The following is a 115,343-nucleotide window of genomic DNA, read 5'->3' as shown; positions in this document are numbered from 1 at the left end:
TTTTATCATCGTAGAATTTAGTTTCTTTAAATACAAAATTTGGCTTTGGAAAAAAATTATATGTAAAATCATTATTTATTGCGAAATTAAAATTCAAATTTTTAGATAATTGATTCTTAATTTTATTAACTAAATTGTTAGTATTATAGAAATAAGGTAATGATAAATAAGAAAAAACAACAACAAGCAATACAGATATAAACCCAAAAATTCTTTTAAAACTTAAAAAAATTAATAATTTGTCTGAATCAAAAAGAAAATTTAATTTGTTTAATTTTTTCTCTAATAGACTATTTATAAATAAATTGACCTTTTTTAAAAATTTTACAAAAAAATTATGTTTGCTCATGATAATATAATGGAACTTATAAAGAAATATTTTGAATGATAAACTCTGATTATCTAGATAATTTAAATAATGCACAAAAAGAGGCTGTATTACATGTTGATGGGCCATTATTAATAGTTGCAGGAGCGGGATCAGGAAAAACTAAGGTTTTGACCTCTAGAATTGCTCACATAATAAAAAAGAAGAAAGCTTTTCCCAATCAAATTTTGTCAGTAACTTTTACCAATAAAGCTGCGAAAGAGATGCAAACTAGAGTTAGCAAAATACTTGGATCAACTGCAACAGGTCTTTCGTGGCTTGGAACGTTTCACTCAATTTGTGTAAAAATATTAAGAAAGCACGCAAAAGCTGCAAATCTAAATTCAAACTTTACAATTATAGACACCGATGATCAAATTAGATTAATTAAAAATATTTGTAAAAGTGAAAATATAGACATCAAACAATTAGCGCCAAGATTTATTCTTGCAATTATAGACCGATGGAAAAATAAGGGATATTATCCCTCAGAAGTAGTTGTTAATAATAAAGACTTATATGAAAAAACTATACTACCTCTCTATAAAATTTATCAACAAAAATTAATAGACTTAAATTCATGTGATTTTGGAGATTTAATATTACATACCGTAAAAATTTTAGAAAATTATCCAGATATAAGAAATATTTACTCTAATAATTTTAAATATATTTTAGTAGATGAATATCAGGATACAAATTTTATTCAAAGCAAATGGCTTAATCTATTATCTGAAAAACATAATAATTTATGTTGTGTAGGTGATGATGATCAGTCAATTTATAGCTGGCGAGGTGCAGAAATAAAAAATTTTTTAGAATTTGATCAAGTTTATAATAATACAAAAGTTATTAGACTTGAGCAAAATTATAGATCTTCTCAAAATATTTTATCAGTAGCTTCTAATTTAATATCTAATAATGAAAATAGAGTAGGCAAAACTTTAACTACCACAATGGAAGAAGGTGATTTAGTTAAATTAAATTGTTTTAAAAATGGTAAAGACGAAGCAATAGGAATTTCTGATGAAATTGAAAAAAATATAAAGAAAAAGTTTTCTTTTAATAATGTTGCTATTTTAGTAAGAGCAATTTTTCAAACAAGAGAATTTGAAGAAAGATTTCTAAAGATTGGTATGCCCTATAGAATTTTAGGTGGTACTAAATTTTATGAAAGAGCTGAAATTAAAGATTGTGTTGCATATTTAAGATTAATTCATCAAGAAAAAGATGATTTGGCATTTGAAAGAATTGTCAATAATCCAAAACGATCAATAGGTGACACTACTATTAAACTTGTTCATGAATTTGGAAAAAAAAATAATTTATGTCTAGAAAATGCAGCAAAACAAATGATTGAAGAAAATTTAATTAAGCCAAAAACTAAAATTAGTCTTAATTTTTTTCTTAAATCTTTAAGTAAGTGGCGTAACGATATTAAAATTAAAAAGATTAATCATATTAAATTAATGCAAACCGTTTTAGATGAGTCTGGTTACTCTTCGATGTTAAAAAATAAAAAAGATTTAGATAATGAAAGCAGATTAGAAAATATTAAAGAATTATTAACTGCGATGAAAGAATTTGATAATCTTGAAAGTTTTTTAGAACATGTTTCTTTAGCTACATCTGTTGATCAGGAATGGGATGGTGAAAAGATAAATATGATGACAATGCACGCAGCAAAAGGTCTTGAATTTGATGCGGTATTTCTTCCTGGGTGGGAAGAGGGTTTATTTCCTCACCAAAAATCAATTGAAGAGAAAGGTCAAAACGGTCTAGAAGAAGAGCGAAGATTAGCCTATGTGGGTATTACACGTGCAAAAAAAAAAGCAATTATATCATTTTCAATGAATAGATTTTATCAAGGTGACTGGATAGACAGTATGGCATCAAGATTTATAGATGAGTTACCTGAGAAATATTTAGAAAAAAATTCATTTTTTGAAGAAGAGATTGACGAGTCTCAAGATTTCGAATTTAATCAAGATTTTGACATTGAAAATGAAACAAGAAGTCCAGGATGGATAAGATACCAAAAAAGAATTAAATGAATAAAAGAATAAACCTTCTCAGAAAAAAATTTAAAAAATACAATATTGATGGATATATAGTTTCTAAAAATGATGATTATTTTACAGAATATTCAAAAATAAATAGATTAGAAATAATATCAAATTTTACTGGCTCTGCTGGATTAGCCATTATCTTAAAAAATAAGAATTATTTATTTACTGATGGAAGATATACAATTCAAAGTCAAATAGAGTCTGGGAAAGATTTTAAAATTGTCAATTATGATAAAATAATAAACTTTGATTTAGTTAAAAACTTAACTTTAGGCATTGATCCTAAACTATTTACATATGAACAAATTAAAAAATATTTTTTAAAAAATAATAAAATTAAATTCATTACAAAAAACTTAATTGATGAAATAAAAAATAAAAAAATTAAAGATAATTTTAAATTTTTTTCACTAAAAAAAGAAATAGTTGGCGAAAGCTCTAAATCTAAAATAAACAAAATTGTAAAATATTTAAAAAAAAATAAGTCTGATTATTTATTAGTAAGTGCTCCAGAAAACGTTGCCTGGATTTTGAATATTAGAGGAGGAGATGGGCCAAATAGTCCAGTGCCTAATTCAAGATTAATAATTAGCAAAACAAAAAAAATATTTTTAATAAGTAAAATTTATAAAACAGAAAAACTTATTAAAGATAAGATAATCAAATCAAAAGAGGTGATTGATGTTAATAAATTTCATCAGGAAATTGTTAAATTAAATGGTAAAAATTTTATTATTGATAATAAATCTTGCTCAATTTTTTATGAAGATATTATCAAATCCAAATTTAGAATAGTTAAAAGAGAAGATCCAACTTATTTATTAAAATCTGTTAAAAATAAAATAGAGATTAATAATACGATTAATTCTCATATTATTGATGGTGTAGCCCTAACTAAATTTATTTATTGGATTAAAAATATAAATAAAAAGAAAATTACAGAAGTAGAAGCTCAAAATAAATTAGAAAAATTTAGAAAAATGAATGAAAACTATTTGTATCCAAGCTTTGACACTATCGCTGGCTCTGGAGAAAATGGTGCAATAGTTCATTACAGAGCCAAGAAAGAAAATTGTAGAACTATAAATAAAACAGATATTTTTTTATGTGACTCAGGGGGGCAATATAAATACGGCACAACCGATGTCACACGTACAATTTGTTTTTCAAAACCTAAATCGCAAATCAAAGATATATTTACTAAAGTTCTAAAAGGTCATATTGCTGTGGCAAATACAGACTTAAAAAAAGACAATACAGGTAAAAAAATTGATGCAAGAGCGAGAAAATTTCTCAATAAAAGTAATTTAGACTATGCACATGGCACAGGTCATGGTGTGGGTTTTTTCTTAAACGTCCACGAAGGACCGCAAGCAATTACAAAAATAAATTCAATTAAAATTAAAGAAGGTATGATTTTAAGCAATGAGCCTGGCTATTATCAAAAAGGTAAATTTGGTATTAGAATTGAGAATTTAGTTTTTGTAAAAAAAGATAAAAATAAAATTTTTTTTGAAAACTTAACTTTAGCACCTATCGAAAAAGATTTGATTAATTATAAACTTTTAAGCTCAGAAGAGAAAAATTATTTATTTAAGTATCATTTAAATGTTTATTCAAAGATTTCAAAATTTTTAAATGCAAATGAACGCAGATGGTTAGCTAGTTATGTTTAGCATTTTTAAAAATTGGGACTGATTTATAATTTTAATTCTTAATTCTTTAGCCGTTTCAATTTTTCTCTTAGTTGGTTTATCTCCTATAATTAAATAATCTAATTTTTTTGTAACACTGCTCACTGTTGAGCCTGAATTTTCTTCAATTAAAGACTTTATTTCAGCTCTACTGATACCACTAAGTTTTCCTGTTATCATGAAAGTATAATTTTTTAATAATCCATTTTTTTTTTCAATTAAAGTATTTTTAATAGATAATTCTTTACTTAGTTGATTAATAATTTCATTATTAATTTTATTTGAAAAAAAACTTTTGATAGAACTTACTTGAGTTTCACCAATCTTATCCACATTTAATAGATCGTTGTAATTACTTTTATTTGATAATTCTTTAAAATTTGAAAACGTTTTAAAAAATTTTGATAATAATTTTGCATTTTCTAAACCAATATGTCTTATACCTAATGCGTAAATTAATCTTTCTAAAGATATATTTTTTTTTTCATTAATCGAATATTTCAAGTTTTCTACGGATAATCTTCCCCAACCTTCAAGATTTTCAATTCTATTATAATCAAGTCTAAAAATATCTTGAGGAAGTCTTATTAATTTTAATTTCCAAAAATTTTCTATAATTTTTTTTCCTAAACCTTCAATATTAAAGGCTTCTTTAGATACAAAATGTTTTAATTTCTCAATTGAAATTTTTTCACATTCATATCCCTCACTCGTGCATCTTCTTACTGCATCATTCTTTTTGGTTATTTCATTATATTCTTTTGTTGTTTTGGATCCACAAGATGGACATTTTTTAGGAAATACAAACTTTATACTTTTTTTTGATCTCTTATTAATATCTACAGTAAGAATGTGTGGTATAACATCACCAGCTCTTTCAACCACTACCGTATCACCCACCCTAACATCTTTTCTCATAATCTCATCTTCATTATGTAGAGTTGCATTAGAAACTTGAACTCCGCCGATATTAACCGGTTTAATTTTTGCAACTGGTGTTAATGCTCCTGTTCTTCCAATCTGGATATCTATACTTATAATTTTCGAGACTGCTTTATTTGATGAAAATTTATGAGCAACAGCCCATCTAGGAGCATTTGCTACATTTCCTAATCTTTTTTGAAGCTTAAAGTTGTTAACTTTATAAACAATTCCATCTATATCGAAGTCAATTTCAGCTCTTTTTTTTTCAATTTCATTATAATTTATTAATAAATTTTTTACTCCAGAGATTAATTTATTTAAGGGATTAGTTTTAAACCCCCATTCATTCAGACGCTTTAAAAAATCAAACTGATTATCTATATTTAATTTTTTTTCATAACCAAAGGTATAAGCAATAAATTTTAAGGGAATTTTACTAGTATCATTAGGGTCTTTTTGTCTGAGTGAACCAGATGCTGCATTTCTTGGATTTGCAAATTTATCTTTAAAATTTTCAAAGTCACTATTTTTAATAAAAACTTCTCCTCGTATGTCAATTTCTTCTGGAAAATTTTTATTAGATATTTTTTTTGGAATATCTTTAATTGTTTCTAAATTTGAAGTTATATCTTCGCCTTCTTTACCATCTCCCCTTGATAATCCTTTTACAAATTTTCCATTTTTATATGTAAGTGAAGCAGAAATGCCATCTATTTTTGGCTCAGCACTGTAATATAGTTTAAAATTTTCATTTTCAGATAAGAAATTTAATATTTTCTTTTCAAAATTTATTAAATCTTCTTCACTAAAAGCATTAGCTAATGAAAGCATTGGTACTTTATGTGCAGATTTTTTAAAATTTTTTGAAGGTTTATATCCAGTGATTTCTGATGGGGATTTTTTTGATGCAAGAAAATTATATTTTTTTTCTAATGACAAAATACTAATTTTTAACTCATCATAATTTTTGTCATCAATTAATGGTTTGTTTTTGTCATAATAATATTGGTTATATTTATTTAGTAATTTTATTTTTTCTTGGTATAGTTTTTGAATTTCTTTTTTATCCATCTAAACTAAATAAAGATTTTATTTTTTTTAAAGTTTTGTTTTTTTTAGTTTTTTCTTTTTTTCTTTTTTTAATATTTTCCTCGTATTTTTTATCAAAAATACTATAAGTTTTTTCATACCAAATGGATGATTGATAATTGTAACCTAAAAGGTTAGCATACTTCTTAGCTTCATCCTTTAATCCCAGTATATAGTGAACTTCAACTAATCTATGCAGAGCCTCCTCTGCATAAAGTGTTGTATCATAATTATCGATAACAGTTTTGAATCTATTTATTGCAGGTATCCATTTCTTTTTATCAAAATAATATCTACCAATATACATTTCTTTAGCTGCAAGTGTGTCATTTACTAATTCAATTTTAAATTCTGCATCTAATGAATAATTAGTATTAGGATAGTTTTGAATTAAAATTTCAAAATATTTTTTTGCTTTAATAATTGATTGTAAGTCTTTTTTTTCATCAACTATTTGTTCATAATACGAAACACCTAATAAATAATAAACATAATCTAAATTTTTACTTAAAGGATAAACTCTTAAAAATCTCTCCAATTCAGCTATTGTATCAGCATAATAATCTTGGGTATAATATGAATAAGCTGCCATTAAGGCTGATTTTGGAGCCCAATCAGATTGTGGAAATAAAATTTCAGCTTCATTAAATTTTTTTGCTGCATAAATAACATCACCTGACTCTAAATTTTTCATACCCTCCTGATAAGCCTCAAGAACTTGAAGATCTAAACTTTTCTCTTTAATAATTGACTCTTTAAATTCCTCTTTTTTTGCACAGGAAATAAGAGCAGCAAATAAAATAATAAACAAAAAAAATTTATTCATAAATACTTTTTGTTTATACTTACTTAACCAATAATTTTAAAGTTTTCTTTGTTTGTTTAAGCGATTGATCTCAAAAGATTTCTATTAATAAGTGTATGTGGAAGATTTTTTTCTCTAATTTCTATTATTGAAAAATTATTTTTATCAACAAAAACTTTTCTTAATAATTGGTTAGTTAGATAATGACCTCCTTGAGAACATAGAACATTTCCAATAATTCTATAACCAGAAGTATATAGATCTCCTATGCAGTCTAGTATTTTATGGTTAACAAATTCTTTATCATTTCTTAAACCATCTTTGTTTAGTATCTCTTTATCCTTAACCACTATTGCATTATCCAAGCTTCCACCTTTTGCGAGACCATTTTTTTTGATAAACTCAATATCTTCAAACAAACAAAAGGTTCTTGAATTATATACATCTGTTAAATCATCTTCATAAACTTTGACCTTGTTTCTTTGATTTCCAATTATTTCATTTTTAAACCTTAATTCAAAATCTATATCTAAACTTAATTTTGATGGTTCTATTGATATAAATCTTTTACCGTCAGAATATTCAATTTTTTTATTTATTTTAATAATTTTAATTGGCTCTTCACTTATATCAAAACCAGATGAAATAATTTTTTCAATAAAGTTTTTTGCCGAACCATCTAAAATTGGAACTTCTTCATTATCAATTTCAATAAGTGCATTATCAATTCCTAAACCAAATAATGCTCCCATCAAATGTTCAATTGTTGAAACTTTTACACCATGTTCATTTTCAATAGTGGTATTTAAAGAGGTATTGGTTACATTTAAATAATTTGGGTAAATAAAATTGTTATTTTTTAGATCTACTCTTTTGAAAACTATACCTTCGTTTGGTTTGGCTGATTTAAGAGTAACATTTACATTTAAACCGTTATGCAAAGCAATTCCACTGAATGAGACAGGGTTTTTTATAGTTTTTTGAGTAAGATAAGACACATCATCCTTTTAGAATGGTGCAAGCAACTTTTAAATACAACTAATGTTACCAGAAAAAACGATTTTAACTAAAAACGTTAAAAAATCTCTCAAAAAATCCATGATTTTCTGCATTTTTTGGGACTATTATAACCTCATTATTATTAAAACCATTAATTAATTTATGTGTAGCTAAAGATAGTTCTAATTTATCGTCTTTAAAATAATCTTTGACGTATTTTCCATCTATATATTTTGAAATTTTAATTTGGTAATTTTGTAAAACTTTATTTAAATTAATAATTAAATCATTAGATATAGTTATAAAACTAACTTCTAAACATTGAGGATTAGTTTTTTCATTTTCAATTAATGAAGTTTCAATGTTATCATAAACTAATTGGTTATTGAGCAATATATGCATTATTGTTTGATTTTTATAATTTTCATTAATCAAATTTTTTAATTTTATTAAAGTATTTTTTAAACTTTCTTTGTTAACTTTGTTTTCTATTTTTTTTTTATTACTAAGCTTAATAATAAAATTATTTTTGTTATCAATAATTAAAAAAATATTTTTTATAAAAGTTCCAATTAGTTTTTCTATTTTAAATATATTTTTATCAAGAAATTTTGTTAACTCTGTAAATTCTAAAAAATTAAAATCATTTTCGAAAGTTATTGTTTCTTGGAATAAATTTTTAATATGCTTTTTATCAAATAAAAAAATTTCAAATTTGTTACTTGATAGGTATAAATATGTTTCAAAATCTGTTTCTTCAATCATCTAAAATTATTTGATTTTGAATTCTTGCATCAACTATTTTTATAATATTGTTATCATTTTCTAGTAAAAAATCCGAAACTAAATCTAAAGTTTTTTTAATATTTTTAGATGGTAATTTAATTAATAGATCATTTTTAAGCTGAATATCCCATCTATTAGATGAAAAAAAAAATAAATTATTAATATCTTTATATTTAAATTTGGAATCATCAATTGTTTTTTTAAATTTTAAAAATTTATCTATTTCAGGTTTGCCAAATATAAATGGTAAATAGTTACTTTTATCTTCATGTTTAATAGGAGATAATTTTCCATTTGAGCCGATTAAAAAAAATTTATTATCATCTTTTATCTTTGCTAAAAATTTTGTTCTTTTTACATTAATATCAAGAGAATGGGGGTATCTTTTAAAAATCTCATAATCATGAATTAAAGTATTTGAATTAATTATTTTATTAATCTTTTTTTTATCTAAAAAAAAAACATTACCTAAATCTAAATCAATAATGTTATACAATAAAACTTGATTATCATTATGTCCTAATCCTAATACATTAATATTTTTAATTTTTTCAAACTTAAAACTATCAATCGTGTCATTATTAATAGATCCAACAAGTAATAATAGAAAAAAATAAATTAATATCTTTTTACCTTTTCGTTGAGGCATCTTTTAAAATCCAATTAATTAATTTATAAAAACTTATTCCTTGGTATGCAGCTATTTCTGGAACTAGCGATAGTTTTGTCATGCCTGGTTGAGTGTTTATTTCTAATAAATAAAATTTATTTTTATAAAATTTAAAATCTGATCTCGTTACACCTCTGCATCCAATTTTTTTATGTGCCTTAAGTGCTATATTCAAAACTTCATTTAATTTATTTTTATCCAAATCGACTGGTATAATGTGCTGTGTTTTTGCATTAGTATTATATTTTGCCTGATAATCATAAAATTTTCTTTTAGGTTTAAGCTCAATTGCTCCTAATTTTTTATTTCCCATGATTGCTACCTGGATCTCCCTCCCACCAATAAATTCTTCAATCATCACTTGTTTATAACTTTTCATTTTTTTTAAAATTTGATTTATATTTTTTTTTGTACAAATAAATACGTTAACACTTGAGCCCTCATTAATTGGCTTAACTACTACTGGAAATTTTAATTCTTTATTTATTTTATTAACCAATTCTAAATTTATTTTATCAAATGAATATTTGATATGTTTTGGAGTTATAATTTTATTTTTTTTAAAGATTTTTTTAGAAATCTCTTTATCCATTGCAATAGAGGAAGCAATAACTCCTGAATGAGTATAGGGTATTTTAAATTGTTCTAAAATAGTTTGAATATATCCGTCCTCTCCAAACTGACCGTGTAAAGCATTAAATATAACTGATGGTTTGAATTCTTTGATTTTTTTTTCTAAACTTTTATCTGGTTCAGAAATTCTTATTTCATAACCATGTTTTTTCAATTCTTTTGCAACCTGAAAACCTGTGTCAAGACTAATTAATCTCTCTTTTGAAATACCTCCAGATAATATAAGAATTTTTTTTTTCAATTTATTCTAAAATTTTAATTTCTGTTTCTAACTTAATACCAGTTTTTTTTAAAACACTTTCAGACACATATTCTATTAACTTTTTCATGTCCTCAAATCTTGCATTCCCTTTATTAACAAAAAAATTACAATGTTTTTCTGAAATACAAGCATCTCCAAAAGATTTTTCAAGAGGAACTGATTCTTTGATTAATTGCCAAACTTTTTTATCTGATTGATCTAATGGATTTTTAAAAGTACTTCCACTTGTTTTTATTTTGGTAGGTTGAGCTATTTCTTTCTTTTCTTTAAGGGATATTATTTCATCTCTGATTAATTCCTTATCTTTTTTAAAACCTCTAAAAGATGCACTTAAAAAAATAAGATCATCAGACAATCCACTATCTCTATATTTAAAACTTATATCTTTTGCGGGTATTGTTAAAACTTCTCCAGATTTTGTTAATGCCTGTATTGAAATCAAAATATCTTTAAATTCTCTCTTAAAACAGCCAGCATTCATTTTTATTCCTCCACCTACTGTACCTGGTATACATGAAAGAAATTCAAATCCGCCTAAGCCACTTTCCATAGCAAAATTAGATAAAGACTTGTCACTAACTGCACTGCCTGCAATAATAATTTCATCTGATAGTAAGGAAATATTATTAAAATTGTTTGTAAGCTTAATTACAACACCATTAAATTGTTCATCTGTAATTAATGTATTAGACCCACCACCTAAAATAAATATTTTTTCATTATTTTCAATTTTTTTAAGAAATCTAATTAATTCTTTTAGATTATCAGCTTTATAGTAAATTTTTGTTTTACCACCAATATTAAACCAATTTTTTTTTTTAAGATCGTAATCTAGTTTTAAGTTATCATTAAACTCTTGTGATAATTCTGCTAAATCAATTTTCATCACAAATGATTAGGTAATTCTCGCATCCATGTTGAAATAGATCCAGCACCCATTCCAATTACTATCTTTTTTCCATAGATACTGTTTTTAATATATTTTGCTAATTGAATTTTATTATCTACTAAAATTAGTTGAACTTTAGAATTTTTAATTATCTGTTTTGCAAAATTTAAATAGCTAAATCCAAGTTTCATTTTTTCACCAGCTGTATATATTGGAAATAAAATTACCTTATCTGCATTTTTAAATGCATGACTAAATTCTGTTTTTAAGTCTTTAAGTCTTGATATTCTATGTGGTTGAAAAATACATATTTTTTCATAATCTTTATAGACATTTTTTATTCCATCAAGAACTTCCATAATTTCCGTTGGATGATGGGCATAGTCATCAAAAAAATCTACTTTATTTAATGTAAATATTTTATTAAATCTTCTTTGAACCCCTTTAAAATTTTTAAGACCTTTTTTGATATTTAAAACAGATAGACCTACCGTTAATGATACCGCTATGGCTGCAACAGAATTTTTAATATTATGATTACCCAATAAAGGTATTCTGAATTTTTTAATCATTTGATTCTTTTTATTTGGTAATCTAATTTTCAAATCAAATTGCGAATAATCTTTGTGCTGTTTTATATTTTTTATACAAAAATTAGATTTTTGATCTAAACCGTAAGAATAAAAATTTTTATTTTCTATTTTTTTAATTAAATGTCTATTATTTTTGTCATCTAAACAAATAAATGATTTTCCAAATGATGGAACCTTTTTAACAAAATTCAAGAAATAGCTATTTAATTCATTCATAGATCGATAGTAATCCATGTGCTCCCTATCAATGTTTGTTATGATTGAGTAGGTAGGGGGTATGTAAACAAAGCTTCCATCAGACTCATCTGCTTCTAGGATAGACCAATCACTTTTGCCTAGTTTGGCTGAGTTGTTAATTGAATTAATAACACCACCATTAATTATTGTAGGATCTATTTTGGTTTCCTGAAAAATTGATGCTATTAACGAAGTTGTGGTGGTCTTACCATGTGAACCAACTACTACAATATTTTTTGTTAAAGAGACAATGTTAGCTAACATTTCTCCTCTTTTATAGATAGGCAATTGTCTTTTTTTTGCCTCAAGTAACTCTGGATTATTTTTTTTAATTGCAGAAGATACAACTAAAATAGTTGCTTTATTAATATTTTGTTTTTTATGACCAATTAATACTTTTATTTTTTCTTTTTTAAGTCTTTCAATATTTTTATTTGTAGAAATATCACTTCCCTGAATTTTAAAACCTTTACCTTTCATTATTAGGGATAAACCGCTCATGCCAATCCCTCCAATACCTACAAAGTGTATGATTTCAGATTTTGCTAATTTAATTTTCATTAAAAATTTTTAATAATTTTTGATTAACATTATTCCAGGTATTTTGATAATTTAATTTTTCTAAATTTTTTTTTTTTGTTAAGTATTCGTCTTTTTTACCAGATAATTTAATTAATAATTCTTCGAATTTTTGTTTATCAAAATTTTCTTGATTAATAATCCAACAACAATCTTTATCTTTATAATATTTAGCATTTTCAAATTGATGATTATCTTTTGATGTTGGAAGTGGTATTGCAATAAATGGTATTTTAAGCAAAGAAAGTTCTGCCAGGCTTGAGGCTCCAGCTCTAGTGATGCACAAATCAGATTGTTTTAAAATAATATTTAAATTTTTATCAAAGGTAAAAACTTTATTTTCAATTTTATTTTTTTTATAAAATTTTTCAAGAAAATCAGTATTTTTTTTACTTGTTTGATGCACTACTTTTAAAGAACATATTTTTGATATTTTTACTAATAATTCATTAATAAGTGTGTCAAATATTTTTGCTCCTTGACTACCGCCAATAATTGTAATTGTAAAAAAATTACCCTCATTATGATAGTTGTATGTATCATAATATTTTTTTCTTATTAATGGCATTACTATAGTTTGTTTGTGCTCAAATTTTTTTGGCAAATTAATTAATTCCTTTGAATAACATATTAATTTTTTTGCAAAATATAAGAAAAATTTATTTGCTCTTCCAAGAACCATATTGGGTTCAATTAAATAAATTTTAATACTTAATATTTTTGCAGCCAAACATAATGGTAAGGACATGTAACCACCGGTAGAGATCAAAATTGAAATATTTTCTCTTTTCAAAATTATTAAAGACTTTAAAGTTAAAATAAAAACTTTTAAAAATGAAAAAGGAAACAATAATAAATTATTTAATTTTGGTGTATTGACAATTATATGATTATAGTTTTTTTTATCTAAGTATTTAAGTCCTCTCAGATCAGTTGAAATTAAAGTTTCATAATTAGATTTTAAATGATCATAAATTGTAATTGCTGGAAGAACGTGCCCGCCTGATCCACCTGTAGAAATTAATATTTTACTTTTCATTTACTAATTTATTTTTCTTTTTGTTAGATTTAAAATAATTCCAGCTAATATAGATGTACTTACTATTGATGACCCCCCATAGCTTAAAAATGGTAAAGTCATTCCTGTAGTTGGAAACAATCTTATGTTTACTCCAATATGAATTGTAGCTTGCATTAAAATTAAGCTTATTGATCCAATTAAAATAAGCTTAATTTTATCATCAGTTTCAAAGTTTATTTTTTTTAAAACCATATAAATGAAGATCAAAAACAATAATAATATTAACATTATGGCAACCACACCAAACTCTTCGGAAATTACAGATATTATGTAATCAGTATGAGCCTCTGGTACGTTATTTTTAAGGGTTCCTTCACCAATCCCTTTTCCAAAAAAACCTCCACTAGTGATCGACTCAATTGCTTTATCTGACTGAAAATTATGAGATCCAGTTTCTCTATCAAAAAATGAGAAAATACGTCCCTGGATGTATTCAAACTTAGGAACAAAAATAATTAAATATGCAAGTAATACTGAACTAAATAAAAAAATTGCAATTAATAAATATAAATTAATTCCAGAAGTAAAAATTAAAACAGCCCAAGAAAAAATTACTAACAAAGTTTGACCAATATCAGGTTGAATTATTAAAAGTGATGAAATTAAAGTAATTATTAAAATTGAAAGTAAATACTTAGATATAATATTTGCTTTATTGCTACAAAGTATATTTGCTAAAGTTATTATCAAAAAAGGCTTCAAAACTTCGATTGGTTGAAACCTTGGTAAAAAAAATAAATCAATCCATCTTTTTGAACCTTTTACCTCAATACCAATTATTGGAACTAAGAACAAAGAAAATAAAGATATAAAAAAAAGAATAATTGAATATTTTAATAATTGATCTGTGTTAAATGATGAAAAAATGAAGATAATTGAAATTCCAATTAAAACATAAACTAGATGCTTAAAAAAAAAGGAATAGCTATTAGTATCTAATTTATCTGATGCTATTAATGAAGTTGAGACTAAAGAAAAAAATAAACCTATAATAAATAACAAACTAATTAAAGTAAAAATTGATTTATCTATATTTTTCCACCATTGGTAGTAAAATTTATAAAAAAGATTATCACTTTGCATTAATATACTTTTTAACTAATTGATTAAAATAATTCCCTCTATCCTCAAAATTTCTAAAACTATCAAATGATGCTCCAGCTGGACTAAAAAAAATAATATTTTTTTCAGATTTTTGAATAGTAATTTCTGAAAAAATAACTTTAAGTGTTTCTTCCATATTTTTAAAACTTTTAACTTTTAATTTATTCTTTAAAATCTCTAAAAATTTCTTACTATGTGATCCAAAAATAAAAGCTTTCAGATTTTTACATTTTGTTTTTGATAATTTAAATTTATCTCCTTTTTTTGGAATTCCTCCTAAGATCCAGTAAGCACCATTTAAATTTTTTAATACACTTTCTGAGGAAGCAAAGCTTGTAGATTTAGAGTCATTGATTATTGTAAGGTTTTTTTTATCAAATATGATTTGTTGTCTGTAATCTAGACCTTTAAATCTATTAATTGATCTGATTAATTTTTTTTTATTTAGTTTTAATTTTGAAGCAATCTCAAATATAAATAATAAATTTTCTTTATTACCATCAGAGATAAAATATTTATTGTAAATTTTATCAAATTTTTTATTTAAATTTGAAGTCTGAACTTTGTATATCTTTGCTTTGTATTTATTTTTTTTTATTTTTTTTGTAATTAATTCATCATCTTTTTTAATATAAGCAAAGGATCCTCTATTTTGAGATTTTAATAATTTAAATTTTGCATCTACATAATTATTTAAACTTTTGTGCCTTTCTATATGATCTGAAGTAATGTTAAGAATTACTGCATATTTTGATCTAAAAATCCTACTATAATCTAACTGATATGAAGAAGCTTCTATTACAAAAATTGTTTTTTTTGTGATATTTTTTTCTGCCAATACAGGATTGCCAATGTTCCCTATCAACCTTGAGTCTCTCTTTTGATCGGTCAAAGCATCATGTAAAATTTTAGCAGTTGTAGACTTGCCGTTAGTTCCTGTAATTGTGATACTTTTATTGTCATAAAATGAAAATAAAACATCAAGATCTGTGTGAATTTTTAACAAATTGTTATTTAAAAATTTCGATAATTTACAGTTTGAAATATCAATGCCTGGACTAATAATAATTCTATCGAAATTAATTTTTTTAATTTTTTTTAAACTAATTATTTTTTGATTATATTTAAAATTAATTCTATGATTGTCATCAAATAAATATACATCAGAACTTTTTTTTAAAAATTTATAAGTTGAGATACCACTCTTTCCTAAACCATAAACTAATATTTTTTTTCCTAAAAAAATATTACTTAGTTTTTTCATTATCTTAATTTTAAAGTAGCTAAACCAATCATTGCCAAGATTATTGAAATAATCCAAAACCTAATTACAACTGTAGATTCTGGCCATCCCTTTTTCTCAAAATGATGATGAATGGGCGCCATTCTAAAAATTCTTTTTCCTGTAAGTTTAAAGGATATTACTTGAACAATTACAGAAACTGCCTCTAAAACAAAAAGGCCACCAGTAATTGCCAAAACGATTTCATGCTTTGTTATAATTCCTACCGCACCTAAGGACCCTCCTAGAGATAATGAGCCTGTGTCACCCATAAAAATTTTAGCAGGTGGTGCATTAAACCATAAAAAACCTAAACAAGAGCCTATAATCGCCCCACAAAAAATTGATATTTCACCTGTTCCCTCTATGTAAGGAATTTGTAGGTAATTTGAAAATACAATGTTTCCTGTAACATAACTAATAAAAGCAAAACAAGCTGCTACTAATATTACAGGAACAGTTGCTAACCCGTCTAATCCATCTGTCAGATTAACAGCATTAGATGAACCTATAATTACAAATATTGCAAATGGTATAAAAAACCATCCAAGATTAACGATCAAATTTTTAAAAAATGGAAAATATAAATTATTTAAATCTTGATAATCGTTTAAGTAAACATAAAAACTTACTCCAATAATTGCCAATATTATTTGTGAAATTATTTTAAACTTTGAAGAAATTCCTGATGAGTTGCTATATTTAATTTTTTTAAAATCATCATATGCTCCCAGTAAACCAAATGATATTGCAATATATAAGCAAAATAAAATATTAATATTTGATAGATCTGCCCAAAATATTACTGATACCAATAAACCAAACAAAATTATTACTCCTCCCATTGTTGGTGTACCAATTTTTTTAACTATATGCTCCTCTGGTCCATCGTCTCGAATAGGATTTAAAATTTTTTGATTTGAAAAAAATTTAATAAAAGGACCACCAATGATTAACACTATAACTAATGAAGTAAAAAATGATAAACCTGTCCTAAATGTTAAATACTTAAAGACATTTAAAAAACTAAAAGTATCAAGAAAATTTAATAAAAATTGATAAAGCATTTAACGTAGTCCTTTCAGATCTTTGACTATGTCGTTAAATCCTGTCGCAAGTGAGGCTTTAATCATTAAATAATCATTATTATTTAAATCTTTTCTAATCAATTCAATAATTTGTGATTTGTTCAATAAAATTCTACCTTTTTTTGCTTTTGAAATATCCTTAAATATTATTGAGGCCATTTTCCCTTTAACATATACCTTGTCTATATTGGATTTATTTATTATTGGAGCAACAGATCGATGAAGTCTTCTAGAATGACTGCCAAGCTCTAACATATCACCAATTAACATGTATTTATTTGATTTTTTTAAATTGATCTTATCATAATTTTTTATTGCTGATTTTAGTGATAGAGGATTTGAATTATAACTTTGGTCAATTAAATTTATTTTTTTATTATTAAATTTAATTACCGAATGATCTCCTCGTCCTCCAGGTATTTTAAAATCGTAAAAAATATTTTTATCTAATTTAAATATATTTTTATAAATACTAATAACTGCTAGAGCAGATAAAATATTGTATATATTATTTTGAAAATCATTAGATAGTAAAAAATATTTTCTTTTATTATTTAAACTAATGTTAATTCTAAATTTTTTTCTAAATGGCTTTATATTAATTAATTTAATATCTGCTTTGTGATTTTTTATACCAAAAGAAATTACTTTAATATTTTTTTTTTTAGCAATATTGTAATGTAGTTTAAAAAAACTATCATCTGCATTCAATACAATAAAACCATAAAGCCTTATATTATCAATAATTTCAGATTTTGCTAAAGCAATTTGTTTAATATTCTTAAAATTTTTTGCATGTGCATAATTTATATTTGTTATTACACCAACATCTGGTTCTATAATTTTTGATAAATAATCAATTTCACCCTTTTTATCCATCCCAACCTCTAGAATTCCAAATTCGTCTTTTTGATTTATATTAAAAAGACTTAATGGAACTCCAAACTTATTATTGTATGATTTTGGGGAAATACTTACTTTCGAAATTTTATTTAATGTGTTACCTAACAATTCTTTAAGTGTAGTTTTGCCACAGCTGCCTGTAATTGCTATTATGTTTGTATCAATACTTTTTCTAAAAATTTTTGAAACATTTGTTAAGAACTTTAAAGTATTTTTTACTTTGATCTGTCGACTATGATTTAATTTATTTTGAATCTTATTTACTACAGCTAATGAAGCTTTTCTCTTGAAAGACTGGGCAACAAATTTATTCCCATCATTTTTTTTTCCTTTAATAGCAAAAAAAATATCATTTTTGGTTACCTCCTGAGAATTAATTCTAGCTTTTTTTAAAGATATTAAGGGAGATAATCTTTTAATTTTACCACTCTCTTTAACCACATTTATTTTTAAATTATTTGATAAATTAATATTTTTGTTTTTAATTGCACTCAGGATTACTTTTTTATCTGAAAAGAAAATTTTCTTACTTCCAATATCTTGGGTTTTCTCATGACCTTTTCCTGCTACCAGCAAAATATCACCTGAATTTAAATCATGAATAGCTCGTGTTATTGCCATTGCTCTGTCTGATATTTCAATAATTTTCTTTTTTTTAATTCCTTTTTTTATATCTCTTCTTATTTTTTGAGGATTTTCTAATCTGGGATTATCATTTGTGAGGATAATCTTATCTGAGAAATAACTCGCAATTTTTCCCATTTTTGATCTTTTATTCTGATCTCTATTTCCTCCACAGCCAAACAAGACTATGATTTTTTTTGCTGGAAATTGCTCTCTAAGATTTAAAAGACATGTTTTTAAAGCATCAGGAGTGTGAGCATAATCAAGAATTACTTTAGAATGATTTTTAATCTTACCAATTTTTTCAAATCTTCCTTCGACTGGTTTCAATTTATAAATTTTATTTAATATTTTATTTAATCCAATATTACTATTTTTTGCTGCAATTATTGCCATCAAAACATTCTTTAATTGTATTTTTCCAATTAAATTTAAATTTATATTCTGTATTGAATTGTTTAATTTAATTTTAAAAGATTGAGCCTCACCTTTAAAACTATGAGAGATGACTTGTAAATTATTTTTCTTATCATTAAGTGCATATAATTTTAATCTCTTATTAATTGTAATTTTTTTTATTTTTTTAAATTCAGGTATTAATTGATCTGTTATTAAATTACCTTTTTTTTTAATTAAATTTTCAAATAAATAGAGTTTTGCATTTAAGTAATTTTTTAAATTTTTGTGATAATCTAAATGATCTTGAGATAAATTTGTAAATATACCAGAATTAAACTTTAAACCATCTAATCTATTTTGCTTTAAACCATGGCTTGAAGCTTCCATAATTACATTTTCTATTTTATGACTTTTTAACTTACTCAATATTTTTGCTAATTTGATTGGATCAATTGTGGTATTAGATAAATTCAAATTAATATTTTTTGATTTAACTCCTAAAGTACCTATTGAGGCAACTTTTTTATTATTCAATTTTAATATTTGAAAATAAAAATTAGCAATTGAGGATTTTCCATTTGTACCAGTAACTGCAATTAAATTTTTTGGTTTTTTATTATAAATTTTAAATGCAGTTTCAGCCAATAATTTTCTTACATTATTTGTATGAATATATAAAATTCCATTTTGTACACTTTTTACTTTTTTTTCAGTTACAATAATTTTAGACCCTTTGTTTATTGCATCTGGAATAAAATTATTTCCATCAAATTTATTCCCCTTAATTGCAAAAAAGATATTATTTTTTTTTATATTTTTTGTATCAAATGAAATTCCTGAAAAATAAAAATTTTTATAATCTTTATTTATGTTATGAAAATATTTTCCAAGAAGCATGATTAATTAAACTCTATATATTTTGTGGCTAAAATAGGCCCAATTTTATCTATCACCTTCCCTGCTACCTCAACTGATGTCCAACCAGCTGTATTGTAAAGAGTACCTTTCCAGCCTCCTTTTCGATGTCTATATTTATAATAATAATCTTTAGATTTTTTTGGAGTATCTAACATTACAACAAAAACAAATTGTGGATTTGAAGTGGGGAAAATTGATGCAAAAGTATTTATTTTTGCCTCAGAATATGTGCCGCTCTCCGCCTGATCAGCTGTTCCAGTTTTTCCGCCAATTTCATAACTTTGAACATCTGCGAATTTGGCGGTCCCCTCTTCAGTATTTACAATTTTTCTTAGAGCATTCACAACTTTTTTTGAAATACCCTCGTTTAATATTCTTTTATTTTTTTTGTTTATTTCGTTTTTTTTATAAATCAAAGTTGGTTTAATTTCATAACCGCCATTTGATAATATGGCATAACCTTTCGCTAATTGAAGAATTGTAGTTGCTATGCCATGTCCAAAAGAAGCTGTAGCTAATCTACATTTTCCAAAATTATAATTTTTTTGTGGAGCAACTTCGTCAATATCAAATTCAATATTGTTTAAAACACCTAAGTTTTCTAAAAATAATTTGAATTTTTCTGAGCCTACTTTTTGAGCAATTCTGACAGATCCTATATTTCCAGATCTAACAAAAATTTGTTCTGCTGTTAAATTTGATGGTATTTTGTTATCATATTCACCAATTCTATATTTGTCACATTTAATTGATTTAGGTAAATCTAAAAACTCAGTTTCTGGCTCTATTACATTTTCATTTAAAGCACTAGCAAAGGTAAAGGCTTTAAAAACTGAACCAAGTTCGTAAGTACCTTTTGTTACCCTATTAATATAATTAACATCGGTAATATTTTGTCTTTCATTTGGATTAAAATCTGGAAGAGAAACTAATGATAGAATATTCCCGTTATTAACATTCATTAAGATAGCCGCGCTACCTTTGCTTTTAAAAATTTCTTGGTATTTCATTAATTCTTTTCTAATTAAAAATTGAATATCTTTATCTAAAGTTAATCTTATTGGATCTTCTGAATTTCTAAGTTCTTCATTTAAAGATTTTTCTAATCCTGAAATGCCATTATTATCATCATCTATTTGACCTAAAACGTGACTAAATAGATTTTTTTGAGGATACAACCTTAAGACTTTTTCCTCAGGAATTAGAGATTTGTCTCCTAATTTCATTATTTTTTCATAATTTTCTTCTGAAATTTTTTTTTCTAAATAAAAAAATTTTTTATTTTCTATTTTTTTTTTAATCTCATTAAATTTTTTATCAGGAAAAATTATATTTAGACTAAGAAGTAATTTTTTTTTGTTAATTACGTCTGAAGTTTTTAATCCAATATCAATTGATTTAACAGTTTTGGCTAAGTAATTACCATTTATATCTATAATATCTGCTCGATAAAGTGGATTTTGAAATGTATTAAGATTGTTTATATTTTCTGATTTATTATTTTGCGAACCTAAATGAATTAAATGTATTGTGTAAATCAGATAGATAATAAAAAAAACAAAAAAAATAAAAGCTACACGATTAAATTCAATATTTAAACCGTTTTCTTTTTTCTTAAATGTAAAATCACTTTGATAATCTTCTATTGTAAATTTTGATTTATTTTCAACCATTACTCTTTAATAATTTTAAAATCTTTGATTTTTTTTGTATTATCTAAAATATTAAAAATTTTAATATCTTTTATATCTTTTTGAATTAACTCATCCTCAAAATAGAGAGATTGATATTCAAGTAATTTTTCTGCAGAGCTGAGATAATCATACTCCAAAGATACATTTTCAAATTCTGATTTTAATACTCTAATATTTTCTTTAACTGTAAATAACTCATCCTCAATTTGCTTGGTGGTATTTTTAATTATCGCTGTTGATAGAACTAAAAATAAAATCACAGCTGCCAAACCAAACTTTTTCACAATTTATCTCCATAATTTTCAATTTCGATTAAATTTCTAAATTGGTTCTCTACGTCAGTATCAAAGTTATAAAAATCTGATTTTTTTATTACATATCTAAATTTAGCAGATCTGGATGGTGGATTTTCACTTACCTCCTCATCAGAAGGTAGAATTGGTTTTTTTTGTATTAAGTTGAAAAGAGTCTCGGATTGTTCTGTAACTGGGCTATATCTTGAAATACTTTTATTTTCTGAAAGACTTTTAAAAAAATATTTTACTATTTTGTCCTCTAATGAATGAAATGTAACCACTCCTAAAATGCCACCTTTCTTTAAAACTTTTGTTGCATTAATAAGTCCATAAATTAACTCACTTATTTCTTTATTCACAAAAATTCTAAGAGCCTGAAAAACTTTCGTTGCATTATGAACCTTAAAGTTTTTTCTTTTTTTTGATTTATCAATAATTTCAACTAAAGCCCTGGTATCAATCTTATTTTTTAATCTCTCTTTTATAATATTTCTCGCAATATATTTTCCCTCCTTTTCATCACCAAAAAATTTAAAAATCTTTTCTAATTCTTTTTCATCTAGTTTATTGATTGCATCTTCAGCAGAATAGCTGTTTAAACCCAACTGCATATTTAATTTACCATCTGCTTCGAATGAAAGTCCTTTTAGTGGATCTTTTATTTGAGTGTAAGAATAACCAAGATCAAAAATTACTCCTCTTATATTTTCATTTTTAAGTTTTAGATTGTTTAATTGACTGAATTTAATATTTTTAAAAATAAATCTATCTTCAAAATTTTCTTTAAATTTATTTGCAATTTTTTCGCTCTCTACGTCTCTATCAAGTGCAATTATGCTTGTATTCTCAAAATCAAGAATTTTTTTGGAATATCCTCCTTGGCCAAAAGTACAATCAATAAATGTGCCACCATGTTGAGGGGAAAAAACGCTAATAATTTCTTTTAGCAGTACCGGGTAATGCTTTTGTAATTCCGATACTATGGTGGCTTCCATTTATTACTTTGAAGACCATTAATTCTTTTGTCTTCTTAGGAATGCTGGTATTTCAAGATCATCATCCTCTTCTTCATTTGATGATAGTAAATCTTCTGCGGTAGAATGTTCGCTTTCTGAACTGAATAAATCAGGAGAGTCTGAGTCTACGCCAAATTCTTTTAGGTCATTTGATACATCCTCTTCAATACTTTCAGTTTCTGTATTTTCTTGAGATGTTTCAGTAGCCTCTTGAGTAAATGATTTTTCCATTTCATTTATAGAACTATCCTCTACCACATTCTCTGAAACTTGGTTTGAGTTAGTCATAATTTCTTCATTAACAATACTTGAATGATTACTGTCATTAGTTTGCTCATGAACAATTTCATTCTCAAGTTTCAATGCATTTGCACCATGTGAAATTGGACTAGAGGCCGTATTAGAAAAATTAAAAGATGCAGACGTTCCTAAATGAGAGAAGTCTGAATAACCTGGATTTCTATTTTGGATACGATGAACCATATTTATTACTGATTTTGTCTCTGGTTGTTGTCCATCCAGTGATGTTGCAACAATTGAAACTCTCATCTTTCCATCAAGTTCTGAGTCTGTGATTGCGCCAATAATTAATTCCGCTTCTGGGTCTACCTCTGCTCTTACCTTATTTACTGCTTCATCTACCTCAAAGAGTTTAAGATCTTTTCCACCTGTAATATTAACTAATAATCCTTTAGCACCTTTTAAAGTATAATCATCAATCAATGGATTGCTGACAGCCATCTCTGCTGCTTGAAGCGCTCTACCCTCGCCTTCGGCTTCTCCTGTTCCCATCATTGCTTTGCCCATTGATGCCATTACAGTTTCTACATCAGCAAAATCAAGATTAATTAACCCTGGTCTTACCATCAAATCAGTAATACTTTGAACTCCATGCATTAAAACATTATTAGAAAGATTGAATGAATCTTCAAATGTTGTTTGCTCATTTGCAATTTTAAACAAATTTTGATTTGGAATAACTATAATCGTATCAACATGTTTTCTTAATTCCTCCAAACCTTGTTGTGCTCTTCGCATTCTTGAGGGGCCTTCATATAGAAATGGAAGAGTCACAACACCTACAGTTAAGATATTTAATTCTTTAGCAGCTCTAGCAATCACATGTGCAGCACCAGTCCCTGTGCCACCCCCCATTCCAGCTGCAATAAAAACCATGTTTGCACCTTGTAAAGTATTTATAATTTCATTTAAAGACTCATCTGCTGCGGCTTGTCCTATATCAAGTTTAGCGCCAGCTCCTAAACCTTTGGTTAAATTTAAACCAATTTGAATTCTTGTTTTACATTTACTTAACTTTAAATCTTGTGCATCAGTATTGACCGCAATAAATTCTACACCTTGTAAATTATTTTCAATCATTTCATTAACAGCATTTCCGCCTGCTCCACCTACTCCCATAACTAGTAATCGTGGCTGTAACTCTTTTATTTCTGGTGTTTTAAAGTTAATTGTCATCTTTTATTTCCCCTCGTTGTTATTAAAATGTTTTTCCCATTTAAGGTTAGCTCGGTTTAAATTTGCTTTTTTTCTTGCATTTACCTTAAATTTTTCAAACGCCGTTGGTTCCCAAATTTGAAAGGTTTGACCTTGACCAACAAATAACATGCTATTTTTAATTTTTGCATGTTTTAATAATTTTGATGAAAGTGAAATTCTTCCCTCACTATCAAATTGTAAATTAGTACTTTCTGCTAATATTGAAGTTGCGAAATAATCTCTTTTTTCTTCAAAAGGATTTAAAGAATCTATTACTGAGGAAATTTTTTCTATTCTATCTTGAGAACATGCTTCTATTGAAGAATTATTAAAAGATGGATAACAAATTACGCCGTTGTAACCTAAATTTGACAAATGAGACCTAAAACTAGCAGGCACAGATACTCTTCCCTTTTTGTCTAACTTGTTCTCGTAAGTTGATAAAAACATATATTTTTAATTTTAAAAATTCCATAATTGGGAATATATGGGAATATATGGGTATTTTAAATGATAGTCAATTGCTGATTCTATGCTTAATAAAAGTCAATTTATGAGACAAAATTTGATATAATGATTAGTAATAGATGAGTTCTTTATTTATGTTGTTAATTAGATAATAAGAATAATTATTAATGATCCATTTAAATCTATACTTATAGCTAAAAGAATAATTGTTTCTCTAATATATTTTTATTTTTAATTATGAAATGCCAGATAAACTATAAGCCGGGTTCTGTCATTTAAACTTATCATTTGTCTAGACTCAAGATCACTCTTAAGCTCAAGCAACTAACCCTGATGACTAGCCAAGGAAGGCTTTTAGTTTTTCAACAATGTCATCTCTACTTAGTCTTGCTCCCAGTGGGGTTTTCCAGCGTTCATTGTTACCAATAGAACCGGTGTGCTCTTACCACACCTTTTCACCCTTGCCATGTTATGGCGGTTTATTTTCTGTGGCACTATCCCTGGGGTTGCCCCCGCCAGGTATTACCTGGCACTGTTTCCTTGTAGAGCCCGGACTTTCCTCTTTAACAACTTAAAGCGATAAGTCGTTTATCTGGCAAAAAGAATTTACAACTAAGCTGTAAAATATCAAGAAATTTTATTTCAGGTTTTTTGCTAGGTTATTGCTTATAACAAGACATTCTTGGTCAATTATACCGTTTACAAGTTCTTGCCTAAACCTTCTCTGAAATGCAGTAGTTAATAATTTTGAATATTTGTATTTATTAAACAAAATATTCTTTGGGTATCCTATCTCATATAAATTTTTGATAAATTTAATTTTTTCTTTTTTACCTTCTGTTAAATTTCTTTTTTTAAAAATTTTTTTTTCATTCAAATTATGCCAATGACCAATTTTATTTTTTGACAAATATTTCCAAGGAAACTTTTCCCCTGGATCTTTTTTTCTATCTGGAGCAATGTCAGAGTGACCTAATATAAAGTTCGGTTTAATATTATATTTTTTTATTAAATAAGTGCTCAATTTTATAATCGATTTAACTTGTTCTTTTGAAAATTTTTTATAAGAATATTCATGTCCAGGATTACTAATTTCTATCCCTATTGAATATTTATTAATTGATTTATAGTTTTTCCATGATGAAATTCCTGCATGCCAAGCAACATATAAGTCAGGGACTAAAGTTAATATTTCGCCATTATTTTTTATTAAGTAATGGCTACTAACTTTTGATTTAGAATTAGTTAACCGAGTGATAGCTTGATTTTCTTTTTTCATCCCAGTGTAATGAAAAATAATAAATTTTACTTCTTTTACCCTTCTTTTTTTTACATCAAAATTTGGAGAATAATTCAGGTTTGTATTCATTTTTAATTTTGGCATAAATTTTACCTATTTATAAACACTTTATCGACATTTTTTGAATTTAAATGCTATTTAATAAACTAATTTTTTATAATATATAGATGCTCATGTACAAAAAATTTGTAATAACTTTAATTTCAATTTTCTTATTATCTTTTGATGCAATTGCAGGCTCTAGTGGTGAATTGGTATTATCAGAAAATGAAAAACCCAAAAAAATAAAAGATTGTTTTGAAAAACTTAATAGAGCTACCTTTTCATTTAACCAAGGTTTAGATAGAGCTATTATTTCACCAATAGCAAAGGGTTATAAGAAATTACCAGATCCAATTCAAAAGGGTACGGGTAATGCAGTAAAAAACTTGTCTACTTTAATCACTATACCTAACAACGTTTTGCAAGGTGATATAAAAACTGCAGCGATTAATACAGGAAGATTAATTGTGAATACAACGGTTGGACTATTAGGTATTATCGATGTGGCAAATAAAATAGGCTTTCCAAAATATGTTAAAGAGGATTATGGTCAAACTTTAGGCGCTTGGGGTGTAGGCCCAGGTTGTTATTTAGTTCTTCCAGTTTTAGGTCCTTCAACAATAAGAGACTCAGCCGGATCTTTTGCTAATGTATTGGGAGGAGATCCTTGGTATAATGCTTCAATACATGGTAACAACGAGTTTTTAAATGAGGGTGTTTTTTTGACATCGAAAGCTCTAAGTGGTATTGAGTTTAGAGCAAATAATATTGAGTCCTTAGATAATCTTGAAAAAAATTCAGTAGATTTTTATGCTTCAGTTAAAAGTTTATATCTACAAGATAGAGAGAATAAAATTGAAAATCAAAATAGAGGAAATATTGAGGTTATTTATAAAAATGAAGAAGACTGGGAAGAAATAGACAGCCAATAAAAAATTTCTTTGTAAATGAAAAAAATTTTCCTAATTTTATTACTGTTTTGCATAAATATTTCGAACGTTTACTCTATTGAGCCAGATGTATTTATTCAATCTACTGTAAACAGAGCATCACAAATTCTTACTAAAAATATATCAAAAGAAGAAAAAATAAATCAGCTTAAATCTATAGCTAAAGAAACCGTTGATATAAAAGGAGTTGGTTTTTATTCTCTAGGTTCAGCGAGGAAAAATCTGAATGATAGTCAAAAAATTGAATATTCAAAATTATTTGAGGATTATTTTTTAAAAAGCTTTTCTAGTCGACTGGCTGAATATACTAACCCTGAGATAGAAGTTAATGATAAAAAAGTTTTAAATAAAAACTATACAATCGTAAATAGTTTATTGGTAGCAACCTCAGAAAGACCTGAGGTAAAAATTGATTGGAGAGTGTATACAAAGGATCCTGAAAATCCATTGATTAGAGATTTAATTATAGAGGGGTTAAGTTTAGCAAGAACACAAAAAGAAGAGTTTTCATCAATCTTAAATTCTAATGATGGAAATATTAATGCTTTATTCAAAACATTAGAAGAATTTTCAAAAAATTAACTATTTTGGTGGGCCCGCCAGGACTCGAACCTGGGACCAATACATTATGAGTGTACTGCTCTAACCAACTGAGCTACAGGCCCTTCAATAAGTCTAGGTTTTACAACAAATTAAAAGTTAATCAAGCTCCAATGTTTTTGTTTTGTTTCTATTTATTTCCTTTTGTAATTGCATTCGTTGGTAAATCCGTTGGTAAGTAAATTCAAGACCTTATCTTTTGTTTTTAATTTTAAATCCATTTTTTTCTAAAATATTTATCAAATTCTTTCGCCTTTCATCTCTTGGTGTGTTTTGATCTCCAATACTTTCAAAAAATATCGGTTTTAAACCTTTTTTTTCTTTTGATTTAAAAAAGTTTTTTACTGATTGTATTATTATTTTCATGTTTCTCCTTTAGCGTTTTGTTTATAGTCCTAGCAAGTAGAGTTATGTTCTAAATCAGGACTAATAAATAGTATCATACTTAAGACATAATTTAAAATTATATTATTAATTGTTAGTTAATTTTCTCAATTTAAATACTTCAAAAATATGCAGCAGTTAGAACTGTTTGATTACAGAAAAGATTATCTTTTTGATAATAAAAATCAGGTTGCTCACTGGTACGATATCCTTAAAGAAACTGAAGACACAATTAGTTATGCTGAACACATAGATCCCAATAAAGGCTACGCAATAGCAGGTATGGAATATGAAGAATATGTGGATGTGAAAAAAAATAGTTTAAAAGGACTAACATATGATCAAATCCTTACATACTTAAAAAATGCTAAAAAAGAGGACAGACTTGAAAAATATAAGGCTTTATTAAAATTTAGAAATATTCCTTTTGAAGCAGATCTTTTTACCTGGCATAATGAAGATCTATAAATAATTTTTTTATGAAATTCTATATCAGAAAATTAAACGCCCAAGAACTGGGTTATAGAGGTGGGAGAGTTAGAGAGGCAGGAAGATATATTCTGATCTCAAAGGAATTACAAAGAGCAACTAATTTTTTTCCAAATTTTAATGAGAATGATGTTGAGCCATCTGTATCTGTTGGTTGTGTAAATAATGCAAATAATATTTTAGTTTATTGTGAATATGTTTGGCACAATGGAAGTGCACATAGAGGTAAGGACTTAAGGTTATACCTAAATGAAAATATTGATCCCCTAAATAGTTTTTTTAACAAAGATGATTATTTAGTCATTTTAAAATTTGAATCAAATGGAGAAGATTTGTTCAGGATGTTCAGATTTAATCCAGCGGATAATGAGTATAATATAATTGATGATTTAGTAGGTTCTTTACCAGATAATCAAAAAGGAAGGGGGGCACATTGGTGGACAAATGAGATGAATTTTATTGATCAAAGATCAATTAATACAATTAGAACAATTGTTTCAGAAAGAACTATTAATAGAATAAATCCTAGAATAGGTAACCCTGTTGAAAATACTCATACTCCAGATGAATTTAAAAAACTTATAAGAAGGCTGTATAATTTAAAATGTGCTATTTCCGGTTCATCGATCAACTATTCACATTATACAAATCTCCAAGCTGCACACATAAAACCTGTTTTAAATCCTCATAATGGTCCTCACAGATTAGATAATGGTATTTTATTAAATCTAGACCTTCACCATGCTTTTGACAGAGGATATTTTACAATAAATGATAACTATAAGATTAAAGTTCATGAAAAACTAATTGATAGTTCTCTTAAACAATTTGATAATCAATTAATTTCTCTCCCAGTTGATAATAATATAAAACCTTCGCTTGATTATATCCGATATCATAGAGAAAATATTTTTGGAAGATTACGGCCACTAAGAAACGATTAAAATAATTAATTATAATTTTAGAATTGTTTTCAACAAATGTTTTGAAAAATTTGGTGGAACTGCGTTTCCGATCATTTTGTATTGCTCAGTCATTGGTCCAATAAATTCAAAATTATCTGGGAAAGATTGAAGTCTAGCAGCTTCTCTAACAGTAATTGATCTTGCTTGTTTAGAGTCATAATGAATATGTCTCAAGCCATCTTTATATAAATGTGAAGGTATAAGATTACTAGGCTCATCTTTTCTAAGCACATAATATTTATGAATATTAGATTTTTTTCCAACAATTTTTGTATAAAGTTTTTGTAATTCTTTTACCGTTTTATACTTGAATTTCTTTTTCTCTATATCTTCAGCTAAAAGTTTAAAAATCTTTATATCTCTCTCATTATGAAATCTTGGGGAATGATCTGGTTTTTTTGAATTTGATTTGTGGGAAAATTTTCTTCCTTTAATCTTTATAATTTTGTTTAAAGGATAAAATTTATCCAAATCTCCAATAGCTTGTTTTACAGTAATTATTTTTTTTAATTCTTGGGATCTTAATTTTTCGTAAAATTTCTTTGATATTGATTTATAGTTTTTTAACTTTTTATTTACCCCAAATATAATCACTCTTTTCCTTTTCTGAGGTACGCCGTATTTAGATAAATCAAATATACATTCAGATAAATTTTCAGGGATATAATATTTGATTTTATTAGTTTCTTTTTTAATTCTAATTGTAACTTTGATATTTCCTGGTTTTGCGCTCAGCATTCCTGGAACATTCTCCATTACAAAGAACTTCGGTTGGCTGTAATTAATAATCTTGAGAAATGATTCAAAAAGGTAATTTCTATAATCTTTTTTCATACCATGCTTATCTCTAATTCTGCCTGCAACTGAATAAGCCTGACATGGAGGCCCTCCAATCACAATATCAGACTTAATGTTTTTGAAATCATTAATTGTTTTATTGCTTGAAATATCCTTTAGTTGCGCAATTTTTTCAGGATTTTTAAACTTAAGTTTTTTAAGTCTATGAATTGTAGTGTCGTAACAAAATTTATCATTATCAATAATTTTTATTGGAGAAAATTTTTTATTGTTTAAAAAAGCCTCTGTTAAACCACCGCATCCTGAAAATAAATCTATAAATTTAATACTCATTAAAGAAATTTCTTAAGTTCTTTTGCAATTTTAAATGCCAATAAAGGTGGCACGGCATTTCCAACCTGAACATTTTGAGAAGTTTTTGTTCCTAAAAATTCAAAACTATCCTTAAAGGATTGGAGTCTAGCATTTTCTCTGATTGTTGGGACTCTATTCCATTTGTAATGAAAATGATTTCTGTGACCTGTATCTATTGTTCTTGAGGGTTTTTTACTATGATATCTGGTCCACGCCTCATTAAACTTTCTACTTTCGCCTACTCCTTTTGGTAGATCTTTATAATTACCACCTTCTGGGACTAAAGCTATTGTGTCTTTTACAAATTGTTTGTGCAATGTAGCTTCATGATTATAAATTTTATTACTATCCATTACATACATTTGATAGTTTGTTGTTGGTTTTTCGTTATAATCATTACTTTTTAATTCTCCATTCTCAAGACTTGGTAGATTACCTATAGCCTCACCACATGTGATATAATCATCTTTATCAAATTCTGGTTTAGGAAATTCAAATTTTTTATTAAGTTCTTTTTTTATACCTACAATAAACACTCTATGTCTAATTTGCGGAACTCCATAATCAGCTGAATTTAATAAACTTTCAGTAACTATATATCCTGCACTTTCAAATTTTTTAATTATCTCCTTAAAAACATTTCCTCCCCACATGGTTTTTAAACCCCTCACATTCTCAACTACAAAAGCTTTTGGATTTGTTAATTTTAAAGTTTCAAAAACTGATAAATATAATTTATTTCTTGGATCATCAATATTCCTTGGCCCAGTAATTGAAAATCCTTGGCAAGGCGGACCGGCAATAATAATATCTGATTTAGGAATATCGTTAAGAGTTTTGCTATCACCCAAATCTAAATTTTTGGTTTGAGAATCTTTAAAATTATGTGAAAAAGTTTTTAAAAATGCTTCTTCTTTATCCACAGCAACTTGAATTTTAAATCCTGCCTCCTTAAATCCTTGTGAGAGACCACCACAACCTGAAAAAAAATCGTTAACTGAAAGCATAATCTCTTATACATCTCGCATAAAAAAAACCAAAATGTAAAACCTTTAAATTGTGTGGATAATTGCATTCGTTGGTAAATAGTTGGTAAATTTTTATAGAAAAACAAATCCTCTAATGGAGGTTGATTTTAAATACTAATTTAAGATATTTTTTTGAGTCGTAAATTATGAGTGTACTGCTCTAACCAACTGAGCTACAGGCCCAAAATATTAGAGTTAATTATATCATTTTAATATAGTTATCAATTATAGATAATCTTTAAATGGTGGGCCGTGTTGGTTACGCTCCAACTACCCCTGCAATGTCAATGCAGTACTCTACTATTGAGCTAACGGCCCAGTAAAATTAACTTTCTAAGAAACTTTTTAATTGCTTAGATCTGCTAGGATGTTTTAGTTTTCTAAGAGCTTTTGCTTCAATCTGTCTAATTCTCTCTCTTGTTACAGAGAATTGAAGACCTACTTCCTCTAAAGTGTGATCAGTATTCATTCCAACTCCAAATCTCATTCTCAAAACTCTCTCCTCTCTTGGTGTAAGAGTTGATAAAATTTTAGTTGTAGCTTCTCCTAAGTTTGATTTAATCGCCTGTTCTAAAGGAGCTAGCGCTTTAGTGTCTTCTATAAAATCACCCAAGCTACTGTCTTCCTCATCACCCACAGGTTTCTCCAGTGAAACAGGTTCTTTTGAAATTTTTAATACTTTTCTAACTTTATCAAGTGGCATTCTGAGTTTTTGAGCTAATTCCTCTGGTGTAGCTTCTCTTCCAAATTCACTTAAAATCAGTCTTTGTGTTCTTACAATTTTATTAATTGTTTCAATCATATGAACTGGAATTCTAATTGTTCTAGCTTGGTCGGCAATGGATCTTGTAATTGCTTGTCTAATCCACCATGTTGCATAAGTAGAAAATTTATATCCTCTTCGATATTCAAATTTATCAACCGCTTTCATCAATCCTATATTTCCTTCTTGAATTAAATCTAAAAACTGAAGACCTCTATTTGTATATTTTTTAGCGATTGAAATTACTAATCTTAAATTAGCTTCAACCATTTCCTTTTTGGCAATTCTAGATTCTTTTTCACCTTTTTGAACTCTACTTACTAATTTTTTAAAATCAGTTACAGAAATCCCTAATTTATGACTTATTTCAATTAACCTCTCTCTTATATTCTTGAATTCTTCTTTATTTTTTGAAAAGAATTGTTTCCAGATTGAGTTAGTATCTAAAAACTTTTTAAGATTAGGATTAATTTCATTACCTATGTAAAATTTAATGAATTCATTTCTTGGTATTTTATGATCCATAGCAAGTCTTAAAAGATTACCTTCTAGTGATATAATTTTTTTGTTTTCAACATAATGCTTTTGGACCAATTCCTCTAAAACTGAAGGGGATAATTGAAGAGATTTAATGTTTTCTAAAATATCATCTACAATTTTTTGATATCCTTTTTCTTTTGCTGGAGAAAAGTTTTGTGAATTTAAAATACAATCTAGTTTTTCTTTTTGATATTTAATTAGTTTATTATATTCTTTAGTAAGAGTGCTAACAGTTTTCAAAACCTTTGGTTTAATTTCAGTTTCCATTGCGGCAAGCGTTGGATTAAAATCATCTTCATCACCCTCACCAGATCCTTCATCTTTTTCTGTTTCACCAGCATTCTTTTGCTTTGCACTGGGTCCTGTAGTTTCATCTTCCATGTAATTTGTATCAATATCAATAATTTCTCTAACTAAAATTTCGTCCTTTTGTAATTGATCATTCCATTCGAAAAACTGTTGCGCAGTCATTGGGCTTTGTGACAAAGCTATTAACATTACATCTTTTCCAGCTTCAATTCTTTTTGCAATTGCAATTTCGCCTTCTCGAGAAAGTAATTCAACACCACCCATCTCACGTAAATACATTCTGATAGGATCATCACTTTTCTCCATCGTCTTACCTTCTTCTTTGGAAGATCCTTCTTTTTTTCGTAATACTTTAAAATCTGATTTTTTTTCTACTAATGTAATATTTTCATCTAATATATGAATAAAAGCTTGGGCTAAATTTTCATCTGATAGGTTTCTTTTTCCAAGGGATTTATTTAATTCTTCATAGGTTATAAAACCCCTATGAGTTCCACGACCCATTAATCTTGCAAATGATTTTGTAATAATTCTTTCCACAGTAATATAAGTTTGAGAGACTTATATAATATCAAATTTGTAAAAATCCATTGCTAAATTGTTAGGATTAATTGATTTTTCTCTCGTTTTTCAACTCTTTTAGCTCATTAAAAGTCGTTTCGCTCATATCTTTTGAAAACTTCGATTCTAATTCTTGGATTCTAAATTCAAGATCGTAATTAAAAAGATCCTTAGAAATATCATCTAGTAATTCTATAACTTGATTTTCATTATTAGGCTTATTTTTCAAAATATGTTTAATAGGAGCAAATTTGTTGATCTTATCTAATAATTGTTTGTCTAAATTTAGATCATCAATAGTTATTTGCTCTCCTGATTTTAATTTTTGAATAATTGTATCAAGTATTTGTCTATTTATTTCAGTAAAAAATTTAATGTCTTCAATTAAATGAATATTAGCCTGTAAAAAAGAAAGATTGTTAAGCAATAAATACAATAAAGAAAACTCTTTTAACTCAACACTTGTTATAGATTTACTGTCATTAAAATGTTTTTTTGTTGTATCTAGAGATTTAGTTTTTTTAACATAATACTTATTTTTATTTTGGTTAGAATGGGGAGTTAATTCAGCTATTTTTTCTAAAAAATATTCGAGAACATACTTTTTAATAAAGTCATCTTTAATAGTGTTAGCAATACCTCTAAGTTTTTTCTCAAATATTGCCATAGAAGACGGGTTATTATCTGTTTGCTTTTTATAATGGCTAAAAATAAATTGATGAATGGATAACTTGCTCTGATTGGTAAATTCTATGAAGTAATTTTTACCATTTTTATTAACATAACTGTCTGGATCCTCCTTATCGGGCAAGAATAAAAAAGATATTTGTTTTTCAGGTTTTAATTCTTTTATGGAGTTTTCTGCTGCTCTAACAGCTGCTTTGTAACCACTTTCATCACCATCAAAACAAATAATAATATCATCAAAAAACTGATTTAAAGTTAAAATTTGTTTATCTGTTAAAGATGTTCCAAGATTTGCTACTACATTTTCAATTCCATTTTTACTTAAACCAACTACATCCATATAACCTTCAACTAGATAGATATGATCTAATTTATTTGAAAATTTTCTTGCAAGATCTAAGTTATATAAGTTTGATCCTTTTTTGAAAAAGTTTGTCTCTGGCGAATTAATATATTTTGCTAGATATTCTAAGTTTTCAATTATTCTTCCCCCTAATGCAACTGGCTGACCTGAAATATTGTTAATTGGAAAAATTAATCGACCTCTAAATCTTTCAACATATGTTTTCTTTTTTTCATCTAAATAAAATAAACCACTCTCAACTAAAGTTTGTTCGCTAAATTCATTTTTTAATTTTTCAAAAAAAGTTGGATTTTTTTCTATATATCCAATTTTGAATTTCTTAACTTCATCTTTACCCAAAAATCTATTTTTTAAATAATCTCTTGCATTAGAATAAGTTTCATTTTTAAGTAATTCATTATGGTAAAAATTTACATATTGTTCATAAATTGAAAGATATTCTTTCCATTTTTTTTCTCTTTCTTCATCTTGTTTTGAAAACATATATGGCTGCATTCCAGCTAATTGAGCGAGATGTTTAACTGCTTCACCAAATTTTAAATTTTGAATTTTCATCACAAAATCAAAAATATTGCCATGTTCAGATGTTGCAAAACAATGATAAAATTCTTTTTCATCATTAACAGTAAATGATGGAGTTTTCTCATTCTTAAATGGAGATAAACCTACGTATTCTTTACCTCTTTTCTTAAGCGCAACTGACTTAGATACAACTGTAGAAACTTTTAGTCTTGTTTTAATTTCGTCAAGGTACTCTTTTGGATATTTCATTAACTGCTCAATAATTCTTTAATAAGAGGTCCAGCTTTTGCAAAATCAATTTCATCAGCATGCTTTTTTTTAAGCTCACCCATTACTTTACCCATATCTTTTAAAGATTTTGCTCCAAGTTCAGAGATAATTGTGGCGCATATTTTCTTGGTTTCTTCCTCACCAAGTTGTGATGGTAAAAATCCTGTTAAAATATCATATTCATTTTGTTCAACTTCCAAAAGATCGGTTCTGTTATTTTTCTTGTAAATTTCAATTGATTCGGCCCTTTGTTTAACCATCTTTTTTAATAGCTTTTTAATATCTTCATCGTCAGTATCTTTTTTGTTTGGTCCTGATCTGTTAACAATATCCAAATCTTTAATTGAGGATAATATTAACCTGTAGGTTGATATTTTAATTTTATCTTTTGATTTTAAGGCGTTTTTATATTCGGTTTCGATTGTTTCTTTCAATGACATACTTTTTTTAATCTACTTCAAAGAAAAAATTCTTCAAAAGAAAAATTGTTTTTTTACAATTTTATAATACATCTCTGTTGCGATAATAAAGCAATTATTGTATTAACCTTTAACTCATGAGTTGTAATTGATCAAAAAAGCAAAAAAAACTAACTCAAAAAATTCAGAAATCAATACAGGCGTTTTAGTTCTTGAAAATAAGAAGGTTTTTAAAGGAATTGGAATTGGTTATCAGGGAGAAGCGACTGGAGAAGTTTGTTTTAATACCTCATTAACTGGTTATCAAGAAATTATATCGGATCCATCTTACGCAGGACAAATAATAAACTTTACATTTCCCCATATTGGGAATGTTGGAACTAATAAACAGGATTATGAAAGTGATAAAATTTGGACCAAAGGAGTAATTTTTAACTCTGAAATAACATCTCCATCAAACTATAGATCTTTTCAACATTTGGATGCTTGGCTTAAGAAAAATAAAATAGTTGGTATTACTGGGTTAGATACCAGAAGTTTAACAAATTTTATTAGAGATAAAGGTGCTCCTAAGGGAACAATTGCCAATTCAAAAAATGGAAAATTTAATATTAGTAAACTAACTAACTCAACAACAAAATGGAGTGGTTTAAAAAACCTTGATCTTGCTGAAAAAGTAACCACATCAAAAAACTATATCTGGAAAGGCTTTAAAACTTGGAAAAAAGAAACGGGTTATAAAAAAAATAATAAAAGTTTATTTCATGTAGTAGCGATTGACTATGGAATAAAAAAAAATATTTTAAGATATTTTTCTGACTTTAATTGTAAAGTAACTGTTGTTTCTTGTAAAACACCAGCTGATAAAATTTTAGCACTGAAACCAAATGGTATTTTTTTATCTAATGGTCCAGGTGATCCAGCAGCAACCGGTAAATATGCTATTAAAATTGTTAAAGATTTAATTAATAAAAACTTACCTTTATTTGGGATTTGTTTAGGTCATCAAATACTTGCTCTAGCATTGGGTGGTAAAACAAAAAAAATGAAACTTGGTCATAGAGGTGCTAACCATCCAGTTAAAAATTTAATTCATGACAATGTAGAAATTACTAGTCAAAATCACGGCTTTGAAGTAGTAATAGAAAATTTACCAAAAAATATTCAAATCACACACAAATCTTTATTTGATAACAGTATTGAAGGAATAAGAATAAAAAATAAACCAGTATTCTCAGTTCAGTACCATCCTGAGTCCAACCCTGGACCACAAGATAGTGTTTATTTATTTCAAGAATTTATTAACAACATGAAAAAAAATGCCAAAAAGAAAAGATCTTAAAAAAATATTAGTTGTTGGAGCTGGTCCTATTATCATAGGTCAAGCTTGTGAATTTGATTATTCGGGAACTCAAGCTTGTAAAGCTTTAAGAGATGAGGGCTATAAAGTCGTATTAATTAACTCAAATCCAGCAACCATAATGACAGACCCTGATGTTGCAGATAAAACCTACATTGAGCCAATTACTCTAGAAGTTTTAGAAAAAATTCTTAAAAAAGAAAAACCAGACGCAATCCTTCCAACAATGGGTGGCCAAACCGCACTTAACCTTGCAATGGAAGCTGAGAAAAAAGGAATTCTAAAAAAATATAAAATAGAACTTATTGGTGCAAACTCCAAAGCTATTTCAAATGCAGAGGATAGAAAGAAATTTAGAAAAAATATGATTGATATCGGTTTGGATTTACCTAAATCTGAAATTGTAAATAACATCAATCAAGCGTCCAAAGTTTTAAATAAAATTGGACTACCAGCGATTATTAGACCTGCTTTCACTCTTGGAGGTCTTGGAGGTGGTATTGCCAAAAATAAAAAAGATTATCTAAAAATTATTAAAAATGGATTACACGAATCTCCTGTGAGCCAAGTATTGGTTGAAGAATGCCTAGAAGGTTGGAAAGAATTTGAAATGGAAGTTATAAGAGATAAAAAAGATAACTGTATCATTATCTGTTCGATCGAAAATATCGATCCAATGGGAATTCATACTGGAGACTCTGTAACTGTCGCCCCTGCTTTAACATTAACTGATAAAGAATATCAAGTGATGAGAAATGCTTCAATTGCATGTCTTAGAAAGATTGGGGTTGAGACAGGTGGATCGAATGTTCAGTTCGCGATCAATCCTAAAAATGGAAGAATGGTTATAATTGAAATGAATCCAAGAGTATCACGTTCATCTGCACTTGCATCAAAAGCAACTGGTTTTCCAATTGCAAAAGTCGCTGCCAAACTTGCAGTGGGCTACACTTTGGATGAATTAAAAAATGAAATCACAAAAGTAACTCCTGCATCATTTGAACCAAGCATCGATTATGTGGTAACTAAAATTCCAAGATTTACGTTCGAAAAATTTTCAACTTCGCCAGCATCATTAGGCACATCTATGAAATCAGTTGGTGAAGCAATGGCAATTGGAAGAAATTTTAAAGAATCGCTTCAAAAAGCATTGGTTTCTCTTGAAACTGGTTATTCAGGTTTAGATAGAATTTTTGACTTAAAAAAAAATCAAATTCAGAAAAAATTAAAAGAAAATATTCCAAACAAAATTTTACTTGTTGCAGAAGCAATTAGAAAAAAAATTAATTTTAAAAGAATTTTTACTTTATCTAAAATTGACCCTTGGTTTTTAGAACAGATTAAGGAAATTGTAGATAATGAAACTATGATTAAAAATAAAGGACTTCCTAAAGATTTTAATGAGTTTAACAGAATAAAATCTATTGGTTTTTCTGATAAAAAATTATCTGAGCTAACTAACACTTCTGAGAATGCAGTTAGACGTAAAAGAATGGCTCTTAAAATACTTCCTGTATTTAAAAAGGTTGATACTTGTGCTGCTGAATTTAAATCCTTTACTCCTTACATGTATTCAACATATCAACGTAATTTTTCAATCAATTCTGAATGTGAAGCAGATCCTTCTTCAAGAAAAAAAATTATAATACTTGGTGGTGGACCTAACAGAATAGGTCAAGGAATTGAATTTGATTATTGTTGTTGTCAGGCTGCTTTTTCGTTGAAAGATGCGGGTTTTGAGACAATCATGGTTAATTGTAACCCTGAAACTGTATCAACAGATTACGACACCAGTGATCGATTATATTTTGAGCCTTTAAAAGAAGAATATGTTTTTAATATAATCAAAAAAGAAAAGGAAAAAGGAAACCTAATTGGTGTAATTGCACAATTTGGAGGTCAAACTCCAATTAAACTTGCTAAATTTTTAAACGATAACAAACTTCCAATTTTAGGAACTCAATACACATCAATTGATTTAGCAGAGGATAGAGATCGATTTAGAGATCTATTGAACAAATTAAAACTAAAACAAGCAGAAAGTGGAATTGCTAAAACCTTTAAGCAAGCAATTCAAATAGCAGAAAAAATTGGTCTACCATTAATGGTTAGACCGTCTTATGTATTAGGTGGAAGAGCAATGGAAATCGTTCATGAAAAAAGCCAACTTAAAAATTTTGTTGAAGAAGCATTCAAGGCCGCTGAAGAAAATCCTATTCTTATTGATAAGTTTATTGATCATGCAATGGAAGTTGATGTTGATGCAATATCAGATGGAAAACAAGTGCATGTAGCAGGGATCATGCAACATATTGAAGAAGCCGGAATTCATTCTGGAGACTCTGCGTGTAGTTTACCTCCAGTATCAATTAAACCATACTTAATTAAAGAAATAGAAAATCAGACTAAGAAATTAGCTTTAGCTTTAAAAGTTAAAGGTTTTATGAATATTCAATTTGCAATTAAAAAAGATGAGATTTATGTAATTGAAGTAAATCCTAGAGCAAGTAGAACGGTTCCATTTGTATCCAAAGCAAAAGGTCTGCCGCTTGCTAAAATTGCATCACGTGTAATGGCTGGTGAAAAATTATCTAAATTTAATCTAAGAGATAAATCTAAGGGAATGTATGCGGTAAAAGAAGCGGTATTTCCTTTTAATAAATTTCCAAATAGTGATTTGCTTTTAGGACCTGAAATGAAATCAACCGGTGAAGTAATGGGATTTGATAAAAACTTTGGAATGGCATTTGCCAAAAGTCAAATTGGAGCTGCTAATTCCTTACCAAAACAAGGACTAGCATTCGTATCATTGAAAGACTCCCATAAAGATGAAGGGATAGATTTAGCAAAAGAACTTATAAAACTTAATTTCACGCTATGTGCAACAAGAGGTACTGCAGAGTACATTAGAAAGCATGGGATGAAGTGTAAGATTATTAACAAAGTAAGTAGTGGTTCTCCTCATATTGTTGATGTATTAGACTCTAAAAAAATTGCTTTAGTAATTAATACTGGTGGCGGAAACTCTGAACATAGATTAAATGATGCAGTCGCACTAAGAAGAGGAACGCTTAAAAATAAAGTTCCTTATTGCACCAACATGTCAACAGCTCAAGCTTGTCTTGAGGCAATTAAATCACTTAAAACAAAAAAATTAGATGTAACTTCTCTGCAAGATATATAAAAAATTTAGACATCAACGATTAGTGTATCTTTAGATCCGCCACCTTGAGAACTATTAACAATAGTACTGCCTTTTCTTAGAGCAACTCTTGTCAATCCACCTGTACTTACGTAAGTAGTTTTTCCACTTAGCACAAATGGTCTTAAATCGAGATGCCGAGGCTCAATATCATTTTCAGTAATTGTTGGTGCTGTTGAAAGAGTTTCAAGTGGTTGCGCAATATACTCTCTTGGGTTTCTTTTAATTTTTGCTATTACATCATCTCTTTCTTTTTTATCTGCTTTGGGACCTATCATTATTCCATAACCACCAGAGGCATTAGCAGGTTTCACAACTAATTTTGATATATTTTCAATAACATAGTTTCTTTCATTTTTATTGTGACACAAGTAGGTTTCTACCTGATTCAAGATAGGTTGTTCACCAAGATAATAAACAATCATTTTATTAACATAAGAGTAAACTACTTTGTCATCAGCGATCCCTGTGCCTATAGCATTTATGATGCCGACATTTCCTTTACGCCAACTTTTAAATAATCCTGGAACACCTATAACTGACTCTTTATTAAATACCTTGGGATCTAAAAAATTATCATCAAGACGTCTGTATATGCAGTCAACTTTTAAAGGACCTTTTACAGTCTTCATGTATACAATATCGTTTTCAACGAATAAGTCTTTTCCTTCAACTAAAGCAATGCCCATCTGATCAGCCAAGAAAGAATGCTCAAAATATGCTGAGTTATATATACCCGGAGTTAGAACCACCATATGTGGGTTTGCAGTTTTTTTTGGAATACACTCAACCATACAATTAAACAATTTATTTGTATATTGATGGATGGATGCAACTTTATACCTCGTAAATAATTCAGGAAACACATCTCTCATTACCATTCTATTTTCAAGCATATAAGATACACCTGAAGGAACTCTTAAGTTATCTTCCAAAACCAAATAATCACCATTTGCATTTCTTATTAAGTCCACACCTGAAATATTTGACCAAGCTTTATACTTTGGTGAAAACCCTTCACATTCTTTTACATAATAGGGGGAATTAAAAATAATTTCTTTTGGAACTACCTTATCTTTGAATATCTTTTTTTGATTATAAACATCATCAATAAACAAATTTAAAGCTTTTACACGCTGCTTTAGACCTTTTGAGACCTTGTTCCATTGTGTTTTTGGGATTATTCGTGGGATAATATCAAGGGGCCATTTTTTTTCTTCAGCCCTATTATTTGCAGCATAAACTCTGAAGTTTATACCTCTGGCACTTATTGTACTCTGGCAATTTTTTTCAATTTCTTGAAGTTTTTTTTTACCATATCTTTCTAAGATCGATGAAATTATTGTAGCGTGTTTTCGAAGTTTATTATCTTTAGTAAAATATCCATCATAAGCTTGTTTTGAGTTGTAATTATTCCAGAGTTTTGAAACCATATTATAATAATGTTCATTACTTGACTATAATATGCAAATGCATAATGCAGATATCAGTTATGCTTTTAATAGATTGTTAATTTACTTTAAAATTATCTATTTTAATAATTGAGATGACATATTGTATAGGTATTAAAACGAATGAAGGACTTGTTTTTGCTTCAGACTCAAGAACAAACGCTGGTTTAGATAATGTAAATATTTATTCAAAAATGATGACTCACGATGTGGGTGATAGAACAATTGTAATTGTGACATCAGGAAATTTAGGAACATCTCAAGCAGTTTTTAAATCTGTTGAAAAAGATCTTAAAAGTTCAACGGGTATAATGAATTTAAATACCTGTAGTGATTTCGAACAAATAGCGTCTTATATTGGTTCACTAAATATTGAACATTCAGCACCTCAAGGTATAAATACAGACAACGTTTTGTTAGGTTCTACTTTTATTGTTGGTGGACAAATCAAAGGTCAGCAACATGAGTTATATTTAGTTTATCCTCAGGGTAATTATATAAGACCAGCAGATAGTAAACCATACCTCGTAATCGGGGAAGTAAAATATGGAAAACCAATTCTTGATAGAGTTATAAAGCCAACTGTTACTATTGGTGATGCAGCACGCTGTGCACTAATTTCAATGGACTCTACATTAAAAAGTGATCTTACTGTTGGACCTCCAATTGATTTTGCAGTTCTTAAAAAAGATGCTGATAATCTATCTACGCTTGAGTGTTTAAATGTTACAGACGAGAATTATGCAAAGGTTTGCAATCAATGGTCAGAGGGAATTTTCAAAGTTTTTAATTCTTTTTCAAGATTTGATTGGGAAAAATAAAATTAATCAACTTTCCAGTCTGTTTCAAAAGTCACATAATTGACTTGCAAACATCGTCTCTCTTTTAGAATTTTCTTTTTTTCCATTCCATGCCAGGTATTTGGACCACTAGTAAACATGTATCCATAATTATTTTTGTAAGGAACTGTTTTAACTTTTTCTAACTTGTCATTATAAAAATCTGTACCTAAGTCCTCAGACTCGTTGGCATTATTAACAAATATTAAGCCAGACATTAGTTTTTCCTTAATATCACAATGGGGTTTTAACCAAAATCCTTCACGATCACAGATAACCTCAAGTCTAACATATGAGTTTGATAAATCTTTATCAATCATTTTAGAAATGGTTTCGTGAACTTCTTTAGATTGTAGCTCATTAATAAATTTTACCAAGTTTGGAAATTGTTTTTCATTTTCTTTTGTAACAAAACATCTAAATTTTATTGCTTCACCACCTGAGGCTATTCCCTCTCTAAATTCAGCTGCACCACCATCAATTGCTCGAGTTCCATCATAATCTAAATTATGTTTACTAACATCTGGAATATCTGCTTTAACAATTTCTTCAATTGCTTCATCTGAAAGCGCATTATGATATTCCCAATGATTAAACGGGAATTCGTTTTTTTTTGATTGATTTTGAATTGAATTTAAAAATGACATTAAAAATTTATTTTTTGTTTTATAATTTTAGCTACCCTATTTGTTTCATCTAACTTTTGATAGTTCCAATTTTCTACTTCTTCACCTAAATTTCTAGTAATATTTAATTCTCTAAATAAATTTCTAAATCTTTGAAATCTTTTGTCATTTTTTTTTGGTAAAATGCTAGCTATATAAATTGGTTTTCCAGTTAAAGCTGTTTCTGAGATCATTGAGCTAGAATCACATGTAACAATGATATTTTGAGCTATTGCTAAAGCTGATAGATAGGCCTTCTTATCAACATCCATTATCACTGTATGATCACCTCCAAAATAGTCATTTGCATATTGAATAATACTAGTTGGTGTTCTCATTGATGGTATTATTACTAATTGAAAATTATGTTTTTTTGATAACTTGCTAAGAGTTGTAAAAATTTCTTTAATATTTTTTGTCGAATAATCATAATATTTGGTTGGCCCACCCATAATTAAAGTCCAAATTATTCTCTCATCTTTTTTGATAAAAGAATTTAAATAATCCTTATTTTCATTAATTTCATTTTCAGTAAGATAATGAATAGCTCCTTTAGTGCTAATTACATTTTGACCTTTAATTGAATCATGTTCTGGAGCAACAATAAAATCAAAATGCTTTAAGTCTACTTTTGGATCTTGAATATGAATATTAAATACTTTCTTATTTGAATTATTTTTTAAATGAATTGATGGAATAACACTTTTACGACCACAAGATATAATGACATCAAAATTTTCATGATCAATTTTTTTATAAACACTTTGTGAGATTGGTGTTATTTTTGGAGGAACCATTTTCCAAAAATTATTTAGTTCAACTGTATGGTGTGTAAAATCTATATCTAAAGCTTTTGCCAATCCTTCTACTTGGCTAATCATGCCATGCATTCCCTGAGTTAATAATATGCCTTTTAATTTTGTCATTTATACTTATATAACTTCTCTATGAGTGATAATCCAACTAAACACACAAAAGTGTTAATAATTGGATCCGGTCCTGCCGGATACACCGCAGCTGTTTATGCAGCACGAGCAATGTTAAATCCAATTTTGGTCTACGGTTCTGCTCCTGGTGGACAATTAAGTACAACAACAGATGTAGAAAATTATCCTGGTTTTGCTGATGTAATTCAAGGACCTTGGTTGATGGATCAAATGAAAGATCAGGCTAAAGCTGTTGGAACTGAAATGATCGAAGATCATATTTCTTCAGTAAATTTAAAATCTGTGCCATTTGAAGCTTTAGGAGACAGTGGCCAAAAATATACTGCGGATAGCATAATTATTTCAACTGGTGCACAAGCGAGATGGTTAAATTTAGAGTCAGAACAAAAATTTAGAGGCTTTGGAGTGTCTGCATGTGCTACTTGTGATGGTTTCTTCTTTAAAGATAAAGAAGTTGCAGTTGTTGGTGGTGGTAACGCAGCTGTTGAAGAAGCAATGTTTCTTACAAAGTTTGCATCAAAAGTTAAGCTAATTCATAGAAGAAATGAGTTAAGAGCTGAAAAGATGCTTCAAAAGAAATTAATGGAAAATAAAAAAATAGAAATTATTTGGGATAGTGCTGTTGATGAGGTTATGGGTGACGGAGAACCTAAAAATGTTACAGGAATTAAAGTTAAAAATTTAAAAACTAACAATGTAGAAGAAATGAAAATTGATGGATTGTTTATTGCAATTGGTCACGATCCTGCAACTGCATTATTTAAAGAGCAATTAGATATGGATAAAGAAGGTTATTTAATAACTAAACCAGACTCAACAGAAACTAATATACCTGGGGTTTATGCTGCAGGAGATGTAAAAGACAAGACTTTCAGACAAGCTGTAACTGCTGCTGGAATGGGCTGTATGGCTGCGCTTGAAGCTGAAAAACATCTGTCATCATAATGAATGAGTGAGTTAGCTTTAATTGTTGGAGCAGGGCCAGGCTTGAGTGCTTCTATCGCAAGACTTTGTGCTTCAAATAATATGAAAGTTATTTTAGCTTCAAGAAATATTGATAAATTAAATTCGATAAAAAAAGAAATAAATGCCACTACAATATCGTGTGACTCAAGTGAAATTAAAAGTGTTCAAAAGTTATTTAAAGACGTTGACAAAATTGGAGTACCAAATTTAGTAATTTATAACCCTTCTATGAGAATAAAGGGCTCAATTACAGATCTTGATCCTATACAAACACAACAGGCAATTAATGTTACATGCTTTGGTGCATTTTTGGTAGCTCAAGAAGCGTCAAATAGAATGTTAAAAAGAAAAAGTGGAAGTATTTTTTTTACTGGAGCATCTGCTGGTGTTAAAGGCTTCCCAAATTCGTCTGTATTTGCAATGGGAAAATTTGGTTTAAGAGGTCTTGCTCAATCATTAGCTAGAGAACTTCATCCACAAAATATTCATATAGGACATTTTATCATAGATGGAGCTATAAACGATGAGCCCTTTGGTCAGTATCAAACTATGCATCCAGATGAAATTGCAAAAGTATATCTTCAGTTTCATAAACAAAAAAAAAGTGTTTGGGCATGGGAAATTGAATTAAGAACATCGGTTGAGAGTTTTTAAATTTAATGAAAAATAATCTACATGTTTTTTTAGGAGCAACTGTTGCTGATGCGGCGGCTAGACCTTTGCATTGGGTTTATAATCAAAAGAAACTGCTTACCTATATTAAAGGAAAGAAAGATTTTACTTTTTTAAAAAAAAACAAAAGTCCTTTTTACAATATCAAAACTGGAAAAGTTTCAGGCTATAATGAAGTTGGCCAAGTCATGTTTGAAACATTGATTGAAGGACATGAAAATATAGAAGAAAGATTTAAAAAGAATATTACAAAAAACTTTGGACCAGGAAGTGTGTATTGGAAAAACCTTAATTTAAGAGCCAAATATAGAAAGGTTAAAGATTGGCGAGGTATAATTAAAGGACCTTGGATACATCAGAACATCATTGAAACAGTAAGAAATATTAAAACTAAAAAGAAATTAACCGGTGGCACTAAAGTAAACGAGTCTGATGGCTATTGCGCTGCTCTACCCTATTTTTTATATGGTTATGATTTTAATAGCTTAAAAAAAATTATCTCCACAGTTACTGTTTCAAAAATAAGCCTTAAGTATGCTTTGGCTAAGTTTCATTTAATAGATTTGGCTCTAAAAGGTGTGAAAGATCCGATAAATGAATTTTTAAAAAAGTTTAAAAAAAATTCATATTTTAAAAGTGTTGTTGATGACATTAAAAAAGTAAAAAGACTAAAATCAAAACCTCACACAATAGTGGTTAAAAAATTAGGAATGGCGTGCAGCTATCCTGGGACTTTTAATGGCTCAATACACTCAATTATTAATTCAACAAATTATAAGGGTGCAATTTTGAAAACAATTAAGGCTGGTGGTTGTAACTGTTCTAGAGTTAATTTCATTGGAGCATATTTTGCAGCTTTAAAAGGTATTAATTCAATTCCTAAATCTTGGATAAAAAAAACAGATCGTGCTAAAAAGATCTTGAGTCAAAAATAATATAGAAAGTACCAATAAAATGAATAACAAGGTGTTACTAACTGGAGTAAGTGGATGGATTGCTAAACATACTGCAATAGAATTATTAAATTCAGATTATGAGGTTTTAGGAACAGTAAGAAATGATAGTTTAATTGAACAAACAAAAGAAACTATAAATAAGCACGCTCCAATAGATAATTTATCATTTGTTGAATTAGATCTTTTGAAGGATGATGGTTGGAATGAAGCAGCTCAAGGTTGTAAATATATAATGCATCTTGCGTCTCCATTTCCTTTTAAAGTATCTAATAACAGAAATAGTTTATTAGCGCCCGCTGTAGATGGAACGTTGAGAGTTTTAAATGCAGGTTTAAATGCTAACATTGAACAATTTATAGTGACCTCTTCAATTGCAGCTATGTTTAGAAAACCAATTAGAAGTAATCCATATTCATTTGATGAAAATGATTGGACAGATGAAAACTGGAAAGAGGGAGTGGGAGATTATTTTTTATCAAAAACAAAAGCTGAAAAAGCAGCTTGGGAACTGATGGAAAGTAAGAGATTAAAAAATAAATTAACTGTGATTAATCCTGGTGGAGTATTTGGCGATGCCTTAGATAAAAAAGGAGGAACTTCAATTGAATATGTTAAACAATTTATGAAGGGTAAATTTCCCGCAGCACCAAAATGGGGAATTTTGATTTCGGATGTAAAAGATGTTGCAAAGGCACATGTGGCTTGTATCGGAAATACCAAAGTTGGTGGAAGAAGATTAATTGTTGGAAAAGAAGTAAAAAAATTAATTGAGTTATCTCAAATAATGGCTGAAGCAATGCCGGAGTATGCAAAAAAACTTCCTAAAAAAGAACTACCAAATTTTATGGTAAAGTTAATTAGTTTTTTTGACTCTAGTGCTAAAACAATGATTCCAGACCTTGGGATCACGATGCAAACTGACACAAGTTATGCCGAAGATTTATTGGGATTAAAATTTAATCCTGCAAAAGGTTGTATATCTGAAACTGCTAAATCTGTTGTAAGATTAGGACTAGTTTAAAATAGTTCTGCGATTTCGTTAGACTCGAAGATATTTTTTTCTAAATTTTCATTTGCAACTATGATCATTGCTTTTGCAACTGTTTCTGAATGAATCGGTCTCATTTTCTTTAAAGGTCCCAAAAGGAAAGGTGAAATTAAATTAAAAAAATAAATACCTATTGTTTCACCCACCCTCTTTTCTTTTCTATTTCCCATTAAAAAGGAAGGTCTCATTAACGCTAATTTTGGAAAATCAAGTCTTTTTAATTCTTCTTCAACTAATCCTTTAAATCTTACATAGTCCCCTGAGCTTTTAGGATTTGCATATAATGCAGATACAAAAATAAATGAATTAACCAAATTTGATTTTGCAATTTTTGCAATTTCTTCAGGAATATCAAGTTCAATATTTCTATATTCATTTTTATCTGGTGAATTTTTTTTTGTAGTGCCAATACAAAAGAAACAATCATCTCCTTTAATGTCTTCTTTATGATTTTCTAAATTATTAAAATCTGTTTCAATAATTTCAATCTTTGGATCATCTATTTCTATTGTTGAACGAACAAATAACTTAATCTTGGAATAATTGTTATTGCTGATTAATTGATTTAAGAGATGACTTCCAACTAACCCTGATGCACCAAATAATAAGGCTGTTTTCACCTCTTAAGATAAACTTTCACAAAAAGATTTAATTCTTTCCATTGCTTTTTTTAAATTTTGCATTGAAGTAGCATATGAAATTCTAAAATATCCATCTAAACCAAATGCAGAACCTTGAACTACTGCGACATTTGATTTTTCTAATAACTTTTGGACAAATTCTGTATCAGTTTTTAATTTTGTTTTCTTATTTAAAAGTCCTTTACAGCTTGGAAATACGTAAAAAGCTCCATTAGGAGTTAAACAATTAATTCCTTCAATGTTATTTAGACTTTTAACTACAAAATCTCTTCTTTCTTTAAAGGCTTTTGATCTTTTTTTAATAAATCCTTGGTTTCCATTTAAAGCTTCAACAGCCGCTGCTTGACTTATTGAAGACGGGTTAGAAGTTGACTGTGATTGAATTTTACCAATAGCTTTAATTATTTCTTTTGGGCCCGCAGCATAACCTATTCTCCATCCTGTCATTGCATATGATTTACTTACACCATTCATAGTAAGGGTTCTGTCTTTTAATTTTGAATTTTGAGCAATAGTATAAAAATTAAAATTATCATATTTAATATGCTCATAAATATCGTCACTTAAAATATGGACTTTTTTATTTTTAATTAAAATTTTTGCCAGATCTTGAATTTCTTTTTTTGTATATCCTGCACCTGTTGGATTTGATGGTGAATTAAGAATTATCCATTTTGTTTTTTTTGTAATCGCTTTTTTTAACTTTGATGCAGTAAGTTTGAATCCTTCTTGCTCTGTACATTTAATTATTTTTGGTTTTCCTCCTGCAAGTAAAACCATATCAGGATAAGATACCCAAAAAGGTGCTGGAATTATTACTTCATCACCTTTGTTCAATGTTGCCATGAATGCGTTGTAGAGAACTTGCTTACCTCCAGTTCCAACTGTTATTTGATCGGTTGAATAACTTAATTTATTTTCTCTTTTAAACTTCGCAATAATTGCTTTTTTCAAAGCAGGGGTTCCATCCACTGCTGTATATTTGGTGTCACCACTTTTAATAGCTTTGATTGCTGCGTTCTTTACGTTATCCGGAGTATCAAAATCAGGCTCACCCGCACCAAGACCAATAACATCTTTACCGGCAGCTCTTAATTCTCTTGCTTTTTGAGTTACAGCGATTGTTGGTGATGGTTTAATTCTTTTTAAACTGTCTGATATTATGCTCATTGAAATATAATTTTAATCCTCTAGTTTTATAGATAATGCAGAATACTTATCAAGATTTAATTACCGAAATTCAAAATAAAGATCCTGGGATTAGTCCTAAGCTCGAGGGAGGTAAAAAGTTTCAAATGAAAACTGATTTTAAGCCTGCAGGTGATCAACCAGAAGCAATTAAACAATTGGTCAATGGTGCAAATAAAGATCAACTTAGTCAAGTTTTGCTTGGTGTTACTGGATCTGGAAAAACATTTACAATGGCTAAGGTTATTGAGAAAACAAATAGACCAGCTTTAATTCTTGCCCCAAATAAAACATTAGCTGCTCAACTATATGGAGAAATGAAATCTTTCTTTCCAGATAATGCAGTTGAATATTTTGTATCTTACTATGATTATTATACTCCGGAAGCATACGTTCCACGTTCAGATACCTATATTGAAAAAGAGGCATCAATTAATGAGCAAATTGATCGAATGCGTCACTCAGCAACAAGATCATTACTTGAAAGAGATGATGTCATTATTGTCTCAAGTGTATCTTGTATTTATGGGTTAGGTTCTGTTGAGGCTTACAGTAAGATGACGCTAAGCTTAAAGACTAATTATGATTATAACAGAGAAGAATTAATTAAATCTTTAGTAGCGCTTCAATATAAAAGAAATGATCAAAATTTTTATCGTGGAACTTTTAGAGCTCGTGGTGAGTATTTAGAAATCTTTCCATCACATTTAGAAGACCGAGCTTGGAGACTAAGTTTATTTGGAGATAAATTAGAAAAAATTGAAGAATTTGATCCACTTACAGGAGATTTAGTAAATGAGCTTGATGTAATTAAAGTTTATGCAAATAGCCATTACATCACTCCAAAGCCTACAATCGAACAGGCAATAATTAAAATTAAAAGAGAGCTTGAGATAACTTTAAAAAAATTTAAAGAGCAAAATAAATTACTTGAAGCGCAAAGATTAGAGGAAAGAACAAAATTTGATTTGGAAATGATCGAAGCAACTGGCTCATGTGCTGGAATTGAAAATTACTCAAGATTTTTATCAGGTAGAAAACCTGGAGAACCACCCCCTACTCTATTTGAATACTTTCCAGATAATACTCTTATTTTTGTTGATGAATGTCATGTAACAGTTCCTCAATTAAATGGAATGTATAAAGGCGATAGATCAAGAAAAAGCAATCTTGCAGAGTATGGGTTTAGATTACCCTCATGTATGGATAACCGTCCACTTAAATTTGAAGAATGGGATGCAATGAGAACTCAAACAGTTTTTGTATCAGCCACACCTGGGCCTTGGGAGTTAAAACAAACAAAAAATAAGTTTGTTGAACAGGTAATTAGACCTACCGGATTAATTGATCCTCCGGTTGAAATTAGACCTGCTAAAAATCAAGTTGATGACTTAATGCATGAGTGTTTAAAAGTAATTGATAATAATTATAGAGTGTTGGTAACCACTTTAACCAAAAAGATGGCTGAAGACCTAACAGAATACCTTCATGAAAACGGTATTAAAGTAAGATATATGCACTCAGACATAGACACTTTAGAGCGTATTGAGATTATGAGAGATCTAAGGCTTGGAGTATTTGATGTTTTGGTTGGTATTAATCTTTTAAGAGAAGGTCTTGATATACCTGAATGTGCATTAGTTGGGATTTTAGATGCTGACAAAGAAGGATTCTTAAGATCTGAAACTTCTTTAATTCAAACAATTGGAAGAGCAGCGAGAAACTTAGATGGAAAAGTTATTCTTTATGCGGATAAAGAAACTAAAAGTATTAAGAATGCAATAAAAGAAACTGATAGAAGACGAACTATTCAAGTTGCCTATAACAAAAAACACAAAATTGATGCAAAAACAATAAAGAAAGAAATTGGAGATGTACTTGAAAGTGTTTATGAAAAAGATTACGTAAAAGTTGGTACTGATGAAAATATTGGAGGTAATCTTAAAAAACACTTAAAAAGTCTTAACAAGAGAATGAAAGAAGCTGCAACCAACCTCGAGTTTGAAGAAGCAGCTAAAATAAGAGATGAAATTAGAAAACTAGAAGCTTCTGAATTAGAAATTACTTTAAATCCTAAAGTAAAAAAATATAGTTCAAATAATAAAATTTATCCAAAAGGTAGATCAACTATGGGTTTACCAGGTACAAGAGCCCAAAAAGGAAAAAAGAAATGGAAGCAAACAAAATAATTATTACTGGTGGTGCTACTAGAATGGGTGCTGCTATTGCAAAAAAATTATCTGGTCCAAATATTGAGATAGTGATCCATTATAATAAATCAAAATCAAAAGCAGAAAACTTAAAAAAAGAATTAGAAAAGTATGACACTAAGATTTACTTAGTAAAAGGAGATTTAAGTAAAGAAACTGATGTAAATAAGATAGTTAAATTTGCAAAATCAAAATTAAAATATTTTGATTGCCTGATAAATAATGCATCCCTTTTTGAAAATGATAAATTAGAAAATTTTACAACAGATAGTTGGGGACAACACTTAAGAACAAATTTAAGAACACCTGCTCTACTATCTAAAGAATTTGCAAAAAATATTAAGGGCAAGAATAACAATATTATTAATATTATTGATCAAAGAATATTTAAATTAACTCCTTACTTCTTTTCATATACAATAAGTAAAACAGGTCTTTATACTTTAACTAAAACAAGTGCCATGAGTTTGGCTCCAAATATAAGAGTAAATGGAATAGCCCCAGGTCCAACGATTAAAAATAAAAGACAAAGTGATAAACACTTTAAAAAACAATACTTGGCTACCCCTTTAAAAAAACAGGTTGATGTTAATGAAATTTGTAATGCAGTTGACTTTTTTATTAAAAACAGATCTATTACCGGACAAGTTTTAGCAATCGATAGTGGTCAAAATTTAAACTGGCAAACACCAGATGTTATAGGTAAAGAATGAAAAAAATTTTATTCATCTCAACTCTCATAGTTTTGTTATCTTCAGTTTCTTATGCACGAGAATGTAAAACTGGAGATATAAAGGGTGATGCTTTTATCTATAGCGATGGAAAGAAAGTAAAAATTATTAAAGGGACAAACATTCCTGATCCCTCTAATAAAATTATTATGATTTTCAACAAAGGAGGATGGAAAGTTGATAAAAAATGGGGCGAATGCAAAGATCATGTGCCAAAACAATTAGGTCAAATATCTGGAACAAAAATAAATGGTAAAGAATTGGTCTTAATGTTAAATGGCAGACTACATAAAGCAGGTGGAGATGATGGACATGGATGTGGATGGAAATTCAAAGGTGCATTTCACCAACCTTGGTACGATTGTATTTTAGAAAACTGGGGAATAAGTAAAAGAGCTAGTGTAAATAAAGAATTAATTGATGAACTAGTTTCAAAGGGGACTCCCAGAAATCAAATTTTTATGTCAGGTATATCTTGTGGTGGAATTGATACATTGAGACACAAAGGTCTTTACCCAGAGGATTTCAATGCAACAATTGCTTTTATGCCTAACTGTTGGGATAGAAGACCCGATACACCTCTTCGAAAAATGCAGATCGATGAATTAAAAAGTTTTGAAAGAATTGATGCATTAGTTTTTCACAGTCCCGTGGATGGCGAGGGAGATTGGAGAAGCAATAGTGTTTGGATGAAAAAAGATTTAGGAAATATTCCCGGTATACAATGGATCGACACTCCTGGTCATACAGGAAAAGATATTGTTGTAAATGGTAAAAAGTGTGGAATTAAAGATAAGATGAAAGGTGGATGGGAAGAAGCTTGGCCTGAAGGAAAAGAGAAACTAACAAGTGAAAAAAAATTCATTAAAGTTGATAAGAAATTATATAAAGAAATGAAGAAAAAAGGTGCAGGACATTACCTGGTTTCATATTCTTGTTTTAGTTATTATCATCCAATGATTATAGAATTTATAGAATCTAGAATTTAAATTATGAAAAAGAATAATTTCAAAATTATTAAAATAGATAAAAATAAAAGTTTATTTAATTACGAAAAAAAAATTCTTATTAAAGATCTAACCTTAGATTTAAAACTTGGCTATTACGAATTTGAAAAAGAGAAACCTCAAAAAGTTAAATTTAGCCTTGAGATTGATTACGAAGATAAAAAACCAACCAGTGATAAAGATATCAAATCTATTGTAAATTATGGACAAGTTGTAAAATTGATTAAAAAACTTACCAAAAATAAGCACTACAACTTTTTAGAAACACTTGCAGAAGATGTTTTTGATGTTTTGTTTAAAGATAAGAGAATTGGAAAAATAATGCTTCAAATTGAAAAACTTGAGATATTAAAAGAATGTACCTCTGTTGGTATTCAAATTACCAAAAAAAGAAGTCATGAAAAGCTCTGATCTTGGAAAAGAAGTAATAAAAAAAGAACTTCCACTAATTCCTAAAAGTCCTGGCGTTTATAGAATGCTCAATCATAAAGATGATATTCTTTATGTTGGAAAAGCCAAAAACCTTCCAAATAGACTTAAAAGCTATGTGTCAGAGAAAAATCATATCATTCGAACAGAGAGGATGTTATCTCAAACATTTAAAATTGAGATCACAACTACGGCTAATGAGAGTGAAGCATTGCTTTTAGAGGCTAATTTAATCAAAAAACATAGACCAAAATTCAATATTTTACTTAAAGACGACAAGTCATTTCCCTTCATATTTATTGGTGAAAAAGAACAATGGCCAAGGGTTACTAAGCATAGAGGCAAAAAAGAAAAGGAAGGATTTTACTTTGGTCCTTTTGCGTCGGCAGGTACTGCTAATTGGACAATTAAAATGCTACAAAAAATATTTCAGTTAAGAGTTTGTGATGAAGGAACTTTTAAAAATAGAAAAAGACCATGTATACTTTATCAAATTAAAAGATGTTCTGGTCCTTGTGTGGGTTACATTGATAAATCTGATTATAAAAAAACAGTTGATCAAGCTATTCAATTTGTATCTGGTAAATCAAGAGATATACAAAAAAATCTTTCTAAAGAGATGGAAGCTGCAAGTGACGAGCTTGATTACGAAAAAGCTTCAATTTTCAGAGATAGAATAAAATCTTTAAATATTATTCAATCTTCACAAAGAATTAATGAAGCAAATCTTGTTGATGCTGACGTTATCGCTGCTTACAAAGAGTCTGGTAAAGCTTGTATTCAGGTATTTTTTTATAGATCAAAACAAAATTGGGGAAACCAAGCTTATTTTCCAAAACATGATCCTGATCAAAATATTTCAGAAATTATGTCCTCTTTTTTAATGCAATTTTATGAAAATAAAACTGTTCCAAAATTGGTTATTATAAATAGTGAAATCAACGATAAAAAACTAATTGAAGAAACTCTAAGTAAAAAAGAAGGTAATACCATTTCTATCAATACAGCAAAAAAAGGAACTAAAGCAAAAGTCATTGCTATGGCTGAAAAAAATGCCAAAGAGTCTTTAAATAGAAAACTTTATGAAACAAATAATAATAAAAATCTATTTGAGGGTATTATTAAAAAATTTGATTTAAAAAATACTATTAACTTAGTAGAAGTTTATGACAATAGTCATATTTCGGGGACCAATAGTGTGGGTGCTATGGTTACTTTTGGAAATGAAGGTTTTGTTAAAAAGAGATATCGAAAATTTGATATTAAGACAAAAGGTGCTGAACAAGATGACTTTGCAATGCTTAAAGAAGTCTTATCTAGAAGATTTAAAAGAGCAATTTTAGAGAAAGGTAATTATTTAACATTGCCTGACTTAATACTAATTGATGGAGGAAAAGGACAATATTCTTCTGCTAAAGAGGTGCTAAATGAGCTTGGTTTATATGATCTTCCCATGATCGCTATTGCAAAAGGTAAAATGCGAAATAATGGTGACGAAACTTTTTTTTATAATGGCAAAAGCTACAAATTTGAAAAAAATGATCCAACTTTATTCTTTATGCAAAGACTTAGAGATGAGGCTCATAGATTTGCAATTACTTCACATAGAGCTAAAAGAGCAAAAGGGTTATCAAAATCATTATTAGACCAGATCGATGGTATCGGAGCTATTAGAAAAAGGTCGTTATTAAACCATTTTGGCTCAGCTAGAGCTGTTGAGTCTGCTAGTTTTGATGAAATAAAATCTGTGGAAGGTGTTGAGGAAAAAGTAGCAAAAAAGATATATAACTTTTTTCACGAATAATTATGCTTAGAAAAATTCCAAATATACTGACAATTGGTAGAATAATTATTGTACCCTTTTTTGTTTTAGCCTTCTATCTTCCAGGTTTTTATGGAGATTTAACAGCCCTAATTTTATTTATAGTAGCATCATTTACTGATTTTTTAGATGGCATGTTAGCTAGAATGCTTGGAGAAGAATCTAAGCTTGGAGAACTTTTAGACCCAATAGCAGACAAAATTATAGTTGCCACTGCACTAATTCTTTTAGTCATGGATGGTACAATCAAACATTACGAAGTCATAGCAGCAATTATTATTTTAACTAGAGAGATTTTAATTTCAGGACTTAGGGAATTTTTAGCTAAAGGCAAAATCAAACTCCCTGTTTCAAATCTTGCTAAATTAAAAACTGTCTTACAAATGGTTTCTATTGCCTTGTTATTATCGGGAGATACAGGAAATAAGATAATTAATTTTCAAGATTACAATGCACAAACAATCGGAATTATTTTATTATGGCTTTCAGCGTTTTTAACCCTTTTCACTGGTTACGATTATATGCGTAAAGGAATTGATCACGCAATGTCAGAAGATAATAAGGATTAAGCAGCTTTCTGTTTTCTAACTAAAGTTTGATAACTTTCATTAAGTTCAATTATAGTATTACAAACCTTAAATTGATTTTCAGCAATACATGATACAGGAGTAACCTCTGCTGCAGTTCCAGTTAAAAAACATCCAACAAAATTAGAAAGTTCTGAAGGATTTATTTTTCTTTCATGTACCTTAATATTCTTTGATTTTGCAATTTCAATGACTGTTCTTCTGGTAATTCCATCTAAAAAAGAGTCTGGAATTGGTGTATGCAAATCTCCATTTTTGTCTTTAAAAAAAATATTTGCACCCGTTGCCTCAGCCACATTGCCCTCATGATCTAGCATTAATGAATCTGTGTAACCTTGTTTTTCTGCTTCATGTTTTGATAGTGTGCAAATCATATAAAGGCCTGAAGCTTTTGTGTCCCAAGGAATAGTATTAGGCGCAGGTCTTCGCCAGTTAGAAATATTTAATTTTATCCCTTCTACTTTAAGTTTCGGATCAAAATATGATCCCCACTCCCAAGTTGCAATTGCTACATGAATTTTTGTTTGTTGTGCAGAGATTGCCATCATTTCACTACCTCTCCAAATTGTAGGTCTTACATATCCATTTTGTACATTTTGTACTGAAACAATTTTATTGCAGGCTTCATTTATTTCTTTCTCTGAATATGGAATTGTCATTCCCATTCTTTTTGCTGAATAAAAAAGTCTTGAAGTATGTTCTTCTAATTTAAATATTGCACCATCATAAACTCGTTCACCTTCAAAAACACAACTCGCGTAATGAAGTCCATGATTTAATACATGTATTTTTGCATCAGCCCAGTCTAATAGTTCACTATTATACCAAATTTTACCAGATCTCTTATCGTATGGCACCATGTATGAAATTTTTTAATTATAATTAAAAAATATCTTTGTATCTTTAATATGTCAATATAACTTACCTAAAATGAAAGAACTTTTATATCTAAAAGACGATCAGTTAAAAAGCTTAATAGAAAAATTATTTGTTAGTTATAGAGAAACATTTTCTGACGCAAAGAAAGTATTAGACAAATATTCAATTGGTTTGGCTCATCATAAAGTAATTCATTTATTGTCAATGTATCAAGGAATTACTATTTCTGAACTTTTAAAACGACTTAAAGTGACAAAACAAAGCCTTAATAGAGTTCTCAAAGATTTAATTAAACTGGAAATTGTTTCATTTAAAAAAGATGACCAAGATACAAGAGTTAAGCATGTATTTTTAAATGAAAAAGGAAAAAAAATTTTTAATGAGATTTTTGATCATCAAAAAAAAAGGATTTCTAATGCATTACTAAATTCAAGTTCTGAAGAGGTTATTAATTTTGATTTAGTATTAAGTAAAATTATAAATGGATAAATTTATTGCACATATTTTAGTTGTTGATGATGATGATGGAATTAGATCTTTAGTTAAAAAATACTTAAACGAAAATGATTTTCTAGTAACAACATCAGATAATGCTGAAGACGCGTCAAATAAAGTTCAAATAATTAAATTTGATTTAATAATACTAGATGTCATGATGCCAGGAAAAAGTGGCTTAGATTTTCTAAAAGAATACAAAGCAAGACTGGATACGCCTATTATTCTTTTGACAGCCAAAGGTGAGGCAAGTGAAAGGGTTGAAGGACTAGAAATTGGAGCTGATGACTATTTGCCTAAACCATTTGAACCAAAAGAATTAATTTTAAGAATTAAGAATATCTTAAATAAAACTATTAAAACTGAACAAGTTAGAATTATAGAATTTTCAAATATTAAAATTGATTTAAATAAACTTCTGATAATCAAGAATAATAATGAGTTTAAAATTAATAATACTGAAAAAATTATTTTAGAAAAAATGATCAATAATCCAGGCAAAACATTTTCAAGAGAAAATATTGGTAATTTAATAAATTTAGATAAAGAAAGATCAATTGATGTAATCATAACTAGATTAAGAAAAAAAATTGAAATTGATCCTAAAAATCCTAAATTTTTACAAACAATAAGAGGTGCTGGTTATGTTCTCTGGATTGAGTAATTTTTTTAAACAAATTTTACCTAAAAAATTATTTTACAGAGCACTTCTAATAGTAGCAGTTCCTGTAATAGTTCTACAATTGATAATAACTATTGTATTTTTTGATAGTCTTTGGATTAAAACTAATAAAGGTATGACTAGAGCATTAGTCAATGAAATTAGTACATTTGTTGAAGTTTATGACAATGAAAAAATAGACAGGAACGAATTGAAAAATCTTTTTTCTCTTTTTATAGATTTAAACATAGAATTTATAAATAAAGAATTTGATAGTAAATATAATGAGAGATGGTTTAGTCCAATTGATAGGACGCTTAGAAGAGAATTAAAATCAAAATTTAATCATGGAGAATATTGGTTTGATACCACGAGTTATAAAGAGCTTATTGATATAAGAATAAAATATGAAAATGGTTATTTTAAATTTTTAGTAACTAGAGATCGAGTAACTAGCTCGTCAGCTAGACTATTTGCACTATGGATTACTGTACCAGCAGTTATAATGGTAATTATTTCATTAATATTTTTAAAAAATCAAACGAGACCTATAACCAACCTTGCACGTGCTGCAGAAAGATTTGGTAAAGGAGAAGAAATTGAAGAATTCAAACCATCTGGAGCATTAGAAATTAGACAAGCAGGTCATGAGTTTGACAAAATGAGAAAAAGAATTCAAAGACATCTAAATCAACGAACTGAGATGTTATCAGGAATAAGTCATGATTTAAGAACACCTTTAACAAGGATGAAATTACAAATAGCCTTTATTAAAGATGAAGATTTAGCAAAAAAATTAACTGAAGATATCAATGAAATGGAAAAAATGCTCAATGAATATCTTCAATTTACAAGCTCTTCATACACAGAAAAAGATGAAATGTTTAATTTATCAGAATTAATAGAGGAAGTTATAAACAAATATGATAACGAAAACATAAAAAAAGATTTATTATCAAGAGTTTATGTTAATGGTAGAAAAAATTTAATTAATAGGTGCCTAAATAATATAATTGATAATGCTTTAAAGTATGGAGATAAAATTGAAATTACGCTCAACAAAAAAAATACAAACTTATTTATAACTATTGATGATAATGGTCCCGGTGTATCAAGTAAAGAATATGATAATGTATTTAAACCCTTTTACAAAATTGATAAGGGAAGAGCAGACTCAAAATCTAGTGTAGGTCTTGGTTTATCTATTGCATCAGATATTATAAGATCGCATGGGGGTAATATTGGACTTGAAAAATCTAAAATGGGCGGATTACGAGTTAAGATTTTTTTACCCGTTTAGTATTTTTCTTTTTTGTTTCTAACTTTTTAATTTTATTTTCTAAGTTTTCAACTCGTTTTGATAATACATCAAATTCATCTTTACTTGTGAGCTTCATCTTAAAAACTATTTCGTCTCTTTTTGATTTTAAAATATTTAAAAGCTCAGAAGTAAGATCTTTTGACGAGATAATACCTTGCTCAAAAAGTTTTCCGAGCTTGTCAATTATAAATTTAGAATTTTTCATATATAAGATATACTTATAATTATTATTTAAAATGTTCATCAATAATTTTGACCCAGTTGCTTTTCAAATACTTTCGTTTGAAATTAGATGGTATTCTTTAGCTTATATCTTGGGAATTATCATTGGCTGGATATTATGTAAAAAAATTTTTATTAAGAATTTAGATATTAATCAAAAATTTGATGATTATATAACTTATCTAATCATCGGAATAGTTATAGGTGGAAGACTTGGCTATGTTTTGTTTTATAACTTTAATTATTACATAAACAATATTTTAGATATTTTTAAAATTTGGCAGGGAGGTATGTCTTTTCATGGTGGTTTATTAGGCATAATAATTGCAAGTATTCTTTTTGCTAAAAAAAATAATCAAGATTTATTTGTATATACCGATCTAATATCCCTAGTAGCTCCAATTGGAATTTTTTTTGGAAGATTGGCTAATTTCATTAACTCTGAACTTTATGGTAAAGTTACTGAAGTTCCATGGGCTGTAACTTTTGTTCAAGTTGATAATTTATCAAGACACCCATCACAATTATATGAAGCAATTTTTGAAGGTATAATTTTATTTATATTATTATTGTACTTTAGAAGTAAAAACTTTTTAGCAAAACCAGGTTTAATTTCTGGATTATTTTTGATTTTTTATTCAGTATTTAGATTCTGTATTGAGTTTTTTAGAGTGCCAGATGAACAAATAGGCTATTTAATTTTTAACTTATCGATGGGTCAGATTATAAGTTTAGTATTCATAATGATTGGAACAATTGTATTTTATCTTAAAAATGAAAATAAATAAAAATACTAACCTCCCACTTGATAAATTTATTGAATTTGCTCTTTACAATAAAGACACAGGCTATTACATGAAAAAAAACCCTTTTGGAAAAGAGGGAGATTTTATTACTGCGCCAAACATCACAAGACTTTTTTCAGAAATGATTGCCATCTGGATAGTAACATTTTGGAAAAGTATTGGCTCTCCGAAAAAATTCAATTTATTTGAACTAGGAGCTGGGAATGGTGAAATGATGAAGGTTATTGTTGAAACTCTTAAAAATTTTCCAGAGTGTTTTGAAAATTGTAAATTTTATATTCACGAAAAAAGTAAATTATTAACAAAACAACAACAAAGTAATTTAAGTTCTGAAAATATAGAATGGGTAGACAATATAAAAAAAATAAATTCTAATCCAACAATATTTTTGGCTAATGAATTCTTTGATGCACTACCAATAAAACAGTTTTTTAAAAAAAAAGAGGGTTGGTTTGAAAGATATGTAAATTTTAAAGAAATAAAAAAGGCAGTATTTAAAGATCAAATAATTAATATCGAAGAAATTGAAAAAAAATTAAAATTTAAAATATCCAAAGATCAAGATATTATAGAATACTCACCAAGTTCATTTAATTATTTACAAAATATTTGTGAAATAATTAATATAAACAACGGTGGAATGTTAATTATTGATTACGGCTACTTAGACTCAAAAATGCATGAAACTCTTCAAGCAGTAAAAAATCATAAATATTCTGATATTTTAAAAGATATTGGAAATTCTGATATTACTTACAATATAAATTTTAATTTATTTAAACAATTTATTGATCAATTTGATGATCTAAATTCTATAATTAGTAATCAAAAGAAATTTTTAACAAGTATGGGAATTCTGCAGAGGGCAGAAATTATAAGCGAAAATATCCCTTTTTCTAAAAAAACTGACCTATTTTATAGAGTAAGGCGTTTAATTGATGAAAAACAAATGGGTAATTTATTTAAAGTAATGCTAATTAAAAAAACAGAAAATAAATTTAATACAGGTTTCCAAGTTGATTAAATCAAAAATACTTTCAAGAAAAAAAGATTTAAAACATGGTTTTTTTAATAGTGTTGGTGGTAAATCAAAAGATATTTATAAAAGTTTAAACTGCGGTTTTGGCTCAAAAGATAAGAAATTAAATGTAAAAAAAAATTTAGAAATAGTAAGAAAAAAAATTAGCAATCAAGCAAAAAATATTTTTTTACTTCACCAACTTCATAGTAATAAATTTATTTATATTAATAAGAAATATAGAATAAAAAAAAGACCAAAGGCAGATGCAATTATTACTAATCAAAAATATTTGCCAATTGCAGTTCTTACAGCGGATTGTGCTCCAGTTTTAATTTATGATAACAATTCAAAAATGATAGCTGCAATCCACGCTGGTTGGAAAGGTGCATTTAAGGATATTGTAAAAAAAGTTATTAAATTCATGATAAAAAAAGGTTGTTCTGTTGAAAATATGACTGCTGTAATTGGTCCATCAATTTCTCAAAAAAATTATGAGGTAAAAGAAGATTTTAAAAAAAAGTTCATTAAAAAAGATAGGAACAATCTGAAATATTTTAAGATTAGTAAGAAAAAATTATATTTTGACTTAACTAAATATATTTATTCATCTCTTAAAACTAATGAAGTTAAGTATGTAGATGTTTTAAAAATTGATACTTATGATGCAAAAAATAAATTTTTTAGTGCAAGAAGAGCAATAAAATTAAAACATGGTGATTATGGTAGAAATATATCAATAATTATGCTTAATTAGGCTTTTTTAATGAAATTATTATCAGGCAATAGCAACAAACCACTCAGTAAAAATATTGCAAAATATTTAAAGTCTAAATTAGTTAACTCTAGTATTAGAAATTTTTCTGATGGTGAAATTTATGTTGAGATTAACGAAAATATAAGAGGAAATAGTATTTTTATAATACAATCTATTTCTTCTCCTGCTAATGATAATTTAATGGAATTATTACTTTGTATTGATGCGTTAAAAAGATCTTCTGCAAAAAATATAACTGCAGTTATTCCTTATTTTGGTTATGCTAGACAAGACAGAAAAGTTGTTCCGAGAACCTCCATTTCAGCTAAACTTGTTTCAAATCTTATTACTACAGCAGGTGCAGATAGAGTCGTAACAGTAGATTTGCATGCTGGACAGATACAGGGTTTTTTTGATATCCCAGTTGATAACTTATTTGCAACTCCTATTTTTGCCAGACATATAAAAAAAAATATAAAAAATAAAAATATAATTTGTGTTGCACCTGATGTCGGGGGCACTGAAAGAGCTAGGGCCTTAGGCAAACTTTTAAATGTAGGTCTTGCAATTGTTGACAAAAGAAGACCTAAGCCTGGTCAGTCACAAGTAATGAATGTAATTGGAGATGTTAAAGATAAAACTTGCATAATTGTTGATGATATTATTGACTCAGGTGGAACAATAGTTAATGCTGCTAAGGCTCTTAAAAAAAGAGGAGCAAAAGAAGTTTATGTTTATATTACCCACGGCGTATTAAGTGGTGAAGCTGTTAAAAAAATCAAAGGATCTGTTATAAAAAATTTAGTGATTACGAATACAATTGATAACAATAATAAAATTAAAAGTGTCAAAAACATTGAGGTTCTGTCTATTTCAGGCTTAATGGGTGAGGCAATTAAAAGAATATCAAACTCAACATCTGTATCGGATTTATTTAAATAATTACCTTGAGTTATTAAGGAACTTGGGCTAAAAACCGGACACTTTATGAATTCTTTAAACGCAAACATTAGAAACACCAAAACTAAGGGCGAATTAAGTGCTCTAAGAAATAACGGCAATGTGCCAGCAATTATTTATGGTGGTGAAGCTCAAAATGAAAAAATATCAATTTCAAAAAAGCTTTTGAAATCTTTAATCGAAAAAGAAAACTTTTTATCAAATATAGTTACTCTTAATGTAGACGGAAAATCACAAAATGTTTTACCAAAAGAAATTAAATATCATATTATTTCTGATGAACCAATTCATGTTGACTTTTTAAGAGTTGTTCCAGGTTTAAAAATTAAAATTGAGGTGCCTGTTCAATTCATTAACCATGAAAAATCTCCAGGACTAAAAAGAGGTGGGGTTTTGAATATTGTTAGAAGAAAAGTAGAACTAAGATGTCCAAGCGAAAAGATACCAGAAAGTCTTGTAATTGATTTAGATGGTATTGATATTGGTGAAAGTTTCAAAATATCTTCAATTAAATTAGAAACAGATGTTGAGCCGACTATTAGAGGAAGAGACTTTGTAATAGCTACATTGGCTGCACCAACAGTAATGAAAGAACCTGAAAAACCAGCAGAAGCAGAAGCAGCTGAAGGGACTGATGGAGCAGAGGGTGAACAGCCCGCAGCAGAAGCAGCAGAAGGTGATAAAAAAGAAGGTGACGATAATAAAGCTGCTGAAGAAAAAAAATAATTAATCAAAATTGAATTTTACTACCCTTTAACAAAACATATGCTTTTATTCGTAGGTTTAGGTAACCCCACTCCAGACAGTGAAAACAATAGACATAATGTTGGGTTCAAAATCATAGATTCTATAAATAAAAAGTTTGGGCTATCAAAACAAAAGCCAAAATTTAAAGGTTTGCTTACGACTGGAAACGTGGGTGATCAAAAAGTTTATGCTATTAAGCCTCTAACATTTATGAATAACTCTGGAATTTGTATCAGAGAACTCATTGAATACTTTAAAATAGATGCTGAAGACGTAATTGTATTTCATGATGATTTAGATGTTGAGTTTGGAAAGATTAAAGCAAAATACGGTGGATCAAGTGCAGGTCATAATGGAATTGCATCAATCGATAAATTTATTGGCAAAGAATATTCTAGGGTGAGAATTGGAATTGGAAAACCAAAAGAGAATATAAAAGTTGGTGATTTTGTCCTTCAAAACTTTGATGAAGATGAAATGCCGGGTATAGAAAAAATTTCTAACAATATTATAGAATCCATTTCATTGCTTGTTGATAAAAAATTAGACTTATTTTCAAGCACAGTAAATAATAAATAATGAGTTTTAAATGTGGAATTGTTGGTTTACCCAATGTTGGTAAATCTACACTTTTTAATGCATTAACAAATTCAAGTAAAGCTCAAGCTGCAAACTTTCCTTTTTGTACTATAGATCCTAATATAGGTATTGTTGCTGTTCCTGATAAAAGATTGGAAAATTTATCTAAAGTTTCAAAATCTAAAAAAGTTATTAATACTACAATTTCATTTGTTGATATTGCTGGACTTGTAAAAGGAGCTTCTAAGGGTGAGGGATTAGGAAATAAGTTTCTTTCGCACATCAGAGAAGTAGATGCAATTATTCATATGATTAGATGTTTTGACTCTGATGATATTCAAAATGTTAATCCTACCGTAGATCCAATTAGAGATCTTGAAATTATTGAAACCGAAATGATGCTTGCAGATTTAGAGTCTATTCAAAAAAGGTTGGAAAAAAGTAATAAAAAAAATGTTGATGAAGAACAACTGAAAATACTAGAACTTGCATTAGATTGTATTAATAATGATAAAGATATTTCGATCTTAAATACTCAATTTGAAAATAAATTACTAAATCAAAGTGGCCTACTATCAATTAAGCCAAAAATTTTTGTATGTAATGTTGATGAACAAAGTGTTCAAAATGGAAATAAGTATACAAAAAATTTTATAAATAAATTTGGTGAAGAAAACACATTAATTGTATCAGCAGATATAGAAAATCAAATAAACGAATTAGAGTCCGAAGAGAGAAAAAATTATATGGAAATGATTGGTCTAAAAGAGACAGGACTAAACATGTTAATACAAAAAGGATACAAAATATTAGATTTAGATACCTACTTTACATCTGGACCTGAAGAAACTAGAGCGTGGACAATTCAAAAAAATTGTACTGCACCAAAAGCTGCTGGAGAAATACATACTGATTTCGAAAAAGGATTTATTAGAGCAGAGACAGTATCCTATGAAGATTTTGTACAGAATGAGGGTTGGGTAAACTCTAAGACTAATGGAAAAATGAGACTTGAAGGTAAAGATTATATTGTAAAAGATGGAGATGTCTTAAACTTCAGATTCAACACGTGACCAAATTTTCTTCATACTGAAATAAACTAACACAGTTAAAATTATCAAATATATAATCGCTTTAAAACCCATTTGGTGTCGTGCCTCTAAATGAGGTTCTGCAGCCCACATTAAAAACGTAGTCACATCTTTCGACATTTGTTCTACAGTAGCTTCAGTTCCATCACCATATTCTATTATACCATCTGAAAGTGGGGCTGACATTTTAATTTTATTACCATACATATATTTATTGTAATGAACACCATCATCTAAAGTCATTCCAGATGGTACATCTTCATATCCTTGTAGCAAAGAATAAATGTAGTCTACTCCACCTCCTCTGGCCTTAACTAAAACTGACATGTCTGGTGGATATGCGCCACCATTTGCTGCTTGAGCAGCCTTAACATTTTCGTAAGGCATTACAAATTTATCTGATAATTTTGCTGGTCTTGTAAACATTTCACCGTCTGCATTTGGACCATCCAATACTTCAAACGACGCTGCTATTGCTTTTGTCTCCGCCTCTGAAAATTCAGGTCCACCTTTTTCTCCTAAATTCCTATAGCTTAAATATTTCATTGAGTGACATGCAGCACAAACTTCAGTATATACTTGATATCCTCTTTGAAGTGATCCTCTGTCAAATTTTCCAAATAAACCTTTAAAACTCCAATCAGTCTTTAAGTAGTCAACTTTTTCAGCTGAGAATGAATAAGCTGTTGTAAGAAAAAAAAAGCCTAAAATATAAAATAATTTTGTTAAATTTTTCACTTTGATTTATCAAAACTTTGATTGTTTCTTGCAGTTGCCAAATTAGGTGATCCACCCAGCACTGACTCTGTTATACTTAAAGGAACAGGAATAGTTTTTTCTTTAAATCCAAGAACTGGCAAGATCACCAGAAAATGAAGGAAATAGTATGCGGTTGCTACTCTTGCAATTAATAAATATAGCCCTTCTGCAGGCATTGCACCCATGTAGCCCAAGATCAATACATCAGCCACAAGTATCCAATAAAATTGTTTGTATAAAGGTCTAAACACAGCAGATCTTATTTTCGACGTATCTAACCATGGAAGTACAGCTAATATCAAAATAGCTGATAGCATAGCAACAACACCAAGCAATTTATCAGGAACAGATCTTAATATTGCATAAAAAGGTAACAGGTACCACTCTGGAACTATGTGGGCTGGTGTGACCATCGGATTTGCTTCAATATAATTATCTGCATGCCCTAAAATATTAGGTGAATAAAAAACAAAAAATGCAAACACAATCATAAACATTAATAATGCAAAACCATCCTTGATAACAATGTATGGATGGAATGGGACTGTGTCTTTCGAAGGTTTCTTAATATCAATCCCAACTGGATTATTATTACCTGGAACATGTAATGCCCAAATATGAAGAACTACAAGTCCTAAAATTAAAAAAGGTATTAGATAATGAAGTGTGAAAAATCTAGTTAAAGTCGGGTTATCTACTGAATAACCACCCCAAAGCCATGTCACAATTCCTTCACCTACTAATGGAATTGCACTAAACAAGTTAGTAATAACTGTTGCTCCCCAAAAACTCATTTGTCCCCACGGTAGTACATAGCCCATGAAAGCAGCAGCCATCATTAATAAATAAATTATAATACCAATAATCCAGATTATTTCTCTTGGTGATTTATAAGATCCATAAAACAAAGATCTAAAAATATGAATGTAAACTGCAAGAAAAAACATCGATGCACCATTTGCATGAATGTATCTTATTAACCAACCATAATTAACATCTCTCATGATATGCTCAACACTTTCAAATGCCATATCAGCATGGGCAATGTAGTGCATTGCAAGAGTTAAACCAGTTACAATTTGAGTAATTAAACAAAAAGTTAAAATTCCACCGAACGTCCACCAATAATTTAAATTTTTTGGAGTTGGATAATCTGTTAAATGGTTTGCAAGAGTAAGTAGCGGTAACCTATCGTTAAACCATTTTCCAACTTTTGATGAAGGTGTGTAATCATGATCACTCATAAATATTATCCAATTTTAATTGTATTAGCGTTAACAAATTCATATTTTGGAACTTCCATGTTTAATGGTGCAGGACCTTTTCTAATTCTTCCAGAAGTATCATAATGAGAACCATGACAAGGACAAAACCATCCATCATAATCACCTTTATCATTTAATGGAACGCAACCTAAGTGAGTGCAAACACCAAGCATAACAAGCCACTCCGGATTTTTTGCTCTATCTTCATCTTTTTCAGGATGTATTAAATCTTCCATCTTTACAGATCTAGCTTCTTTAATTTCTTCTTCTGTTCGTCTTCTGATAAAAACTGGTTTACCTCTCCATAGAACTGTAATTGTATTTCCTCGCTTAACTGAGCTAATATCTACTTCTGTGCTAGCTAATGCTTTAACAGATGCATCTGGATTCATCTGGTCTATAAGTGGCCAAACAACTGCGGCAGCACCTACAGCACCAACAGCATATGAGGCTGTAAATAAAAAGTCTCGTCTTTCTGTTTTTTTGTCTGACATTGATTATAATAATTAATATTGCCCGTTATTGATTTAAAATACTTAATATACGAATTCATATAATATAAAATAATAATTTTACTACTGAAAGAATGACACAGAATCCATCAATTCTAAGACCTAAAATCGCATTATATGAGCCTGATATTCCTCAAAATACAGCTGCAATAATTAGAACTTGTGCTTGTTTAGGGGCCAAACTTGAAATAATAGAACCTTGTGGTTTTCATTTGAGTGATAAACGCTTCAAAAGAGTAGTGATGGATTATATGGATTGGGACAAAATTAATATATATCAAAGCTCTGATAAATTCTTTAAAGCGAAAAAGAATCAAAGAATTGTATTGATGACAACCAAAGCGTCAGTATCCTATACAGAATTTAAATTTGAAAAAAATGATACAATTTTATTTGGCAGAGAAAGTTCTGGAGTTCCTGAAAGTGTGCATCAATTAATAAATGATCGTCTCAAAATACCAATGAGTGAAGATACCAGGTCGCTTAATATTGCATCTTCGGTAGCAATTATTTTGGCAGAAAGTTTAAGACAAACTAAATTGATATAAAATGGATAACGAAATTAAAAAAGATCTAGCTAGTAATTGGTTTAAATTACTTCAAAATGCAATATGTGATGACATCATAAAGTTAGAAAATAATAAAATCAATTTTCAATCAACAACATGGAAAAGAAGTAAAAGTAAAAATGAAGGTGGTGGTGAATATAGAATTTTAAAAGATGGTAAAATTTTTGAAAAAGTTGGTGTTAACTTTTCAAAAGTTAATGGAAAATTTCCAAAAAAATTTCAAAAAAATATTCTAGGAGCTAGTAAGGATCCTCGGTTCTGGGCTTCAGGAATTTCAATAGTGATGCACATGCAAAATCCACATATTCCAGCTATGCATTTTAACACTAGATATATTTGTACAACACAAAATTGGTTTGGTGGAGGTATGGATGTTACTCCTGCAATCAAAGATAATCAGGAAAAAAGTAAATTTCATAAAACTTTAAAAACAATGTGCGATCGACATAGTAAAAAATATTATAAAAAATACAAAAAATGGTGTGATGAATATTTTTACTTACCACATAGAAAAGAAGCAAGGGGAATTGGTGGTATCTTTTTTGATTATAAAAAGAATGATTTTGAAAATGATTTTAAATTTGTGAGAGATGTTGGTGTTACATTTCAAATGTTATTTAACTCGATTATTAAAAAAAAGATAAAAAAAAAATGGACTTTTAAAGATAAAGAGATGCAATATGTAAAAAGAGGACGATACGCAGAGTTTAATTTATTGTATGATAGAGGAACAAAATTTGGTCTACAAACTGGGGGTAATGTTGAAGGAATTTTAATGTCGTTACCACCAATTGTAAAATGGAAATAAAAAATGGATAAAGAGCCAATAACACTGAACGGTTTGAATAAATTGAAAGAAGAATTAATTTTTTTAAAAGAAAAAAAAAGGCCTGAAATAGTTGCTGCTATTGCTGAAGCTAGATCACATGGTGATCTAAAAGAAAATGCTGAATACCACGCGGCAAAAGAAGAACAATCACATAATGAAGGTAGAATAACTGAAATTGATGATATTATTGCTAGAGCAAATGTTATTGACGTAACTAAATTAAATAATGATGGAAAAGTTATTTTTGGCTCAACGGTATTTTTAGAAAATTTAGATAATGGAGAAAAGATCAGTTATAAAATTGTTGGAAAAGACGAAGCTGATTTAAAACAAAAACTAATTTTTTTTCAATCTCCAATAGGCAGAGGATTAATTGGAAAAAACAAAAATGATTTAGTTGAAATAACTACACCAGCAGGAATTAAAAACTTTGAGATCAAAGATGTTCAATATATCTAACTCTTAATAACTTTTTGAACTTGTTTATCTGAAATTTTAAAACCATTATTAACCCAAATCTCTTCGATCGATTTAAATTTATTTCCTAAAGTTTTACCTTCGGGAATATTAAAATCATTCATTAGTGTCTTTGCTGTTATTGGTATTATTGGAATTACTTTATCTTTGTAGTATTCGAGTAAATTTATTAATTTTTTTTCAACTTTGTTAGATTTAAAAATCTTAAAATTTATAATATCGATTACTGCTTCATTACCATTATAATATAAATATTTATTAAGATTTTTTTTTGTAAATTTTTTTATATTTATTCCTTCGTTATAAAAGGAATTAATCATTTTTAGCCTTTTCTGATCTATTTTAGAAATATTAAACTTATATAAAAAATATTCAGTATTATCAGTTCCATCAATTACCATGAGAGATAATAAAAAAATAAAATCGATATTAAATATATTATTTTTTGCATATGAGTTTAGTTTTTTAAAATTTTCTAAATTTTTAAATTGAGGAAATATAAGATATAGAAGCTCTAAGCTTAGATCGTCTTCAAATAATTTTAAAAAATTCTTCGAATTAGTTATTTTTTTAAATTCATCTAACAATCTTTCACTAGATAATTTTGATATTCCATCGATATTTCTTTTTATTATTTTAATTATTTCTGGTCTATGTTTGTGATTTGAATAATTTATAAAAAAACGTACATATCTTAGAATTCTTAAGTAATCCTCTTTTATTCTATTTTCTGTATCACCTATGAAGTTTATTAAGCCTTCCTCTAAATCTTTCTTTCCATTGTTAGGATCAAATAAGTTGCCATTTTTATCAGAATAAATTGAATTAATTGAGAAGTCTCTTCTTTCTGCATCCTCTTTCCAATCTGATGAAAATTCTATCTTGGCATGTCTTCCATCTGTAAGGATATCTTTTCTTAAAGATGTAATTTCATATTTTTGTTTATCAATTAATGCTGTAATTGTTCCATGTTCAATTCCAGTTTCATAGTAATCAATTTTATTTTTTTTTAAGGCTTCACAAACTTCATTTGGTTTTAAATTTGTGGCAAGGTCAATATCGTCAATGGCTTCTTTTTTTATAATTTTTCTTACGCACCCTCCTACATATCTCACTTCACTATTTTCTGAGTAACTATTAATTGCATCAAAAATTTTATTTGCAGATGTATTGGTGGTTATATCTTTGAGATTTTTACTAATGTAATCAAGATTTTGATATCTTAAAAAAATTTTATCTAAAAAATTATTCATATATGGCTGGGGCGCTAGGATTCGAACCTAGGATGCCGGTACCAAAAACCAGTGCCTTACCGCTTGGCTACGCCCCAATATTAATTTCGTATAACACAAAAATATAAAATTTATAGAGTTTTTGATGTATTACACCAATAATTTTTATATTTTCTTTTAAAATGAACTTTTGCCATGTCACAATCTTTTTTTGAATGAAAATATGCAACCAATACTGAACCTGAGCCAGTCATTCTCACAAATAATGGCTGTTTTAAATTTTCTAGAAATAATTTGATTTTTTTAAGCTTTGGATATTTTAAAAAAGCAACATTCTCTAAAGCATTATTTTGTTTGGACAAATATTGCGGACTAAACATTATCTTTTTTGGTCTATTATATTTTGATCTTGTAAAATTTTTAACCCCTGAATAAATAGCCTTTGTAGAACAGCCAAAATTTGGCTTTACCAAAAGTACATAAAATTTATTACAGTTAGAAAATTTTTTAATGTTATTATTAGATTTTAAAATCCCATTTTTAAGATCCACTCCAAGAATTACATCTGATCCAATTGAGTTAGAAATATCAGTAATTTTTTTTTGATTTATTTTAATATATTTTTTTTTTATTAAAAAATTTAAAATTCTAGCTGCATTCATTGATCCTCCACCAAGCCCTGCTTGCTGGGGTATATTCTTATTTATCTTTATTTGAAATTTTTTATTTCTAATTAGCTTTTCTTGATCAAGTATTTTAAATAAATTTGTAATTGTATTATTTCTACCAATATTTTTAGAAAATTTTCCAAAATAAGAAATACGATGATCTAGACTATTAATTTGTTTAATCGTAATTGTGTCATGTAAATTTATAAAATAAAAAATGCTCTCTATTTTATGCAATAAATCAAGTTTACCAGTTACATTTAATGCTAAATTAATTTTAGCAAATGATTTAACTCGATATGTCTTCATTTAAGAATTTGTAACACCATCTATCATTTTTAATTGGACATTTTTTCTAATATCTTCATCTGTATCTTCAAAGCTTAAAACGTTTTTCCAAAAATATCTTGCTTGAATCTTTCGATTTAATTTCCACAATATATCTCCATAATGATCATTTACTATTGGATCCTCTGGCATTAATTCAACTGCTCTTTTAAGATACTTTTCTGCCTCAACATAATTGTCTATCAAATAATATGCCCAACCAATTGAGTCGATAATATAAGGATCATTATTTTTAAGTGAGTATGCCTTTTCCAACATTTGAAATGCTTCGTCTATATTATAATCACGCTCCAACCAAGAGTATGCCAAATAATTAAGTGCATAAGCATCATCAGGATTTATTTCTAGGGAATGCAGCAAATCTTTATCTGCTTTTTTGTAATTGCCTAGTCGCTCGAAACTTCCTCCTCTTCTATATAATATATCTGACTTAATATCTGAATTCTCATCTAGAGTTGAGATAATCTGTGTATAATACTCTATTGCTTTTTTATATTTTTTTGAATTCTTATAAAAGTTGGCTATATCAAAAACCATTTTTAAATTTTGATCACCAATATTATTAAATTTCGAACTTATGAAATTTATTCCATCTTCATAACCTTGTTCTTTAATGATAATTTGTGCCTCTTTTTTTACCTTAAACCAATAGTAAAACTCATCTTTTTTATCAAATTTTTTTAAAACTGTTTTAACTTTGTCATATTCTTTATTGAGATAAAAATTCTCAGCTACAAGAGTTAAATTAAATTTAAATTTTGGGTTCAAATAACTGGATAAATTTAAATAAAAATTAGATTTTTCAATATCATCTTGAGAAGAATAAAGATTTGAAATCAAAAATAAAAATTCGCTTATTACATCATTATGATTTTTGCATGAAAAAATTTTATTAAACTCTTTTAACTTATTTTTGTCTAACCAACTTTTTGTTTGGGTTAATAATAAAGTGGAATTAATATATTCTAATTGATCTCCGATGGCTTTTGCTTCATCTATTTCTTGATTATCAATTAAATAGTTAATATAAAAAAATATATACCTAGAATAATCTCCTTGCTGATTATTAATTAAATTTAGAAAGAAAGAGCCGGTATTTTTTTCATCTAAATAACATCTTTGAAATGATTGAGATATTAAAGATAAATTTCCAAAATTCTGTTTACTGTTCAAAATTTTTTTGTTTTTAAATGTATAGATATATTGTCTTAAAGTTTCTGAAATTACTAAATTAAACCTTTTTTGATCTTTAAATTTTAAACTTTGAATTAAATATTCTTCAGCTTTTTTAAAATCATTTTTTTTTAAGCTATCAATAACTAATAAAATATATGCATTAAAAAAATCTACATTATTTTTGTTATTTTTATTTTTAATTATATTAATTGCTTGGGCAACTTTGTTTTCTAAGACTAATGAGTTTACATACCTTTTTAAATAAGAGTTATGTTTATTTAATAAAACTTTTGAAGCATTAAAAAATTTTAAGGCATCAGTATTTTCTTTATTTTCGTATGCAATTATTCCAGAAAAATAATTTGTTAAATCCCTGGAATTAAAGTCATTAAAACTAGCACTTTTAGAATATGCTTGCGTCTGGTAGAATAATAAAAAAAGAGCTAATACTTTTACTAGTTTATTAAACATTTGATTATTCTATGACTAAAAAACTTATAAATCAAAAAGGCAAATTAGACGAGGTATTAATAAATACAATAGAGCCAAACTTTATATTTGCAGATAAACCAATAAATAGATTTAACATAATTAATAACAATGAAGATGCTCATCTTGGAAATAAAGCTGATTTATTAAAAGATTTACAAAGTGAAATAAATTCAATTGAAAATTGTAGTTTAAAAGACAATTCTAAAAATATTGTTCTAGGTGATGGAAATATTAATAGCCCGATCATGTTAATTGGTGAAGCACCAGGAATAGAAGAAGATAAATCTGGCTCAACATTTAAGGGTGAAATTGGAGAACTATTAAATAAAATGCTGCTAGCAATTGGAATAAAAAGACAAAATATTTATTGCAGTTATGCAATAAATTTTAGACCACCAGAAGATCGTAAGCCTACTACACTAGAAATTAAAAGATATTCAGTTTTTCTTAAAGAACATATTTCAATAATTAATCCAAAAATTATTATTTTAATGGGAAGCTCAGCAATGGAGGCTGTAACTGGCATTAATACCAAAATATCATCTGAAAGGGGTAAATGGAAAGAAACAATACTAAAAAATAAAACCTATCCAGTAATGATATCTTTTAATCCTTCTTATCTAATTAGATTTCCAGAAAATAAAAAATATTCTTGGGAGGATTTAAAAAAAATTAAAAAGAAAATTGCTGAATTAAAAATTGTTATTTAAGTTAAATGATTGAATTACATAAGAGATATATTTCTTGGTGGGCAAAAAAACTTAACACTTCTAATTATGGTTTGTTATGGATTTCCTTTGTTAAGGGGATCTTTGTTGGGTTATTAATTTATCACTTTATTTTATTGTAAATGAAAATCATAGCTGGTGTCGACGAAGTTGGAAGAGGAAGTTTAATAGGACCTGTTTATGCAGCAGCAGTAATTTTAAATAAAAATATTGATAAGAAATTACTAAAAGACTCTAAGACTATTTCTAAAATTAAAAGAGAATTATTATCAAATTATATTAAAAAGAATTCAATTTGGGTAATTGGTAAAGCATCAGTTAAGGAAATAGATAAAATTAATATCTTACAAGCAAGTTTACTTGCAATGAAGAGAGCTATTAAAAAACTTAAAAAAAAACCTACACAAATTTTAATTGATGGAAATAAAGTTCCCGATATAAAAAATTATAATTTAAAAGCAATAATAAAAGGTGATAAAAAAATTCCTTCTATTTCTGCAGCATCAATTATTGCAAAGGTTGCTAGAGATAAATTTATAACATCATTGGCAAAAACAAATAAAGGATACCATTGGGATCAAAATTTTGGGTATGGAACTAAGCAACATTTAAAAGCTATTAAAAAGCTCGGTATCAGTAAGCATCATAGAAAAACCTTCTCACCTATAAATAATTACAAGACACACAATATCTAGTCACGCTAATTAAGATAAGCACAAATCGAATCCAAATAATTCAATCTCAGGTTGACCCAAGAATCCATTTGGAGTCTAATTATTTTATACAAATGAATACTGACTTTAAAAATAAAATTATTAATGGAGACAGCCTTGAAGAATTAAAAAAAATTCCAAGTGAGACTTTTGATTTAGTTTTTGCAGACCCACCATACAATTTGCAACTAAAGAATAAACTAACTAGACCAGATAGATCTAAAGTAAGTGCAGTTGATGATAAATGGGATCAATTTGAAAATTTTAAAAAATATGATGAATTTACATATGCATGGCTGACTGAGTGTAAAAGAATTTTAAAAAAAAATGGAGCTATTTGGGTAATAGGTAGTTATCACAATATTTTTAGAGTAGGAACTACAATTCAAAATTTAGGGTTCTGGATTTTAAATGACGTCATTTGGAATAAGAATAATCCTATGCCTAATTTTAGAGGCACAAGATTTACAAACGCTCACGAAACTTTAATTTGGGCTTCGAAAAGTGAAAAATCAAAATATACTTTTAATTATCAGTCACTTAAATGCTTAAACGATGATTTGCAGATGAGATCTAATTGGAATTTGCCAATTTGTAATGGAACTGAAAGATTAAAAAAAAATGGGAAAAAGGTTCATTCAACACAAAAACCAGAAGCATTATTGCACCGGATTTTATTAGCTTCATCAAATAAGGATGATATGATTTTAGATCCTTTTTTAGGATCAGGTACGACAGCTACTGTGGCTAAAAAATTAGGTAGAAATTTTTATGGTATTGAAAAAGAAAAAACTTATTTTAAAGCTGCTGAGAAAAGAATAAAAAATGCAAAACCCTTTGAGGATAATTTTTTAGATACTCTTAAAAATAATAGATCTAAACCGAGAATTCCATTTGGTTCATTGGTCGAGTTAGGGATAATTAAACCAGGAACTAATATTTTTGATAATAAGAAAAAAATTACTGCAAGAATAATGGCAGATGGAAGCATTAAGCATAATCAAGCCGAGGGCTCTATTCATAAAGTTGCTGCAACTATTCTAGGAGCCGAAAGTTGTAATGGTTGGACTTATTGGCATTGTGATATTAATGGAAGAACCTATCCGATTGACTATTTAAGACAAAGATTAATTTCAAAGAATTAATTTTTATAAATTCTTCCCAGATAATTTTCTAAAAATTTTTTATTTTTAGTTAAAATCTTTAAACAAATATTTCTAAAAAAAATAATTATTGGATTTGACAAGTGAAAGGCAAATTGATTTATTTTTGATCTATTATTTACCATTTTTATTTTTGATGCTCTACTATCATAGAAATGATCTTTGTTATTTATAATATTGTCAAATAACTCATATCCACCTTCAATAGATTGTGATGCTCCTTGTGCAAAAGAAGGTGGAAAAGCAAAAAAAGCATCTCCAACTAAAAATATATTATCAACTGGTTTGAGATAACTTTTGCTAACAAAAACAGGGAAATATTTAATGTTAGTTAAACTATCTAAAATAGTAGCTGAAATTTTATCTTGTAATTTGTCTTTAATAGATTGAATGAAAGTTTCTTCTTTAAAAAGATTAAAATTATCAAGCTTATTTACTGTTAATTTATATTTTAGGATACCAATAAAATTAAATGCTTCATTATCATTACTTAATGGATAAATCACATAGTGAAAATCATGGCCCATAAATAATGAAATATTTTTTTTATTTATATTGCTGATATTGCTGCTTGAAATATTCCCTCTTATTGCAATAGAATTATCATAAACAGGTTTTATTTGCTCATTAGAGATTAGTGATTTACTTTTAGAAAAAACACCATCGGAAATAATTAAATGATCGCAGTTTATTTTATTATTTTGATTAAATGTTAAAGTAATTTGATTGCTATTTTTTTCAATTTTTTCAATATCATGACTATATTTGATAATATTATCGTCTAATCTATTTTTTAAAAATTCAACTAATTTAGATCTTTTAAGTGTTGTGTACTTACAATTTTCAGAATTAAATTCTGATATATTTAGATCGCATATTTTTTTCTCTTTAATACTTTCGTAGAAATCAATTTTTTCAGGATTAAATATTTCATTTTGATCTAAAGCATTAAATCCAATTTTATTTAAAATTTTAATAGAATTTGTAGATAATTGTATTCCATACCCCTCCTCCATATCAATTGAGCTATTTTTTTCGTAAATTGATAATGAATAATCAGAATTTTCTTTGAATAAATTAGCAACAAATAAACCTGAAATCCCAGCTCCTATAATTGCTATTTTTTTCATAGATTGTGTTTAACAGACTCAAATATTTTTTTTGTAAATTTCGGAATTAAGTAATTTTCTAATTTTGATTTTTCAATCCATAAACCTTCTTTAGTTTTTTTTTTTGTATTCAAAAAATCTATAGAAATATTCATATTCATATTAGACATTTTAATACTTAATTTTTTGTTAGACTTTAACAAAGAGTCGAAAAGAGTTATTTCTTTCATGGGAAAAATAAGTAAATTTTTTAAAAAATTAAATTTTTCATTTTTAATCAGTAGCAGTTGATTATTGTTCTTATATAAAGTTGCAAGATAAAATTTATTTATAATTTTTTTATTTTTTTTCTTAATTTCAAAGTCTTGTCTTTTAAATGAAAGACAATATTTAGTAATTGGGCATTTATCACAATTAGGATTTTTTGGTTTACAAAGTAGCGCTCCTATCTCCATTAAGGCCTGAACATAATCATTAGATCTTGATGTTTGTCCAAAAACTTTTTTTTCTTTATGGAGATATTCCTTTTTAATCTCTTTCTCAGTTTTTAAATTTAAAATACGTTTTAATAATCTTTCTATATTTCCATCTAAAGGAATAATTTGTTGATTAAAAGCAATTGCAGATATTGCGCTAGCTGTATAATCCCCTACTCCAGGTAGTTTTATAAGTTCATCATAATTATCAGGAAGTCTTCCATCGTATTTATCAATTATCAATCTCGCACTTTTTTTAAGATTTTTTGCTCTAGAATAATAACCAAGTCCTTGCCAACATCTTAAAAGTGTAGTTTCGTTAACTTTTGCTAAAGCTTCAAAATTTGGAATATTTTTTATAAAATTATTAAAATACGGAATAACTGTTGTTACCTGTGTTTGTTGCAACATAAATTCACTTACAAGAGTAAAATACTCTTTTTGCTTGGATGAACATTTTCTTCTCCAGGGAAGAGATCTTTTATTATTATCGTACCAATTAAGAATTTTTTTTGCTATCATTGTGTCAATTCAAAATGTCCTTTAAAAATAATATTAAGCAGAGAAATTCGAGCTTTCAAGGATTAAGATCTTTTAAAGATACTTTACCAACAAGTGTTAAAAAAATTATTAACAAGAAAGGTCACATATATTCTGAAACTCTCAATAACTGGAAATATATTGTTGGAAATGAACTTTTTAAAATTTGTTATCCAAAAACATTTAAAAATTCAAACAGATTTGGTGTTAGCACATTGTTGATAATGGTAAAAAGAGGCCATGAAATTGACTTAGAATATTCAAAAAAGAACATTTTAGATAAAATGAATAGTTTTTTTGGTCATTCTGTAGTGGAAAAATTAAAATTTATAAGTTTTGATGATGAACAGCAAATTTTTGTAACACCCAATAACAACCAAGAAAATGTCGCAATTGCTAAATACAAAAATAAAATTAATGATGTCAAAAATGAAAAAATTAAAAAATCATTAATTGAATTAACAAAAGTATTTAAAGAAAAATGAAAAAAACACTATTTTTTGTAATAATATTTTTTTGTACAATTTCAAATATAAGTGCAGAGAATATTAAAAGAATTGTCATAGGAAATGCTGATGCAAAAATATCTATAATTGCTTTTGAGTCTTTAACTTGTAGTCATTGTGCAAATTTTCATAAGGATGTACTTCCTGATTTAAAAAAGGATTATTTGGATACTGGTTTAGCTAAAATTGAATTTAGACATTTTCCTTTAGATATTGCAGCATTCAATGCTTCAAAAGTTGCGCAATGTAATAATGATGGTGATTCGAAAATTTTAAACAGTTTATATGCAAATCAACAGAAATGGGTCAAAGGAAGCTCTGCCGCTGAAGCAAATCAAAATCTTAAAAAATTTTTAGAAAATGAAGGATTTAATATAAATTTCGAAGCATGTATTAATGATGAAAAGATTGAAGATTTTATATTAAATGATCGAATCGATGGTGTTAAAAAATTCAAAGTTAATGCTACTCCTACGATTATAATCAATGATAAAAAGTTCGAAAAAACTCTTAATTATAAAAATTTAAAAAAAGCTCTAGAAAAACTGATATAAGTTAGTGCATGGAGTTTAAAAAAATCCAGCTAAATGGATTTAAATCATTTGCAGATAAAACGAATTTTTTAATTGAAGAAGGCTTAACTGGAATTGTAGGCCCTAATGGATGTGGTAAATCAAATATTGTAGAATCTTTAAGATGGGTAATGGGAGAAACATCTGCAAAAAGTATGCGTGGATCAGGGATGGAAGATGTAATATTTTCTGGAACTTCAAATAAAGCATCTAAAAATATTGCAGAAGTTTCAATCGATGTTGATAATAAAAATAATGAAGGACCTGTTCAGTACCGTGAAGTTGACCAAATTAGTGTAAGAAGAAAAATAGAAAAAGATAAAGGATCTAAATTCTATATTAATGATAAAGAAGTTAGAGCAAGAGATGCTCAAATGTTTTTTGCTGATTTATCAACTGGTGCTCATTCACCTTCAATGATTAGTCAAGGTCGTATTGGTGCCTTGGTAACTGCAAAACCAACTGACCGAAGAGCTATATTAGAGGAAGCGGCAGGTATATCAGGTTTACATGTTAGAAGGCATGAAGCAGAGCTTAGGTTGGGTGCAGCAGAAAATAATCTTAAAAGAGCAGACGAACTTAGAAGACAACAAGAAAAGCAATTAGCTAATCTACAAAAGCAAGCTGAAGAAGCGACTAAATATAAATCAATTACAGAAGAAATAAAAAAAATTGAAGCTGGGCTATACTATTTAAAATTATTAGAAATTGATAAAGAAATAAAAATTGAAAACGAAATTAATAACGAGGCTGAGGGTGAAGTAGATGGCTTTAATAATAAAATATCAGAACTAGAAAAATTAATAAAAGATGCAACTGACAAGGTGTCTCCTCTTAGAGAAAAAAATATTGAAAACCTCTCTAGAATTCAAAGACTAAATCTTGAGCTTCAAAGCTTAGATGAAGAAAATACGAGGACTCAAGATGAAATTGAAAGTATAAAAAAATCAATTCAAACTCTTGATGAAGATATTTCTAGAGAAAGAGGAATTATTATTGATGCTAATTCAAACGAAAAAAGGCTTAAAGAAGAGAAAGCAGATTTAATAGATATAGATTCTAAGTATTTTGAAACAGAGAAACTATCTAATGAAGAGTTAGAAGAGGCAAAACGAAAGCTGAGTAAAGAACAAGAAGCGGTGGATGAAGTTGTAAGCACTATTGCAGATGGAACCTTAAACATAAGTATTGGCCCCATTAAAAATGTTAAAAACTCTATAAATAGAGTGAAAGAATTAATTGATATTAATGAAATAAATCAAGCTGTCACGTTACTAGACAGATGCAATATAGAGTTAGATAATTTCTTAAGTGATTTAAAAGATGAAAAAGGTAGAAGCGAATTGTTAAGTGTAAATGAAAAATCAAAAACCATAAAACAACTACAAGAAAAGTATGCTGATGCATATAGTAAAAATCAATCAATCAAAAATGAGTCTATCAAACGTAATGAAAGAATTAAAACTATAGAAACTGAAATAGAAAGTTGGAAAAATTTATTATCTAACTCTGAAAAAATGGTTGCTGAACTGACAGAGAGAAAAAATAAACTTACCAATCAATTAACTGAATTGGATAACCAGCCTAAAATACAAGCTGAAAGAAAAGGTCAAATTTCAGAAAACTTAAGAATTTCAGATAAAGAAAAAATTGATAATGACTCTATCATTGAAGAAACAGATCAAAGAATTGAATCTTTAAGAACTCAATTAAATGAAATTCAAGAGCAATCAATTCAAATTAGAGAACGAAAAGCAAGTTCTGGGGCAACTATTGAAGGATTGAATAAAAGAAAAAATGATCTCTTAGATAGAATTAGTTCAGAATTAAATTTAACCGAAGAAAATATTTTAGAAAACTCAAATTTAAATGGTATCGAAGAACTTCCTAACGCAGTTGATCAAGAAGACGCCTTAGATATAAAAAAACAAGAAAGAGAGAAATTAGGGTCTGTAAACTTAAAAGCTGATGAAGAAACAAGTAAGTATGAAGAAGAAATCAAGAAGATGGAACAAGATAGATCTGATTTGGTTACTGCAATAGCTAAGTTAAAAGATAGCATTAATGAACTTAATCAAAAAGGAAGAGAGAGACTTATTGAAGCTTTTGAAAAAGTTAATAGAAAATTTAATGAAGTTTATACAAAACTATTCAATGGCGGAAATGCTAAACTAGAATTAGTAGATTCAGACGATCCTTTAGAGGCTGGTTTAGAAATGCTTGTAAGTCCTCCCGGAAAAAGACTTCAATCAATAACTTTATTATCAGGTGGTGAACAAGCTTTAACAGCTCTGTCCCTAATCTTTGCAGTTTTTTTGACAAATCCATCCCCTCTTTGTGTATTAGATGAAGTTGATGCTCCTCTAGATGATGCAAATGTAACGAGATTTTGTAGCCTACTTGAGGAACTAATTAAAATTACCAACACTAAATTTATCATTGTAACCCATCACGCTTTAACTATGTCTAAAATGAATAGGCTTTACGGGGTTACCATGCCAGAAAAAGGGATTAGTCAATTAGTTGCTGTTGATTTACAAAAAGCAGAGAGTATGGTTGCTTAATCTATACAAATGCCAAAAGATCCGTTTAAAACTCGCTTAGAGATTGCAAAAAATAAGATTTCAAAGAAGAATTTATATAATAAAAAGGATAGTCCTTCCTCAATAGGTACAGCTTTCAAATTAAGTACCGAATTGGTCTCAGCAGTAGCAGTGGGGACAATTATTGGGTTTTTTTTTGACAAGATCTTTGGTACTAAACCCTGGTTTATATTAATATTTTTTTTTGTGGGGGTAATTGCTGGGATATCCCAAGTAATTAGATCTGCAAAAAATATGCAAAAATAGATAGTTTTTATGGCAGCAAATCCGATGACCCAATTCAATGTTTATAGAATTGGACCAGAAATAAAAGTAGGAGCATTTGATATATCTTTTACTAACGCAAGTTTGTTTATGATTATTAGTACATTAGCAATTTTAATAATTTTTAATCTTGGATCAAAAAAAAATTCACTCTTGCCAAATAAAATTCAATTACTAGCTGAGCTTAGTTATACATTTGTGTCCAAAATGATTAGTGATACAGCAGGTTTAAAAGCAAAACCTTATTTTGCGTTTATATTTTCGCTTTTTATGTTTGTACTATTTTGCAATATGTTTGGAATGATACCTTATACTTTCACAGTAACTAGTCATATTATCGTTACATTTGTATTGGCTGCTTTTATCTTTATTGGAGTAACAGTTATTGGATTTATCAAACATGGTTTTGGCTATTTAAAATTATTCGTTCCTAGTGGAGTGCCCGCAGTACTACTTCCGCTAATAGTTGTAATAGAAATTATTTCTTATTTAAGTAGACCAGTAAGTTTATCAGTTAGGTTATTTGCTAACATGATGGCTGGTCATACAATGATGAAAGTTTTCGGAGGCTTTGTAATAAGTCTTGGAATAGTTGGTGGATGGCTTCCACTGAGTTTTTCGGTTGCATTAACTGGTTTGGAGATACTAGTTGCTTTTCTTCAAGCATATGTTTTTGCAATCTTAACCTGCATCTATTTAAATGATGCATTAAATTTACACCATTAACTAATATAGGAGGATATAATGGAATTAGAAGCAGCAAAAATGATCGGAGCAGGTTTAGCAGCAATTGCTTTAGCTGGTGCCGGTGTTGGTATCGGAATTATTTTCGGGAACTATTTGTCAGGAGCGATGAGAAATCCATCTGCGGCACAGAAACAATTTCCTAATTTGCTTTTAGGTTTTGCACTAGCAGAAGCAACAGGATTATTTGGATTGGTAGTTGCATTAATTATTCTTTTTGCGTTTTAAATTTAATGATTAAAAAAATATATTTTCAGTCAATATTTTTTAGCTTCCTTTTTTCTTTGGAAGCTTTTGCAGCTGAAAGCGGAGGTATGCCTCAATTAAATCCAGAATTTTGGGTTTCGCAAATCTTTTGGTTAACACTAACGTTTGGAATTTTATATATTGTTTTATCTAAACTTATACTCCCAAAAATTAGTAACAATCTGGAAACGCGAAAATCCCAAATATTAGAAAATATTGAGGCTGCAGAAAAACAAAGAGAAGATAGTGAAACAAAGCTAAAAGAATACGAGGAAATTATATCCAAAAGTAAACTGGAGGCTAAAAATATCTTCAATCAAGCTAGAGAAAAGGCATTAAAAGATATTAATGCAAAGCGAGAAGTGCTTGATAAACAAATAGATGAAGAGATCAGTAAGGCAGAGGAAGAGATAAATACTTTGTGTAAAAGTGCTCCTGAAAAAATTAACACAATTGCAATTGAAACTTCATCTGACTTAATTCAAAAGCTTATTGGTGCTGAAGTAAATAATAGTAGTATTTCTGCAATAGTGGATGATTTGTCTAAAAGAAATGGAGATAAATATTATGGCAATTGATGCAACTTTTTGGGTAGCTGTTTCATTTATCATTTTTTTTGGCGCTTTAATTTATCTTAAGATTCCACAAAAAATTACCGAAATACTAAATAAAATGATTTCAGATATTAAAAACGAAATTGATGAAAGTGAAAAATTAAGAACTGATGCAAAAACATTGCTAGATAATGCTCAAAATAAATTAGACACGGCACAGTCAGTTAGTAGTGAAATCTTGGAAGAAGCTAAAAAAGATTCTGATAAATTAATAATTGAATTAAATGATAAATTTCATAAATCATCAGAAATCAAAAAAAATCTAGCTGAAAACAAAATTAGCCAAATGAAAGAAGCTGCAATTAAAGAAATAAAAGATGCGTCAATTAAAATTGCTGTAGACTCTGTTAAGAAGATTATTACAACATCGGTAGATAAATCAAAACTAGATGCAGTATTTCAAAAAAATTTAGACGAAACTAAAGAAGAGTTAAAAAAAATTAACTCATAATATTCTTACATTTTTTCAAAAAAACTATAAGTTATTCAAATGAATTCTATAGTTATTGGTGCAGGATTTGGTGGAATAGCAACCGCTCTAAGACTTAGAGCAAAAGGTCATAAAGTTACTATCATAGAAAAACATCCTGATCTTGGGGGAAGAGCTAGAGTTTTTAAAAAAGATGGTTTTGTATTTGATGGTGGACCAACAGTAATTACCGCACCTTACTTAATTAATGAATTATTTGAACTGTTTAAAAAAGATCCAAAAGATTATATCAAACTTTCACCACTAAAAATTTGGTATCAATTTATTTTTGAAGATAAGACTAAATTTAATTATTCTGGTGATGAAGAAGAAATGAAAAATCAAATAGAAAATTTGAGTAAAGTAGATGTTAAGGGTTATGAAAAATTAGTGACATTTACAAAAAAAATTTTTGATAAGGGTTTTACGGAATTAGCAGATGTTCCATTTGATAAACCATTTGTCATGCTTCAACAACTTCCAGCTTTATTAAAACTTAAAAGCTATAAATCAGTTTATTCACTAGTTTCCTCTTATATACAAAACGAAAAACTTAGAAGAATGTTAAGTATGCATCCTCTTTTGGTTGGTGGTAATCCTTTTACTACTACATCAATTTATGGATTAATTCTTTACTTGGAGAAAAAGTGGGGGATTCATTATTCGATGGGTGGAACTGGTAATATAATTATAGGTTTAGAAAAGTTAATGAATGAAGTTGGTGTAGAAATTATTAAAAATAGTGAAGTTAATAAGATTATTTTAGAAAAAAATAAAATTACTGGTGTTCAAATAAATAACCAAACTAAAATTAGAGCAAATAATGTAATATGTAATGCAGATCCTCCAGCAGTTTATGAAAAATTATTAAATGAAAACAATAAAAGCTCATTTTTATTTAAATGGAAAAAAAAGAGAATGGAATATTCTATGGGACTATTTGTTTATTATTTTGGAACAAAGAAAAAATATGAAAATGTTGAACACCATACAATTAAATTTGGCAATAAATATAAAGAACATCTGATAGATATATTTGATAAAAAAAAATTAAATAACGACATAAGTTATTATCTTCATAGACCTTCAGCTACTGATCAATCCATGGCTCCAGACGGAAATGATTGTTTCTATGTCCTTGTACCAGTTCCAAATAACCAATCAGAAATTAATTGGGATAAAGAAGGTAAAAAAATGAAAGATTTAGTTATTGATAAAATGGAACATGATTTAATGCCAAATCTAAGAGATAATATCATTTCTGATTTTTATTTAACACCTGATTATTTTGAAAAGGAGCTTAACACCAAATATGGTTCAGGTTTCTCAATTCAACCAAAATTTACTCAATCAGCTTACTTTAGATTTCATAACAAATCTGAAATATATGATGGTCTATATTTTGTGGGAGCAGGAACACACCCTGGAGCAGGAGTCCCAGGAGTGTTATCATCTGCAAAAGTATTAGACAAAATTCTATGATCCAAAATAGAAACTATTTATCAATTTATGCCAAATCATTTAATTGGGCAGGTTTTTTTTTACCAAAGCAAACTTACAAAAAATGTTCTTCTTTATACGACTTTTGTAGAGTTGTAGACAATATAGCAGACGATAAAAATTCTATTAAACTAAAAGAAAATGAATTCAATGCATTTAAAAATCACTTTATCCAAAAAAATTATAACAACCCTATTATTAAAAATATGTGGGAGATAATTGATGAGTTTAGTATTTCATTGAAAGTTGTGAATGATCTATTTGATGGAATTCAATCCGATATTAAACAGACAGTTAAATTAAATTCTAAAAAAGAATTATTAATTTATTCTTATAGGGTTGCAGGAACAGTAGGTTTAATGATGGCAAAAATTTTAAAAGTAAATAAGAAAAGTTCTTTAAAATCAGCAATAGATTTAGGTATTGCAATGCAATTGACTAATATTTCAAGAGATGTGGTTGAAGATCTAAATAATGGTAGATCATATATAAATGAAAACTTTGATGATATAAAATCAACATTGCAACTAGCAGAAAAATTTTACGAAAGTTCATTTTACTCAATAAATGAAATTCCAATAAGTTTTCGTTTTTCAATTTTGGTTGCAAGAAGAGTTTATAGAAAAATAGGATATAAAATTCTTAATAAGAAAAACTTAGAAAATTATAAAGCATCTGGTAAAATTTTTGTTTCAAATCTTGAAAAGTTAATTGAGACTTTTTTTGCAATTTTTGACTTAATCAAATTATTAATATTAAATAAAAATGTTGATCATATTCATCATGATCATTTTTTAATAAGTGAGGAATTAAATCTTAATGAAAGAATTTGACTATGTAATTAATGGAGGTGGTTGCGCAGGTTTATCCCTAGCGTACGAATTAAACATTAATTCAGAATTATCTGATAAAACTTTGGCTATTATCGAAAATCGTGATGAATACAAAAGAGATAAAACATGGTCTTATTGGAGAGTTTCATCTCATAACTTCGAAGACTGTGTGAAAAAAAATTGGACTAATTTTACAATTAATATCCCTCATCATACAAAACATATTGAATGCAAAAGTACTCCTTATCAAACCATTGATAGTGGATTATTTTATAAAAAAATAATCAATAATTTACAACAAAATAATAACATTCAATTTTTTAAAGATATTAAAGAAATAAAAACTGAAAATTCTTTTATTTTTAATAGTGTTTGTAATGTTTCAGAAAATAAAGAAAGTTTATGGCAACATTTTTCAGGAATTGAAATAGAGACTGAAAAAGAGATTTTTGATGATGAGATATTTAATTTAATGGATTTTGATTGTGATCAGAAAGATAGTGTACATTTCTTTTACACTTTACCTTATTCAAAAACTAAAGCATTAGTAGAAACTACTTGGATTTCTAATCTTAATGATCCCACACTAAAAGATTATGATAACCAATTAAAAAATTATATTGAAAATAATTTAAAAATTAAAAACTATAAAATAAATTATAAAGAAACAGGTCAAATTCCTTTGTTTCATCCCAAGTATATTAAAAAATTAAACCAAATTGAAATTGGTACAGCAGGAGGAATGACTAGATTAAGCACTGGCTATACATTTTTAAATATTCAAGATCAAAGCAAATATATCAGGCAAAATATCAATAAAATTAGAGAAAAAGAGTTGTTTTCTATAAATAAAAAATATCAATTTTTAGATAACATTTTTTTAAAAGTTTTAAAAAAAAATCCAAAGAAAATGCCAAAAATATTTTACAAAATGTTTAATTGCCCTCCAAATACAGTAATCAACTTTCTTTCAAATAAAAGTAAAATACTTGAAGATTTTTCTATAATTATGAAGATGCCTAAATGGATGTTTTTAAAACAACTATTTTAAATATGAATAATCAAATAAAAAAAATTAATTTAAATCATTCATTTATTTTTTTTTTATTTTGTAATATTTTTTCTTTTATAGTCTTTAAATTAAGTAATTTTAATATTTCATCATTAATATGTCTTATTTTAATCTTGATAATTGGTATATCTCATGGATCTTTGGATCATGAGAAAGGTAGAAAACTTTTTAAAATTTTTAATATTAATTCAATTTCAATTTTTTATATTTCCTATATTTCAATATCAATTTTAATAATTGCTATATGGATATTCATGCCATCAATTTCATTAATTGTTTTTTTGCTTGTAGCATCTTACCATTTTGGAAAGGAGGATACTCAATTTTTGATAAATAAAGTATCTATTTTCATTCAATTGCTCTTTTTCTTCAAAGGATTATTAATCATACTTGCGCCAATATTTTTCAACTTTGATGAAACGGTATCAATATTTAAACTGATATTGGTTGATAATGAAAATTTTTATTTAACTTTAGATTTTATAGAGTCTAACAAGATATTACCTATTTTGATTATTTTAAGTACACTTTCTAGTATTTATCTATTTTTAAAGGAGTTCAATTTAAAGAAATTTTCAATTTTCTTAGATTATTTTTCAATTTTAATATTAAATTATTATCTTTCTCCTTTGGTAGCTTTCACTATTTATTTTTGTTTCTTGCACTCAGTGAGACATAGCATGTCTTTAATTTATGAGATCGATAGTCAAGATTTTACTAATGGTATTAAAATATTCGTTAAAAAAGCTATACCATTAACAATCCTAACAGGTATTTTTTGTTTAATTGGTCTATATTTATTAAATAATAACTATGATTTAAATAGTTCCATTTTGAAAATAATATTTATAGGTTTGGCGTCTTTGACCTTTCCACATATATTGCTGGAATATTTTTTAGAAAAATATGAAAAATAAAGAAAAAAAAATTTTACTTTCTGCTCCTCGAGGATTTTGTGCTGGAGTTGAAAGAGCTATTGAAATAGTTGAAAAATCTCTGGAAAAGTATGGGATTCCGGTTTACGTCCGTCATGAGATTGTTCACAATAAATATGTTGTAGATGATTTAAAAAATAAAGGGGCAATATTTGTTGAAGAGATAGAGGAAATTAAAGATAAATCAAGACCAGTGATTTTTTCTGCACATGGAGTGCCAAAAAAAATACATGAAGATGCTAAAAATTATAATATGACTTATGTTGATGCAACATGTCCATTAGTTTCAAAAGTACATAGAGAAGCGGAAAATCTTTATAAAGCTGGATATCATATAATTTTAATTGGACATGAAAATCACCCAGAAGTAATAGGTACCATGGGTCAATTACCTGAAGGAACTATTGATCTAATCCAAAATGAAGACGAAGCTTTAAACTATAAAAATAAACTTAATAAAAAAATTGCTTATGTGACACAGACAACTTTATCTGTGGATGACACAAAAGATATTATTAAAATTTTGAAGAAAAAATTTAAAGATATTCAAGAAACACCTAAAGAGGATATTTGTTATGCAACCACGAATAGACAAATGGCTGTTAAAAATATAGCAAAAAAATGTGATATTTTTTTTGTAATTGGTAGCAGAAATTCTTCAAACTCCGTAAGACTTGTTGAGGTTGCAAAAAAATCAGGCTGCCCTAGTTCTTACTTAATACATTCTCAAAGTGAAATACCATTTGAAAAAATCGAAAACGCAAATACTATTGGAATATCTTCTGGAGCATCAGCACCTGAAGTCTTAGTAGAAAATTTTATAAGTGAATTAAAAAAAAGATTTACTATTAATATAGATGAAGTAGAAATAATTAAAGAAGACGTTATATTTAAAATCCCAAAAAAATTAAACTAAATGGCTGTTTATACAAAGATTATTAGTAAAGATATTCATTTAATAAATTCTAAGTTTAATATTGATGAAATTAAAAGTTTTCAGGGAATTAAGAAAGGTATTGAAAATACCAATTACTTATTAAAAACAAAAAAAGAAAAATTTATATTAACTATTTTTGAAAAGAGAGTTTCTAATAAAGAAATACCTTTTTTTATGAAACTTATGGATAATTTAAACCAATCAAAGATTAGTTGTCCAAAACCTCTTAAGGATAGAAATGGAAATTACCTTATAAAATTAAAAAATAAAACTGCATGTGTAGTTACATTTTTAAAAGGAAAAGATAAGCAGACTTTAAATTTAAATAATTGTTATCAGGTTGGCAAAATAATTTCACAAATGCATTCCATTACAAAAAAGTTAAAATTTTCAAGGAAAAATTCCATGGGAATTAAAAAATTAAACCCTTTATTAAAAAGTATCAAATTTAAATCTAAAAAAAATTCTAATTTAGAAAAATTTTTGATGCAAAATTTAAGTAACATAAAAAAAAATTGGCCCGAAAAATTACCCTATGGAATAATTCATGGTGATTTATTTGTTGATAATATATTTTTTAATAAAGATAAGCTTTCAGGAGTAATTGACTTTTATTTTGCTGCTAATGATTTTTTTATGTATGAAATAGCTATTTGTATTAATGCATTATGTTTTGATAAAAAGAAAAATAAATTTTTAATTAATAAACAAAAAGTAAAAAACTTAATTAAAGGTTATGAATCTGTTAGAAAAATTACAATTGGAGAGAAAAAATCACTAAATATTTTATGTAGAGGTGCTGCTATTAGATATTTGCTTACAAGATTATATGATTACTCAAATACTCCTAAAACAGCCTTAATACAAATAAAAGACCCTAATGAATATTATCAAAAACTTATTACACACAATAATTTAAGCTCATATAGAGATTATCTGTTTTAATGATCACAATTTATACTGACGGTTCCTGTTTAACAAACCCTGGAAATGGCGGATGGGCAGCAATTATTAGTCAAGACGGTAAGATAAAAAAAATTACAGGAAGTGAGAAAAATACAACAAACAATAGAATGGAACTTTTAGCACCAATTAATGCTTTGAAAAAAATTGATACTAAATCTAAAATAGAAATTTTCACTGACTCTCAATATGTAAAGTTAGGTATAACTGAATGGATAAATAAATGGGTAAACAACAATTGGCAAACTGCAAAAAAAGAGGATGTAAAAAATAAAGATTTGTGGGTAGAGCTTTACAATTTAAATCAATCTTTAAATGTAAAGTGGAATTGGGTTAAAGCACATGCAGGCGACCCTATGAATGAAGAAGTAGATATTTTGGCTAAAGAAGCAGCTAATTTAAATTGAGTCTAAAAAATTCTCTGCTGCAGAAATTTCACAAGTAGCTGTATCTTCCTCAGCTTTTATTTTAGTTGCAATATTGTTCTCGACAAGCATAGTATATCTTGTTGATCTCATTCCTTGACCTCTATCAAATCTATCAATATCAGCACCTATTGATTTAGTAAATTCACAGTATGGATCGGCTGCCATAAAAATTTTATTTTCTACCTTTTGACTATCACCCCAAGCTTTCATCACATTTGGATCATTTACTGAGACACAAATAATTTTAGAAATTCCCTTTTTTTTAGCTACTTCAAAATTGTTTACATAACCCGGTAAATGTTTCGCTGAACAAACTTTCGTAAAAGCTCCAGGAACCCCAATAACTATTGTTTTATTGTTATCAAACAACTCAGAAGTAAATATTTTTTTTAGCACATCACTTTCATCTAAATAATAAAATTCTGAGTTTGGAATTTTATCTCCTTCTTTAATTTTCATTTAATTTTTCCTAAAATATATTGTTTAATTTTTTTGAGATTATTTTCAATTATACCATAATTTTCTTTATCGTCCAAAATAAACCTCAGTTCTTCTGGTAAATCAGATTTTAAATTTATAGCTTTTAAAATTGCATCTGGAAATTTACATGGATGTGCTGTTGCAAGAACAATATTATTTCCTTTTAAATTATGTTTATCAAAAGCACCATATCCTATTGCAGTATGTGGATCTAAAATCATATTAAATTTTTCATAAATATTTTTTATTACATCTAGTGTCTGCTGCTCACTCATTCTAGCTGATAGAAAATCTTTATTAATTTTTTTTAATTTCTCATTGTTAATTATATATTGACCATTCTGTTTAATATTTTTCATATCATCTAAAGTTTGTGAACTATCATGGTCGTTTAAGTCATAAATTAGTCTCTCAAAATTACTTGCAATTTGTATATCCATACTTGGTGAAATAGTTTCTGAGACATGTGTGGCCTCATATTTACCCTCTGATATAGCTCTATGTAAAATATCATTTTGGTTTGTGGCTACTATTAATTTATTAATTGGAAGACCTAACTTTTTTGCCAAATAGCCAGCATAAACATCTCCAAAATTTCCAGTTGGGACTGAAAAATTTATTGGTTGTTTGTGATCCTCAACTAAAAGATAACAATAAAAATAATATACACTTTGCGCAATAATTCGGGCCCAATTTATTGAATTAACCCCAGACATGTTTATCTGATTAGAAAATTCTTTATCTGAAAACATAGATTTAACTAAATTTTGACAATCATCAAAATTACCTTTAACGGCAATATTAAATACATTTTTTTCTTTTCCAGTTGTCATTAATTTTCTTTGAACTGGTGAAATACGATTATAAGGATGAAGAACAAATATATTTAAATTTTTTTTTCCTTTAATTGCATCAATAGCTGCTGCCCCGGTATCCCCTGAGGTAGCAACTACAATATTAATTTTTTCATTTGCGTTGTTTAAATAATATTCATAAAAATTGCCTAAGAGTTGCATAGCAACATCTTTGAAAGCTAAAGTTGGACCATGAAATAATTCAAGTACAGAGCGGTCACCCACTTTAATAAGTTCAATAACATTCTCTTTTCTAAAAACTCCATAAGATTTTTCTATTATTTTGCTTAACTCATCCTCCGAAGTAAAATTACCAATAAAAGGATGAATAATTTTTTTTGCTAGTTCTGAATAACCTAGTTCTTTAAATTCACTTATTTCAGACTCAGTGTATTCGTGTAAAGTCTCTGGGATAAAAAGGCCCCCATCATCAGCAAGCCCTTTTATAAAAACTTCACTAAACTCAAAGGTTTTTGATCTGTCTCTTGTGCTTATATACTTCATCTAATAATTTTTTTTTCTAAAATATAGATATATCAAAAGAATTGAAATCGCCATTGAAAACCAAGTAATTGCATACTTTTTGTGATTGTTTGAAATATTTGCAGTAATCACTTTGGGTTTCGGCAATTTATAATCACCGTTTAAGTAAATGATATAATCAGAAAATTTTTTTCCAGTGTATTTGAAAATATCTTCTCTATTTAGAGTAAACCAATAATTTTTATTTAAATCATTATCTGGTTTAAATGTGCTTGCTTTATGTTGTTGTTTTAATGTTCCAATTATACTGCTTTCATTAATTAAATTAATTTCAGGTCTATCTTTTTTGTCAAATGGTATCCATCCTCTATTGATTAAGTAATTCTCATTATTTATTATAATAGGGTTAATTACTTCAAAACCTGGTTTTCCACTTTCATTTAAATTATATAAATAAATTTGTTTATTAAAATCAATAATTCCTGAAGTTTTAATTCTTAAGTAATTTTTTTTATCAACCTCAGAAAATTCAACAGGATCATTTTTAAGGGAATTTTCAATTTCTGATAATAAATTTAATTTCCAATTTAATCTATAAAGTTGCCAAGATCCTAATGATAACAACACCAAAATAATAAAGTAAACAAAAACCGAAAATAGAAACTTATTCTTCAAGAGTTAAATGTTAACTTCCCCAAATATAAATAGCTGCAAATAAGAATAACCAAACAACATCGACAAAGTGCCAATACCATGCTGCTGCCTCAAATCCAAAATGATGATCTTTTGTAAAATGACCCAATTTACCTCTCCACAAACATACAGCTAAAAATATTGTTCCAATTATAACGTGAAAACCATGAAAGCCTGTTGCCATGTAAAATACAGCTCCATAAATATGACCAGAATAATCAAAAGTTGCATGATGATATTCATAAGCTTGAAGTAGAGTAAAAAAGAAACCTAAAATAACGGTTGAAGTTAAGCCTTGAATAAATCCTTTTCTATCACCTTCTATTAACGAGTGATGGGCCCATGTTACAGTAGTTCCTGATAGCAACAATACAAGAGTATTGATTAATGGTATGTCCCAAGGATCAAAAGTTTCGATATCTTTTGGAGGCCAGACATTTCCAACAAACTCGTTTGGAAATAAACTAATATCAAAATATGCCCAGAACCATGCCACAAAAAACATGACTTCTGATGCAATAAACAACGTCATTCCGTAACGATGATGAATTTGAACGACAGGTGTATGGTGTCCTTGATGTTCTGCTTCAATCACAACATCCCTGAACCACATATAAGCACCATATAAAACTAATGCTAACCCTAAGTACATTCCCCAAGAAACATCATTGTGCATATAAAAGATTGTACCAATTGCTAAAACTAGACAAGAAAATGAAACGTAAATAGGCCAAGGACTTGGGTCTACTAGGTGGTAATCATGTTTTTTTTCAGCTGACATTTTTCGTGATTATGATTGTTTATAGTAATCTGTCGAGAAAAAAGTGTACGACATAGTTACATCCTGTAAATTTTTTGTGGTTGGATCATTTACAAGCTCTGGATCTAAATAAAAAGTCATCACATAAGTGGCCTTCTCTCCAGCTTTAAGAGCCTGTTTTTCAAAACAAAAACAACCTAATTTACTATAATATTTACCAAAACTAGCTGGCGAAACATTAAAACTTGCAACACCATATGTCGTGTCTTCCCCATAATTTTCTACTTCAAACTCTATTCTATTGACCTGTCCAACCTTAACATCAATAACATTTTTTTTGGCTTTAAAGTCCCATTCAAGATTATTTACGTTAGTATCAAATCTAACGCTTACCACTTTATCCAATATAATATTTGGAGCTTCTTTAGATACTTGAGTTGTGCCTCCAAATCCAGTTATCCTACAAAATGCATCATAAAGTGGAACTGCAGCAAAAGAAAGTCCCAACATAAGAAAAAAAATACCTCCTAGCAAAACTGGTGTTAAAGTTTTCTTCTTAATCATATCTGTCTATCGAATACTCCAACATTATATAAAGTAAATACAAATAAAAAAACCATAAACGCTAAAATTAATACAGCAGTTAGAATATTTTTCTTTTTAGTCTTTTTATCAGGTATCATCATAAAATTTTATCTATTAAAAAAAGAACAAATATCAAAAATAAATATAAAATTGAATATCCAAATATAGATTTTGCTTTTTTCGCATTAAATTTATTTTTTTTATAGTTGTAAAGCTCAAAACATAAAAAATTGTAATATAATGTCAAAATTAAAGATGGAATTAAAAATATTAAACTCACAAAGCCAATTGCATAAGGCAGGATAATTACCGGCAGCATAATAATAGAATATATGAGTATATTTAACTTTGTACTTTCAATACCATTGGTAATAGGAAGCATAGGTATCTTTGCTTTTTTATAATCGCTTGATTTATAAAGGCTCAATGCCCAAAAATGTGATGGTGTCCAAAAAAAGATAATTAAAAAAAAAGTTATGGGCTCTAAAGAAAGAGAGTTTGTAGCAATAGTCCAGCCAATTACTGGTGGTAAAGCTCCTGCAGCCCCTCCTATTACAATGTTTTGAGGAGTTTTTCTTTTTAACCATATTGTATATACAAAAACATAAAATAAAATCGTAGATAACAACAAGCTTGCTGAAATTCTGTTAGCAAAGAAATCAAGAGCAATTACAGAAAATATTGACAGAGTAATACCAAAAACTAAAGCCTGATTTCTATTAACTTTGCCCGTTGGAATTGGTCTTAAACAAGTCCTTGTCATCAAAGCATCAAGATCAGACTCGTACCACATATTCAACGCACCCGCAGCTCCTGCGCCAATAGAAACTAATATAATTCCTATTATTGCATCTTTTGTAGGAACTATATTTGGTGCCATTAATAATCCAACAGCACATGTGAATATAACTAATGACATCACTCTTGGCTTCATAAGCTTAAAAAGCTCAGAAAAATTAAAAACGTCTTCTTGACTTAGGTTTCTATTTTTTAATTTAGACTTGATCATTTATTCTAAGTTTAAAAATCTAAATATTAGCTAGTAGATTTTTCTATACCCTCTTCATCTTCAAACTTTGGTAATTCTTCAAAAGTATGAAAATTTGGTGGTGATGGAACTGTCCACTCTAATGTTGTGGCACCTTCTCCCCAAGGGTTTTGGGCTGCAGCTTTTTTCTTAGAAAAAGCATAAATTAGGTTTGCAAAAAACACCACAAGACCAATTACAGATATATACGATCCAATTGATGAAATGTAATTCCAACCTGCAAAAGCATCTGGATAATCAGCATATCTTCTGGGCATTCCGGCTAGTCCTAAAAAGTGTTGAGGGAAGAAAACTAAATTAACTCCAATAAAAGTTAACCAGAAATGCAACTGTCCCATCCACTCTGAATACTCATAGCCAGACATTTTTCCAAACCAATAATAAAAACCTGCAAAAATTGCAAAAACAGCACCAAGAGATAATACGTAATGAAAGTGAGCAACAACATAATATGTATCATGCATTGCAGTATCAACACCTGCATTTGCAAGAACAACTCCTGTTACTCCACCAACGGTAAATAAAAATATAAATCCTAATGCCCAAACCATTGGAGTTTTAAACGAAATAGATCCACCCCACATTGTTGCAATCCAAGAAAATATTTTAATACCTGTTGGAACTGCAATAATCATTGTTGCAGCCAAGAAGTAAGCTTTAGTGTCTGTGCTTAAACCAACTGTGTACATGTGGTGAGCCCATACAACAAATCCCACAATACCAATTGCAACCATAGCGTAAGCCATACCTAAATAACCAAAGACTGGTTTTTTAGAAAATGTTGAAACGATATGGCTGATCATTCCAAAGCCTGGTAAAATTAGAATATAAACTTCAGGGTGACCAAAGAACCAAAATAAATGCTGGAATAAAACTGGATCTCCTCCAGTTTGAGCATCAAAAAAGGCGGTTCCAAAATTTCTGTCTGTTAATAGCATTGTGATAGCACCTGCTAAAACTGGTAATGACAATAATAATAAAAATGCAGTAACTAAAATAGACCAAGCAAATAATGGCATTTTATGCAATGTCATACCTGGTGTTCTCATGTTTAAGATTGTAGTAATAAAGTTTACTGCTCCAAGAATTGAAGAAGCTCCTGCTAAGTGTAAACTTAAAATTGCAAAATCCATTGCAGGTCCTGGCTGTCCAGCTTTTGAAGATAAAGGAGGATAGATAGTCCATCCACCACCAACACCTGTTTGACCTGGAGGGCCATCCATAAATATAGACATTATTAATAAAATAAATGAAGTGGGTAATAACCAGAATGAAATATTATTCATTCTTGGAAAGGCCATATCAGGTGCACCAATCATTATAGGAACAAACCAGTTACCAAAACCACCGATCATTGCTGGCATTACCATAAAGAAAATCATGATTAAACCGTGACCAGTAACTAAAACATTATACAAATGATAATTACCACCTAAAATTCCATCACCTGGATGCATCAATTCCATTCTCATTAAAACTGAAAATGCTGTACCAATTACACCTGCAACAATTGCAAATATTAAGTACATTGTACCAATATCTTTGTGGTTTGTTGAATAAGCCCAACGCTTCCAACCTGTTGGTGTATGATGATCGTCGTGTGATGCTGTTTGTGTGTACATATTATTTACTCGCTAGTTTTTTAAATTGATCTTCTCCTATAATTTCTTTTGCAAATTTTATTTTAGCGCCTGTTAACCATTCTTGATATTCTTCGTCAGAAACTACTCTTACAGTAATAGGCATAAATGCATGTTTAATTCCACATAGCTCTGAACATTGACCATAATATGTTCCAACTTTCTCAGCTTTAAACCAAGTTTCATTTATTCTTCCAGGCACAGCATCTCTTTTAACACCAAACGAAGGGAGTGCCCAAGCATGTAATACATCGTTTGCTGTAATTAAAACTTTTACTACCTTATTAACTGGAACAACAACTTCATTGTCTACAGCAAGTAGTCTTGGTTGATCTTTTTTAAGATCTTTTGTTTCAATCATGTAAGAGTCAAAAATAATATTTTCATCTGGATATTCATAACCCCAGTACCATTGGTAGCCTATTGCCTTAACCGTAACGTCTGCTTTTGGAATTGTATCTTGTTTATATAAAATTTTAAAAGATGGAACAGCCATAACAATTAAAATTAAACATGGAATTAATGTCCATAAAACTTCTACAGCAACATTATGTGTTGTAGTAGATGGATTGGGATTTCTTGAGGCTCTAAACCTTATGCATGCATAAACCATTAAAAATAATACAAATACACTGATTGCTATAATTATAGGTAATAACAATTTATCGTGAAAGTTTACTATCTCTCTCATAGACGAAGATGCTGCTTCTTGAAAGCCTAGTTGCCAGTCTTTAGGCTGGTTGGCTATTGCACTTGATGCAACAAAATATGATAGAATTATAAATAAAATTTTTTTCATTTTTTTACCCTATATAGAGCGTCTTTTAAAAAAATACACTTTTACTTTTAGCGACAAAATATCAATTAATAGCGTAATTTATGATCGATAGTGCAGAAATTACAGCCGTTTCAGATCTCAAGATATTTTCATTGATTTTAATAGACTGAACACCATTAAATTTAAGAATCTTTTCCCTCTCCTCCTCAGAAAAATCTCCCTCGGGTCCTATAATCACACAAGTAGGCTTTGTGGTTAACTTTTTAAGATCAATTTTAGTATTAGAGGTATTGAGATCAGTAAATATTAAATCCATATCATTACTAAGAAAATTTTTTAATTTCTGAGGTTCTTCAATTATTGGAACCGTAATTCTATTTGATTGTTCAGCAGCTTCTATGATTACTTTTTCCAATCTTTCTTTATTTATTTTTCTAACAATCGTTCTATCAAAAATAATAGGCAGAAATTTTGTAACACCTAACTCAGTTGCTTTTTGTATCATGAAATTAAAATAATTTGATTTGATGGGTGAAAAAGCCAACCATAGCTCTTTGAGATTTTCTTTTTGTCTTAGTTGTTTTGTAATATTGAATTCAACTGAGCTTTTTGAAATACTTATAATTTTTGCTTCCCATTCTCCACTACTATTAAATAAAGAAAAAACTTCATTTTCTTTAATTCTCATAACTTTTGAAACATAATGAGATTGTGACTTATCAAGCTTGTCCTTTAAATTAATTGATAAACTTTTTGGAAAAAATAATCTAATGTTACTCATATTGATAAATTAGTTTATGAAAAATATTAAAGCAATAATTTTTGATGCATATGGCACTTTATTTGATGTCAACTCGGCTGCAGAAAAATGTAAAGATAAAATTGGTGATAAGTGGGAAGGTTTTGCAAATTATTGGAGAACCACTCAGCTAGAATATACTTGGCTTAGAAGTTTAATGAAAAGACATAAAGATTTTTGGCAAGTGACTGAAGATAGTTTGGATAAGTCTATGAAAGCTTACAAAATAGACTCTTCGATGAGAAATGAATTATTAGATCTTTATAAAATTTTATCACCTTTTGAAGAAGTACCTAAAGTTTTAAAATTACTTAAAGAAAAAAATTTTAAGCTTGCTATTCTTTCAAATGGTACACCTGCCCTTCTTAATCAATTAGTTAAAATTAATAATTTAGATAATTTATTTGATGATCTTTTTTCAATAGAAGAAGTTGGTATTTATAAACCAGACTCTAAGGTTTACGATATGCCAATTAACAAATATAAAATTCAAAAAAATGAAGTTGCTTTTTTAAGTGCAAATACTTGGGATGTATCTGGTGGTGGAAATTATGGGTATAATTCAATCTGGGTAAACAGAAATAATAATATTTTTGATAATCTTGATTATAAACCTCAAAATGAAATTGAAAATTTAAAAAAATTAATTGATATAATTTAATTTTTTAATCGAAAGGGTAAAATGACTAAAGGACAAAGAGCAGGAAATAGTGCAATTGCAGTTGAAGTAGAAAAAGGTAAATCTTATTATTGGTGTGCATGTGGCAAATCAAAAAATCAGCCTTTTTGTGATGGCTCTCATAAAGGAACTGAATTTAACTCAGTCGTATATAAAGCTGAAGAAACTAAAAAGAAGTTTTTTTGTTCATGTAAACAAACAGATAATCAGCCTTTTTGTGATGGATCACATAATAAAAAGTAACATTGAAATTAGAAATTTATTAACTACTTCTAAGTCATGAAGCATATAGAGGTAAGTAAAATAATTAACCCAATTCCAGCATCAGATGGTGCTGGTGTAAAATTAAAAAGAAGTATTGGTGTTGAACCAAACTACTTTGATCCATTTTTAATGTTAGATGAGTTTGGATCAGAAAATAGCGAAGACTACATTGCTGGTTTTCCACCCCACCCTCATAGAGGTATTGAGACTGTAACTTACATGCTTGCAGGAGATTTTGAACATAAAGACAGTACTGGTGGTGAAGGAAGAATGACTGCTGGAGATGTTCAATGGATGAAGACAGGTAGTGGAATAATTCATTCTGAAATGCCAGCGATGAAAGAAGGTAAACTTCATGGTTTTCAATTATGGGTAAATATGCCCGCTAAATTGAAGATGAGTAAGCCTGAATATATTTATATTGATGCAGATAAAATGAGTGTTCATAAAGATGGGGACAAACAAGTTAAAGTAATAGCTGGTAAATTTGAAAATGCCGAGGGCCCTGTCAAAGGTCATAACGTTGAGCCAGTTTATTTTGATGTTGAATTAAATAAAGATAAAGAGTTTAATTTTAAATTACCATCTACTCATAATAGTTTTATTTATTTAATTAATGGTGAATTAGAAATTGGTAAAAATAAACACAACAATGTTAAAGATAGTACTTTAATACTATTAACAAGGGGTGAAGATTTAACTGTAAAAGCTAAATCAGATGCTAAGTTCTTGGTGATTTCTGGAAAGCCAATAAATGAAGAAATTGCAAGAGGTGGACCTTTTGTAATGAATACTAAAGCTGAAATCTTGCAAGCAGTGCAAGATTATCATAATGATACATTTGTAAAATAATGAAAACAATACAAATACAAAAATTTGGTGGTCCTGAAGTTTTAGAGTTAACAGATGTAGAAATTGGAAAACCAGGTCCAAAAGAGGTCTTAATAAAAAATTTATCTATCGCTGTAAACTATATAGATGTTTATCACAGAACGGGATTATACCCCATCCCACTTCCAAGTGGTATTGGGCTTGAAGCATGTGGAATAATAGAAGAAATTGGCTCTGAAGTAGATTTGTTTAAAGTTGGAGACAGAGTAAGTCATGCATCAATGCCTATAGGTGCTTATTCAGAAAAACAAATAATGCCACAAGAAAAATTAGTAATTGTTCCAGATGGAATTTCAAATGAAATTGCATCATGCATAGTGTTAAAAGGAATTACAGCAGAATACTTACTTCATAGAAGTTATGCAGCAAAGAAAGGTGATAAAGTATTATTTCATGCTGCAGCTGGTGGTGTTGGACAAATTTTATGCCAGTGGGCAAATGCAATTGGATGCACTGTAATTGGGACTGTTGGTTCAAAAGAAAAAGAAGCTATTGCTAAAAAAAATGGCTGTCACCATGTAATTAATTATACTGATACTAATTTTGTTGAAGAAGTTGAAAAAATAGTAGGAAAAAATGGAATTGATGTTGTCTATGATGGTGTGGGTACAAAAACTTTTGAAGGGTCTATTGAATGTTTAAAGATTAGAGGAATGATGGTAGCTTTTGGAAATGCATCTGGCTACGTTCATACACTTGATATTAAAAAACATATAAATGCTAAGGGTCTTTTTTTTACAAGACCTTCGATAGCACACTACACAGTAACAAGAAAAGAATTAGAAGACTCAGCTGCAAAAGTTTTTGATGCAATTTTATCAGGAAAAATAAAAGTAGAAGTATTTAAAAAATATTCTTTAAGTGAAGTAAAAAAAGCTCATGAAGATTTAGAGGCAAGATTATTAACTGGACCAGTGGTTATACTTCCATAACTACATTATTTCTTGATCAATATCCATATCGGACATATGAAGTTGTAAAGCTCGGGTAGAAATTTGAATTTCTATTATAAAAAAAATAATTGAAATAATCATTGATAAACAACAAGATCCAAAAATTAATCTAGCTATAAATATTTCATTCAAATAAAGACCAAATACTGTCAGCATATTAAAGAGAAATCCAAAAGCAGCAAATAATATTGTAAATTTTAAAAGGCTAATTCTTTTATTCAAATTTATAAATTGTGCTTTCCATTCAGGTGGTGTGTGTTTTTCAAATACATGTGCATCGTGAATTTTTCTAATTAGGCCACTTAAAGTATGAAATCTATTACTATAAACACCCATCAATAAAGGAATCGCTGGAAACATTAGTGCTGTGACTGTGTAATCTATATTCATACGAATCAGTTTGATTATGAATCTAGCCTTTGTTATTTACAAGTAAATTATGAACCAAATAAACCTATTTATAGAACTAACAAGGTTGAAAAGGCCTATTGGTTTTATGCTTTTGTTTTGGCCTTGTCTTTGGGGATTAACGTTAGTTTATAATTTTCAATCAAATTTATTCAATTACTTTTTTTATTCTATACTTTTCTTATCAGGTTCTATTTTAATGCGATCTGCAGGATGTATTGTAAATGATATTGCTGATAAAAATTTTGATAAAAAAGTTGAGAGAACTAAAAAAAGACCAATTGCTTCTGGAAAAGTTTCAGTAAAACTTGCTTCTATATACGCTTTAATTTTATGTGGAATTGCTTTTTTAGTACTAATAAATTTTAACAAACTTACAATATTGATGGCTTTAATTTCAATGCCACTAGCGTTTACGTATCCATTGATGAAGAGAATTACCTATTGGCCTCAATTATTTCTTGGAATTACCTTTAACTATGGTTTAGTGCTTGCTTGGATCTCAATAGCTAATGAAATTTCAATTATTCCAATCATTTTCTATTTAGGAGCCATATTTTGGACACTAGGCTACGACACAATTTATGGATTTCAAGATATTAAAGATGATGAAATAATAGGTGTAAAGTCAACTTCAATAAAATTTAAAAATGATCCAAAAAAATTTCTATTTATTTCATATTGTATATTTATCATATCGCTATTTTTGATTGGAGTATTAATGAGTTTTAAATACTATTATTTTATATTTATGATTTTTCCAATTCTTCATTTGTTGATATTTCAAATAAAAAGATTAAATACTAATTCACCCTCTGATTGCCTAAATAAATTTAAAAGTAATAATTTTTTAGGAATGATAATATTTATAAACATTCTTATTGGAAAATTATTATAAAACTATGTCAAAAATTAAAATTTTAAAAAGACTTTTTAAAAACTACACTAGTAAATTTATTGATAAAATTTTACTAGCTGGTTTTTTTTCAATAATAGTAGCCGCAAGTACTTCAGCTACAGCATGGCTTTTAGATCCTGCAATAGAGAAGATATTTCTTAATAAAGATCAAACCTTAATTATATTAATTCCGATAGCAATCATAATTGCGTTTAGTGCAAAAGGTACGTCCCTTTATTTTGCGAAATTATTAATGATCAATGTATCTGAAGAAGTTAAAAAAATGATGCAGACTGATATGTTAAGATCCTTTATTAAAGCTGATACAGAAATTATTGAAAACAAGCATTCAGGAAAATATATTTCAAATTTAAATTTTGACGTAAATCAGATAACAATATTATTAGCTGATGCGCTTTTAAGTCTTTTTAAAGATAGCCTAACTTTAATAGGTCTGCTTATTGTAATGTTTTTTCAAAATTGGAAATTATCTTTAATAGCAATTTTTATGATACCTCTTGCATCAATTACTGCAAAAATTCTTGCTAAAAGAATGGGTAAAGTCACCACTCAAGCTCAAGAGAAATCAGGAGATTTAAACAGATATCTAATCGATTTGTTTAAAAATCATAAAATTATAAAAATTTTTCAAAGAGAAAATTTTGAGGAAAAAAGATCTGAAAAATTTGTGAACGACCTCAAAGAAAAATCTGCAAAAATACATGCTGTATACATTAGATCTGCTCCAGTTATGGAAATATTAACAGGTATAATGATTGCTATACTCATATTTTATTCTGGTAAATTGATAATTAATGATGAATTGGGAATAAATAATTTTTTTTCTTTTTTAGCAGCTATGATGTTGGCATATCAACCTGTCAAAACACTTACAAAAGTTAATGTTGGTATTGGACAGGGTTTGGCAGCAGCTGAAAGAATTCTCCCAATAATAGATAATCAAAATGAAATTTCTATAAATGAAGAAGGTGAAAAAATTAATATTACAGAAGGTAATATTATTTTAGATAAAATTAATTTTGCTTATAAGTCTAATCCTGAGAACAAAGTTCTACAAGATATGTCTCTTAAATTCACTGGTGGAAAAATGACTGCTTTGGTTGGTCATAGTGGATCTGGAAAATCAACATTATTAAATATGATACCTAGAATTTATTTACCAACTAGTGGAAATATATATTTTGACAATCAGGATATATCTAAAGTGAATTTAGTGTCTCTTAGAAATCAAATTTCAATAGTAGATCAAAATACAACATTATTTGATGATACTGTTTTTAATAATATAAAATATGCAAGACCAAATGCTGATAAAGAAGATATTATAGCAGCTGCAAAATTATCTATGAGTGATGATTTTATAAATAATTTAGAAAATGGCTATGAAACTATGATTGGTGAAAATGGAGTAAAACTTTCTGGAGGAGAAAAACAAAGATTATCAATAGCAAGAGCTTTTTTAAAAAATAGTAGAATAATATTGTTAGATGAGGCTACCTCATCATTGGATTCTGAAACAGAAGAAAAAATTCAAAAAGCATTAGATAAACTAACCACAAATAAAACAACAATAGTTATTGCCCATAGACTTTCAACAATACTTAACTCGGATAATATTTATGTTGTTGATAATGGTAAAATTGTTGACTCTGGAAAGCACGATGATCTATTGAATAATTCTAAAATTTATAAAAATTTTTATCAAAGACAATTAAAACAAAATTGATGTATTTTTTGTACGCCATACTAACTAATTTGGCTGTAATAATCTCGCCTCTTATTTTTATTTATAGAATATTAAAAGGAAAAGAGGATCCCCAAAGGTTTAAAGAGAAAATTTGTATTTATTCTCGAAAAAGAACTAAAAATAAAGTTTGGATACATGCTGCAAGTATTGGTGAACTTATGAGTGTGGTTCCAATAATTAAAAAATTGGAAAAAAATAAAAAAATTAAAAGTATTATTGTTACAACGACAACAACTAGTTCTGCAAAAATATTTAAAAAATTAAGATTTAAAAAAACTTTTCATGTTTATTTTCCTTTAGATAATAATTTTTTAACAAAAAGATTTATAAATTATTGGCAACCAGAAACAGCAATCTTTGTAGATTCTGAAATATGGCCAAACATGTATAAAAATTTAAAGATAAAAAAAATTCCAATTATTATTTTAAATGCAAGAATAGTTAAAAAAACTCTTGATAGGTGGCAAATTTTTCCTGGTTTTGCTAAAGAAGTATTTGATAAAATTACTTTAGCTCTACCTTCAAATCTAGAAACTTTAAAATATCTAAAACAACTTCAGGTTAAAAATATTAGGGTTGCGGGCAACCTTAAATATTATGGAGAAAAAAATGTAGAGGGGATAAATGACAAACATTTGAAAAATAAATTTAATAACTCAAAGATCTGGTGTGCAGCTAGTACACATAAAAATGAAGAAATTTTTTTAGGAAAACTACATAAAAATCTTAAAAAAAATTATAAACAACTTATTACTATTATTATACCAAGACATATAAATAGAGTGTCTCAGATAATTGATGACATGAATAAACTTGGTTTAAAAACTATAACCAACTCCTCAAATCTTAAGATAAAAGATGATACTGATATATTTCTAGTAGATAGTTATGGAGTTTCGTCTAAATTTTATAATCTCACCAATATAACTTTTGTAGGCGGCTCCCTGATTGCTCATGGAGGTCAGAACCCTTTAGAGCCAGCCAGATTTGGTAATTTTATAATTAATGGTCCAAATGTGAATAATTTTAAGGAAATATACTCATTTTTAATGAAGCGCAAAATGTCGTTAACTACCTCAAGTAGTTTAAAGATGGAAAAAATTATTTTAAAAAAGTTGAACCATAAAAAAAATAACCAAAATATTAAAAAAATAATTAAAATTGGTCAGCAAATTCTAGACAAAAATCTGCTTTATATTAACAAGTATATAATATGAAGTTTGTAAAACCTTTATTTTGGAATTCTAAAAATTTAATCTCTATAATTCTTTTCCCACTCTCACTAATTACTTTAATAATTAATGAGTTAAAAGAATTGAATTCAAAGAAAAAATTTTTAATTAAAACAATATGTGTGGGTAACACATACTTAGGTGGTACAGGAAAAACATCTTTAGCTATTGAAATTCAAAATTTATTAAAAAAAAAATTTAAGACTGTATTTATAAAAAAAAATTATCCTGATCATTTAGATGAAATAAATTTATTAAAATCAAAAGGTGAGGTAATTTTTAAAAATAGTAGAGAGGAATCATTACATTTAGCATCAAAAAATAAATTTGAACTGGCAATTCTTGATGATGGATTACAACAAAAAAATATTGATTATAGTGTGAAAATTATTTGTTTTAATGCTGATGAGGGATTTGGAAATGAATATTTACTACCAGCAGGGCCATTAAGAGAAAGTATTAATCAGATAAAAAATTATGATATTGCTTTTATTAATGGGGAGAAAAAAAATAAAGATCTTAATTTAAAACTAAAATCTATAAATAAAAATCTTCAAATTTTTGAAGGCAAATATAAACCTTCAAATTTAAAAACTTTTGATTTAAAAAAAAAATATCTAATGTTTTGTGGGATTGGTAACCCTCATGAATTTGAAAAAACTCTTATTAAGAATAAATTTTTGATAAAAGAAAAAATAATTTACGCAGATCACTATAAAATACCTAATAAAATACTTAATCAATTAAAGTTAAAAGCTAAAAAAAAGAATCTTTCTTTAGTCACTACTGAAAAAGATTTTTTTCGGCTAGATAAATCACAAAGAAAAAATATTAAATTTTTAAAAACTACTTTAAAAATTAAAGATATTAATAAATTTAAAAAACTCTTAATATCTAAGTTATGAGAAAAATAGTCTACTTTATTGAATATATTTTAATCAAGATTTTATTTTTTATTTTTAAGTTAATTGGTTATAAATTTTCATCAAATTTAGGATTTAAAATTGGTATAATTTTCGGTCCTTTATTTAAATCTAAAAAATCAATTATTAATAATTTAGAAAAAGCAAATATTCAAAAGCAAGAAAATCTCAAAAAAATAGCATCTAATGTTTTGGGAAATTATGGAAGAATTTTTGCAGAATATATTCACCTACAAAATTTTAGAAATGATAAACTTAGAAAATACATTTCAATTGAAGGTATTGAGCATTTAAATTATTTAAAAAAATTTAAAAAAAAAGCTATTTTTGTTTCAGGTCATTTTAACAATTTTGAACTTATGGCTATGCAAATTGAAAAAGCAGGAATTGAATTAGCTACTATTTATAGACCACTTAATAATGTTTTTTTGAATAGAACAATGGAAAGAATTAGAACCGAAAATATTTGTAAAAATCAAATAAAAAAAGGTAGAGCTGGCAGTAGAGAAATAATTAAAAATGTAAAAAATGGAAAATCAATTGCAATAATGATTGATCAGAGAGTTAGAGAAGGTGAAAAAGTAAATTTTTTTAATCATTTAGCAACCACTACTACGATTCCAGCTCAACTTATTAAAAAATATAATTGTGAGCTTGTCCCAGTTTATATTGAAAGAATAAGAAATAATTATTTTAAAATGTTTATTTCAAAACCAATTAAAATTAATAATAAAAAATCAATTATAGAAATAACTAAATTTCTTAATGATTTATTGGAAAGAATGATTTTGAAAAACATAGATCAGTGGATTTGGACGCACAATAGATGGAAAGATTAAATCTTTATTTTTTTTCACGTTCAATTGCCGCCTCTACATATGAATAGTAAGCTTCCTGCTTTTCAACGCTCCAGTAATTTAAATTTTCTAAGGGTATTTTTTTTTTTGATATTGCACAAATTACATGATCACCATTTTCAACGATTTCAAAATTATTTGGTAGAAATTTTAATTTAGCTAATTTATTTATCATTTATAAGATATATAAATATTATTATGAAAATTGCAATTTTAGGAAGTGGAGGCAGAGAACATGCGATAGCTGCATCAATTTCTAAATCTTCAAAAAAAGAAAATATTTACTGCATTCCAGGAAATGCAGGAACTTTGGAAATTGCCATCAATATAGATTTAGATATTAATAACTTTGAAGCTATACATAAGTTTCTAGATGAAAACAAAATTGACTTAGTAGTGATAGGGCCAGAACAACCATTGGTAAATGGTATAGTTGATTATTTAGAAAAATTTAATATTAAAGTCTTTGGTCCTAATAAAATTGCCTCTCAACTTGAAGGGTCAAAAATTTTTACAAAGAAACTTTGTGAGGACTATAATATTCCAACAGCAAAATTTGCTGTACTTGAAAACAAATTAGATGCAAAAAAATTTTTAGAAAACTCTAAATATCCCAACGTAATTAAAGCTGATAATTTAGCCTCAGGTAAAGGTGTTTATATTTGCAATAATGAAAATGAGTCTAATGTTGCAATTGAAGAGATATTCAATGGAAAATTTGGAGTAGCTAAAAACATCCTAATTGAGGAATTCCTTGAAGGTGAAGAAATGAGTTATTTTATAGTTAGTGACGGAAAAACTATAAAAAATTTTGAAACCGCACAAGACCACAAAAGAGTACTTGAAGGGGATAAAGGAAAAAATACAGGAGGCATGGGGGCATATTCTCCATCAAGATTAATTACAAAAGAGTTAGAAGAAAAAATTTTAAATAAAATTATTCAACCGACTCTATTAGGCTTATCTAAAATGAACACAAATTATAAGGGTTTTTTGTATGCAGGCCTTATGATTGTTAAAGATGAGCCATATTTAATTGAATATAATGTACGTATGGGGGATCCAGAGTGTCAAACAATTCTTCCTAAACTTGAAACTGATTTAGTAGATATTTTTTTAGCTTGTTGTGATGAAACACTTGATAAAATTGAACTCAATTGGTCAAAAAAGAAAAGTTTATGTGTTGTAATATGCTCCAAAGGTTATCCTGATGGATTTAAAAAAAATGAAGAAATAGAAAATTTAGAAAATCTTAAGTTAACTGAAGATGAATATATATTTCATGCTGGCACATTAAAAAAAAATAAAAAATTATATGCTGTTGGGGGTAGAGTTTTAAATTTTGTGGTTACTTCTGAGAACTTTAGCGAAGCAAAAAATAAGATATTATTTAATTTGGACAAATTAAATTGGCAAGGTGGGTTTTATAGAAAAGATATTGGCTATAGAGTAATTGATAAATGAGAATTATTTCAGGGTCCTTTAAAGGTAAAAAAATTTTAGAGCCAAAAGACATTAAAACAAGACCTTTAAAAGATTTAACAAAAGAATCGATATTTAATATTATAATTCATTCAAAAAAATTTAAAATAAACTTGGAAAACTCATTTATTTTAGATTTATTTTCTGGTGTCGGCTCTTTTGGTATTGAATGTTTATCTAGAAATGTAAAAAAAGTAATCTTTGTAGAAAATTATAATGGTGTTTTGCCTATATTAAAAAAAAATTTGGAAAATCTAAATCTAAATGAAAAATTTTCAATTTTAGAATATGATATATATCAAGATCATGTATTTTCAAAACTTGAAAGTAAGTTTGACATTATTTTTTTGGATCCTCCTTACAAAGTTAAAAATTTAGATAAATTATTAATAGAGATTAATAATCAAAAAATTTTGGATGAAAATGGGATAGTAATAATTCATAGACATAAAAATGAACAAGAAATAATTCCAAAAGTATTCCAAATTGCTGAACAAAAGAAATATGGTATTTCTAAGATTACTTTTTTAACAAAGTTAAATTAAAATTTTTTTTGTTTCTTGTTTTATTAATTCTACAGCAGGTTGATCATACGGATTTATATTAAGAGATTTTGCAATTAAAATTGTCTCTAAAATAAAAAAACAAAATAATTCTCCTAAAGTTTTTTCATCCCTTTTTTTTATCTCAAAGCTTCTAAAAGGTATGTTTTGTCTATTAAAAACATTCTCTGTAGCTTTTTTTTGGGAGAAAATTATATCACCTATGCTTTTATTTTTTAAATAATTTTTAGAAGATAAAATTTGCTCATTATTTAATTTTTCAGATCGATCTTCATGAACATAAAAAAAAGTAAAAAAATTATTTCGAAAACCATCCAAATAAAGTTGTGTTACACTATGATTATCTTTAGGCATACTAGAAATTACAGGTAATATTCCACTTTTTTTCTTACCTAAACTTTCAGCAATTAATTGCTGATACCATTTAAATAGACTGTCTGATTTTTCATCGTAATTAAGTATTATCGAGTTAAATTTTTTATTCTGAATAAAATATAATGTTGAGCTTACATTCGAAATTAAATTATTAAAAAAAGATTTATTTTTGATCAAAAAGTTAAGTTGTTTAAAATTGTTTATATTTAAACCCATTAGTTCAGCTGGCAACATACCAACTTCAGACAAAACCGAGTATCTACCACCTATATAATCGTTGTGGTGAATAATATCAGCTTTTAATTTCTTTGCTAAAAGATTTAAATAATTCTTTTTATTTTCAGTAATCAAAATATTTTGATCTTTTTTTTTTATTAATAAATTTACATTAACAATAGTTTCAATTGTATTGCCAGATTTAGAAATAATTATGTTATTATGATTTTTCTTTTTTTGTTCTAGATTGTTTACCTTTAAATTATCAATAAAAAAAAAATTTTTTTTTATTTTATGTCTCAAAAAATCATAGATTGCTTTTGCTCCAAGTGAAGATCCTCCCATTCCTATCACTCTGAAATCTAAGGACTTTTTAAATTTTTTTAGGTTTTTATGATTAAAATTATTTTTATAATCTTTTGATAAAGATTTTAAAATTTCATTTTTTTCTTTAATTAAAGTAGTGAGTTTTTTTCTGACTAATGAAGATTTTACTTTTTTTGATTTAAAATTTTTAAAAGATATTCTTGGTGATATCATTAATTTTTCTTAATTTTATCTAATAGCAATTCTTCAAAATTTTTATTAATATCTTTTTCATTAGATTTTATTTCTTGATTGTCTTGAGTTATCAATGTTTTAAATTCATTCTCATTAATATTTTTCTTATTTTCTATTTCTTTTGGAATTGGTAGCTCATCAAAATCTGGAGGCATCACTAATGGTGATTTTTTTTCAACTAAAAACTCATCTGTATTATTTTTTTTTTGATTCTCAAAAGCGCTTTGCATTGAGCTGCAAGATGCTAGCAGTAGTACAAAATTTAACAAAATAAATTTTTTAAGTTTGTTAATCATTTTTTTGATTATTTAAAATTAACTCAAATAATATCATAATAATTACACCTATAGTAATGAATATATCGGCTACATTAAAGACGAACCAATGAAATTCTTCCACGTGAAAATCAATAAAATCTGGGACTGCTTTATAAAATAAACGGTCAAATAAATTTCCCAATGCGCCACCAAAAATCATTAATAATCCGTACTTTTTAACTCCTTTGCTATCAATGATCATTTTTAAAATAACTAAAATTATTATTAAAATAATTGCAGTTAATAAATTATATAAGTTGTTTTGACTAAAAGAGAAAAGCCCAAAAGCAATTCCTTCGTTCCATATCAAATTTATGTTTAGAAACTTTGATGTATATAATTCTGTAGATGAATTTTTAACATTAAAGTTAATTACATAAATTTTTGAAATTCTATCAATTATAAAAATTAAAAATATAATGGATAGATTTATGTAGAAATTTTTTGTTAGATTTTTAACAATCATTCAAAATGTTTTGGGCAAGTTTTTCTTGAACAAGCTTCCTCAGTAATTTTCCAACATACTGGACATTTGGTTCCTTTTGCTTTGGTTGTTTCAGCACTTATTTCAATATTTTTATTAAAAATTACCTCAGAACTTGATGTAATACATAGTTCTGAAAAATCAATATTTTCAGTAATCTTAGATAATTTTTTATCCAAATTAATTTTTAGTTTAGCCTCTAAACTTGATCCAATTTCTTTAGATGCTCTTTTTTCTTCAATACTAATATTACATATATTTCTTATCTTAATAAGATCTATCCATTTTTGATTAAGCTGGTCATTCTTAAATTTTTCTGGATAATTTAAAAAAGATTCTAAATGAATGCTATTATTATTGTTGTAAATTAATTTATAGATCTCTTCTGTTGTAAAAGAGAGAATTGGAGCAAACCATCTTAATAATGAATTTAAAATCACGTTTAACAAAATAATTGTTGATTGTCTTTTTTTTGAGTCTATTGGATCACAGTACAAAGTATCTTTTCTAATATCAAAATAAAAGGCTGATAAATCCACAGTACAAAAATTTAACAACTCTTTATATAAATTATGAAAATCATAATTTTTAAAGTAGTTTTTAAAATTTGAGTTTAACACATAGATTTTATGAAGCATGAATTTCTCAAGTTCTGGTAATTCAGATAAATTTATTTTTTGTAGATCAATTTTTTCAAAATTATCATTTAGATTACCTAGTAAGTATCTAAATGTATTTCTGATTTTTCTATAAGACTCAGCGTGCTGATCTAAAATAGAGTGATCAATTCTTAAATCTTCAGCGTAGTTAGAAGATGCCACCCAAATTCTTAAAATATCAGCTCCATATTTTTTTAAAATATCTTCTGGAGCAATCACATTCCCAAGCGATTTTGACATTTTTAAACCTTTTCCATCAACAACAAAACCATGAGATAAAATTGACTCAAATGGGGCTCTTCCTCTTGTCCCACACGATTCGAGTAGTGATGAATGAAACCATCCTCTATGTTGATCTGAGCCTTCTAGATACATTGATGCTGGCCATTTTAAATCTTCTCTTTTTTCCAGAACAAATGAATGAGTGGAACCACTATCGAACCACACTTCAACAATATCACTTAACTTTTCGTAATCCTCTGACTTATATTTTTTACCTAAAAATCTTTGCGGATCATCAGAAAACCAACAATCTGAACCTTCTATTTCGTATATATTTGCTATCGTTTCATTTACTTCATCGTCTACCAGAATTTCTTTTGTTTTTTTATTTACAAAAATTGGAAGAGGAACGCCCCAAACTCTTTGTCTAGAAACACACCAGTCTGGTCTGGTTTCGATCATTGATCTTAATCTTTCTTTTCCCTTGCTAGGATAAAAAGTTGTTTCATCAAGAGCTTTAAGTGCTATTTCTCTCAACTTATGACTTTCCATTGAGATAAACCACTGAGGTGTTGCTCTATGAACTAGTGGTGCTTTAGATCTCCAAGAATGAGGATAAGAATGAATTAGTTCACCATTTGATAATAATTTTTTTTGTTCTTTAAGTTTTTCAATAACAATTGGGTTCGCTTTAAAAATGTGGTTACCTTCAAATAATTGTACATTGCTAGTATATTTTCCATCACCATCAACTGTTTCAATAGCTTTAATTCCATTATTTAAACACAAATTAAAATCATCTGGTCCATGACTTGGTGCACAATGAACAATACCTGTTCCTTGTTCTGTTGTTACAAATCTTGCTTCCAACATTGGTATATCATATTCATAACCTAGATTAAAGAAAGGATGTTTGCAGATTGTATCTTTCAAATCTTTACCTTTAAACTTTTTAATCTCTTGATAATTTTCTATTGAGCAGTCTTTTATAACTGACTCTAATAAAGCTTCAGCTATAACTATTTTTCGATTTTGAAAATCACCCTCATCATTCAATTGAATTAATACATAATCAAGAGACTGGTTATAAGCTAAAGCTTTGTTTGCTGGTATTGTCCAAGGAGTTGTTGTCCAAATAACAACTTCACTTCCTTCGAGCTC

At 27.8% G+C, this 115,343-nt stretch carries 117 protein-coding genes, 3 tRNA genes and 1 other RNA gene (2 of these 121 cut by a window edge); 61 read left to right on the top strand and 60 right to left on the bottom strand.

Annotation, left to right across the window (positions count from 1 at the left end):
* Positions 1–349, bottom strand: the beginning of a protein-coding gene (locus PB7211_RS02700) for an AsmA family protein (RefSeq protein ID WP_008545571.1). Its footprint begins 1,154 nt before the window's first position; the window shows 349 of its 1,503 coding nt (coding positions 1–349); its start codon is at positions 347–349; its stop codon lies beyond the left edge, outside the window.
* A 35-nt stretch (positions 350–384) separates the two neighbouring features.
* On the opposite strand from PB7211_RS02700, the gene PB7211_RS02695 reads away from it, so the two are divergent.
* On the top strand, positions 385–2,421 hold the full coding sequence (locus PB7211_RS02695) for an ATP-dependent helicase (protein ID WP_008544382.1): 2,037 nt from the start codon (positions 385–387) through the stop codon (positions 2,419–2,421).
* Positions 2,418–4,112, top strand: coding sequence for an aminopeptidase P family protein (locus tag PB7211_RS02690; protein WP_034398875.1), 1,695 nt, complete (start codon positions 2,418–2,420; stop codon positions 4,110–4,112). Before PB7211_RS02695 ends, PB7211_RS02690 begins: the two co-directional genes overlap by 4 nt.
* Here PB7211_RS02690 and ligA read toward each other — a convergent pair.
* The 20 genes from ligA to PB7211_RS02595 all read right to left on the bottom strand — a co-directional run bounded on the left by ligA (position 4,095) and on the right by PB7211_RS02595 (position 26,350).
* Positions 4,095–6,125: an NAD-dependent DNA ligase LigA gene (ligA, locus tag PB7211_RS02685; RefSeq protein WP_008545760.1), complete on the bottom strand. Its 2,031-nt coding sequence runs from the start codon at positions 6,123–6,125 to the stop codon at positions 4,095–4,097. The two genes, PB7211_RS02690 and ligA, sit on opposite strands and share 18 nt — an antisense overlap.
* Positions 6,118–6,969 carry an outer membrane protein assembly factor BamD gene (locus PB7211_RS02680; protein ID WP_008544876.1) on the bottom strand — a complete coding sequence of 284 codons (852 nt, stop codon included), beginning with the start codon at positions 6,967–6,969 and terminating at the stop codon, positions 6,118–6,120. The genes ligA and PB7211_RS02680 overlap by 8 nt, the downstream gene beginning before the upstream one ends.
* A 56-nt stretch (positions 6,970–7,025) precedes the next feature.
* Complete coding sequence (lpxC, locus tag PB7211_RS02675) at positions 7,026–7,946, bottom strand: UDP-3-O-acyl-N-acetylglucosamine deacetylase (protein WP_008544756.1); 921 nt, start codon at positions 7,944–7,946, stop codon at positions 7,026–7,028.
* A 64-nt stretch (positions 7,947–8,010) separates the two neighbouring features.
* A complete protein-coding gene (locus tag PB7211_RS02670; protein ID WP_034398871.1) occupies positions 8,011–8,712 on the bottom strand; it encodes a hypothetical protein in 702 nt (233 codons plus the stop codon).
* Positions 8,705–9,382, bottom strand: coding sequence for a cell division protein FtsQ/DivIB (locus PB7211_RS02665; protein ID WP_008544231.1), 678 nt, complete (start codon positions 9,380–9,382; stop codon positions 8,705–8,707). Before PB7211_RS02665 ends, PB7211_RS02670 begins: the two co-directional genes overlap by 8 nt.
* Positions 9,363–10,277, bottom strand: a complete 915-nt coding sequence (locus tag PB7211_RS02660; protein ID WP_008544868.1) for a D-alanine--D-alanine ligase — start codon at positions 10,275–10,277, stop codon at positions 9,363–9,365. The genes PB7211_RS02665 and PB7211_RS02660 overlap by 20 nt, the downstream gene beginning before the upstream one ends.
* A gap of 1 nt (position 10,278) precedes the next feature.
* Positions 10,279–11,184 carry a UDP-N-acetylmuramate dehydrogenase gene (gene murB, locus PB7211_RS02655; protein WP_008545603.1) on the bottom strand — a complete coding sequence of 302 codons (906 nt, stop codon included), beginning with the start codon at positions 11,182–11,184 and terminating at the stop codon, positions 10,279–10,281.
* Positions 11,184–12,578, bottom strand: a complete 1,395-nt coding sequence (gene murC, locus PB7211_RS02650) for a UDP-N-acetylmuramate--L-alanine ligase (protein ID WP_008544106.1) — start codon at positions 12,576–12,578, stop codon at positions 11,184–11,186. The genes murB and murC overlap by 1 nt, the downstream gene beginning before the upstream one ends.
* On the bottom strand, positions 12,568–13,635 hold the full coding sequence (locus PB7211_RS02645) for a UDP-N-acetylglucosamine--N-acetylmuramyl-(pentapeptide) pyrophosphoryl-undecaprenol N-acetylglucosamine transferase (protein WP_008544557.1): 1,068 nt from the start codon (positions 13,633–13,635) through the stop codon (positions 12,568–12,570). The genes murC and PB7211_RS02645 overlap by 11 nt, the downstream gene beginning before the upstream one ends.
* 3 nt (positions 13,636–13,638) lie before the next feature.
* Entirely contained in the window at positions 13,639–14,760 is a 1,122-nt protein-coding gene (locus PB7211_RS02640) for an FtsW/RodA/SpoVE family cell cycle protein (protein WP_008544522.1), read from the bottom strand.
* Positions 14,750–16,045: a UDP-N-acetylmuramoyl-L-alanine--D-glutamate ligase gene (murD, locus tag PB7211_RS02635; RefSeq protein ID WP_008545958.1), complete on the bottom strand. Its 1,296-nt coding sequence runs from the start codon at positions 16,043–16,045 to the stop codon at positions 14,750–14,752. Before murD ends, PB7211_RS02640 begins: the two co-directional genes overlap by 11 nt.
* Positions 16,045–17,130, bottom strand: a complete 1,086-nt coding sequence (gene mraY / locus PB7211_RS02630) for a phospho-N-acetylmuramoyl-pentapeptide-transferase (protein WP_034398866.1) — start codon at positions 17,128–17,130, stop codon at positions 16,045–16,047. The genes murD and mraY overlap by 1 nt, the downstream gene beginning before the upstream one ends.
* The gene (locus PB7211_RS02625; RefSeq protein WP_008545048.1) at positions 17,131–19,974 is read right to left on the bottom strand and encodes a UDP-N-acetylmuramoyl-L-alanyl-D-glutamate--2,6-diaminopimelate ligase; all 2,844 of its coding nucleotides are present in this window, start codon (positions 19,972–19,974) and stop codon (positions 17,131–17,133) included. It abuts the gene before it with no gap.
* 2 nt (positions 19,975–19,976) lie between these two features.
* A complete protein-coding gene (locus PB7211_RS02620) occupies positions 19,977–21,668 on the bottom strand; it encodes a peptidoglycan D,D-transpeptidase FtsI family protein (RefSeq protein ID WP_008544209.1) in 1,692 nt (563 codons plus the stop codon).
* Entirely contained in the window at positions 21,668–21,973 is a 306-nt protein-coding gene (locus tag PB7211_RS02615; RefSeq protein ID WP_008545134.1) for a hypothetical protein, read from the bottom strand. The genes PB7211_RS02620 and PB7211_RS02615 overlap by 1 nt, the downstream gene beginning before the upstream one ends.
* Complete coding sequence (gene rsmH, locus PB7211_RS02610) at positions 21,970–22,980, bottom strand: 16S rRNA (cytosine(1402)-N(4))-methyltransferase RsmH (protein ID WP_008545169.1); 1,011 nt, start codon at positions 22,978–22,980, stop codon at positions 21,970–21,972. Before rsmH ends, PB7211_RS02615 begins: the two co-directional genes overlap by 4 nt.
* A gap of 18 nt (positions 22,981–22,998) precedes the next feature.
* Positions 22,999–24,477 (bottom strand): cell division protein FtsZ, encoded by a 1,479-nt coding sequence (ftsZ, locus tag PB7211_RS02605; protein WP_008544595.1) that lies wholly within the window; start codon positions 24,475–24,477, stop codon positions 22,999–23,001.
* A 3-nt stretch (positions 24,478–24,480) separates the two neighbouring features.
* Positions 24,481–24,948 (bottom strand): division/cell wall cluster transcriptional repressor MraZ, encoded by a 468-nt coding sequence (gene mraZ / locus PB7211_RS02600; protein WP_008544458.1) that lies wholly within the window; start codon positions 24,946–24,948, stop codon positions 24,481–24,483.
* A gap of 259 nt (positions 24,949–25,207) precedes the next feature.
* An RNA gene (gene rnpB / locus PB7211_RS07880) (RNase P RNA component class A) lies at positions 25,208–25,562 on the bottom strand.
* A gap of 41 nt (positions 25,563–25,603) precedes the next feature.
* The gene (locus PB7211_RS02595; protein ID WP_008545044.1) at positions 25,604–26,350 is read right to left on the bottom strand and encodes an N-acetylmuramoyl-L-alanine amidase; all 747 of its coding nucleotides are present in this window, start codon (positions 26,348–26,350) and stop codon (positions 25,604–25,606) included.
* Between the two features lie 89 nt (positions 26,351–26,439).
* On the opposite strand from PB7211_RS02595, the gene PB7211_RS02590 reads away from it, so the two are divergent.
* On the top strand, positions 26,440–27,240 hold the full coding sequence (locus PB7211_RS02590) for an MlaA family lipoprotein (protein ID WP_008544979.1): 801 nt from the start codon (positions 26,440–26,442) through the stop codon (positions 27,238–27,240).
* A 15-nt stretch (positions 27,241–27,255) separates the two neighbouring features.
* A complete protein-coding gene (locus PB7211_RS02585) occupies positions 27,256–27,840 on the top strand; it encodes an MlaC/ttg2D family ABC transporter substrate-binding protein (protein ID WP_008544495.1) in 585 nt (194 codons plus the stop codon).
* A 6-nt stretch (positions 27,841–27,846) separates the two neighbouring features.
* Here the strand turns inward: PB7211_RS02585 and PB7211_RS02580 are convergent.
* Positions 27,847–27,923 (bottom strand) — tRNA-Ile (locus tag PB7211_RS02580).
* A 127-nt stretch (positions 27,924–28,050) separates the two neighbouring features.
* Positions 28,051–28,224 carry a hypothetical protein gene (locus tag PB7211_RS07940; RefSeq protein WP_008544950.1) on the bottom strand — a complete coding sequence of 58 codons (174 nt, stop codon included), beginning with the start codon at positions 28,222–28,224 and terminating at the stop codon, positions 28,051–28,053.
* 147 nt (positions 28,225–28,371) lie between these two features.
* On the opposite strand from PB7211_RS07940, the gene PB7211_RS02575 reads away from it, so the two are divergent.
* The gene (locus tag PB7211_RS02575; RefSeq protein WP_008544321.1) at positions 28,372–28,710 is read left to right on the top strand and encodes a hypothetical protein; all 339 of its coding nucleotides are present in this window, start codon (positions 28,372–28,374) and stop codon (positions 28,708–28,710) included.
* 11 nt (positions 28,711–28,721) lie between these two features.
* Positions 28,722–29,675 carry an HNH endonuclease gene (locus PB7211_RS07825; protein WP_008544641.1) on the top strand — a complete coding sequence of 318 codons (954 nt, stop codon included), beginning with the start codon at positions 28,722–28,724 and terminating at the stop codon, positions 29,673–29,675.
* Positions 29,676–29,684: 9 nt separating this feature from the next.
* On the opposite strand, the gene PB7211_RS02565 is transcribed toward PB7211_RS07825, so the two are convergent.
* The 6 genes from PB7211_RS02565 to PB7211_RS02540 form a co-directional block, all read right to left on the bottom strand.
* A complete protein-coding gene (locus tag PB7211_RS02565; RefSeq protein WP_008546027.1) occupies positions 29,685–30,827 on the bottom strand; it encodes a DNA cytosine methyltransferase in 1,143 nt (380 codons plus the stop codon).
* Positions 30,827–31,855, bottom strand: coding sequence for a DNA cytosine methyltransferase (locus PB7211_RS02560; RefSeq protein ID WP_008545470.1), 1,029 nt, complete (start codon positions 31,853–31,855; stop codon positions 30,827–30,829). Before PB7211_RS02560 ends, PB7211_RS02565 begins: the two co-directional genes overlap by 1 nt.
* Positions 31,856–32,119: 264 nt before the next feature.
* Positions 32,120–32,194 (bottom strand) — tRNA-Val (locus PB7211_RS02555).
* Between the two features lie 7 nt (positions 32,195–32,201).
* On the bottom strand, positions 32,202–34,028 hold the full coding sequence (rpoD, locus tag PB7211_RS02550) for an RNA polymerase sigma factor RpoD (RefSeq protein ID WP_008544510.1): 1,827 nt from the start codon (positions 34,026–34,028) through the stop codon (positions 32,202–32,204).
* A gap of 67 nt (positions 34,029–34,095) precedes the next feature.
* Positions 34,096–35,871 (bottom strand): DNA primase, encoded by a 1,776-nt coding sequence (gene dnaG / locus PB7211_RS02545; RefSeq protein ID WP_008544345.1) that lies wholly within the window; start codon positions 35,869–35,871, stop codon positions 34,096–34,098.
* A complete protein-coding gene (locus PB7211_RS02540; protein ID WP_008545390.1) occupies positions 35,871–36,332 on the bottom strand; it encodes a GatB/YqeY domain-containing protein in 462 nt (153 codons plus the stop codon). The genes dnaG and PB7211_RS02540 overlap by 1 nt, the downstream gene beginning before the upstream one ends.
* 127 nt (positions 36,333–36,459) lie before the next feature.
* Between PB7211_RS02540 and carA the strand changes: the two genes are divergently transcribed.
* Positions 36,460–37,653, top strand: a complete 1,194-nt coding sequence (carA, locus tag PB7211_RS02535) for a glutamine-hydrolyzing carbamoyl-phosphate synthase small subunit (RefSeq protein WP_008545918.1) — start codon at positions 36,460–36,462, stop codon at positions 37,651–37,653.
* Positions 37,631–40,855 (top strand): carbamoyl-phosphate synthase large subunit, encoded by a 3,225-nt coding sequence (gene carB, locus PB7211_RS02530; RefSeq protein ID WP_008545039.1) that lies wholly within the window; start codon positions 37,631–37,633, stop codon positions 40,853–40,855. Before carA ends, carB begins: the two co-directional genes overlap by 23 nt.
* Positions 40,856–40,860: 5 nt before the next feature.
* Here carB and PB7211_RS02525 read toward each other — a convergent pair whose 3' ends face one another.
* The gene (locus PB7211_RS02525) at positions 40,861–42,306 is read right to left on the bottom strand and encodes a circularly permuted type 2 ATP-grasp protein (RefSeq protein WP_008544409.1); all 1,446 of its coding nucleotides are present in this window, start codon (positions 42,304–42,306) and stop codon (positions 40,861–40,863) included.
* Between the two features lie 113 nt (positions 42,307–42,419).
* On the opposite strand from PB7211_RS02525, the gene PB7211_RS02520 reads away from it, so the two are divergent.
* Positions 42,420–43,145 carry a 20S proteasome, A/B subunit gene (locus tag PB7211_RS02520; protein ID WP_008544327.1) on the top strand — a complete coding sequence of 242 codons (726 nt, stop codon included), beginning with the start codon at positions 42,420–42,422 and terminating at the stop codon, positions 43,143–43,145.
* A 2-nt stretch (positions 43,146–43,147) separates the two neighbouring features.
* Here the strand turns inward: PB7211_RS02520 and PB7211_RS02515 are convergent, their stop codons facing one another.
* Positions 43,148–43,810, bottom strand: coding sequence for a hypothetical protein (locus tag PB7211_RS02515; RefSeq protein WP_008544488.1), 663 nt, complete (start codon positions 43,808–43,810; stop codon positions 43,148–43,150).
* Positions 43,810–44,754, bottom strand: coding sequence for a mitochondrial fission ELM1 family protein (locus PB7211_RS02510; protein ID WP_008545504.1), 945 nt, complete (start codon positions 44,752–44,754; stop codon positions 43,810–43,812). Before PB7211_RS02510 ends, PB7211_RS02515 begins: the two co-directional genes overlap by 1 nt.
* Positions 44,755–44,775: 21 nt before the next feature.
* Here PB7211_RS02510 and trxB point away from each other — a divergent pair, with 21 nt between their 5' ends.
* Genes trxB through PB7211_RS02490 form a run of 4 tightly spaced genes read left to right on the top strand, consistent with a single transcriptional unit; the run spans position 44,776 to position 48,390 of the window.
* Positions 44,776–45,720 carry a thioredoxin-disulfide reductase gene (trxB, locus tag PB7211_RS02505; protein WP_008545435.1) on the top strand — a complete coding sequence of 315 codons (945 nt, stop codon included), beginning with the start codon at positions 44,776–44,778 and terminating at the stop codon, positions 45,718–45,720.
* A 3-nt stretch (positions 45,721–45,723) separates the two neighbouring features.
* Positions 45,724–46,395, top strand: a complete 672-nt coding sequence (locus tag PB7211_RS02500; RefSeq protein ID WP_008544300.1) for an SDR family NAD(P)-dependent oxidoreductase — start codon at positions 45,724–45,726, stop codon at positions 46,393–46,395.
* Positions 46,396–46,400: 5 nt separating this feature from the next.
* Complete coding sequence (locus PB7211_RS02495) at positions 46,401–47,348, top strand: ADP-ribosylglycohydrolase family protein (protein WP_008545442.1); 948 nt, start codon at positions 46,401–46,403, stop codon at positions 47,346–47,348.
* Positions 47,349–47,367: 19 nt separating this feature from the next.
* Entirely contained in the window at positions 47,368–48,390 is a 1,023-nt protein-coding gene (locus tag PB7211_RS02490; protein ID WP_008544174.1) for an NAD-dependent epimerase/dehydratase family protein, read from the top strand.
* Here PB7211_RS02490 and PB7211_RS02485 read toward each other — a convergent pair.
* Both PB7211_RS02485 and PB7211_RS02480 read right to left on the bottom strand, forming a co-directional pair.
* Positions 48,387–49,037, bottom strand: coding sequence for an NAD(P)H-binding protein (locus PB7211_RS02485; protein ID WP_008544543.1), 651 nt, complete (start codon positions 49,035–49,037; stop codon positions 48,387–48,389). The genes PB7211_RS02490 and PB7211_RS02485 overlap by 4 nt on opposite strands.
* A gap of 3 nt (positions 49,038–49,040) precedes the next feature.
* Positions 49,041–50,228 carry a pyridoxal phosphate-dependent aminotransferase gene (locus PB7211_RS02480; RefSeq protein WP_008544380.1) on the bottom strand — a complete coding sequence of 396 codons (1,188 nt, stop codon included), beginning with the start codon at positions 50,226–50,228 and terminating at the stop codon, positions 49,041–49,043.
* 35 nt (positions 50,229–50,263) lie between these two features.
* On the opposite strand from PB7211_RS02480, the gene uvrB reads away from it, so the two are divergent.
* From uvrB to pgsA, 6 genes are read left to right on the top strand one after another with little or no spacing between them, the layout of a single operon-like run.
* Positions 50,264–52,435, top strand: a complete 2,172-nt coding sequence (gene uvrB / locus PB7211_RS02475) for an excinuclease ABC subunit UvrB (RefSeq protein WP_008545344.1) — start codon at positions 50,264–50,266, stop codon at positions 52,433–52,435.
* Positions 52,417–53,169: an SDR family oxidoreductase gene (locus tag PB7211_RS02470; RefSeq protein ID WP_008545967.1), complete on the top strand. Its 753-nt coding sequence runs from the start codon at positions 52,417–52,419 to the stop codon at positions 53,167–53,169. The genes uvrB and PB7211_RS02470 overlap by 19 nt, the downstream gene beginning before the upstream one ends.
* Complete coding sequence (locus PB7211_RS02465; protein WP_008545969.1) at positions 53,166–54,176, top strand: hypothetical protein; 1,011 nt, start codon at positions 53,166–53,168, stop codon at positions 54,174–54,176. Before PB7211_RS02470 ends, PB7211_RS02465 begins: the two co-directional genes overlap by 4 nt.
* A gap of 3 nt (positions 54,177–54,179) precedes the next feature.
* A complete protein-coding gene (locus tag PB7211_RS02460) occupies positions 54,180–54,605 on the top strand; it encodes a dihydroneopterin aldolase (protein WP_008545921.1) in 426 nt (141 codons plus the stop codon).
* Entirely contained in the window at positions 54,592–56,427 is a 1,836-nt protein-coding gene (uvrC, locus tag PB7211_RS02455) for an excinuclease ABC subunit UvrC (RefSeq protein ID WP_008544121.1), read from the top strand. Before PB7211_RS02460 ends, uvrC begins: the two co-directional genes overlap by 14 nt.
* A gap of 2 nt (positions 56,428–56,429) precedes the next feature.
* Positions 56,430–57,014 carry a CDP-diacylglycerol--glycerol-3-phosphate 3-phosphatidyltransferase gene (gene pgsA, locus PB7211_RS02450; RefSeq protein WP_008544233.1) on the top strand — a complete coding sequence of 195 codons (585 nt, stop codon included), beginning with the start codon at positions 56,430–56,432 and terminating at the stop codon, positions 57,012–57,014.
* Here the strand turns inward: pgsA and PB7211_RS02445 are convergent.
* Positions 57,011–57,892 (bottom strand): branched-chain amino acid aminotransferase, encoded by an 882-nt coding sequence (locus tag PB7211_RS02445; protein ID WP_008545363.1) that lies wholly within the window; start codon positions 57,890–57,892, stop codon positions 57,011–57,013. The genes pgsA and PB7211_RS02445 overlap by 4 nt on opposite strands.
* 70 nt (positions 57,893–57,962) lie before the next feature.
* Between PB7211_RS02445 and PB7211_RS02440 the strand changes: the two genes are divergently transcribed.
* Genes PB7211_RS02440 through PB7211_RS02430 form a run of 3 tightly spaced genes read left to right on the top strand, consistent with a single transcriptional unit; the run spans position 57,963 to position 60,367 of the window.
* Positions 57,963–58,400, top strand: a complete 438-nt coding sequence (locus tag PB7211_RS02440; protein WP_008544418.1) for a MarR family winged helix-turn-helix transcriptional regulator — start codon at positions 57,963–57,965, stop codon at positions 58,398–58,400.
* Positions 58,393–59,070: a response regulator gene (locus tag PB7211_RS02435; RefSeq protein WP_008544291.1), complete on the top strand. Its 678-nt coding sequence runs from the start codon at positions 58,393–58,395 to the stop codon at positions 59,068–59,070. Before PB7211_RS02440 ends, PB7211_RS02435 begins: the two co-directional genes overlap by 8 nt.
* On the top strand, positions 59,051–60,367 hold the full coding sequence (locus tag PB7211_RS02430) for an ATP-binding protein (protein ID WP_008544673.1): 1,317 nt from the start codon (positions 59,051–59,053) through the stop codon (positions 60,365–60,367). Before PB7211_RS02435 ends, PB7211_RS02430 begins: the two co-directional genes overlap by 20 nt.
* On the opposite strand, the gene PB7211_RS02425 is transcribed toward PB7211_RS02430, so the two are convergent.
* On the bottom strand, positions 60,345–60,593 hold the full coding sequence (locus tag PB7211_RS02425) for a hypothetical protein (RefSeq protein ID WP_008544374.1): 249 nt from the start codon (positions 60,591–60,593) through the stop codon (positions 60,345–60,347). The genes PB7211_RS02430 and PB7211_RS02425 overlap by 23 nt on opposite strands.
* Before the next feature lie 31 nt (positions 60,594–60,624).
* On the opposite strand from PB7211_RS02425, the gene lgt reads away from it, so the two are divergent.
* From lgt to ychF, 7 genes are read left to right on the top strand one after another with little or no spacing between them, the layout of a single operon-like run.
* The gene (gene lgt, locus PB7211_RS02420) at positions 60,625–61,398 is read left to right on the top strand and encodes a prolipoprotein diacylglyceryl transferase (protein ID WP_034398859.1); all 774 of its coding nucleotides are present in this window, start codon (positions 60,625–60,627) and stop codon (positions 61,396–61,398) included.
* The gene (locus PB7211_RS02415) at positions 61,385–62,440 is read left to right on the top strand and encodes an SAM-dependent methyltransferase (protein ID WP_034398857.1); all 1,056 of its coding nucleotides are present in this window, start codon (positions 61,385–61,387) and stop codon (positions 62,438–62,440) included. Before lgt ends, PB7211_RS02415 begins: the two co-directional genes overlap by 14 nt.
* A complete protein-coding gene (pgeF, locus tag PB7211_RS02410; protein ID WP_008544052.1) occupies positions 62,433–63,191 on the top strand; it encodes a peptidoglycan editing factor PgeF in 759 nt (252 codons plus the stop codon). The genes PB7211_RS02415 and pgeF overlap by 8 nt, the downstream gene beginning before the upstream one ends.
* Positions 63,192–63,200: 9 nt before the next feature.
* Entirely contained in the window at positions 63,201–64,133 is a 933-nt protein-coding gene (locus tag PB7211_RS02405; protein WP_008544102.1) for a ribose-phosphate pyrophosphokinase, read from the top strand.
* Positions 64,134–64,178: 45 nt separating this feature from the next.
* On the top strand, positions 64,179–64,877 hold the full coding sequence (locus PB7211_RS02400) for a 50S ribosomal protein L25/general stress protein Ctc (protein WP_008545559.1): 699 nt from the start codon (positions 64,179–64,181) through the stop codon (positions 64,875–64,877).
* A gap of 39 nt (positions 64,878–64,916) precedes the next feature.
* Positions 64,917–65,477: an aminoacyl-tRNA hydrolase gene (gene pth / locus PB7211_RS02395; protein ID WP_008544252.1), complete on the top strand. Its 561-nt coding sequence runs from the start codon at positions 64,917–64,919 to the stop codon at positions 65,475–65,477.
* A complete protein-coding gene (gene ychF, locus PB7211_RS02390; protein ID WP_008545847.1) occupies positions 65,477–66,550 on the top strand; it encodes a redox-regulated ATPase YchF in 1,074 nt (357 codons plus the stop codon). The genes pth and ychF overlap by 1 nt, the downstream gene beginning before the upstream one ends.
* Here the strand turns inward: ychF and PB7211_RS02385 are convergent.
* The 3 genes from PB7211_RS02385 to petA are packed head-to-tail and all read right to left on the bottom strand — an operon-like array spanning position 66,527 to position 69,086.
* Complete coding sequence (locus PB7211_RS02385; protein ID WP_445082227.1) at positions 66,527–67,279, bottom strand: cytochrome c1; 753 nt, start codon at positions 67,277–67,279, stop codon at positions 66,527–66,529. The genes ychF and PB7211_RS02385 overlap by 24 nt on opposite strands.
* 23 nt (positions 67,280–67,302) lie before the next feature.
* The gene (locus PB7211_RS02380) at positions 67,303–68,571 is read right to left on the bottom strand and encodes a cytochrome b (protein WP_008546019.1); all 1,269 of its coding nucleotides are present in this window, start codon (positions 68,569–68,571) and stop codon (positions 67,303–67,305) included.
* Between the two features lie 5 nt (positions 68,572–68,576).
* Entirely contained in the window at positions 68,577–69,086 is a 510-nt protein-coding gene (gene petA, locus PB7211_RS02375; RefSeq protein ID WP_008545710.1) for a ubiquinol-cytochrome c reductase iron-sulfur subunit, read from the bottom strand.
* Between the two features lie 92 nt (positions 69,087–69,178).
* Here petA and PB7211_RS02370 point away from each other — a divergent pair, with 92 nt between their 5' ends.
* From PB7211_RS02370 to greA, 3 genes are read left to right on the top strand one after another with little or no spacing between them, the layout of a single operon-like run.
* Positions 69,179–69,652, top strand: a complete 474-nt coding sequence (locus PB7211_RS02370) for a tRNA (cytidine(34)-2'-O)-methyltransferase (RefSeq protein WP_008545874.1) — start codon at positions 69,179–69,181, stop codon at positions 69,650–69,652.
* Position 69,653: 1 nt separating this feature from the next.
* On the top strand, positions 69,654–70,481 hold the full coding sequence (gene hemF, locus PB7211_RS02365; RefSeq protein WP_008544112.1) for an oxygen-dependent coproporphyrinogen oxidase: 828 nt from the start codon (positions 69,654–69,656) through the stop codon (positions 70,479–70,481).
* A gap of 3 nt (positions 70,482–70,484) precedes the next feature.
* Positions 70,485–70,961, top strand: coding sequence for a transcription elongation factor GreA (greA, locus tag PB7211_RS02360; protein WP_008545978.1), 477 nt, complete (start codon positions 70,485–70,487; stop codon positions 70,959–70,961).
* On the opposite strand, the gene PB7211_RS02355 is transcribed toward greA, so the two are convergent.
* The 4 genes from PB7211_RS02355 to PB7211_RS02340 all read right to left on the bottom strand — a co-directional run bounded on the left by PB7211_RS02355 (position 70,958) and on the right by PB7211_RS02340 (position 74,874).
* Positions 70,958–72,232, bottom strand: coding sequence for a CCA tRNA nucleotidyltransferase (locus PB7211_RS02355; RefSeq protein WP_008546000.1), 1,275 nt, complete (start codon positions 72,230–72,232; stop codon positions 70,958–70,960). The genes greA and PB7211_RS02355 overlap by 4 nt on opposite strands.
* A gap of 3 nt (positions 72,233–72,235) precedes the next feature.
* Positions 72,236–72,309: transfer RNA gene (locus PB7211_RS02350), tRNA-Gln, on the bottom strand.
* 33 nt (positions 72,310–72,342) lie between these two features.
* On the bottom strand, positions 72,343–73,188 hold the full coding sequence (locus tag PB7211_RS02345) for a 4-(cytidine 5'-diphospho)-2-C-methyl-D-erythritol kinase (RefSeq protein WP_034398853.1): 846 nt from the start codon (positions 73,186–73,188) through the stop codon (positions 72,343–72,345).
* The gene (locus tag PB7211_RS02340) at positions 73,189–74,874 is read right to left on the bottom strand and encodes a tetratricopeptide repeat protein (RefSeq protein WP_008545365.1); all 1,686 of its coding nucleotides are present in this window, start codon (positions 74,872–74,874) and stop codon (positions 73,189–73,191) included.
* Positions 74,875–74,885: 11 nt separating this feature from the next.
* Between PB7211_RS02340 and PB7211_RS02335 the strand changes: the two genes are divergently transcribed.
* The 3 genes from PB7211_RS02335 to PB7211_RS02325 all read left to right on the top strand — a co-directional run bounded on the left by PB7211_RS02335 (position 74,886) and on the right by PB7211_RS02325 (position 77,481).
* Positions 74,886–75,605 (top strand): uracil-DNA glycosylase, encoded by a 720-nt coding sequence (locus tag PB7211_RS02335; protein ID WP_008544474.1) that lies wholly within the window; start codon positions 74,886–74,888, stop codon positions 75,603–75,605.
* A gap of 140 nt (positions 75,606–75,745) precedes the next feature.
* Entirely contained in the window at positions 75,746–76,318 is a 573-nt protein-coding gene (locus PB7211_RS02330) for a ribonuclease HII (RefSeq protein WP_008544188.1), read from the top strand.
* Positions 76,319–76,410: 92 nt separating this feature from the next.
* Positions 76,411–77,481, top strand: a complete 1,071-nt coding sequence (locus PB7211_RS02325; RefSeq protein WP_008545616.1) for a site-specific DNA-methyltransferase — start codon at positions 76,411–76,413, stop codon at positions 77,479–77,481.
* Here the strand turns inward: PB7211_RS02325 and PB7211_RS02320 are convergent.
* Complete coding sequence (locus PB7211_RS02320) at positions 77,478–78,629, bottom strand: FAD-dependent monooxygenase (RefSeq protein WP_008545272.1); 1,152 nt, start codon at positions 78,627–78,629, stop codon at positions 77,478–77,480. The genes PB7211_RS02325 and PB7211_RS02320 overlap by 4 nt on opposite strands.
* Positions 78,626–79,606, bottom strand: coding sequence for an A/G-specific adenine glycosylase (locus PB7211_RS02315; protein WP_008544124.1), 981 nt, complete (start codon positions 79,604–79,606; stop codon positions 78,626–78,628). Before PB7211_RS02315 ends, PB7211_RS02320 begins: the two co-directional genes overlap by 4 nt.
* Before the next feature lie 14 nt (positions 79,607–79,620).
* On the opposite strand from PB7211_RS02315, the gene PB7211_RS02310 reads away from it, so the two are divergent.
* The 15 genes from PB7211_RS02310 to rnhA are packed head-to-tail and all read left to right on the top strand — an operon-like array spanning position 79,621 to position 92,289.
* Complete coding sequence (locus PB7211_RS02310) at positions 79,621–80,109, top strand: DUF721 domain-containing protein (RefSeq protein WP_008545495.1); 489 nt, start codon at positions 79,621–79,623, stop codon at positions 80,107–80,109.
* Positions 80,106–80,684 carry a thioredoxin domain-containing protein gene (locus tag PB7211_RS02305; protein ID WP_008544800.1) on the top strand — a complete coding sequence of 193 codons (579 nt, stop codon included), beginning with the start codon at positions 80,106–80,108 and terminating at the stop codon, positions 80,682–80,684. Before PB7211_RS02310 ends, PB7211_RS02305 begins: the two co-directional genes overlap by 4 nt.
* 8 nt (positions 80,685–80,692) lie before the next feature.
* Complete coding sequence (locus PB7211_RS02300; protein WP_008545690.1) at positions 80,693–83,266, top strand: chromosome segregation SMC family protein; 2,574 nt, start codon at positions 80,693–80,695, stop codon at positions 83,264–83,266.
* Positions 83,267–83,275: 9 nt separating this feature from the next.
* The gene (locus PB7211_RS02295) at positions 83,276–83,551 is read left to right on the top strand and encodes an AtpZ/AtpI family protein (protein WP_008545651.1); all 276 of its coding nucleotides are present in this window, start codon (positions 83,276–83,278) and stop codon (positions 83,549–83,551) included.
* Positions 83,552–83,560: 9 nt separating this feature from the next.
* Positions 83,561–84,295 (top strand): F0F1 ATP synthase subunit A, encoded by a 735-nt coding sequence (locus PB7211_RS02290; protein ID WP_008544060.1) that lies wholly within the window; start codon positions 83,561–83,563, stop codon positions 84,293–84,295.
* Positions 84,296–84,313: 18 nt separating this feature from the next.
* A complete protein-coding gene (locus tag PB7211_RS02285; protein WP_006997791.1) occupies positions 84,314–84,541 on the top strand; it encodes a F0F1 ATP synthase subunit C in 228 nt (75 codons plus the stop codon).
* Positions 84,542–84,546: 5 nt separating this feature from the next.
* Positions 84,547–85,137, top strand: a complete 591-nt coding sequence (locus tag PB7211_RS02280) for a F0F1 ATP synthase subunit B family protein (RefSeq protein WP_232208822.1) — start codon at positions 84,547–84,549, stop codon at positions 85,135–85,137.
* On the top strand, positions 85,112–85,624 hold the full coding sequence (locus tag PB7211_RS02275; RefSeq protein WP_232208821.1) for a F0F1 ATP synthase subunit B family protein: 513 nt from the start codon (positions 85,112–85,114) through the stop codon (positions 85,622–85,624). The genes PB7211_RS02280 and PB7211_RS02275 overlap by 26 nt, the downstream gene beginning before the upstream one ends.
* 39 nt (positions 85,625–85,663) lie before the next feature.
* Complete coding sequence (gene crtI / locus PB7211_RS02270) at positions 85,664–87,124, top strand: phytoene desaturase family protein (RefSeq protein WP_008544238.1); 1,461 nt, start codon at positions 85,664–85,666, stop codon at positions 87,122–87,124.
* Positions 87,121–87,975 carry a phytoene/squalene synthase family protein gene (locus tag PB7211_RS02265; protein WP_008544366.1) on the top strand — a complete coding sequence of 285 codons (855 nt, stop codon included), beginning with the start codon at positions 87,121–87,123 and terminating at the stop codon, positions 87,973–87,975. Before crtI ends, PB7211_RS02265 begins: the two co-directional genes overlap by 4 nt.
* Complete coding sequence (locus PB7211_RS02260) at positions 87,962–89,026, top strand: lycopene cyclase family protein (protein WP_008544608.1); 1,065 nt, start codon at positions 87,962–87,964, stop codon at positions 89,024–89,026. The genes PB7211_RS02265 and PB7211_RS02260 overlap by 14 nt, the downstream gene beginning before the upstream one ends.
* On the top strand, positions 88,999–89,964 hold the full coding sequence (locus tag PB7211_RS02255) for a Brp/Blh family beta-carotene 15,15'-dioxygenase (RefSeq protein WP_232208820.1): 966 nt from the start codon (positions 88,999–89,001) through the stop codon (positions 89,962–89,964). The genes PB7211_RS02260 and PB7211_RS02255 overlap by 28 nt, the downstream gene beginning before the upstream one ends.
* Positions 89,954–90,898 carry a 4-hydroxy-3-methylbut-2-enyl diphosphate reductase gene (ispH, locus tag PB7211_RS02250; protein WP_034398849.1) on the top strand — a complete coding sequence of 315 codons (945 nt, stop codon included), beginning with the start codon at positions 89,954–89,956 and terminating at the stop codon, positions 90,896–90,898. The genes PB7211_RS02255 and ispH overlap by 11 nt, the downstream gene beginning before the upstream one ends.
* Positions 90,899–91,864, top strand: coding sequence for a homoserine kinase (locus PB7211_RS02245; protein ID WP_008545271.1), 966 nt, complete (start codon positions 90,899–90,901; stop codon positions 91,862–91,864). It abuts the gene before it with no gap.
* Entirely contained in the window at positions 91,864–92,289 is a 426-nt protein-coding gene (gene rnhA / locus PB7211_RS02240; protein WP_034398847.1) for a ribonuclease HI, read from the top strand. The genes PB7211_RS02245 and rnhA overlap by 1 nt, the downstream gene beginning before the upstream one ends.
* On the opposite strand, the gene PB7211_RS02235 is transcribed toward rnhA, so the two are convergent.
* The 9 genes from PB7211_RS02235 to PB7211_RS02190 all read right to left on the bottom strand — a co-directional run bounded on the left by PB7211_RS02235 (position 92,281) and on the right by PB7211_RS02190 (position 100,412).
* Positions 92,281–92,769: a peroxiredoxin family protein gene (locus tag PB7211_RS02235; protein WP_008546032.1), complete on the bottom strand. Its 489-nt coding sequence runs from the start codon at positions 92,767–92,769 to the stop codon at positions 92,281–92,283. The genes rnhA and PB7211_RS02235 overlap by 9 nt on opposite strands.
* Positions 92,766–94,148: a threonine synthase gene (gene thrC / locus PB7211_RS02230; protein ID WP_008544360.1), complete on the bottom strand. Its 1,383-nt coding sequence runs from the start codon at positions 94,146–94,148 to the stop codon at positions 92,766–92,768. The genes PB7211_RS02235 and thrC overlap by 4 nt, the downstream gene beginning before the upstream one ends.
* Positions 94,149–94,754: an SURF1 family protein gene (locus PB7211_RS02225; protein WP_232208819.1), complete on the bottom strand. Its 606-nt coding sequence runs from the start codon at positions 94,752–94,754 to the stop codon at positions 94,149–94,151.
* Between the two features lie 58 nt (positions 94,755–94,812).
* The gene (locus tag PB7211_RS02220; RefSeq protein ID WP_008544377.1) at positions 94,813–95,601 is read right to left on the bottom strand and encodes a cytochrome c oxidase subunit 3; all 789 of its coding nucleotides are present in this window, start codon (positions 95,599–95,601) and stop codon (positions 94,813–94,815) included.
* Between the two features lie 9 nt (positions 95,602–95,610).
* Positions 95,611–96,144, bottom strand: a complete 534-nt coding sequence (locus PB7211_RS02215; RefSeq protein ID WP_008545988.1) for a cytochrome c oxidase assembly protein — start codon at positions 96,142–96,144, stop codon at positions 95,611–95,613.
* 118 nt (positions 96,145–96,262) lie between these two features.
* Positions 96,263–97,174 carry a heme o synthase gene (gene cyoE / locus PB7211_RS02205; RefSeq protein WP_008545845.1) on the bottom strand — a complete coding sequence of 304 codons (912 nt, stop codon included), beginning with the start codon at positions 97,172–97,174 and terminating at the stop codon, positions 96,263–96,265.
* A 26-nt stretch (positions 97,175–97,200) separates the two neighbouring features.
* The gene (gene ctaD, locus PB7211_RS02200; RefSeq protein WP_008545428.1) at positions 97,201–98,835 is read right to left on the bottom strand and encodes a cytochrome c oxidase subunit I; all 1,635 of its coding nucleotides are present in this window, start codon (positions 98,833–98,835) and stop codon (positions 97,201–97,203) included.
* Between the two features lies 1 nt (position 98,836).
* The gene (gene coxB, locus PB7211_RS02195) at positions 98,837–99,652 is read right to left on the bottom strand and encodes a cytochrome c oxidase subunit II (RefSeq protein WP_008544114.1); all 816 of its coding nucleotides are present in this window, start codon (positions 99,650–99,652) and stop codon (positions 98,837–98,839) included.
* A gap of 61 nt (positions 99,653–99,713) precedes the next feature.
* On the bottom strand, positions 99,714–100,412 hold the full coding sequence (locus PB7211_RS02190; protein ID WP_008544706.1) for an RsmE family RNA methyltransferase: 699 nt from the start codon (positions 100,410–100,412) through the stop codon (positions 99,714–99,716).
* A 16-nt stretch (positions 100,413–100,428) separates the two neighbouring features.
* Between PB7211_RS02190 and PB7211_RS02185 the strand changes: the two genes are divergently transcribed.
* Genes PB7211_RS02185 through PB7211_RS02170 form a run of 4 tightly spaced genes read left to right on the top strand, consistent with a single transcriptional unit; the run spans position 100,429 to position 103,196 of the window.
* Positions 100,429–101,091: a haloacid dehalogenase type II gene (locus PB7211_RS02185; protein ID WP_008545351.1), complete on the top strand. Its 663-nt coding sequence runs from the start codon at positions 100,429–100,431 to the stop codon at positions 101,089–101,091.
* 21 nt (positions 101,092–101,112) lie between these two features.
* Positions 101,113–101,352, top strand: a complete 240-nt coding sequence (locus tag PB7211_RS02180; RefSeq protein ID WP_008544787.1) for a CDGSH iron-sulfur domain-containing protein — start codon at positions 101,113–101,115, stop codon at positions 101,350–101,352.
* 36 nt (positions 101,353–101,388) lie between these two features.
* The gene (locus tag PB7211_RS02175) at positions 101,389–102,225 is read left to right on the top strand and encodes a pirin family protein (protein WP_008544499.1); all 837 of its coding nucleotides are present in this window, start codon (positions 101,389–101,391) and stop codon (positions 102,223–102,225) included.
* Complete coding sequence (locus tag PB7211_RS02170; RefSeq protein ID WP_008545810.1) at positions 102,225–103,196, top strand: quinone oxidoreductase family protein; 972 nt, start codon at positions 102,225–102,227, stop codon at positions 103,194–103,196. The genes PB7211_RS02175 and PB7211_RS02170 overlap by 1 nt, the downstream gene beginning before the upstream one ends.
* Here the strand turns inward: PB7211_RS02170 and PB7211_RS02165 are convergent, their stop codons facing one another.
* The gene (locus tag PB7211_RS02165; RefSeq protein ID WP_034398841.1) at positions 103,197–103,607 is read right to left on the bottom strand and encodes a DUF2721 domain-containing protein; all 411 of its coding nucleotides are present in this window, start codon (positions 103,605–103,607) and stop codon (positions 103,197–103,199) included.
* A 49-nt stretch (positions 103,608–103,656) separates the two neighbouring features.
* Here PB7211_RS02165 and ubiA point away from each other — a divergent pair, with 49 nt between their 5' ends.
* The 5 genes from ubiA to PB7211_RS02140 are packed head-to-tail and all read left to right on the top strand — an operon-like array spanning position 103,657 to position 109,285.
* Positions 103,657–104,523 carry a 4-hydroxybenzoate octaprenyltransferase gene (gene ubiA / locus PB7211_RS02160; RefSeq protein ID WP_034398838.1) on the top strand — a complete coding sequence of 289 codons (867 nt, stop codon included), beginning with the start codon at positions 103,657–103,659 and terminating at the stop codon, positions 104,521–104,523.
* Between the two features lie 4 nt (positions 104,524–104,527).
* Positions 104,528–106,270, top strand: coding sequence for an ABC transporter ATP-binding protein (locus tag PB7211_RS02155; protein WP_008545047.1), 1,743 nt, complete (start codon positions 104,528–104,530; stop codon positions 106,268–106,270).
* Between the two features lie 29 nt (positions 106,271–106,299).
* A complete protein-coding gene (locus tag PB7211_RS02150; RefSeq protein WP_232208818.1) occupies positions 106,300–107,508 on the top strand; it encodes a 3-deoxy-D-manno-octulosonic acid transferase in 1,209 nt (402 codons plus the stop codon).
* Positions 107,505–108,428: a tetraacyldisaccharide 4'-kinase gene (lpxK, locus tag PB7211_RS02145; RefSeq protein WP_008545957.1), complete on the top strand. Its 924-nt coding sequence runs from the start codon at positions 107,505–107,507 to the stop codon at positions 108,426–108,428. Before PB7211_RS02150 ends, lpxK begins: the two co-directional genes overlap by 4 nt.
* Positions 108,425–109,285 (top strand): lysophospholipid acyltransferase family protein, encoded by an 861-nt coding sequence (locus PB7211_RS02140; RefSeq protein ID WP_008546146.1) that lies wholly within the window; start codon positions 108,425–108,427, stop codon positions 109,283–109,285. The genes lpxK and PB7211_RS02140 overlap by 4 nt, the downstream gene beginning before the upstream one ends.
* 4 nt (positions 109,286–109,289) lie before the next feature.
* Here PB7211_RS02140 and PB7211_RS02135 read toward each other — a convergent pair whose 3' ends face one another.
* Complete coding sequence (locus tag PB7211_RS02135; protein ID WP_008545352.1) at positions 109,290–109,478, bottom strand: DUF2093 domain-containing protein; 189 nt, start codon at positions 109,476–109,478, stop codon at positions 109,290–109,292.
* Between the two features lie 23 nt (positions 109,479–109,501).
* On the opposite strand from PB7211_RS02135, the gene purD reads away from it, so the two are divergent.
* Both purD and rsmD read left to right on the top strand, forming a co-directional pair.
* Complete coding sequence (purD, locus tag PB7211_RS02130) at positions 109,502–110,767, top strand: phosphoribosylamine--glycine ligase (protein WP_008545188.1); 1,266 nt, start codon at positions 109,502–109,504, stop codon at positions 110,765–110,767.
* Positions 110,764–111,330, top strand: a complete 567-nt coding sequence (gene rsmD / locus PB7211_RS02125) for a 16S rRNA (guanine(966)-N(2))-methyltransferase RsmD (protein ID WP_034398835.1) — start codon at positions 110,764–110,766, stop codon at positions 111,328–111,330. Before purD ends, rsmD begins: the two co-directional genes overlap by 4 nt.
* Here rsmD and PB7211_RS02120 read toward each other — a convergent pair.
* The 4 genes in view from PB7211_RS02120 to ileS are tightly spaced (at most 58 nt apart) and all read right to left on the bottom strand, a layout consistent with a single transcriptional unit that may run on beyond the window.
* The gene (locus PB7211_RS02120; RefSeq protein WP_008544253.1) at positions 111,322–112,479 is read right to left on the bottom strand and encodes a glucose-6-phosphate isomerase; all 1,158 of its coding nucleotides are present in this window, start codon (positions 112,477–112,479) and stop codon (positions 111,322–111,324) included. The two genes, rsmD and PB7211_RS02120, sit on opposite strands and share 9 nt — an antisense overlap.
* Positions 112,479–112,730: a DUF3035 domain-containing protein gene (locus PB7211_RS02115; RefSeq protein ID WP_008544742.1), complete on the bottom strand. Its 252-nt coding sequence runs from the start codon at positions 112,728–112,730 to the stop codon at positions 112,479–112,481. The genes PB7211_RS02120 and PB7211_RS02115 overlap by 1 nt, the downstream gene beginning before the upstream one ends.
* 58 nt (positions 112,731–112,788) lie before the next feature.
* On the bottom strand, positions 112,789–113,283 hold the full coding sequence (lspA, locus tag PB7211_RS02110) for a signal peptidase II (RefSeq protein ID WP_008545509.1): 495 nt from the start codon (positions 113,281–113,283) through the stop codon (positions 112,789–112,791).
* A protein-coding gene (gene ileS / locus PB7211_RS02105) for an isoleucine--tRNA ligase (RefSeq protein WP_034398832.1) crosses the window boundary here: on the bottom strand, positions 113,280–115,343 show its 3' portion. It continues 669 nt past the right edge of the window; only the last 2,064 of its 2,733 coding nucleotides appear in the window; its start codon lies beyond the right edge, outside the window; the stop codon is at positions 113,280–113,282. The genes lspA and ileS overlap by 4 nt, the downstream gene beginning before the upstream one ends.

The sequence above is a fragment of the Candidatus Pelagibacter sp. HTCC7211 genome (assembly GCF_000155895.1).
Classification (GTDB): domain Bacteria; phylum Pseudomonadota; class Alphaproteobacteria; order Pelagibacterales; family Pelagibacteraceae; genus Pelagibacter.
This window is presented reverse-complemented; position numbering and strand designations above follow the sequence as displayed.

What these genes read in the sequence shown, in the direction of transcription:
- PB7211_RS02695 (WP_008544382.1), top strand. Translation starts at nt 385, where the DNA reads ATGATAAACTCTGATTATCTAGATAATTTAAATAATGCACAAAAAGAG.
- PB7211_RS02690 (WP_034398875.1), top strand. Translation starts at nt 2,418, where the DNA reads ATGAATAAAAGAATAAACCTTCTCAGAAAAAAATTTAAAAAATACAAT.
- ligA (WP_008545760.1), bottom strand. Translation starts at nt 6,125, where the DNA reads ATGGATAAAAAAGAAATTCAAAAACTATACCAAGAAAAAATAAAATTA.
- PB7211_RS02680 (WP_008544876.1), bottom strand. Translation starts at nt 6,969, where the DNA reads ATGAATAAATTTTTTTTGTTTATTATTTTATTTGCTGCTCTTATTTCC.
- PB7211_RS02670 (WP_034398871.1), bottom strand. Translation starts at nt 8,712, where the DNA reads ATGATTGAAGAAACAGATTTTGAAACATATTTATACCTATCAAGTAAC.
- PB7211_RS02665 (WP_008544231.1), bottom strand. Translation starts at nt 9,382, where the DNA reads ATGCCTCAACGAAAAGGTAAAAAGATATTAATTTATTTTTTTCTATTA.
- murB (WP_008545603.1), bottom strand. Translation starts at nt 11,184, where the DNA reads ATGAAAATTGATTTAGCAGAATTATCACAAGAGTTTAATGATAACTTA.
- murC (WP_008544106.1), bottom strand. Translation starts at nt 12,578, where the DNA reads ATGAAAATTAAATTAGCAAAATCTGAAATCATACACTTTGTAGGTATT.
- PB7211_RS02645 (WP_008544557.1), bottom strand. Translation starts at nt 13,635, where the DNA reads ATGAAAAGTAAAATATTAATTTCTACAGGTGGATCAGGCGGGCACGTT.
- PB7211_RS02640 (WP_008544522.1), bottom strand. Translation starts at nt 14,760, where the DNA reads ATGCAAAGTGATAATCTTTTTTATAAATTTTACTACCAATGGTGGAAA.
- murD (WP_008545958.1), bottom strand. Translation starts at nt 16,045, where the DNA reads ATGAAAAAACTAAGTAATATTTTTTTAGGAAAAAAAATATTAGTTTAT.
- mraY (WP_034398866.1), bottom strand. Translation starts at nt 17,130, where the DNA reads ATGCTTTATCAATTTTTATTAAATTTTCTTGATACTTTTAGTTTTTTA.
- PB7211_RS02625 (WP_008545048.1), bottom strand. Translation starts at nt 19,974, where the DNA reads ATGCTTCTTGGAAAATATTTTCATAACATAAATAAAGATTATAAAAAT.
- PB7211_RS02620 (WP_008544209.1), bottom strand. Translation starts at nt 21,668, where the DNA reads ATGGTTGAAAATAAATCAAAATTTACAATAGAAGATTATCAAAGTGAT.
- rsmH (WP_008545169.1), bottom strand. Translation starts at nt 22,980, where the DNA reads ATGGAAGCCACCATAGTATCGGAATTACAAAAGCATTACCCGGTACTG.
- ftsZ (WP_008544595.1), bottom strand. Translation starts at nt 24,477, where the DNA reads ATGACAATTAACTTTAAAACACCAGAAATAAAAGAGTTACAGCCACGA.
- mraZ (WP_008544458.1), bottom strand. Translation starts at nt 24,948, where the DNA reads ATGTTTTTATCAACTTACGAGAACAAGTTAGACAAAAAGGGAAGAGTA.
- PB7211_RS02595 (WP_008545044.1), bottom strand. Translation starts at nt 26,350, where the DNA reads ATGCCAAAATTAAAAATGAATACAAACCTGAATTATTCTCCAAATTTT.
- PB7211_RS02590 (WP_008544979.1), top strand. Translation starts at nt 26,440, where the DNA reads ATGTACAAAAAATTTGTAATAACTTTAATTTCAATTTTCTTATTATCT.
- PB7211_RS02585 (WP_008544495.1), top strand. Translation starts at nt 27,256, where the DNA reads ATGAAAAAAATTTTCCTAATTTTATTACTGTTTTGCATAAATATTTCG.
- PB7211_RS07940 (WP_008544950.1), bottom strand. Translation starts at nt 28,224, where the DNA reads ATGAAAATAATAATACAATCAGTAAAAAACTTTTTTAAATCAAAAGAA.
- PB7211_RS02575 (WP_008544321.1), top strand. Translation starts at nt 28,372, where the DNA reads ATGCAGCAGTTAGAACTGTTTGATTACAGAAAAGATTATCTTTTTGAT.
- PB7211_RS07825 (WP_008544641.1), top strand. Translation starts at nt 28,722, where the DNA reads ATGAAATTCTATATCAGAAAATTAAACGCCCAAGAACTGGGTTATAGA.
- PB7211_RS02565 (WP_008546027.1), bottom strand. Translation starts at nt 30,827, where the DNA reads ATGAGTATTAAATTTATAGATTTATTTTCAGGATGCGGTGGTTTAACA.
- PB7211_RS02560 (WP_008545470.1), bottom strand. Translation starts at nt 31,855, where the DNA reads ATGCTTTCAGTTAACGATTTTTTTTCAGGTTGTGGTGGTCTCTCACAA.
- dnaG (WP_008544345.1), bottom strand. Translation starts at nt 35,871, where the DNA reads ATGAAATATCCAAAAGAGTACCTTGACGAAATTAAAACAAGACTAAAA.
- PB7211_RS02540 (WP_008545390.1), bottom strand. Translation starts at nt 36,332, where the DNA reads ATGTCATTGAAAGAAACAATCGAAACCGAATATAAAAACGCCTTAAAA.
- carB (WP_008545039.1), top strand. Translation starts at nt 37,631, where the DNA reads ATGCCAAAAAGAAAAGATCTTAAAAAAATATTAGTTGTTGGAGCTGGT.
- PB7211_RS02525 (WP_008544409.1), bottom strand. Translation starts at nt 42,306, where the DNA reads ATGGTTTCAAAACTCTGGAATAATTACAACTCAAAACAAGCTTATGAT.
- PB7211_RS02520 (WP_008544327.1), top strand. Translation starts at nt 42,420, where the DNA reads ATGACATATTGTATAGGTATTAAAACGAATGAAGGACTTGTTTTTGCT.
- PB7211_RS02515 (WP_008544488.1), bottom strand. Translation starts at nt 43,810, where the DNA reads ATGTCATTTTTAAATTCAATTCAAAATCAATCAAAAAAAAACGAATTC.
- PB7211_RS02510 (WP_008545504.1), bottom strand. Translation starts at nt 44,754, where the DNA reads ATGACAAAATTAAAAGGCATATTATTAACTCAGGGAATGCATGGCATG.
- trxB (WP_008545435.1), top strand. Translation starts at nt 44,776, where the DNA reads ATGAGTGATAATCCAACTAAACACACAAAAGTGTTAATAATTGGATCC.
- PB7211_RS02500 (WP_008544300.1), top strand. Translation starts at nt 45,724, where the DNA reads ATGAGTGAGTTAGCTTTAATTGTTGGAGCAGGGCCAGGCTTGAGTGCT.
- PB7211_RS02495 (WP_008545442.1), top strand. Translation starts at nt 46,401, where the DNA reads ATGAAAAATAATCTACATGTTTTTTTAGGAGCAACTGTTGCTGATGCG.
- PB7211_RS02490 (WP_008544174.1), top strand. Translation starts at nt 47,368, where the DNA reads ATGAATAACAAGGTGTTACTAACTGGAGTAAGTGGATGGATTGCTAAA.
- PB7211_RS02480 (WP_008544380.1), bottom strand. Translation starts at nt 50,228, where the DNA reads ATGAGCATAATATCAGACAGTTTAAAAAGAATTAAACCATCACCAACA.
- uvrB (WP_008545344.1), top strand. Translation starts at nt 50,264, where the DNA reads ATGCAGAATACTTATCAAGATTTAATTACCGAAATTCAAAATAAAGAT.
- PB7211_RS02470 (WP_008545967.1), top strand. Translation starts at nt 52,417, where the DNA reads ATGGAAGCAAACAAAATAATTATTACTGGTGGTGCTACTAGAATGGGT.
- PB7211_RS02465 (WP_008545969.1), top strand. Translation starts at nt 53,166, where the DNA reads ATGAAAAAAATTTTATTCATCTCAACTCTCATAGTTTTGTTATCTTCA.
- PB7211_RS02460 (WP_008545921.1), top strand. Translation starts at nt 54,180, where the DNA reads ATGAAAAAGAATAATTTCAAAATTATTAAAATAGATAAAAATAAAAGT.
- uvrC (WP_008544121.1), top strand. Translation starts at nt 54,592, where the DNA reads ATGAAAAGCTCTGATCTTGGAAAAGAAGTAATAAAAAAAGAACTTCCA.
- pgsA (WP_008544233.1), top strand. Translation starts at nt 56,430, where the DNA reads ATGCTTAGAAAAATTCCAAATATACTGACAATTGGTAGAATAATTATT.
- PB7211_RS02445 (WP_008545363.1), bottom strand. Translation starts at nt 57,892, where the DNA reads ATGGTGCCATACGATAAGAGATCTGGTAAAATTTGGTATAATAGTGAA.
- PB7211_RS02440 (WP_008544418.1), top strand. Translation starts at nt 57,963, where the DNA reads ATGAAAGAACTTTTATATCTAAAAGACGATCAGTTAAAAAGCTTAATA.
- PB7211_RS02435 (WP_008544291.1), top strand. Translation starts at nt 58,393, where the DNA reads ATGGATAAATTTATTGCACATATTTTAGTTGTTGATGATGATGATGGA.
- PB7211_RS02430 (WP_008544673.1), top strand. Translation starts at nt 59,051, where the DNA reads ATGTTCTCTGGATTGAGTAATTTTTTTAAACAAATTTTACCTAAAAAA.
- PB7211_RS02425 (WP_008544374.1), bottom strand. Translation starts at nt 60,593, where the DNA reads ATGAAAAATTCTAAATTTATAATTGACAAGCTCGGAAAACTTTTTGAG.
- lgt (WP_034398859.1), top strand. Translation starts at nt 60,625, where the DNA reads ATGTTCATCAATAATTTTGACCCAGTTGCTTTTCAAATACTTTCGTTT.
- PB7211_RS02415 (WP_034398857.1), top strand. Translation starts at nt 61,385, where the DNA reads ATGAAAATAAATAAAAATACTAACCTCCCACTTGATAAATTTATTGAA.
- PB7211_RS02405 (WP_008544102.1), top strand. Translation starts at nt 63,201, where the DNA reads ATGAAATTATTATCAGGCAATAGCAACAAACCACTCAGTAAAAATATT.
- PB7211_RS02400 (WP_008545559.1), top strand. Translation starts at nt 64,179, where the DNA reads ATGAATTCTTTAAACGCAAACATTAGAAACACCAAAACTAAGGGCGAA.
- pth (WP_008544252.1), top strand. Translation starts at nt 64,917, where the DNA reads ATGCTTTTATTCGTAGGTTTAGGTAACCCCACTCCAGACAGTGAAAAC.
- ychF (WP_008545847.1), top strand. Translation starts at nt 65,477, where the DNA reads ATGAGTTTTAAATGTGGAATTGTTGGTTTACCCAATGTTGGTAAATCT.
- PB7211_RS02380 (WP_008546019.1), bottom strand. Translation starts at nt 68,571, where the DNA reads ATGAGTGATCATGATTACACACCTTCATCAAAAGTTGGAAAATGGTTT.
- petA (WP_008545710.1), bottom strand. Translation starts at nt 69,086, where the DNA reads ATGTCAGACAAAAAAACAGAAAGACGAGACTTTTTATTTACAGCCTCA.
- PB7211_RS02370 (WP_008545874.1), top strand. Translation starts at nt 69,179, where the DNA reads ATGACACAGAATCCATCAATTCTAAGACCTAAAATCGCATTATATGAG.
- hemF (WP_008544112.1), top strand. Translation starts at nt 69,654, where the DNA reads ATGGATAACGAAATTAAAAAAGATCTAGCTAGTAATTGGTTTAAATTA.
- greA (WP_008545978.1), top strand. Translation starts at nt 70,485, where the DNA reads ATGGATAAAGAGCCAATAACACTGAACGGTTTGAATAAATTGAAAGAA.
- PB7211_RS02355 (WP_008546000.1), bottom strand. Translation starts at nt 72,232, where the DNA reads ATGAATAATTTTTTAGATAAAATTTTTTTAAGATATCAAAATCTTGAT.
- PB7211_RS02345 (WP_034398853.1), bottom strand. Translation starts at nt 73,188, where the DNA reads ATGAAGACATATCGAGTTAAATCATTTGCTAAAATTAATTTAGCATTA.
- PB7211_RS02340 (WP_008545365.1), bottom strand. Translation starts at nt 74,874, where the DNA reads ATGTTTAATAAACTAGTAAAAGTATTAGCTCTTTTTTTATTATTCTAC.
- PB7211_RS02335 (WP_008544474.1), top strand. Translation starts at nt 74,886, where the DNA reads ATGACTAAAAAACTTATAAATCAAAAAGGCAAATTAGACGAGGTATTA.
- PB7211_RS02330 (WP_008544188.1), top strand. Translation starts at nt 75,746, where the DNA reads ATGAAAATCATAGCTGGTGTCGACGAAGTTGGAAGAGGAAGTTTAATA.
- PB7211_RS02325 (WP_008545616.1), top strand. Translation starts at nt 76,411, where the DNA reads ATGAATACTGACTTTAAAAATAAAATTATTAATGGAGACAGCCTTGAA.
- PB7211_RS02320 (WP_008545272.1), bottom strand. Translation starts at nt 78,629, where the DNA reads ATGAAAAAAATAGCAATTATAGGAGCTGGGATTTCAGGTTTATTTGTT.
- PB7211_RS02315 (WP_008544124.1), bottom strand. Translation starts at nt 79,606, where the DNA reads ATGATAGCAAAAAAAATTCTTAATTGGTACGATAATAATAAAAGATCT.
- PB7211_RS02310 (WP_008545495.1), top strand. Translation starts at nt 79,621, where the DNA reads ATGTCCTTTAAAAATAATATTAAGCAGAGAAATTCGAGCTTTCAAGGA.
- PB7211_RS02305 (WP_008544800.1), top strand. Translation starts at nt 80,106, where the DNA reads ATGAAAAAAACACTATTTTTTGTAATAATATTTTTTTGTACAATTTCA.
- PB7211_RS02300 (WP_008545690.1), top strand. Translation starts at nt 80,693, where the DNA reads ATGGAGTTTAAAAAAATCCAGCTAAATGGATTTAAATCATTTGCAGAT.
- PB7211_RS02295 (WP_008545651.1), top strand. Translation starts at nt 83,276, where the DNA reads ATGCCAAAAGATCCGTTTAAAACTCGCTTAGAGATTGCAAAAAATAAG.
- PB7211_RS02290 (WP_008544060.1), top strand. Translation starts at nt 83,561, where the DNA reads ATGGCAGCAAATCCGATGACCCAATTCAATGTTTATAGAATTGGACCA.
- PB7211_RS02285 (WP_006997791.1), top strand. Translation starts at nt 84,314, where the DNA reads ATGGAATTAGAAGCAGCAAAAATGATCGGAGCAGGTTTAGCAGCAATT.
- PB7211_RS02280 (WP_232208822.1), top strand. Translation starts at nt 84,547, where the DNA reads ATGATTAAAAAAATATATTTTCAGTCAATATTTTTTAGCTTCCTTTTT.
- PB7211_RS02275 (WP_232208821.1), top strand. Translation starts at nt 85,112, where the DNA reads ATGGAGATAAATATTATGGCAATTGATGCAACTTTTTGGGTAGCTGTT.
- crtI (WP_008544238.1), top strand. Translation starts at nt 85,664, where the DNA reads ATGAATTCTATAGTTATTGGTGCAGGATTTGGTGGAATAGCAACCGCT.
- PB7211_RS02265 (WP_008544366.1), top strand. Translation starts at nt 87,121, where the DNA reads ATGATCCAAAATAGAAACTATTTATCAATTTATGCCAAATCATTTAAT.
- PB7211_RS02260 (WP_008544608.1), top strand. Translation starts at nt 87,962, where the DNA reads ATGAAAGAATTTGACTATGTAATTAATGGAGGTGGTTGCGCAGGTTTA.
- PB7211_RS02255 (WP_232208820.1), top strand. Translation starts at nt 88,999, where the DNA reads ATGGATGTTTTTAAAACAACTATTTTAAATATGAATAATCAAATAAAA.
- ispH (WP_034398849.1), top strand. Translation starts at nt 89,954, where the DNA reads ATGAAAAATAAAGAAAAAAAAATTTTACTTTCTGCTCCTCGAGGATTT.
- PB7211_RS02245 (WP_008545271.1), top strand. Translation starts at nt 90,899, where the DNA reads ATGGCTGTTTATACAAAGATTATTAGTAAAGATATTCATTTAATAAAT.
- rnhA (WP_034398847.1), top strand. Translation starts at nt 91,864, where the DNA reads ATGATCACAATTTATACTGACGGTTCCTGTTTAACAAACCCTGGAAAT.
- PB7211_RS02235 (WP_008546032.1), bottom strand. Translation starts at nt 92,769, where the DNA reads ATGAAAATTAAAGAAGGAGATAAAATTCCAAACTCAGAATTTTATTAT.
- thrC (WP_008544360.1), bottom strand. Translation starts at nt 94,148, where the DNA reads ATGAAGTATATAAGCACAAGAGACAGATCAAAAACCTTTGAGTTTAGT.
- PB7211_RS02220 (WP_008544377.1), bottom strand. Translation starts at nt 95,601, where the DNA reads ATGTCAGCTGAAAAAAAACATGATTACCACCTAGTAGACCCAAGTCCT.
- PB7211_RS02215 (WP_008545988.1), bottom strand. Translation starts at nt 96,144, where the DNA reads ATGATTAAGAAGAAAACTTTAACACCAGTTTTGCTAGGAGGTATTTTT.
- cyoE (WP_008545845.1), bottom strand. Translation starts at nt 97,174, where the DNA reads ATGATCAAGTCTAAATTAAAAAATAGAAACCTAAGTCAAGAAGACGTT.
- ctaD (WP_008545428.1), bottom strand. Translation starts at nt 98,835, where the DNA reads ATGTACACACAAACAGCATCACACGACGATCATCATACACCAACAGGT.
- coxB (WP_008544114.1), bottom strand. Translation starts at nt 99,652, where the DNA reads ATGAAAAAAATTTTATTTATAATTCTATCATATTTTGTTGCATCAAGT.
- PB7211_RS02190 (WP_008544706.1), bottom strand. Translation starts at nt 100,412, where the DNA reads ATGAGTAACATTAGATTATTTTTTCCAAAAAGTTTATCAATTAATTTA.
- PB7211_RS02185 (WP_008545351.1), top strand. Translation starts at nt 100,429, where the DNA reads ATGAAAAATATTAAAGCAATAATTTTTGATGCATATGGCACTTTATTT.
- PB7211_RS02180 (WP_008544787.1), top strand. Translation starts at nt 101,113, where the DNA reads ATGACTAAAGGACAAAGAGCAGGAAATAGTGCAATTGCAGTTGAAGTA.
- PB7211_RS02175 (WP_008544499.1), top strand. Translation starts at nt 101,389, where the DNA reads ATGAAGCATATAGAGGTAAGTAAAATAATTAACCCAATTCCAGCATCA.
- PB7211_RS02170 (WP_008545810.1), top strand. Translation starts at nt 102,225, where the DNA reads ATGAAAACAATACAAATACAAAAATTTGGTGGTCCTGAAGTTTTAGAG.
- PB7211_RS02165 (WP_034398841.1), bottom strand. Translation starts at nt 103,607, where the DNA reads ATGAATATAGATTACACAGTCACAGCACTAATGTTTCCAGCGATTCCT.
- ubiA (WP_034398838.1), top strand. Translation starts at nt 103,657, where the DNA reads ATGAACCAAATAAACCTATTTATAGAACTAACAAGGTTGAAAAGGCCT.
- PB7211_RS02155 (WP_008545047.1), top strand. Translation starts at nt 104,528, where the DNA reads ATGTCAAAAATTAAAATTTTAAAAAGACTTTTTAAAAACTACACTAGT.
- lpxK (WP_008545957.1), top strand. Translation starts at nt 107,505, where the DNA reads ATGAAGTTTGTAAAACCTTTATTTTGGAATTCTAAAAATTTAATCTCT.
- PB7211_RS02140 (WP_008546146.1), top strand. Translation starts at nt 108,425, where the DNA reads ATGAGAAAAATAGTCTACTTTATTGAATATATTTTAATCAAGATTTTA.
- PB7211_RS02135 (WP_008545352.1), bottom strand. Translation starts at nt 109,478, where the DNA reads ATGATAAATAAATTAGCTAAATTAAAATTTCTACCAAATAATTTTGAA.
- purD (WP_008545188.1), top strand. Translation starts at nt 109,502, where the DNA reads ATGAAAATTGCAATTTTAGGAAGTGGAGGCAGAGAACATGCGATAGCT.
- rsmD (WP_034398835.1), top strand. Translation starts at nt 110,764, where the DNA reads ATGAGAATTATTTCAGGGTCCTTTAAAGGTAAAAAAATTTTAGAGCCA.
- PB7211_RS02120 (WP_008544253.1), bottom strand. Translation starts at nt 112,479, where the DNA reads ATGATATCACCAAGAATATCTTTTAAAAATTTTAAATCAAAAAAAGTA.
- PB7211_RS02115 (WP_008544742.1), bottom strand. Translation starts at nt 112,730, where the DNA reads ATGCAAAGCGCTTTTGAGAATCAAAAAAAAAATAATACAGATGAGTTT.
- lspA (WP_008545509.1), bottom strand. Translation starts at nt 113,283, where the DNA reads ATGATTGTTAAAAATCTAACAAAAAATTTCTACATAAATCTATCCATT.